A 98,759-nucleotide genomic window follows, 5' to 3' on the forward strand; every position below is an offset into this window, starting at 1 on the left:
GGCGTCTGGTCAAGTTCATCGACAACGGCATGCTGACCATGACCAAGTGCTCCAAGTGCAGCGGCCACTTCGTGACGCATCCGCATGAGGTGGCCCGCCACTTCGTGTGCGGCCTGTGCAACCCGCCGGCACGCGCCGGCAAGGGCAAGGCTGCCGGTGGCATCCAGATGCACTGACCCTGGTGCACTGAACCCCAGTTTTCTCCGCTTGTCTCCTCCTGGCGCGCAATCCGGTTTGCGCTTTCAACGGGCCCTCTTCAGGGCCCGTTTTTTCATGGATGCTGCTCCCTAGTAGACATCACGCCGGTAACGCCCCTGCGCGATCAGGTCCTCAACCACGGTAGCGCCCAGCACTGCCTGGAGCGCGGCGTCAACGCCCGCCGCCATGCCCTGAAGCGATCCACACACGTACAACACGGCGCCATCGGCCACCCATGCGCACAAGGTGTCAGCAGACTCCTTCAAGGCGTCCTGCACATAGCGGCGCGGCGCCTGGTCACGGGAGTACACGAAGTCCGCGCGCTCCAGCTTGCCCATCGCCAACCATGACTGGACTTCTGCTTCCACGAACCCGTCGTGTGCACGCTGGCGTTCACCAAAGAGCAGCCAGTTTCGATGGAATCCCTGCTGCATGCGCTCGATCAGATGGGCGCGCAATCCGGCGTACCCTGATCCATTGCCGATGAAGATGGCGGGAACATCACGACCATCGCTGGCGAAGGCCATGTTGGTCACCACGCGCAGACGGACCCTGGTGCCAGGCACCGCATGTGCTGTCAACCAGCCAGAGGCCACCCCCAGGCCGCCGTCATGGCGTGCCTGCCGCACCAGCAACTGCACGTGCCCATCGTTCGGCAGGGAAGCCATCGAGTAGCTTCGCAACGCCATCGCCCGCATGCCATCCACCAAGTCCTGCGCGGATACGCCATCGGACGCAGCACCTGGTGTCGGCAAAACGCTCCGCACGAACACCGCCCTCAGGCTTGTCTCATGGCCTTGCCACTGCACGGCCTGTTCACCGTCGAGGCCCTCTCGTTGCAGACAGGCCTGGACCACCTCCGGCGCGTGGCACGGCTGAACTTCCACCAGTGCCCCTGCCTGCCAGGACAGGGGCAGATTCTCTGGCGGCACCAGTTGCACGCTGAACAAGGGAGCGCCCTGGCTGCCAGGGTTGCAGAGATGCCGGGTGCTCAGCGTCCAGTCGTGAAACCCGCCCTCATCTGGCGCAGCCACGGCCGCATCGTGCATGCCGGGCATGGGGACACCAAAATGCCCCATCAGCGCGGTTTGCCACAGTCCCCAGGCCAACGGGTCTTCTCCGTCCATCTCCACCATCGGAAACAGTGGCTGGGCGCCCAGGCGATGCAATTGATGATCGAGCGCGAGCCCGAACCCGCAGAAGGCCTGGTACTGCCGGTCACCAAGGGCCAGAAGACCATAGCGGACATGGGGCAGGCTGGCAGCAGTGTCCGAGGCCAGCAACCGGGCAAAGCGGCGTGCCGAATCCGGAGAATCACCCTCACCAAAGGTGCTTGCGATGAACAGCACTTGTTGATGGTGGCGAAGCTGCTCGGTGTCCATGGAGCCGACAGATTGCAATGAGGTATCGACGCCCGCTGCCCTCAACATGGCCACGGTGCGCACGGCCAGACGCTCGGCACGGCCCGCCTGGCTGGCGAAGGCCACAAGCACCTTGGGCCCATCGATGGCAAAAGGGGGTGAAAGAGCCCCCGCCAAGGCACGCCGCTCACTCAGCACGGCACGGGCCTTTCGACGTCGGTCCAGGTACAACAACCACCCCGTGATGGCGAACAGGGGCAATGCCAGAGAGATCAGCATCATGGCGATGCGCCCCGTCATGCCGAAATAGCTGCCCGTGTGAAGCGGGTAGACCGTGGTGAGCGCACGTCGGCCTATAGGTAGGTCCGCGTAGCGCTCGTCACGCAGCACGTGCCCATCAGGGGCTATGCGCATCTGATTGCGGGCCCGGTCGTGTGGTGCATCCACATCCAGCCAGAGGATCTGCACGGGCTGCCCCGCTCGATCCGGCCAACGAACCTGGGCCTGCTGCCAGGTGGGCGATGTGCGGATGAAAGATGCCCACACGGGTGCGGAGTCAGCCGCAGCCAAGGGGAGCACCGTCTGTGCCGATGAAGACTCTCGCCCTGCGCGGCTGCCTCCGGGCGGAGACGCTTCGGCCTGCCGCGCAGGCGTACCGGCCCATCGATCGACTGGACCGCGCACCCAATCGAACGCCCAATACACCCCCGTGAGCGTGAACAGCACGTAGCCTGCCAGCGCCCAGGTGCCCACCACCGAATGCAGCCCCCACAGAAACGAGCGCCCCTTGAGCGCCGTATCGAACGTGAGCCAGCTGCGCCACGACAAGGGGTGCCGTGGCCATCGTAGGTACAGGCCGGACAAGGACAAGCCCAGCAGGCAGATGGCCAGGCCACCCGTGATGGACTTGCCCTGATCGCGCGGAAGAAGCAGCCAGCGGTGCAAGCGCTCCACCCAATCGAAGAAAGCTTCTCCTGCCAGTTCAGGCAGCAACGCCCCCGAATACGGGTCTGCCAGTTGGCTGTGCCCCCGGCGCTGCCCGGCCAGCGGAGCGAAGGTGACCTGCGCAGCCCGGCCCGGCTCGGCATGCACAGTGATTCGCTGCACCACATGCTGATCACCTGCCTTGCGCAAAGCAGCCGCGATCTCGGGGGGCGACAGGTGGTTGCGCCCAGCCACTGGCAACACCGACGCTGTACCGGGATTCAGCGCGGAAAGCAATTCCTGCTGGAATGACAGCACACCACCCGACAAGCCGATCAGGATCAGTACACTGCCTGCTGTGATGCCGACGAACCAGTGCAGCTGGAACCAGAGCTTTTTCAAACCTGGCATGCCTCTATCCTGAGCCCCTGCGGGGCCGCTCCCTCAGTTCAGAAGTCCACCACCACGCGCGCCACGACCTGCCGCGCTTCGCCGAACGACATGTAGACGGTGTTCGTGGACGACGACACATAGGTCTTGTCGAAGAGGTTCTTCACGTTGAGCTGCATGCGCACGGCACGCCCGCTCCACGCAGTGTCCCAGGACACGAAGGCATCGGCCACTTCATACGAATCGTTGAAGAAGCTGTTGTTGCTGTCGCCCGGGCGGCGGCCCACATGGCGGACGCCCGCGCCGGCGCGCCACAGGCCGGAGGCCAGGCGCGGGAATTCGTAGGTGGCAAACACGCCGCCCGACACGCGGGCCACGTTGGGCAGTTGCTTGCCCTTGAATACCGGATCATCCGTCACCTCGGCGTCCGTGTAGGCGAGGTTGCCGATGAGTTTCCAATGGCGCCCGACCTGCCCGGCCACATCCACTTCCAGGCCACGCGAACGAGCCCCGCCAACCGCACGTGCAAAGACCTGCCCACCGATCGTCTCGCGCACGACCACGTTACGCTTGTCGATGTCATACACCGCCGCGGTGGCCGTGACGCCGCGCGGCAGTTCGAGCTTGGCACCAAACTCCAGCGATTTGGCCTCTTCGGGCGGCAAGGTGCCGATGACATTGCCGATACTGCTCTGCGGATTGAGCGATTCGGCGTAGTTGGCATAGAGCGACCAGACCGCGTTGGGCTGCCAGACAACGCCGGCGCGGGGCACGAACGCCGTGCCATCCGAACTGCTGCCGACCACGAACGGCCTGCCACGGCCCGCCACCTGATCGTAGCGCTGCCAGCGCGCGCCCAGGTTCACGAGCCATTGATCGTTCAGGCGGATGGCGTCCTGCACGAACAGTGCCTGCTGCTCGATCTTGTCGCTCTGGTCGCTCGTAGCGGGGTCCACTGTTGTCGAGTTGGGCAGCACGCCGTAGACGGGGTTGTAGATGTTGAAGCCCCCGACATTGCTGCCCCGGATCAAGTCACGGCGGAAGATGTCGCTGTTTTCCGCATCCAGGCCGACCAGGATCTCATGCTGCAAACCAGCCCAGTTCACCTGCCCCTGCAGGTTGACCTGGGCCACGTGCATCTGGCTCTCGGCGCCGCGGGTGCCATCCGGCCGACGTGTCAGGATCCCGGTGACCGGGTTCAGTGACACCGGCCGGGCCTGGTAGTCGCTGTAGCGATTGCGGTTGTAGCTGTAGGTACCGTTGAGTTTCCAGGCCGTGTTCAACGCGTGCTGGGCCTGTACAGTGAAGAAATCCGAATCGCCAATGGTCCGGTTGTAGGCCTCGTCGAAGCGACGCTTCGGGTCCACATCCACCGGCTTTCCGGTACGACTGTCCAACACCGTGCCACGGTCGAAGGGCTGCTCGTATTCCGTGTGCTCGTAGGACACGCGCACATACGTGTCACGTCCATACCAGGCCAGCGACGGTGCGACCACCGTCTGCTTGTTCACGCCGAAGTTGCGCCAGTAGTCCACCCGGCTGGCATCCACGATCATGCGGTAGGCTAGGCCGTTGTCACCGATCGGACCTGTGATGTCCGCTGACGCGCCGCCGCCGCCGAAGCTCGAGGCATACAACGCGGCCTGCCCCGCGAAACTCAGTTGAGGCTTCTTGGTGACCATGTTGACCATCCCACCAGGCTCCATCGCGCCATACAGCACCGACGAAGGGCCCTTGATCACTTCCACCCGGTCGGTGGTGAAGGTGAGGTTGCGCGCCAGCACCGTGCGAACGCCATCACGCAGGATCGATCCATCCCGGTTGGCGCCAAACCCGCGCTTGACCACGGCATCCTGCGTGCCGCCCAACGTATTGGCTTGAGTGATCCCACTCACGTAGTACAGCGCCTCGTCGATGCTGCGCACCAGTTGATCCTGCAGTACCTGCGCAGGAACCACGGCGATGGCCTGGGGTACATCGCGCAAGGCGGCATCTGTGCGGGTGGCGGTGGTGGCGCGTTTGGGCTGATACCCGACCTCATGGGCCCGCTCCCTGACGATGATGTCTGGCAGGGCTGTTGCGCCAGAGACACCGGCCTCGGCGGCGGGCTCAGCGGTGGATGTTTGCGCCCACACGGGCACGACCGACGATGCCATCAAGCCGAAAAGACTCAGGCGGGTACAGGATCTGAAAGACATGGAAACACTTCGCGGAAAAGGTCGCGAATGCTAACTTATTCTCATTTACAAAATCAAGACACCCCCAATCCGGCCCCATCCCCAACGCGGTTCACCTCGATCGACATGTGCACAAGTTCCTCATGTACCTGCAGCAAACGCTTGAAATCCTCCGGCCCGGCACTGGCAGAGGTTGTAGCGAGTGAAACGATGCAGGCATAGCGACCGGGCCCCACGCGCCAGACATGCAGATCCAACAGCCGGGCCGGAATCGGCCCCTGTTCGATGGCTTCGCGGATTTCATCGACCACGGACGCGTCCATGTCGGCATCAAGCAGGCCGCGCGCCGTTTCCTTGAGCAGCCCCACTGCCCACACGGTGACCAGCACGGCCCCCACCAGCCCCATCACCGGATCCAGCCAGGTCAGGCCCCACAACTTGCCACCGAACAGTGCCGCCAGGGCCAACACCGAAGTTGCGGCATCGGCCACCACGTGCAGGTAGGCTGCGCGCAGGTTGAGATCCTCGTGCTGGCTGCCGTGATCATGATGATGGTGTCCGTGCCCCTCATGCCCATGGTGGTGATCGTGCCCCCCGCGCAGCAGCCATGCGCACAGCAGGTTCACCAGCAGCCCGATCGCCCCGATGGCCAAGGCCTCGTCGTAGTGGATGGCGGTAGGCGTGATCAGGCGATCAACCGACTGCCACACCATCAACACGGCCACACCCACCAGCAGGATCGCGCTGGTGTAGCCCCCCAGCACTTCGATCTTCCAGGTGCCGAAGGTGAACCGCCGGTCATGCGCCAGACGCCGCGCCGCCGCGTAGGCCGCCACGGACAGGCCCAGCGCCACCGCATGCGAGCTCATGTGCCAGCCATCGGCCAGCAGCGCCATCGAGCCAAAGACCCAGCCACCCAGGATCTCGGCCACCATCATCACGGCGGTGAGCAACAAGGCCCAGCGCGTGTTGCGTTCGGCCAGCGGGTTGGCGCGATCGAACACGTGAGGATGTTGGCAGGCGGAAATGGCAGTCTGGGTCGTCATGGGAGAGGGCTCGATTTATACCCCCCCCCAGTATATTCAAGCGCACGCTACAATGCACCCATGGCACACACCGTGACAGGGAAAAATCGTCTCATCACCCGCGTCCGCCGCATCAAGGGGCAGGCCGATGCGCTGGAGCGCGCGCTCGCCGAGGAAGGCGATTGCCTGGCCGTATTGCAGCAGATCGCAGCCATCCGCGGAGCTGTCAACGGGCTGATGACCGAGGTACTCGAAGGCCACGTGCGCGAGCACCTGGGCGCAGAAGGCCTCACGCCAGCACAACGGCAGGACGAGGTCGATGCCCTGCTGGGCGTGCTGCGCTCTTACCTGAAGTAAGGCGCTGACGTGAGGCGCCTCAGGCGCGCATGGACACCGCCCGGCCAGGGTAGGTGTCCAGTGCGGCCTGCCCCTGTGGCGTCACATCGGCAGGCTCGAAGCCCTGCCCTCGCCAGAAGGCCACGGTGTCATTGACCGACACCAACGTCAGCCCGGCCAGATGCCACGCCAGCGCCTGCGCACGTGCGTGCGCCACCAAGGCCTGTGCCACGCCGCGCCCGCGCAAGGCCCGGCCAATGGCCAGATCGTGCAGGTAGAGGCCATCAGCCTGCGGGTGGTGCGCAAAAGGCCCACCCAAGGGCGATATCTTGCCCAGCAAGGTTCGATAGCCCACCAGGTAGGCACCAGGTACATCCGTGCCCGGGTCGACCGCCACCCAGGCCGTGTCAGGACAGGCCTGCAGGCGCGCGCCCAGCAGCGAGGCAGGCTCGTTCATGTCGGGGGGATAGCACTGCGCCTGGACCTCGACGATGGCGTCGAGATCCTCAGGCCGCATGGCACGCACCACGACCGAGCCCGCCATCAGCGTGCCGCCGCCTTCAAGGCATCGATCAACTGCGCCACTTGCCCCTCGGTATGGGCCGACGACAGCGAGATGCGCAGCCGCGCGGAGCCCTTCGGCACCGTTGGCGGACGAATGGCCGGCACCCACACGCCGGACCGGTCCAGCGCGTTCATCACCAGCAGCGCAGCTTCGTTGCGGCCGATCACCAGCGGCTGGATGGCCGTGTCGGAGGGCCACAGATCCCAGGGCACGACCTTGTCCAGCCCTTGGCGCAGTTGCTCGCGCAGCGCGGCCAGATGCGTGCGCCGCCAGCCCTCGGTGGCGATCAGGCCTACCGCGGCACGCAGCGCCTCGGCAATCATCGCCGGGGCGGCCGTGGCGAACATGTAGGTACGCGCCTTCTGCATGATCCACTCGACCACATCGGGGTGGCCCGCCACGAAGGCACCCGCCACGCCGGCCGCCTTGCCCAGGGTGGCCATGTAGACCAACCGGTCAAGCCTGCCCTGCCACTCAGGGGCCACGCCGTCCAGGGTGGCGATGCCCCAGTGCGCCAGCGTGCCCTCGCCATGGGCGCCCAGGACACCGAAACCGTGCGCATCGTCGATCACCAGCCAGGCATCGTGCCGCTCGCACATGGCCAGCAACGCGGGCACGTTGGCGATGGTGCCGTCCATGCTGAACACGGCGTCGGTGATCACCAGCTTGCGCTCGGCCGTGCTGTCGGCCAGGGCCTGCGCCATCGCGGCCAGATCGCCGTGCGGCAGGATGTGGATGTCGGCCCGCGACAGGCGCGCGCCATCGATCAAACAGGCGTGGTTCAGCGCATCGGAGAAGATCGCATCGCCCTTGCCCACCAGAGCCGGGACCAGGCCCACGTTGGCGGCGTAGCCCGCGTAGAAATACAGCGCACGCGGCAGGCCCACCAAGCGGGCCAGTTCTTCTTCCAGCGCCTCATGCGCGGGGCTGTGGCCGCACACCAGTGGCGAGGCCGTGGCGCCCACGCCGTAGCGGCTGGCCGCCTCCTGCGCGGCGGCGATCACCATGGGGTGCTGCGACAGGCCCAGGTAGTCATTGCTGCCGAAGGACAGACGCTGCTGCCCATTGATCAGGTAGGTGGTGCCGCGCAGATGCTCCTGATCCGGCGCCAGATCCTGCGGCGGCACGGCGGGCGCCACCACGCGGCGGCGCCGCAGCAGATGGGCCTGGGCCAGGGATTCGAGTTCTCGGTCAAACACGGGTGGTTTCCCGCCGGCATGGGCCGGGATTCGGACAAACCCCAAGGGTACCAGCCCCGGCGCGCTCAGGCCAGACATGGCCCCAGCCGGGCCACCGCCTCCTCGATCTGGGCGGGTGACAGCGTCACGAAGGACAGGCGCAGCGCGTTACGCTTCACGGTGTCGTTCGACGAGAAAAACGGTGCGCCAGGCACATAGGCCACCCCGGCCTCCACCGCGCGCGGCAGACGCGCCAGCGTGTCCACATGCTCAGGCGCCTCCACCCAGAAGAACATGCCACCCGGCGGCACTTGCCAGCGGCAATCGCGCGGCAGATAGGTGGCCAGCGCATGGGCCATCACGTCGCGCTGCAAGCGGTAGCGTTCGCGCACCTCGTGCAGATGTGCCTCCAGATCGAAGCCGCCTTGCAGCAGTTCCAGGATCAGGCGCTGGTTCAGGCCCGGCGTGTGCAGATCGCAAGCCTGCTTGGCCTGCAGCAGTTTGCTGCGCAAGGCGCGGGCGGCATCGTCCTCGCCACCCGGCATCACCATGTAGCCCACGCGCAGGCCCGGCGACAGCACCTTGGAGAACGAGCCCAGGTAGGCCACCTGCTGCGGCGCACGGCTGGCCATGGGGGCCGGCGGCGGCGCGTCGTACCAGAGCGCGCCATAGGGATCGTCTTCGATCAGCAGCGTGTGGCCGCGCGGCAAGGCCTGGGCCAGGGCCTGGCGACGTGCCTCGCCCAGGCACTGTCCACCGGGGTTCTGGAAGTTGGCGATCAGGTAGGCCACGGCGGCGCCGGGATCACCCGCCAGTTCATCGGCCAAGGGACCCTCGGCATCGGCGGCCCACGGTTGCATCACCGGGCCATAGGGCGTGAAGGCCTGTAGCGCGCCCAGGTAGGTAGGCTGCTCCACCAGCACGCACGCGCCCTCGTCCAGCAGCACCTTGCCCAGCAGATCCAGCCCCTGCTGGGAGCCCGTGGTGATCAGCACATGGGCCGGATCGATACGCCAGCCCGGGCAGGACAGGTGCTCGGCCACCCATTCCCGCAGGCCGGACAGCCCTTCGCTGCTGGCGTACTGCAGCGCGGCAGCCCCCTGCGTACCCAGCACATGGTCGCTGGCGCGGCGGATGGCCTCGACCGGAAAGGCCTCAGGCGCGGGCAGCCCCCCCGCCATCGACAGGATGCCCGGCCGCTCAGTCACCTTGAGGATGTCGCGGATGGCCGAGGGGTTCATGCGCTGTGTGCGTGCTGCCAGGGCGAAGCTCATGGGAAAGTCCTCAGGGGTGGTTGTGTGCTGTCTGTCTTTATGGCACTCTAGCCATCACACCAGTACAGAACCAATACAGATGACCAGTTCAGACTCCTGACTGTGCCGGTTTCAGCACCAGTACAGACCACGCCCTTCGACCCGATGAGCGCCACCCCCAACACCCTCTCCCGCGACAGCGACCAGCCCCTGGCCGAGCAACTGGCCGGTCGCTTCGCCGAGATGATCCGCCAGCATCGCCTGCCCGCCGGCTCACGCCTGCCCTCGGTGCGCGCCTGTGCCCAGACGCACGGGGTGAGCCCCTACACCGTGGTGGCCGCCTATGACCAATTGCTTGCACGCGGCCTGGTGGAGTCACGCCCACAGCGCGGCTTTTTCGTGCGGACGCAGCAACCCAGCCCTGTGCGCCCCACGGCGCCGGCACCCCACCCCTTCCAGCCCAGCACCCCGATCGATGCCACCACGTTGATCCGGGGCATGTTCCACGAGCCGGGCACGCGCCCCATGCCGGGCCTGGGCACCTTGCCCCCGGCCTGGCTGGATGCGGGCATGCTAGGCGCAGCCTTGCGCAAGGTCACCCAGGGCGAGCGCATGGAAGCACTCAGCCTGCACTATGGCGAGCCGCAAGGCGATCAGCGCCTGCGCGAAGCGCTGTCGCACCGCATGGCCGAGATGGGCCTGCGCGCTGAGCCCGGCCAATTCATCACCACCGTGGGCGCCACACAGGCGCTGGACTTGGTGTCGCGCACCCTGCTGCGGCCTGGCGATGCCGTGCTGGTGGACGAGCCCGGCTGGGCCGTGGAGTTCGCGCGCCTGGCGCAACTGGGCATGCGCATCCTGCCGGTGCCACGCGGCCAGGACGGGCCAGACCTGGAAGTGCTGGCACGCCTGGCCCAAACCCATGCCCCCAAGCTGTACGTGACGGTGTCCGTGCTGCACAACCCCACCAGTGCGATGCTCTCACCGGGCCATGCGCACCAGGTGCTCAAGCTGGCCGAGGCGCATGACTTTCACATCCTCGAAGACGATGTGTACGGCTTCCTGGGGCCCCAGCACGCCACGCGCATGGCCGTGCTGGATGAGTTGCGCCGCGTGGTCCTGATCGGCAGCTTCTCCAAGGCGCTGTCACCCAGTTGGCGCGTGGGCTACATCGCCGCGCCGCAGCCGCTGGTGGACCGCATCGTCAACACCAAATTGCTGACCACCCTGACCACCGCCCCCTTGCTGGAGCAGGCCCTGGCCTGGTGTCTCGAACAAGGGCAGATGCGCCGCCACTGTGAACGCGTGGCCACGCAACTCGATGCGGCGCGCACACGCTGCATGCAGTTGATCCGCCAGGCAGGCTTCCAGCTGGTGACGGCACCTCAAGGCCTGTTCGGCTGGGTAGACGTGGGCGTGGACACCGAACGGCTGGTGATCCCGCTGTTGGAGGCCGGCTGGCTGATCGCGCCGGGCGCCTTGTTCCATGCACAACGCCAGCCCAGCATGCTGATGCGCATCAACTACGCCAGCTCGCAGGACGCCCGCTTCTGGAAGACGCTGCAGGCCGAGGCCGCACGCCTTACTGCGGCGCGGCCTTCGACAGGGCGTTGAGGTCGCCCGTCCAGCCCTTGAGCCTGTCGACCACCGTACGGCGCTGATCGGCCGAGGTGTGGTTGTGCAGGGAGGCGGCCATCTGGCAGCCCGCGCTGATCCAGCGCTCCATGTCGGCCTTCTGACGCGGATCGGTCGGCATGATGGCATCGTGCAGCAAGGCAAGGATGGGGCCTTGCGCCTGCTCCGCCGTGGCCTTCTGGTCATGCAGCTTGCGCAGCAGCACGATCAGATTGTTCTGCACACGCTGACGTTGCTGGTTGATCGCGGCGGCATCGAACGGCAAGCGCTCCACCTCGCTGGCGATCTGGCGGCGCTGGTCCTTGTCCATGCGTCCGTAGAAGCGCTCCATCCACTTTTCGACATACTTCTCGGCAGCTTCCTGGCGGTCCTTGGCATCGTCGTCCAGGAAGTCATCGGCAAAGTCTTCGTCCTTGTCTTTGAAGTGCTTCTGCAGGTGGTCGATGTGCGCGGGCGTGAGTTGAACCGCCACCCGGGCGAACAAGGGGGCCGCTCTGTCGGCACCGGCACGCAGCCAGCCTTCGATCTCCTGACGACGCTCGCACGCCAGTGTCGGTGTGATGGTGCCCGTGGCCTCACGCTGCGAGCGCTCCATGAACGCGGCAATGGCCGGCAACTGCGCCTTGCGCTGCCAGGCAAACCACTCGCGCACGGCAGCACGGGCGGTATCGCGCTGGGCGCCTTCCAGGTCCAGCGCCTTGTTGACGCGCCAGGACACCAGGGTAGGGGCCTGGTCGTAGGCCAGCTTCAGCACACTGCAGGCGGCCAGGGCCACCACCAGGCCAGCAGCCAGCCATCGGATCCAGCGCGAAAGAGCGTGGGGCATCGTCATCTCCTCAATGATCTTGTAGCGGCTGCGGCCATCAATGTCCGAGACCCGCTACCGCAGCATGCCATGCTCGGGCAAACGGCGTGCCTGCGGTGATGCGTTCCGCTGTGTCGTGTTGTGAACGCACTCCGCCCCGGATCACATGCCCCGCAACTTCAACTGGTAGGGCCCATGGCTCGCCACACCTCGCCCGCCTGCGCCAGCGTGCGCGCGATGATCTCGGTCACCGCCGGGACATCGTGCACCAACCCTTGCGACTGGCCGATCAGTTGCACGCCCTCCACATGGTCGCCCTGGTGCATGGCCTTGCGCATGGCCAGCGTGGCCGCGCCGAAGTAGGCGATCTTCACGGCCTGCAAGGGGCCTTCGCGCAGCGCATCGCGCGCCAGCTGGCCCATCGGCGTGTTCATCTCGCTGGCAGCTCTCAGTGAGCGTGCCACGACGCGCGGCGGGCTCAAGTGCCGTGCCGTGTATTTCTCGCCACCGGGCGTGCGCATCACACGGCACGGGAAGGTGTCGAAGTTGGACGAATAAATGGTGTCCTCGGCCGCCTTGTCGACCACCATCTGCTTGGTGACCTCGTGCAGCGGGCTTTCCTTGGACGCGGCCAGGCGCGTGCCCATGGCCACGGCATCCGCGCCCAGGGCCAGTGCCGCAACCAGCCCGCGCCCATCGGCAAAACCGCCGGCCGCGATGATGGGCAGGTCTGTCATGTCGCGCACGGCGGGGATCAGCACCAGCGAGGTCACCGCGCCACCGTGGGCCGCGGCCTCATGGCCGGTCACGATCAGGCCGTCCACGCCGGAATCAATGGCCGAGTGCGCATGCTTTTCGCTGGATACAGTGGCGACCACATGGCCGCCATAGGCGTGCACCCGCTGCACCAGTTGGTTGGCCTTGCCCATGGACACGTTGAGCACGGGCACCTGTTCCTGCACGGCCACCTCGGCACAGGCCGCCGCGCCCGGCAGCATCAGGCTGCAGCCGACGCCGAAAGGCTTGCTGGTGAACGCACGCACCTGTCGGATGGCCGCGCGGCACTCATCGGCCGACATGCCGCCCGAGGCCAGGATGCCTAGGCCACCGGCTTCGCTGACCGCCGCCACCAGCGAGGGCACGGCGACATACGTCATGCCAGGCAGGACGATGGGGTGGGCAATGCCCAGGAGGCGGGTCAGGCGGGTTTGCATGGCGTAGAGATCGGCGAGCGTGAAATGCAGCGCAATGGCGCCGCAATGTATCACCCGTGCTGCGCGATACTGCATGGATGAACCGACCGCCACGGCTGGAACGCCCCACGCCCGAACAGATTGCGGCCATGCCGCCCTACCCTGCGCTGCCGCTCAGCCACATCCATGTGCTGTGCAGCGCCGAGCAGTTCGAGTTCGCCGAACGTGAATTGCGCCGCGCCATCCATGTCGGCTTCGACACCGAGAGCAAGCCTGTGTTCGTGGCAGGCGTGCCGCACACCGGGCCGGACATCGTGCAGTTCGCCACCGCCGGGCATGCCTTCATCGTCCAGACCGCGCTGCCCGAGGCCCAGGGCTTTCTGCACACCATGATCGAATCGAACGAGGTCGTGAAGGTCGGGTTCGGCCTGGCCTCTGACCGGCCTCAGCTTTACCGCAAGCTAGGCGCGCAGTTGGGCCAGTCGATCGATGTGTCGCACATGGTGAAGCGGCTGGGCTTCAAGGACGCAGTGGGCCTCAAAACCGCGGTGGCGGTGGTGCTCCAGCAGCGTCTGCAGAAATCGAAAAAGGCCACCACCTCCAACTGGGCGACCCCCACGCTCAGCCCGCAGCAGCTTCAGTACGCGGCCAACGACGCGCATGCGTCGCTGCTGGTTTACCTGGCCTTGGCGCGTGGCTCAGACGGGCACGCCCAGCAGGTCCAGGTGCCCCACCACCAAGGTTAGATCGCCTCGTGCAGCCTGGGCAGACCGCTCCGCCTGCCAGGTCGATACGGAGGCCTCGCGTGAAGGATTCACCTCCAAGGCCACCATGGCTGCCTCTCTGGCCATGGTCAGCAGCATCTCGCCGTGCGCTGCGCCAAGGCGCCAATCGCTTGGCTGCACGCTGACACGGTAGGCGTGGGCGCCGAGCTTTTCCACCAGACTGGCTGCGGCGTGACCACCCAGCGATTCGCCAAAGCCCTTGTCGCCAGCCTGGTGCGCCACGAAGGCTTCACCGATGAACCCATCGGCCGCCAAAGCGGGGTGCCACGTGCGCCGGCCATCCACCGACAAGGTCGCCAGCAGGGGGCGCGGCACGGCCGCCAGCAGTGCACACAATCTGTCGAGCCACGCAGAGGACACCAGGTCCAGAAAAGCCGTGGTCACCAGGCCATCGCACCAAGGCAGGTCGATGCGCTCCAGATCACGCGCCAGATCCAGCTGTTGACCGCGCATCTGCCAGCGTGCGTTGCCGGCCTCGATGCGCAGCACACCGCCCTCATCCACACAGCGCCAGCCATGCTGCTGCGCCCAGTTAGAGATTTCTTCACGCTGGGCCTGCAGCAACAGGGGATCATGGTCGACCAGCAGCCATTCCTGATCAGCCTGCAGCAGCGGTGCCAGCGCCCGGAAGTTCGCGCCGGCACCGGCCGCCAGATCCATCAGCCGCAAGGCCTGCCCCTCTCGGGGCTTCAAGGCGGACTTGAAGCCCTGCGCCAGGGCCTCACTGCGAGCGGCCAGGTCTAGGGGCTCGCGCAGCCTCAGCCAATCGGCAGAAAAGCCGTCCACCCGGGACTGTTCAGTGTTCTTTGGTTCAGTCATCGGCTCACCTGATCCAGTGCCGCGGCCCAACGGGCCACGGTCTCGGTCCAATCGGGCAAGGTACCCGCCACCGTCTGCGCCGCCTGTGTCAGCCGGGCCCGCAGCGGTGCATCCGTGATCACCTGGCGCAAGGCCTCGCGCAGGGCGGTCACATCGCCCGGCGGCACCAGCAGCGAAGCCGTGGCCGGCACGGTGTCCACGATCGCACCTGCCATGGTCGACACCACAGGCAGCCCATGCGCCAGTGCCTCGGCGAAGACCATGCCGTAGCCCTCGTGGTACGAGGGCAGCACGAACACCTGCGCCTGTTGGTAGGCCTGCGCCAGGCGCTCTGGCGGCTGTTCGCCGAGCAGCGTGATCCGATCCTGCAAGCCATGGTCGGCGATGCGGTCACGCAATTGCACCGCGGCGGCGGGATCACGCTCCAGGCTGCCGATGCAGATCAACTGCCACGGCAGATCACGCAAGCCGGCCAGCGCATCGACCAACAACACGTGGCCCTTGCGCGGCGTGATGGTGCCCACCGACAGCAACTGCAGCGCCCCGTCATCAGCCGGCCCGCGCTTGCGCAGACTTGGCGGCTTGTGGGTGCCTGGCGCCACCACCGCCACCCGCCCGGCTGGCAGGCCACTGGCCCGCACCGCCCGCGCGGTGTGCTCGCTGGGGCAGATGGCGCCCTTCAGCTGTGGCCACAGATCAGCCTCCAGCGCGGCGTAATGGTTCACCTGCGATAGGCTCAGGCCCGTTTCGAGCGACAAGGGGTGGTGGATGAAGCCCACCAGGCGCAGGCGGGCGGCGTGTGCCGAAAGGCTGTCGACCAAGCCAGGCAAGGCCAACCCATCAATCACCACCGTGCGCCCATCGGGCTGCTTCGCCAGGGCATCGTCGGCTGCGCGCCGAGTAGCGACATCAGCATCTGGATAGGTACCGCGAAGCTCAACCACATCCACGGCCATGCCAGAAGCACGCAACCCATCCACCACATGCCGGTCATAGAGGTAGCCGCCGGTCAGTTGATCCAGCCGGCCCGGCACCACGAAGCCCAGCGGCATCAGTTCAAAGCCCCTTCGAAGGCCGCCCAGGCCACGGGCGACTCCCGCAGCACCACGCGCAACGAAGCCAGTTGGCCCGCGGTGCCCGCGCCCACAGCACCCTCGGCCACGCGCACCTTGATGCGCTGGAAGATCTCTCCGGCCAGGAACTCGGTGGTGGTATTGCGGCCCTTGAACACGGGCAGTTCATCAAGGTTCTGGTAGTTGAACTCGGCCAGCACATCGCGCAGCAGTTCCAGTGCTAAGCCGATGTCGCACACCAGGCCGTTGTCATCGAGCTGAGGCCGGCGGAACTCGATCTCCACGCCATAGGTGGCGCCGTGCACCTTCTGGGCAGGCCCGAAGACCTCTCCGCGGAAGCTGTGGGCGATCATGAAGTGGTCAGAAACGGCAAGGCTGTACATGGGTAGATTCTTCTCAGTTGTAGTCAATGACGTGGCAAAGCTCGGCGCCGGGGGATTCCACCAGGCGCGGCAGGGTATGGGGCAGATGCTCAAAGCGGCTCTCGCCCGTGAGGAAGTGGTCGAACACGGGATCGGTCAGCAGATCCAGGGCCAGGGCCAGGCGGCGTTGGTAGGTCCAGCGCGCGCGCTGGGCCGTGGCCACCGAGCCAACCTGCGATGAGCGCAGGTGCAGGCGCTTGGCGTGGAAGGCTTCGCCCAGGGGCACGCTGACAGGACGATCGCCGTACCAGCTCATCTCCAGCACCGTGGCTTCGAAACCGGCGATGTGCAGAGCGGTGGCCAGGCCCTCGGGGTGGCCGCTCGCATGGATGACCAGGTCGGCCTCTGGCGTGGCCTCAGAAGGCAACGCAAAGCGGCATCCCAGTCGTACGGCCAGATCGGCTCGCATGGGGTTGGTGTCGATCAGTTCGACCGATGCGCCAGGCATGCGGGCCGCCAGCGCGGCCACCAGGCCACCGACCACACCGGCACCAACCACGGCGATGCGATCGCCCAGGCGCGGCGCCGCATCCCACAGGCCATTAACGGCGGTTTCCATGTTGGCGGCCAGCACGGCACGTGCGTCGGGCACGGCATCCGGCACCAAAGTGACGGCATCCACCGGCACGATGTAGCGGTCCTGGTGCGGATGCAGGCAGAACACGCGCTGGCCCAGCAAATGGGCCGGGCCCGCCGCCACACGGCCGACAGAGGCATAGCCGTACTTCACCGGGCCGGGGAAATCGCCTTCCTGGAAAGGGCAGCGCATGGCCTGCCACTGGCTGGCCGGCACCCCACCGCGAAACACCAGGCTTTCCGTGCCGCGGCTGATGCCACTGCGCAAGGCCTTGATCAGCACCTCACCGGGGCCGGGTTCACGCAGTGTTGTACTGCGGATCTCGCCATGGCCGGGGGACACCACCCAGAATGCCTGTCCGTCCAATCGAGCATTGGAACGATGCGGGTCACTCATGGAAGGCACACTCGATCATGGTGTCATCACCCAGCAGGAAGCGGCGCGTGCGCGGGCGCAGGCTGTGGGCCAGGTCATGGATCTCGGGCAGCACCAGGCTGGGCCGGCCCGAGCCGATGATCACCGGGGCCACGGTGATCTGCAGGCGATCGAGCGCGCCGGCCGCCAGGAAACGCGACACGGTGATGCCGCCGCCCTCCACGAACAGCCAGTGCAGGCCACGCAGGGCCAGCACACGGCGGATCTCGAAGGGATCCAAGCCATGCTCACCGCGTGAGATGGGGATCACCTCGGCCTGCCCGCACCGCGGCTTGCGGCCCATGCGGTCTGCCGCGACCAGCAGCAGCGTGGGCGCCTTGCCGTCGGTGAACACCTTCTGGCTGCCATCGAGCCGGCGCTCCGGGTCCAGGATCACCCGGGTGGGGTGCTCGCCCGCACACAGGCGCACAGTGAGCTGCGGGTCGTCATGCTGCACGGTGCTGGCGCCCACCAGCACGGCATCGGCGATGGCGCGCATGCGGTGGGTGTGCAGCAAATCCTCATCACCGCTCAGCCAGCGCGACACGCCGCAGGTGGTGGCGATGCGCCCGTCCAGGCTCTGCGCCAGGTGGCCCACCACGTAGGTGCTGCCGCGTCGGCGCATGGCGCACAAGGGGCCGTACAAGGCATGCAGCAGCGATTCGCCATCCAGGAAGGGCACGCCGCCCTCACCCGGCCCGCCCTGGCGCAGCAAGGCCTGCCAGGCAGGGTCTTCGCCATGCAGCGCGACCGTGGCCGGTGGGCTCAGCAGCTCGGTGGCGGCCGTCATTCTGCGCGGCCTCCGGCCGCTACTGCAGCGCCAGCCGTGACGGCAGGCTGCGTGAATTCGCTCTGGCCGAAGGGGGTGAACAGCACCGCGTACTCCGGCTTGTGCGGCAGCCGAGCCTCTTCAGGGATGCGGCACAGGCGGCTTTCGGCCAACCAACGACCCAAGCGTGGATCAGCCGTGACCACCGCCAGCGGGATCGAAGCGCTCAAGCCCATCACGAAAGGCAGCCACAGCCAGAACGTGGCCGGAAATACCTGCCAGAAGGCCAGGCCCAGAACAACACCCAGCGCGGTGTGCAGCCACAAGCGGCGCGATGCATCCGCCCATGACAGGCCGACAGCATCACGCTGCTGTGCCGCCCAGCCGATCTGCCGCCCAAAAGGCAGGCCCAGCATGAACAAGGTGATGGACACGGCCACGATGGGCGCCATCAGCACGGAGAACACCAGCTCCATCAGGGCGCTGATCAGCACGCGCCCGGTGCCGCCGTACTCGCCGCGCAATTCGGGGCGCAGCAACACATCGCCCAGGGTGGCGATCTTGGGTGCGAAGCACATGGTCATCGTGATCGCGAACAGCGTCTTGAACAGGGTGATGTCCACCGGCAGGTCACGCAGCAGGCCCAGGGCGATCATGCCCAGCCAGGCCGGTGCGCCCACATACATCGCGATGGCCAGCCACAGCTGCGCGCGGCTCACGGGCAGCAGACCGGGCATGCGCAGCAGCTTAAGGTACTGCAGGTTGCCCTGGCACCAACGCAGATCGCGGCGGATGAACTCGGGCATGGTGGGCGGGTTCTCTTCCCAGCTGCCGTCTTCCTCGGGCAATACGCGCACCTCGTAGCCCGCGCGGCGCATCAGCACGGCTTCGAGCTGATCATGGCTGAGCACGTGGCCGCTCAAGGGGCCCTTGCCTGGCAACAGCGGCAGGTGGCAATGCTCGATGAAGGGCGCCAGGCGGATGATGGCGTTGTGTCCCCAGTAAGGGCCGCAATCCCCCTGCCAGCTGGCCGCGCCCAGCGTGTACGAGCGCATGCCCAGACGCATGCCGAACTGGAAGATACGCGCGAAGGGGCTGGTGCTGGGCAGGCCCGTCACCAGGGTCTGCAGGATGCCGATCTGCGGCCGCGCCTGCATGATGCGCACCAGGCGCAGCATGGCGGCCGATGTCATCACGCTGTCGGCATCGAGCACGAGGGCAAAGCGGTGCTGGCTGCCCCAGCGATCGCAGAAATCACGGATGTTGCCGGCCTTGTAGCCTTCGTGCGTTTCGCGCCGGCGGTAGGTGATCTTCAGTTGGCTGCCGAAGCGATCCGTGAGCCGGGCGGCCACCAGCCGCTCGCCATGGATCATCTCGGCGTCATCGCTGTCGCTCAGCATGTACAGGTGGAACCACGGCGCATGGCCGGAGCGCTGCAGGCCTTCGAGCATGAAGCCCAGGTTGCGCTCCAGGCGCTCTGTGTCTTCATGGCGAATACACACCAGCAGCGCGGTGGACTGCGTGATCGGCTCGGTGCCGGTGATGCTGCGCAGGTGCGGCGCCACCTCGGCGGCGGCATCCCGCGAGAAATGCATCAGCCAGAAGCCGATCACCGCGTTCCAGAAGCCGATGGTGGTCCATGGCAGCGTGATGGCGAACAGCAGCATGATGCCGATGCCCAGGGCATCGACGCCACCGTCGAACAAGGCCCCGCCCATCAGCGCCAGCAGCGCCAGCGAGGTGGTGATGACCAAGGTGAGGAACACCTGGCGACGACGGCGCAAGGTGGCTTGGGCAGCCACCGAGGCCGCCATGTGTTGAAACGCGCTCAGCATGCCGGACCGCCCTTACTCGCTGATGGCCATGGATTGGGGCAAGGCGTGGCCCATGCGGGTGCGCTTGGCTTCGAAGTAGCCCACCGAGTGCTGGTTGGGCACGGTGATGACGGGCCGGCGCTTGTCGACCTTCACCCCCAGGGCCGCCAGCTTGGCCACCTTGTCGGGGTTGTTGGTCATCAGGCTGATGCTGGGCACGCCGAAGTGGGCCAGCATCTCGGGCACGACCTCGTAGGAACGGGCGTCATCAGGCAAGCCCAGCATGCGGTTGGCGTCCACGGTGTCGTAGCCGCGTGATTGCAGGTGGTAGGCGCGAATCTTGTTGGTCAGGCCGATGCCGCGGCCTTCCTGGCGCAGGTAGAGGATGATGCCGGCGCCCATGCGCACGATCTCGGCCATGGCCTTGTCGAGCTGGTCGCCGCAATCGCATTTGAGCGAGCGGAACACCTCGCCGGTGATGCACTCGGAGTGCACCCGCACCGGCAGGCCGGTCTGGCCGATCACATCCCCGTGCACCAGCGCCACGTGCTCGCGGAAACCTTCCGTGCCGTCACGGCCGGTGGTGCGAAACACGTGCATGGAGAACAGGCCATGCTCGGTGGGTAAATCAGAAGACGCCAGCCATTGGGAATGACGGGAGGACAACACGGTGGGACTGGACATATTGATTTAATTCCTGCTGGCGCGTGTGCAGCGCGTGGTGGACCTTTCAGAGGCTTGCCGGTCAAGGGACCAGATCGCATATTCAGAATATCCGCCGGATCACGACTCGTCACGCGAATCACGCAATAGCCCCGGACGCCATAGTTTGTTACATTCAAAAACGACTAAATGGAGCGACCTTCATATTTTCAGTCATCTGCCCGATAGCGCATCTCACCACGCCATATCCTTTGTCATAACGATATGCGTATTTCCGGAAAGGTCTTTCACCCCCCTGCTTGAGGGATTCCCAGTTACTGGTTGAGATATTGACCAGCGACACGCCAGGCCGACTCCAATAAATGATGAAGACGACTGAATACCGTTGAACGGCAATACCTGGGCGGTTTGCCCGAATATTCAGTCAACGGCATGTCGCGAGCCGGAAGCTTTTTCCGACACTTTGATGGTGCAGGGCATGGCGGAAAAACAAGGTGCCGCTCGCCTATGCTTCACCCCCATGAGCACGCCCAAAACCCTGCTGATCGTCTACCACTCCCAGACCGGCGGCACCCACCAGATGGCGTGCGCCGCGCGGGACGGCGCACTGGCCGAGGAAGGCGTGTCCGTGCGCCTGCTGCATGCTGCCGAGGCAAAGGCCGACGACGTGCTGGCCGCCGACGGCCTGGTGTTCGCCACCCCGGAGAACCTGGCCGCCATCAGCGGGCAGCTCAAGGATTTCTTCGACCGCAGCTATTACGCGGTGCTGGACCGCATCAACGGCCGCCCCTATGCCGCGCTGATCTGTGCGGGCAGCGACGGGCACAACGCCGCGCGCCAGATCGAGCGCATCGCCACCGGCTGGCGGCTCAAGCCCGTGGCCGAGCCCTTGATCGTCTGCACGCACGCGCAGACACCCGAAGCGATTCTGGCCCCCAAGCAGATCAATGAGGATGATCTGGAACGCTGCCGAGCACTGGGCGAATCGCTGACGGCGGGGCTGGCGCTGGGCGTGTTCTAACGCCCTCAGCCACCTGCCTGGCGGTCGATCCATTGCGTGGCGATGGCAAAACCGTGATCCTGCGCGTCCTGCATCAGGGCAAAGCGCTTACCCTGGGGCGCCAGCGCCACCTCTTCCTCGGTTTCAGAGCCCCGCACGTAGGCCGTGGCCATGAACTGGCGTGCGCCAGCATCCCATGCGGTGACCACGCGGATTCGGAATCCGGCATGGGCACCGATGGCTTCTTCGTGATCGCCGCTGTGGATGATTTGATGATCCATGATGGGCTCCCGGTAGGCCATGCCATCTTAGGCAATGGCGCTAAACCGGGATGGCCCAGCGGCTTTCAGCGCAGGGTCAGAAACTGCCCCGCAATGCCACGGTGATGCTGCGCGGTGCACCGAAGAAGTTCTGGCGGGTAGTGCCGCTGACCTTCTCGTAGTAGTCCTTGTCGAACAGGTTGTCCACGTTCAAGGTGACCTTGTAGGTGGACGACAGCGGGTAGGCCGCGCTCAGGAAAGCGATGCCGTAGCCAGGGCCACGCACCAGCGGCACGTTGTAGAACTTGCTCGACAGGCGCACGCCGCCCCCCACCTCCAGGCCGCTGGCCACGCTGTTGAGCTTGTAGCGCGTCGACAGGTTGACGTTGTGCTTGGGCGTGACGGGGCTGAAGCTTGTTCCGGCTTGCCCACTGCTGCCGCTGAGATAGGTCGTCTGCGTGTAGGCATAGCCGCCGGTGAACGACCACTGCGAGGTCAGCTCGCCACGCAGCTCGCCTTCAAACCCCTTGATTTCCACTTTGCCGAGCGAGGTGAAGGCATTGGGCGTGTTGTCAATCGCTACCGCACGATTCTCGTCGGTCAGGTGGTAGACATCGGCCTGCCATGTCAGGCGCCCACCGTTGAACTCACCCTTGACGCCCACTTCGTATTGCTTGCCAGTGCGTGGCTTGAGCTGCTCCCCCGTGATGGTCTTGTCGGCTTGCGGCTTGAAGATCTCGTTGTAGCTGGCGTAGATGGATGTTGTGGGTGTCACATCGACGATTGCCGCCAAGTAGGGCGTCAGGTGCCCGTTCTCCGAATAGGAGGTACGCGCACCAGTGGTGGAGGTGGACTCCGATTTCCACGAGTTCACGCGTGCGCCCGCGATCAAGGTCAAAGGGGTGGTGGGCTTGATGCGCAACTGCGAATACAGGCCTGAAGAGGTCACACGTGTCTTCTGTGGTGCGCCAAGGACGAAGTTCGGCTGAGGGATGGCGTCCAGGTCCACGTCGAACAGGTTGAGCGAGGTACCCGGCACGGCCGCATAGGCCGCGAAGCGGGTAGTCGCGCGGCTCACGCGGTAGTCAACACCGACCATGAAGTTGTGCTTTTGCCCCCCCAACTCGAAAGGCTGGCTGTAATAGGCATCGGCCGTGCTGTCGCTGTCCTCACGTTCGAACGCGGAGGCTGACAAGCCGGGGGTGGCATTGCCTGCAATGGGGAAGCCGGCCATGGTGCCATTGGCACTGGGGATGGATGGGTCAATGTAGCGCGCATCGTTGCCTCGCTCCACGCGGCGCAGCGCGAACTTCAGGGTGGAGTCGTCCAGGCCGCGGTGTTCGATTTCGGCAAAGTGGCTCGTCGATGTCAATCGTTGGGCGTTCCAGGATTGCACGGGCATTGTCGAGCGTCGCATGTCGATCAGTTTGCCGCCGTCCCATGTGGGCAGCCCACGAGACAGCACGGTGTTAACGTCTTGCCAGGTCGTGCCCACCGACAGCGTGGTGCGCTCGGCAATGTCGGCCTCGACCGTACCGTAGATGAATTTCTTGCGGCTGCCGATGCCATCCATGAAGGTGCCGCGGTCTTCGTAGGCCGCGACCATGCGACCACGCAGCGTGCCGGCCGCATTGAGGGCGCGGTTGACGTCCAGGTCAGCGCGATAGGCGTCCCAAGTACCCGCACTCAGCCCCACTTCGGTCTTGGGGGTAACCAATGCGCGCTTGCGCGCGATGTTCACGGTGATGCCGGGCTCGCCGGCGCCGCTGAACAGGCTGGCCATGCCACGCTGCACCTCCACGCGGTCATAGCCCGCGAGATCGAAGTAGATGCCGTTGGCGTCGGTCTGCAGCGTCAGGCCATCGAGCTGGTAGGCATCGGCCGCAAAACCACGCGCCATGAACTGGCTGTAGTTGCCCGCCGCGTCGAAGCGCTGGATGGTCACGCCGGTGACGTTCTTCAGCGCATCCTCGATCGTGTGGACGTTCCGGTCATCCAACTCCTGCCGGGTGATCACCGTGACCGAGTTGGGCAATTCACGCAGCGAGCGGGCCTCCTTGCCAACCGTGGCGGAACGGGCAACGTAGCCGCTGTCCTCCGTGGACGCATCGCGCACGCGGGCCGCACGCACCGACACCGACGGCAGGGCGCCAGCTTCCTGTTCGTTGGACGCCGCCGCAGGCGTGGCCGCTGCCTGGGCCCAGGCAGCAGCGGGGGCGCCCAGGGCGAGGACAAGGCTCAGCGTCAGCGGACGACGGAGAAACGGAGGGCGGCAGGGATGGTCACGCATGGCAGGACAACAAGGCTGGATGAAAGGCATGAGGCATGGTTTGTCTGCCTCACGAAACACAAATGAGAATCATAATTATTCATCATTGTGTCCGAATCAACCCACCTTGAACGCGGGAGGCCGTGGCCTGTCGCCAACAGCGTGTGCCGCCAGCAGCCCGAACGCGCTCGCGCTGTACCCGGGGCCACCACCGTTGTGCCCGCGCACGATGCCCACAGGCATCGCCGGATCGATCATCAGGCCCAGGGCCGTAGCCAGGCTGTTGCCAACGGCCACCGACCTGCCCTACCGGCATGGCATCGACCATGGCGGCCAAACTGTCAGGCTGAAGCAGGCGGCCCGAGAACAAGGCGTGCAGGAAGGCGCTCACCTCGGACACGGTCGAGGCAATGACGCCATGCGAGACCCAGCCCGGGCGATAACGCCCACGCACACCCACCCATGCATCTCCCTCGGCAATCTGGCGTGACAGACCCGGCGCCAGCGGGCGCAGATCATCGAGCGTGGACGCCACCGTGGTGCGTGACAAACCCAAGGGCCCGCACACACGCTCTGCGAGTTGCTGTTCCCAAGGGCTTTCGCCCACCATTTCCAGCAGTTGGCGCAGCACCATGTAGCCTGGGTTGCTGTAGGCAAAGCGGGCGGGCTCGGGCACCGTCCAGTCACGCGCCAGCGTGGCTTGGGTGAAGTGCTCGGTGGACCAGGGCTGGTCAGGGTGCCGGCGAACCTGGGCCTGGTAGTCAGGCAACGCGCCGTAATCTGGCAGGCCAGCCGTGTGGTTCAACAGGCGGCGCGGCGTGACCGCATCGTTGAAGGATTGGGGCAGTTCCGGGCCTCGCCAGAGGCTGCGAACAGGTGCATCCAGATCCAGCTTGCCCGCATCGACCCATTGCAGCAGCAGGCAGGCGATGAAGGTCTTGGTGATGCTGTAGATCAGGAAGGCCGGCTCCTGCGCTGCGGCCTCGGGCGTGGTCCAGCGCGTAGCGCTGCCTTGCTGCGTCCAGACGCTCAGCGCGGCGGCAATGCCTTCTGCACGCGGCGCATCGAGCAGGCCATCGATCTCCTGGATGAGGATATCGGCCGCGGGCATCGGCAGGCTCAGGGCAAGGTCAGCGACTGCGCCAGTTGCGCCGGATCGGCCGCGGGATCCCAGCCCCAGTGGGCCAGCATGGGCGCCTGCAGGTGATCCCGCAGGGTGCGCAGGTTGGCCTCCTGCTCCGGCATGGCGGCATCCACCACATTGGCCACCCAGCCGGCCAGCGTCAAGCCACGCGAGACGATGGCCTCCTGCGTGAGCAGCGCATGGTTCAGGCAGCCCAGGCGCAGGCCCACCACCATGATCACGGGCAGGCGCAGGCGCTGCGCCAGGTCGGCACTGGAGGCGAACTCGCCCGGCCCCTCGTGCAGCGGCACGATGAAGCCGCCCGCACCCTCCACCACCACCGCATCGGCGTGCTGGCTGAGCGCATGGAAGCTCGCCTCGATGTGGCCGATGTCGATCACCGCGCCGGCATTGCGCGCGGCGATGTGCGGCGAGATGGCATCCGGCAAGGCATACGGGTTGTCGAAGGCCGGCGGCACCTTCAGGCTGGAGGCAGCGCGCAGGGCGGCCACATCCTCGTTGAGCCACTGGCCGGGGTGGCCATCGACGCCCTCGATCCAGTCGCAGCCGGCGGCCACGGGCTTCATGCCCACTACACGCTGATGATCGCGGCGCAGCGCATGGATCAGGGCACAACTGGTGCGGGTCTTGCCGACGCCGGTGTCGGTGCCGGTGACGAAATAGGCGGTCATGGCACGGGTACCTCGGAGGCCTGGGCGTTGGCTGAGCCCTCTTCGGCCAGCACGCGGTCGAGCGCACGCAGCGCGCCTTCGGCCAGGTGGCGCTGTTCGGCCTCGCCCAGCACATAAGGCGGCATGAAGTACAGCGTGGGGCCGATGGGGCGCAGCAGCAGGCCTTCGTCGAGCGCGGCACGGTGGTAGCGCGAGGCGAAGGTAGGGTCGGCCACGTCCACATCCCAGGCCCAGACCATGCCCAGGCGGCGCGAGGCTTTCACGCGCGGGTGGTCGGTGATGGGTTGCACCAGCTCGTCCAGGCGCTCGGCGGCGCGGCGGTTGTCGCCCAGCACATCGCTGTCGGCAAAGGTGTCCAGCACGGCCAGCGCAGCGCGGCAGGCCAGCGGGTTGCCGGTGTACGAGTGCGAGTGCAGGAAGCCGTGCGTGGTGCGGTCATCCCAGAAGGCCTGGTAGACCTCGTCCGTCGTCAGCACGGCCGACAGCGGCAGCACGCCACCGGTCAGGCCCTTGCTCAGACAGATGAAATCGGGCTTGATCGGCGCGCCGTCATCGCCCAGGGCCTGCTGGTGCGCGAACATCGTGCCCGTGCGGCCAAAGCCCACGGCGATCTCGTCGGCGATCCAGTGCACCTGGTACTTGTCGCACAGACGGCGCACGGCACTGAGGTAATCGGGCAGGTACATGCCCATGCCGGCGGCGCCCTGGATCAAGGGCTCCAGGATGATGGCGGCGGTCTGCGCGTGGTGCTCTTCAAGGTAGGCGGCCAGCGCGTCGATGCAGTGCTGCGTGTGCTGGGCCGGGCTCACGCCGAGCGTGGCATGGCGCGGGTCGGGCGATGGCAAGGTGGCGCTCAGGCGCAGCAGCGGTGCGTACGACTCGCGGAACAGCGGGATGTCCGTCACCGACAGGGCGCCAGCGGTTTCACCGTGGTAGCCGCCCTGCAGGCCGATGAAGCGGTGCTTGCCCTCGCGGCCCCGGTTGCGCCAGCTGTGCGCGCTCATCTTCAGCGCAATCTCGGTGGCACTGGCCCCGTCGCTGGCGTAGAAGGCATGGCCCAGGCCGGTGAGCTGGCCCAGGCGCTCTGACAGCTCCACCACCGGCGGGTGCGTGAGGCCCGCCAGCATGATGTGGTCGACCTTCTGGAGCTGATCAGCGATAGCCTCGCGGATCGGGGCAAAGCCATGCCCGAACAGGTTCACCCACCAGGAGCTCACGGCATCCAGGATGCGGTGGCCACGGTCATCGATCAGCCAGGGGCCCTGCGCCGACACGATGGCGCGCGGCGGATGGGTGTCGTGCACCTTCATCTGCGTGCACGGGTGCCAAACGGCCTGGCGGCTGCGATCCGCCCACGTCTTGTCCTGCATGGGGTGCGCCTCCACCAATCAGGCCGTGGGCCGGTAGACGCAACGATCCCCCGCCGCGCGGGACACGCTTACCGCCGCCACCTGGGGCAGTTGCAGGTGCACCTGGGCGTAGATGAACACGCACAGGTTCTCCAGCGTGGGCGCGCCCAGGCCGGACACTTCGTCCAGAAAGTGGTGATCAAGCTGCTCGCGCACGCTGGCGATCACGGCGCGCAGGTGGGCCAGGTCCACCACCATGCCGGACTCAGGCTGGCGCTCGCCGCGCACCATCACCTCGGCCGTGTAGGTGTGGCCATGGATGCGGCGGCTGCCGGCGGCCTCCTCGGCGCCCACCTGGCGTTTGAGCGTGTGGGCGGCATCGAAGGAAAAGGTCTGGCTCAGTTCGAACATGTTGTTTGTATGGCGGGCCTCAGCGGATGCCCAATGTTTTGTGGGTCTGGACGCTCAAGAGCCAGCGCGGGTGGTCCAGGCACCATTGCACGGCCCATTCGGTGGCGGCCAAGCGCGCCTCGGGGGAGGCGCTGTCCATCGGCTGCACACGGCGCTGCACGAAATCCATGGCGTCGAACTCGGCCAGCCTGGCCGCATCGAAGCCGACCTGCGGCACGACCACCTTGAGCTCGTGGCCCGAAGTCTGCACCAGGGTCGAGCCGGCCTTGGGGCTCACGCAGATCCAGTCCAGCCCAGGCGGCGCGGCCACGGTGCCGTTGGTCTCCACCGCGATCTCGAAACCCTGATCATGCAACGCATCGATCAAGGCCGGGTCGACCTGGAGCAAGGGTTCGCCCCCAGTCAGCACCACGAAACGACTGCCCTTGCGGCCCTGCTCGGTGTCCGGCCAGAAGGCCGTGATACGGGCGGCCAGGTCCAGCGCCGTGGGGAACTTGCCACCGCCCAGCCCATCGGTGCCCACGAAATCCGTGTCGCAGAACTGGCAGATGGCCTTGGGGCGGTCCTCCTCGCGGCCCGTCCACAGATTGCACCCTGCGAAACGGCAGAACACGGCGGGGCGGCCCGCGTGGGTGCCCTCGCCTTGCAGGGTATAGAAGATTTCCTTGACGCTGTAGGTCATGCACGCCCTTTGAAGCCAGTCCACCACACCACCAGCGCAGCCGAGATCACCAAGGCGGCGTAGGTGCTCATGGCCCCATCTCGCCCTGAGATCAGCAGGCCGGCCACCAGCACGATGACACCCGCCAATGCCACGCGGCTGGCCAGTACCCACCCCATGCCCTTGAGTGTGCGCCACCAGAACAGGCGCGCCAAGGCGGGCAGCAGCACAGCCAGGCCCAAGGCGGGCAGCAGGAAATTGAACAGGTGGATCAGGGCGTCAAGAAAACCCATGGACTACGGGGCCGGCAAGGCGTGGCTAAACATCACAAACGGCGTGGCATCGCAAGGATTCAGATCAAACACGAGTCATAAGCATCTGCATCTGACGCATAGAGCACCTGAGCCACCTCAAATGTCGGCCAATCTCGTCAGTTCGGCCGACCACAAAGTGGTGGTAATCATCGACAATGCGGGCTCGACAATGAAGGTCTTTGAAAGCCTCAATGGCCTGACCCGCCCACGCCAAAACCCTCGATTTTATAATTTCTCACATGAGTGTCTTGGCCTTGGGTCTCAACCACACGACGGCCGCGGTTGATCTGCGGGGTCGGTTCGCGTTCGCCGTGGACCAGTTGAACCCTGCGCTGCGCACCCTGCACACCCGTCTGGCGGGTGGTCAGGCCAGCCCGCAGACGGCCCCGGAGGCCGCCCTGCTGTCCACCTGCAACCGCACCGAGTTGTACTGCGCGGCCCCCGCCCTGAGCGGTTCGCCCCTGGTGCTGCAGCGCGAAGCAGTGAACTGGCTGGCCCACGTGGGCGGTGTCTCGCCTGATGACTTGATGCGCCACACCTACATGCTGGAGGGCGGCGCCGCCGCGCGCCATGCCTTCCGCGTGGCCAGCGGGCTCGATTCCATGGTGCTGGGCGAGCCCCAGATCCTGGGCCAGATGAAGCAGGCCGTGCGCGAGGCCGATGCCGCCGGCACCCTGGGCACCACCCTGCACCAGTTGTTCCAGCGCTCCTTCGCCGTGGCCAAGGAGGTGCGCACCTCCACCGAGATCGGCGAGCACTCCATCAGCATGGCCGCCGCTGCCGTGCGTCTGGCCGGCCAACTGTTCGAGAACCTGTCCAAGACCAAGGTGCTGTTCGTGGGCGCTGGCGAGATGATCGAGCTCACCGCCACTCATTTCGCCGCCCGCGCGCCGCGCAGCATGGCCGTGGCCAACCGCACGCTGGAGCGTGGTGAAAAGCTCGCCACCCACCTGGGTGCCGAGGCCATGCGCCTGGCCGACCTGCCCCAGCGCCTGCACGAGTTCGACATCGTCGTCTCCTGCACGGCCAGCACCCTGCCCATCATCGGCCTGGGTGCCATGGAACGCGCCATCAAGGCCCGCAAGCACCGCCCCATCTTCATGGTGGACCTGGCCGTGCCGCGCGACATCGAGCCCGAAGTCGGCCAGATGCCCGACGTCTACCTCTACACGGTGGACGACCTGAGCGAGTTGGTGCAGACCGCCGGCGCGCGCCGCCAGGCCGCCGTGGCCCAGGCCGAGGCCATCATCGAATCCGGCGTTCAGGGTTTCGTGCACTGGCTGGACCAGCGCGCCACCGTGCCCCTGATCCAGGCCCTGCAATCCCAGACCGACGCCTGGCGCGCCAATGAGATCGCCCGCGCCCGCAAGCAACTGGCGCGGGGCGAGGACGTCGAGGCCGTGCTGGAAGCCCTGTCCCGCGGGCTGACCCAGAAGATGCTGCACGGCGCCCTGGCCGAACTGCACAGCGCCGCGCCGCAGCACCGGCCGCAGGTGGCGTCCACCGTGGCCCGCATGTTCCTGCGCGGTGATGTGCCCGCCAACCTGCCTGCCTCACTCGCGCCCAGCGCCCCCTCGGAAAGCGATCCCGCATGAGCGGCCTCGCCCCCTCCCTGGCGGCCTCTCTGGAACGCCTGTCCCACCGTCTGCGCGAACTGGATGCGGCCCTGTCCGACGGCGCCGTCGCGGCCGATCCCAAGCGCTACAGGGATCTGTCCCGCGAGCATGCCGAAGTGAGCAGCGTGTGCGACCTGGCCCGCCGCCATGCCCAGCGCACGGATGACCTGGCCACCGCCAGGCAGATGCTGCAGGATCTGGGCGACGACCCCGACATGAAGGCCATGGCGCAGGACGAAGCCATCCAGGCCGAGGCCGACCTGCTCAAGCTGGAAACCGAACTGCAGACCGCACTGCTGCCCAAGGATCCGGACGACGCGCGCAACGCCTTCCTGGAAATCCGCGCCGGCACGGGCGGTGACGAATCCGCCCTGTTCGCGGGCGATCTGGCCCGCCTGTACACCCGCTTCGCCGAACGCCAAGGCTGGCGCTGCGAGATCATGTCGGCCAACGAATCCGATCTGGGCGGCTACAAGGAAATCGTCTTCCGCATCGAGGGCAGTGGCGCGAATTCGAACGTGTATGGCCAGCTCAAGTTCGAGTCTGGCGGCCACCGCGTGCAGCGCGTGCCCGCCACCGAGACACAAGGGCGCATCCACACCAGCGCCTGCACCGTGGCCGTGCTGCCCGAACCCGACGAGGCCGAAGAAGTGCAGATCAACCCGGCCGATCTGCGCATCGACACCTACCGCGCCAGCGGCGCTGGCGGCCAGCACATCAACAAGACGGATTCGGCCGTGCGCGTGACGCACATCCCTACCGGCATCGTCGCCGAGTGCCAGGACGACCGCAGCCAGCACCGCAACAAGGCCAAGGCCCTGGCCGTACTGGCTGCCCGTCTGCGCGACAAGGACCGCATCGAGCGCCAGGCCCGCGAGGCCGCCACGCGCAAGAGCCTGGTCGGCACCGGCGACCGCTCCGACCGCATCCGCACCTACAACTTCCCGCAGGGCCGGCTGACAGACCACCGCATCAACCTCACGCTCTACAAGCTGCTGACCATCATGGAAGGCGATCTGGATGACGTGATCGCGGCCCTGGTGTCGGCCCAGGCCGCCGACCAGTTGGCCGAACTGGAAGCCGCCACCGGTGTCTGAGCCCGATGCCGGCTCGCTCGGGCAGCCTGCCGTCGGCGCCAGCCTGACCGCACCGGCCACCGTGGCCGAGGCCATGAACTCGGCCCGGGCGCAAGGCATCGAACGGCTGGACACCCAGTTGCTGCTATGCGCCGTGCTTGACAAGCCCCGCAGCTGGCTGCTGGCCCACGACACCGACCCGCTGCCGCTGAAGGCCGCCACCCGCTTCGCCGAACTGAGCGCACGGCGGGCTCAAGGCGAGCCCCTGGCCTACCTGCTGGGCGACAAGGAGTTCTACGGCCTGAGCCTGCGCGTGGCGCCCGGCGTGCTGGTCCCCCGCGCCGACACCGAAACCCTGGTCGACTGGGCCCTGGACGTGCTGCCGGCCCAAACGACGCCGGATCGACCCACCCGCGTGCTGGACCTGGGCACCGGCAGCGGCGCCATCGCCCTGGCGATCCGCTCACGCCGGCCTCATGTCAGCGTCACCGCCGTGGACGCCAGCCCCGAGGCCCTGGCCATCGCCGCCGACAACGCCCGGCGCCTGCACCTGCCGCTGGAACTGCTGGCCGGCTCCTGGTTCGAGCCCCTGGGCACCCGACGCTTCGACCTGATCGTGAGCAACCCGCCCTACATCGCCGAGGGCGATCCGCACCTGCCCGCCCTGCGCTTCGAGCCCATCCAGGCTCTAACCGCCGGCCGCGACGGGCTGGATGACCTGCGCCTGATCGTGCGCCAGGCGCGCTCCCACCTGAAACCCGGTGGCTGGCTGCTGCTGGAACATGGCTATGACCAGGCCGATGCCGTGCAGGCCCTGCTGCGCGATGCCGGTTTCAGTGCCGTGTCCACCCGCCACGACCTGGCTGGCCAGCCCCGCTGCACCGGCGGCCAGTGGGCGGTGTGACCCCTTCACACCCCTGACATTCCCTGATGGCGCCGGGGCTTGGAGCCTTCGGATGTGAGCGCCCGCTCGCGCAGCGCCGCCGATGTACATGTCACCCTGCGGGGTGAGTCACCCGGGTTCCCCCTGATCGGCGAATGTAAAGGGTTTGGATTTGTGGAAAAGGGGACACCAACGGTCACAAATCCGCGCCACAAGAAACAGGCGGCGCCCTAGCATGGGATCCATGAACCCTGCCGCCCTTGCGGTCTTGGGTTGGCAGCCGGAGAACCACCATGCAGTGCGCATACCGCCCTTTGATCGCCACCCTGTTCGGCACCGTGCTGAGCGGCATGGGGGCGCTCGGGTCACTTGCACACGCGCAGATGGTGCCCATGCCCACCAACATCGTCACCGGCCACGCCGTGGTGCGCTCCAGCACCAGCACGCTCACCGGCGATCTGGCTACCGCCTCCATCGGCCTGCATGTGCCCCGCCAGGCTGTCACCAGTGGCGATGGCCTGGCCCTGAAAGAACCGCCCAGCACCAACCTCTGGCCCCACTGGGAAGGCCGCATCGGCGTGGTGCTTGATCGCCCGGCCGACCCTATGAGCAACTCCTTCGTGCTGGCCCAGCCCGCCTACAACGGGCTCAAGGTCTACAGCCTGCACGTGTTGTCTGATTACTACTTCGCCGGGGGCTTCCGTGCCACGGCGGGCCTGGTGCGCGGCTCCAGCAACCTGCCCTGGTGGCCTAGCGAACAGCAGGGCGCCACCGGCTTGAACCTGAGCATGCAACGCCTGGACGTGCTCAGCCACCCCGGTTATGACAGCGCCGCCTACAACGGCAACAACCGCACCTCACCCTACCTGGGCGCCGGCTACAGCACGCGCCTGGCCGGCCTGCGCGCCGACAGTGCCTGGCGCTTCAATGCCGACCTGGGCCTGATCACCATCAACTCCAACAACATCGACCGCATCAGCCGCGCACTGCAGGGCGATGCGGGGGTGGAGACCCTCATCCGCGAGCTGCGGCTGCGTCCGGTGGTCAAGGTCAGCGTGAACTACGCTTTCTGATACGCTCGGGCCCCAGCCGGCCCTCTCGCAAATCCGAGTGCCGGACGGCATCGCACAGGCCTGCTATAACAGGCCTGTTTCCATTTCCCCCAACGGTGATCGCACCATGAGCGACGTACAGCAACGCATCGACAGCCTGGTCAAGGGCCACAAGGTTGTCCTTTTCATGAAGGGCACCGCCCAGTTCCCGCAATGCGGGTTCTCCGGCCGCGCCATCCAGATCCTCAAGGCCTGCAACGCCTCCGACATCACCACGGTCAACGTGCTGGAAGACGAAGGCATCCGCCAGGGCATCAAGGAATACGCCAACTGGCCCACCATTCCACAGCTCTACGTGAACGGTGAGTTCATCGGCGGCTCGGACATCATGATGGAGATGTACCAGGCCGGCGAGCTGCAGCAGGTCCTGGCCGGTGGCCAGTGAGCCTTCGCAGGCCCCACGGTCGGCCCGGCCTCGCCGGCTGATCGTCGGGCTGACAGGCGCCAGCGGCGCCGTCTATGGCGTGCGGCTGCTTCAGCGCGCCCGCGCCCTGGGCGTGGAGACCCATCTGGTGGCCACGCCCGCCGGCATCCTCAACGTGCACCACGAGCTCGGCCTGGACCGGCGCGAACTCGAAGCGCTGGCCACCCAGGCCCACGCGCCGGGTGATGTGGGTGCCTGCATCGCCAGCGGCAGCTTCGCCACCGATGCGATGGTGATCGCGCCTTGCTCCATGAAGACGCTGGCCGCCGTGGCCCACGGCCTGGGCGACAACCTGCTCACCCGCGCCGCCGACGTCACGCTGAAAGAGCGCCGCCGCCTGCTGCTGATGGTGCGCGAAACGCCCTTCAACCTGGCCCACCTGCGCAACATGACCTCGGTCACGGAAATGGGCGGCATCGTGTTCCCGCCGCTGCCGGCCTTCTACCACCGGCCCGAAACCCTGGACGACATCATCGACGACACCGTCGAACGCGCCCTGGCCCTGCTGGGCCTGGATGAGGCCCAGCCGCGCGCCTGGAACGGTCTGTAAGCACGCGTCCTCTGAGGTGGGCGCAACAACCGTTTGTCGGTTTGATGCTGCAGTTCCACACACCGATGCCGATATTTCTGTGACGCAATGGGCGGATCAGGCAGGCCAGGCTGTCCACCCACCATGCGCCAGTGCCCTGTTGCTGCATCCGGGGCCCCGCCCTTCTGCGTAGACAGTGCCATGTCCTTTCGCACCTTTGTCCGACGTGCCCGGCCCCTGCCCTGGATCTGCGGGGCGGCAGTGCTTGTCATCACGGGCTGCGGCATGCCGGTCTCACAACCGCCTTCGGCCCCTGCGCCGTCGTCACCGCTTATCGGGCGCGCAGATGTCGGCCAGCGCCTGTACGAAGCCCAGTGCCTCCAGTGCCATGCGCTGGACCACCACCGCATCGGCCCCCTGCACCAGGGCGTAATGGGACGCCTGGCGGGTACCGCGCCGGGGTATGACTATTCGACCGGACTGAAGAAATCAGGGCTGCGTTGGACCCCGGAAACGCTGGATCGCTGGCTGAGCAACCCCGATGCCTTCGTGCAGAACCAACAGATGGATTACCAGGTGGAGGACGCGCAGGAGCGCGCCGACATCATTGCCTACCTGGCGACCCTGCGCTGACACCGGCCACCACCTGGGGACCGGCTTCGGCCACGGCGGCTTCCCAGCGCTTGCGTGCGCCCAGCACCGCATTGGGGTACTCCGCCCGGCCACGGCTGCCGTTGTAGCGGCCCAGGGCCAGAAACAGGTCGCCTTTTTCGATGTCCAGGTAGTGGCGCAGGATCACGCAACCGAAGCGCAGATTGCTCTGCATGTGGAACAGCCGCGCTGCGTCGCCATCGCCGATGGTGCGTGACCAGAACGGCATCACCTGCATGTAGCCGCGCGCGCCGGCCACGCTGATGGCGTACTTGCGGAAGCCGCTTTCCACCTCGATCAGGCCCAGCACCAGGGTCGGGTCCAGCCCGGCACGGGTGGCTTCGTACCAGACGGTGCGCAGAAACTCCTCGCGCACCAGGTCATCCGGCTTGCGCTTCTTCAGGCGCTCGCCGGCCCCCTGCTTCCAGCGTTCGTAGCTTTCCTTGCGACGATCGTCCACGAACACCGGCACCGGCGGCACCGACTTGGCAATGGCGGCCGACAGGGCCGTGCGCACCGAGTTGGCCAGGGGCTCCTCGCGCTGGGCACCGGCGTGTGCAGGCAAGGCTGTGCAGGCCCCTAGGGCCGTGGCCAGCGCCAGCCCGGCGCAGTTCAGGTGGTACCGCACAGCCAGCGTCACAGGTTTCAGCCCTTGAGCTGGGCCAGCACGTGGGCGCCCACCTCGCCCACGGCGATCTTGGCGGCTTCCTTGTCCTGGCGACCCTGGTACTCGGCCAGGCCTTCCTTGAGGCCCTTGTCGCCCAGCACCACGCGGTGCGGCACACCGATCAATTCCCAATCGGCGAACATCGCACCAGGGCGCTCGCCACGGTCGTCCAGGATCACGTCCACGCCCTGCGCCCTCAGCTCGGCGTAGAGCTTGTCGGCGGCGGCCTTCACGTCTTCCGAACGGTCGTAGCCCACGGGGCAGATCACCACCTCGAAGGGGGCGATGGCGGCGGGCCAGATGATGCCGCGCTCGTCGTGCTTCTGCTCGATGGCGGCGCCCAGGATGCGGGTCACGCCGATGCCGTAGCAGCCCATCTCGAAGTGCTTGGGCTTGCCGTCCACATCCAGGAAGGTGGCGTTCATGGCCTTGGAATACTTGGTGCCCAGGTAGAACACATGGCCGACCTCGATGCCGCGCTGGATGGCGAGCACGCCCTGGCCGTCAGGGCTCGGGTCGCCCTCGACCACGTTGCGGATGTCGGCCACCACATCGGGCTCGGGCAGGTCACGGCCCCAGTTCACGCCCTTGATGTGGAAGCCTTCGTCGTTGGCACCGACGATGAAGTCGGCCATGTTGGCCACGGTGCGATCGGCCACCACCTTCACGGGCTTGAGCAGCTTGACCGGGCCCAGGTAGCCGGGCTTGGTGCCGAAGTGCTCGATGATTTCCTTCTCGGTGGCGAAGCGGAAGCCCGCCTTCAGGCCCTCGATCTTGCCGGCCTTGACTTCGTTCAAGTCATGGTCGCCGCGCACCAGCAGCAGCCACACGGCGCTCTTGACGATCTCGCCCTTGTCGTTGGTCTCGTCGGTGGCCAGCACCAGGGATTTGACGGTGCAGTCCAGGGGCAGGCCCAGCAGCTCGGCCACATCGGCACAGGTGCTCTTGCCGGGCGTGGCCACCTTTTCCAGGGCCTCGGTGGCGACACCGCGCTGGGCGATCAGGGACAGCGCCTCGGCCAGTTCGATGTTGGCTGCGTAGTCGCTGGTGGGGCAGTAGACGATGGCGTCCTCGCCGGTGTCGGCGATCACCTGGAACTCGTGCGAGCGGTCGCCGCCGATGGCGCCGGTGTCGGCCGCCACGGCGCGGAACTGCAGGCCCAGGCGCTGGAAGATGCGCGTGTAGGCCTCGTACATCGCGTCGTAGGTCTTGCCGGCAGATTCGACATCACGGTCGAAGGAGTAGGCGTCCTTCATCGTGAACTCGCGGCCACGCATCACACCGAAGCGGGGGCGGCGCTCGTCGCGGAACTTGGTCTGGATCTGATAGAAGTTCTTGGGCAGTTGGCGGTAGCTGCGCAGCTCTTGCCGGGCGATGTCGGTCACCACCTCTTCGGCGGTGGGCTGCATCACGAAGTCGCGCTCATGGCGGTCCTTGAAGCGCAGCAGTTCGTCGCCCATCTTGTCGAAGCGGCCGGTCTCTTGCCAGAGCTCGGCGGGCTGCACCACGGGCATCACCAGCTCGATGGCACCTGCCTTGTTCAGCTCATCGCGGATGATGGCTTCGACCTTGCGGATCGTGCGCAGGCCCATCGGCATGTAGTTGTACAGGCCGGCGCCCAGCTTCTTGATGAAGCCGGCGCGCATCATGAGCTTGTGGCTGACGATCTCGGCGTCGGCGGGCGCTTCTTTCAGGGTCGAGATGAAGAACTGGGAGGCTTTCATGGGATGGCGAATGGCTGGCCGGGCGCGCCCTGCACGCCCTGAGCCGGCCATTATCCCAGAGTGCCCTCGCCCTCAGGCTGGTTTATAGGGGGCAAACCCTGGGCTCGGGCGCCAATTTGCCTGTCCACGCCCCTAGGCGGGACACCAGTCAGGTGCAATAATGAACCCAGTTCAAAGCATTCGGAGTTGATCATGCTCGACCGTGAAGGCTTCCGCCCCAACGTCGGCATCATCCTGCTCAACCAACGCAACCAGGTGTTCTGGGGCAAGCGCATCCGCACCCACTCCTGGCAGTTCCCGCAAGGCGGGATCAAGCATGGCGAGTCGCCCGAGCAGGCGATGTTCCGCGAGTTGCATGAAGAGGTCGGTCTTCGGCCTGACCACGTGCGCATCGTCGCCCGCACCCGTGACTGGCTCCGCTACGAGGTGCCGCAGCACTTCATCCGGCGTGATGCGCGAGGCCACTACCGCGGGCAGAAACAGATCTGGTTCCTGCTGCAGCTCACGGCTCGTGATTGCGACATGAACCTGCGCGCCACCAGCCACCCCGAGTTCGACGCTTGGCGCTGGAACGAGTACTGGGTGCCCCTGGAAGCCGTGATCGAGTTCAAGCGCGATGTCTACCAGACCGCGCTGACCGAACTCGCGCGCTTCCTGCCGCCGCCCAAGGGCCAGAACCGCTACCTGCGCGGCAACATGCGTGGGCGCACCGGCCGCGAGGCGGATGCCGCGCCCGCTGAGACCACCACGCGCGAGGCAACGCAAGCCCGCGTCATCACCAGCACCACCACGGTGGAGTTGCTGGAGGTCGACATCTGGAGCCCTGAGCCGGCGGCCACCCAAGGCGGGCTGAGTTGAGACGCTGCTCAGGCAGCGTCTTGATCGCGCATCACGCCAGTCAGGCCACCGGCCGCGCCTGCCCCGCCCGCCATTCGCGCGGCGAACAGGCGAACTCCCGCTTGAACGCCTGAGCGAAGGCCGCTGACGACTGGTAACCCACCGACAGGGCCACCTCCGCCACCGAGCCCCCCGAGCGCTGCAGCCGGCGTGCCGCCAACTGCATGCGGTGACGCGTGAGGTAGGCCAGTGGCGGCATGCCCAGCAACTGCGTGAAGCGTTCGGCCAACACCGAGCGCGACACACACCCCACCTTGGCCAGTTCTACCAGTTGCCAATCGTGGGCAGGCTCGCGGTGCATGGCTCCCAGCACGCGGGACACCATGCCGTCCTTCAGGCCCATCAGCCACCCCGGCGGCGCCGAGATCGGCCCGTGCAGGTAGGTGCGCAGGCTCTGGATGAACAGGATGTCGCCCAGGCGGTCGATCACGGCCTGCCGGGCGAGCCCCTGGCGGCCCAGCTCCTGCTCCAGGTAGGCCAGGCCGATCACCAGCCAGCCCGGCAGGCCGCGCTCGCCCCACTGCAGGGTCAGCCAGGGCGGCAAGCCGCCGCACAGCCAGGCTTCGGTCACACCCTCGATGTGCATGCAGCCACTGATCGTGCGGCCCGACCACACACCGCCCACCGAACTGCCGGACGACACCGTGGCCGCGCCGGACTCGTCCGCCTCGCGCCAGTGGCGCAGCAGATCGACAGCCTCTCCCTGGGCGCCTGCCAGCGCAGGCTGCGCGCTCAGCACGTGGGGCCCGCCCTGCGGCAGGAAGGCCACATCGCCGGCCTGCAGGGCAATGGGCGACTCACCTGGCGCCGGGTACAGCCAGACCTGCCCCGCCGTCACCAGGTGGAAGCATGGCTGCCCGGCCTGCCCCACCCGCAAGGCGCCCTGCCCCGCCAACTGCGTGCGCACGAACAGCGCATCACGGATGCGTACATCGGCCAGCACTTCGCTCAAGGAATCCATGGCCGTGACTGTGCCCCAAGACAGGGGGGATTTGATCGCGAGCGTCCGGTTGTCGTGCGGCGAATCGCCACGAATGCCGCGCAAGCGGTGACAGCGTGGGCCCTCCGGTGTGAAATCCGCCCCGCCCCGGGTCTGCCTGTACCCGGACACAACCAGGAGTTCGACGTGATGGCCGGTTTTCAGATGAGCGTGGTGATCCACGCGGTGGTGTACGTGCTGGTGGTCGGCGGCCTGTGGGCCCTGAACCAGGACGCGACGCCCGATGTCCAGTGGATCAAGTGGGTCGCCTGGGGCTGGGGCATCGGCCTGGCCGCGCACACCACCGTGTGGGCCCTGCTGCGCGGCAAAGCCCGCCGCTGAATCCTTCCTCCGCATCAAGACGAGAGACATCCATGGCCACCTCCCTCACCCGCCTGGGCCTTCGCACGCTCAGCCAGATGGCTGGTTCGCCCAGCCTGGACCGCCTGAAACTGCGCAAGCCCACGGAAAAGGTGCTCTACCACGGCACCAAGGCCGGCTTTCGCACCGTGACCGCCGTGAACCGCGCCTTCAAGGCGATCAAGAACCTGGGTCAGCCCGAGCGCCTGCCCAAGCGCGGCGGCGGCGAGCTGTTCGACCTCACGCCCACCGACGACCAGGCCATGATCCTGGAAGCGATCCGCGTGTTCGCCAAGGAGCAGTTGCGCCCCGCCGCCATGGCTGCGGACACGGCCTACGGCGCCGCCCCCACCCTGCTGGCCCAATGCGCCGAGCTGGGCATCACCAGCATGGGCATCCCCGAAACCCTGGGCGGCGTGGGCACCGAGCGCTCCGCCGTGACCAACGCCCTGATCGCCGAGGCGCTGGCCCAGGGTGACATGGGGCTGGCCATGGCCTGCCTGGCGCCCTCCGCCGTGAGCACGGCCCTGGTGCTATGGGGCACGGCCGAGCAGCAGGCCACCTACCTGGGCGCCTTCGCGGCTGAAACGCCGCCGCCTGCAGCGCTGGCCGTGCAGGAGCCCACGCCCCTGTTCGACCCGTTCAGCCTGCAGACGCGCGCCCGTCTGGTCAATGGCCGCTACGAGATCACCGGCACCAAGTCCATGGTGCCGCTGGCGGCCTCGGCAGAACTCTTCATCGTGGCCGCCGACATCGAAGGTCATGGCCCCGGCCTGCTGGTGGTGGAATCGTCCACACCCGGCCTGGCCATCGAGGAAGATGTGTCCATGGGCCTGCGCGCCGCCGCCTGCGCCCGTCTGATCCTGGACCGCGCCAGCGTGCCCGCCACCGCCTTGCTGGGCGAAGGCCGCGCCGAGGTCTATGCCGAGTGCATCCAGCTCTCGCGGCTGGCCTGGTGTGCCCTGGCCACGGGTTGCGCCCAGGCCGCGCTGGATTACCTGATCCCCTATGCAAACGACCGCCAGGCTTTCGGCGAGCCGATCAGCCACCGTCAATCGGTTGCGTTTGCCATCTCGAACATTGCCATCGAGCTGGATGGCATGCGCCTGCTGACCTGGCGCGCCGCCAGTCTGGCCGATGCCGACAAGCCCTTTGCCGAAGCCGCGGCCCTGGCCCGCCGCCTGTGCGCCGACAAGGCCGCGCAGATCGGCAGCGATGCCGTGCAGTTGCTGGGAGGGCATGGCTTCGTGAAGGACCACCCGGTGGAGCGTTGGTACCGTGATCTGCGGGCCGTCGGCGTGATGGAAGGTGGGCTCTTGCTCTGACCCCTACGCGGCTTACTGAAACGAGATAAACGCCATGATCAATCTTGAAATTCCCCGCAAGTTCAACGCGCTGGTGCGCCAGGCCCAGGAAGTGGCCGGTGAGGTACTGCGCCCCATCTCGCGCAAGTACGACCGCGCCGAGCATGCGCGCCCGGTCGAGCTGGACATGCTGGCCGCCGTGATCGACGGCATGAACGAAGGCAACAGCGAAGTCGGCGGCACAGGTGCCACCGGTGTGCGCCGCGATGCCAATGCCGGCGCCGACGGCGTCAACCGCAACGGCACCAACCTGTCGACCGCGCTGTCCATCATGGAGCTGTGCTGGGGCGATGTCGGCATGCTGCTGTCCATGCCCCGCCAGGGCCTGGGCAACTCGGCCATCGCCTCGGTGGCCAACGAAGAACAGCTCGCGCGCTTCAAGGGCCGCTGGGCCGCCATGGCCATCACCGAACCCGGCTGCGGCTCGGATTCCGCCGCCATCCGCACCACGGCCCGCCTGGACGGCGATCACTACGTGCTCAATGGCGAGAAGATCTTCGTGACCTCGGGTGACCGTGCCGACCTGGTCGTCGTGTGGGCCACGCTGGACAAGAGCCTGGGCCGCGCCGCGATCAAGTCCTTCGTGGTCGAGAAGGGCACGCCCGGCTTTGATCTGGTGCGGCTGGAGCACAAGCTGGGCATCCGCGCCTCGGACACCGCCGCCTTCGTGCTGACCGACTGCCGCGTGCCCAAGGCCAACCTGCTGGGCGACCCGGACATCAACCCCGAGAAGAGCTTCGCCGGGGTGATGCAGACCTTCGACAACACGCGCCCGCTGGTGGCCGCCATGGCCGTGGGCCTGACGCGCGCCTGCATCGAAGAGATGGGCCGCATCCTGAAGGACGCCGGCCTGGCGCCCGACTACAACCGCCCGCTGCACCGCCAGAGCGCCGCCGCCTCGGAGTTCGTGCGCATGCAGGCCGACTACGAAGCCGCGCGCCTGCTGACCATGCAGGCCGCCTGGATGGCCGACAACGCCCAGCCCAACTCGCTGCAGGCTTCGCTGGCCAAGGCCAAGGCTGGCCGCACCTGCGTGGACGTGGCGCTCAAGTGCGTGGAGCTGGCCGGCAGCATCGGCTACACCGAAAACGCGCTGCTCGAGAAGTGGTCACGCGACGCCAAGATCCTGGACATCTTCGAGGGCACACAGCAGATCCAGCTGCTGATCATCGCGCGACGCCTGCTGGGCAAGAGTTCGGCCGAGCTGAAGTGAGCGCGGGCGGCAGGCGCCCCCCCTCCAGGGGGAGTGCCGCACTGGGAACAATGCACTAGAGTGCATCCCAGTGCCAACCGCCATGGGCGCTCACCACATCAGTACAGGAAGGGCCACGCGCTGCCGCCTCCATGCGAGCATGCGCCGAGTGTCATGGCGACAACGCCATCGACGCCATGCTCCACAAATCGCTCACCACCGCCGCCTGGACCACCTTCGCCAAGAGCAAGCCTTATGAAGACAAGGCCTTGCTCAAGGCCCTCGACGGGCTGAAGAACGCCTCGGACAACATCCCGCGCCAACTCGCGGCCCTGGCCGACATCGATAAGCAGACCCAGTTGCTGCTCAAGGCCCACAAAACCGACAAGGCGCTGCAAACCTTCTTCAAGGAGATGGGACGCGCCGCCGCCGAGTTGCAGCAGGCCCTGCTGGCCCGCCAGCGCGCCGAGGAAGACGACGCCCGCGCCGCATCGTCCGATGACGACGCCGGCCCCACCGCCCTGACCGATCAGCTCAAGTCGCTGCTGGCCGTGGTGCGCCGGGGCGAGACGCTGCACGCCATGCTGGCCTACACCGGCAAGCAGATGGCGGTGATGCTGTCGCGACGGCCGCTCTCCGCCTCCGCGCGCGGCGTGCTCAACAAATACCTCGGCGCGGCGGGCACCAAATACCTCGTCGGCACCTGCGTGTTCGAATCCAACGCCCACACCTTCGTGCTCGAAGCGCGGGTGGCCGGCCTGGTCAAGCGCATCCGGCAGGCCCTGAACGAGCAGACCGGCCTGCGCCTGAAGGTGCGCGTGCGCGGCCAGGATCCTCACGATGTCGAAGAGGACGATGAAACCGACGAGGCCGAGCAAGGCGGCACCGAATCCGAAGAAGCAAGCGGGCAAACGGCGCGCAACGCCGACAAGGCCCTGGGCGACGAGCAGGCCCGGCTGGCCTGCACCGCCCGGCTCAAGGCCCTGCAACCCGCCCTGGCCGCCGCGCTTCAGAAGGGCGACGATCACGCCGCCGTGCTGCGCAAGATCGTGGACAGCATCCGCGCCCTGATCGACAAGGGCCAGTACAAGGCCGCGCTCGAAGCACTGGACAAGCTGCAGCAACGCCTCTCACCCACCGGCGGCACGGCAAACACCGGCACCAGCACCAAGCCGGCCGAACGCACCGCCGAAGAAACCCGGCAACTGATCGTCAAGCGCGTCCAGGACAACGAGGCCCTGCGCAAAAGTCCCAAGTTCCGCAAGGACATGGACAAGGTCCGCATCACGCCCGAGCACATCGAACGCATGAACCGCAAGGAGGCCCCGCTCGGCTTCGAGAACCCCAAGCAGTTCGTCGAGTTCAAGGCCGATCTCGACAAGGCACTCCAAGCGGCCGGCCTGCCAGACGCCGAGATCGGCCTCAAGGGCACCGCGACCACGTTCTACTCCGAAAACCCCGGCAAGCCCCTGGGCCACCACTGGGATGCCGATCCAGAGAACCCGGGCGATTACGATCTCAACGTCACCAGCCCGAGCATGGTCAAGAAACTGCTGAGCCTGGGCATCCATCCCAGCGAAAAATACGGCATCTTCAAGACAGCCGACCTCTATGCTCATTTCCCGGAGTTACAGGCGCTGGCCGAACAATGGGGCGAGAAGCTGGGCCGCGACGTGAACCTGGTGGGCTGCCCTGTGCAGCCTGAACGCGACCCCACCGAATATCTGCTGAGAACACCATTATGAAAGACTATGTGCGCATCGACATCCGGTCCGACCTCGACCAGGCAGGGTGGCGTGAACTTCTGAAAGCGGCGCTGCCCGATTTCGCCTGGCGTGGCGGCGACAGCGATGCCCAGGGCCCCTACCTGACAGGACGCCGCCCTGATGGCGTTCACATCCAATGCTGGATGGGAGAAGCACCAGCCGCGATGGCCGTGTCCTTCCGGGGCGCGAAGCTGAGCCAGGCGGCCATGTCCAGCCTGATCACCACGCTGGAGCAACGCATCCTGCCGCAGGCTGGCGAGGTGCTCCGCGTGGATGCCGGAGAGCGCCCATGACCTGGATCATGGTCGACATCGAAGCCGATGGCCCTATCCCCGGCGATTATTCGATGGTGTCCTTCGGGGCCGTGGTGGTCGAGCCCGGCCTGACACGCCGCTTCCAGGCACGCCTGCGCCCCATCAGCGAGCGCTGGGTGCCCGAGGCGCTGGCCGTCAGCGGCCTGACCCGTGAGCAGACACTGGCCTTCGACGACGCGGCCACCACCATGCAGCGCTTCGCCGATTGGCTGGCCGCCCTGGGCCGGGATCAGCCCCGCTTCGTGTCGGACAACAACGGCTTCGACTGGCAGTTCATCAACTGGTATTTCCACCATTTCCTGGGCCGCAACCCCTTCGGCCACAGCTCGACCAACCTGGGCTCGCTCTACAAGGGGCTGGTCAAGGACACGCGCCAGAACTTCAAGCACCTGCGGCGCACACCGCACACCCACGACCCGCTGGACGACGCCCTGGGCAATGCCGAAGCCCTGCTGCACATGCAGCGCGACATGGGCTTGTACCTGCCCCCACCAACATGAGCAGCCCCACATTCACCGACACCTTCGTGAGCCGTGCGCACATGTTCTCGATCGGCGTCGAGCAGACGTCCGGCCGGTACTACGTGTCCATTCCCGTTTCCAACGGGATGGTGGACTACGAGGAGTACTACGAAATCGATGCAGAGACCTACCAGCGCTTCAGCGACGATGCACAGGCCGCACTGGCTTTCGTCGAGCGGTGCCGCAGGCACGAGCTGGATGACCGGCTCATCGTCAAGCCGGGCAGGTTGAGGGGAGAGCCCATCCTGCCCTGAGCGATGCCGGTCAGTCCATCAACACCAGGTTGTCCCGATGGATCAACGCCGGCTCGATGATGAAGCCCAGGATGCCCTCGATCTCACTGGAGGGCTTGCGCGCGATCAGGCGCGCCTCGCTGCTGGCGTAGCTGGTCAGGCCACGGGCCACGTCATGGCCCGTCAAACTGCGCACCGCGACCACGTCGCCGCGGTGGAACTCGCCCTGCACCTCGACCACGCCGATAGGGAGCAGGCTCTTGCCTTCGTCGCGCAACTTGGCCACGGCGCCGTCGTCGATAACGACCACGCCGCGCAGTTGCAGGTGATCGGCCATCCACTGCTTGCGCGCGGTGAATTTGGCGGTACCGGCCACGAACAGCGAGCCGATGGGCTCGCCCTGCGACAGGCGCACCAGCACGTCGGGCTCGCGGCCCCAGGCGATCACGGTGCTCGCGCCGCTGCGCGCCGCTCGCTTGGCCGCCAGCACCTTGGTGATCATGCCGCCCGTGCCCACGCGTGAGCCCGCACCACCGGCCATCTGCTCCAGGGCCGGGTCACCCGCCTCGCACACGTCGATGAAACGGGCGTCCGGGTCCTTGCGCGGGTCAGCACTGTACAGGCCCTTCTGGTCGGTCAGGATCACCAGGGCATCGGCTTCGACCAGATTGGCCACCAGCGCGCCCAGGGTGTCGTTGTCGCCGAACTTGATCTCGTCGGTGACCACGGTGTCGTTCTCGTTGATCACGGGCACGACCTTGTGCGAGAGCAGCGCCAGCAAGGTGGAGCGGGCATTGAGGTAGCGCTCGCGGTCGGCCAGGTCGGCATGCGTGAGCAGCACCTGGGCACTGCCCATGCCGTGTTCGCTCAGCTTGCTCTCGTACATCTGCGCCAGGCCCATCTGGCCCACGGCCGCGGCAGCCTGCAGATCATGGATCTCCTTGGGGCGGGCGCTCCAGCCCAGGCGCTTCATGCCCTCGGCGATGGCACCACTGGAGACCATGATCACCTCGCGCCCGTCATGCGCCAGCGCGGCCATCTGGCGGCACCAGTTGCCGATGGCCTCGGCATCGACGCCCTTGCCTTCGTTGGTGACCAGGCTGGAGCCCACCTTGACGACGATGCGGCGGGCGTTCTTCAACACTTCGTTCATGGCGTGGCAGGTGGAATCTGGCGGGTGGGATCGGGAATGATCTGATCAGGCAGCGATGAGGTCAGGGGCGAGCGCAGGCTCAGCGGAAGCGCGGATCGTCCACCTGGGGCACATAGACCTCGGCTTCGAACTCGCCCTTCTTGCCCTTGCCTGCGGCTTTGCCCGAGCCAGTCGCCTTGGTCGATGCCGCCTTGGCGCTCGATCCTGCAACAGCCTTGGTGACCTTCTTGGCCGCAGGTGCCTTGGCCGCGGCCTTCTTCGCAGCCGATTTGGCCGTTGCCGACTTGGCGGGCGCCTTGCGGCGCGTGACCGGTGCAGCGCCTTCTTCAGGCTCATCCTGCTTCACGGGCACGAGGGATTCAAAGGCCTTGGCCTCGATCGCCGCCTTGCGCATCACCAAGGAGGGCGAGGCGTCTTCGCCATCAGCCAGTTCACCCTCGGCGTCGAAGCGCACATCGACTTCCTCGTGGTGCTCCTGCATGGAGGCCACGTGCTGGTAGATGGACTGCACCAGGTGCTCGCAGCCTTCGCGCGTGAGCGCCGAGATCTGGAACACGGGGCCCTTCCAGCCATAGCGCTTGACGAAGTTCACCACCTTGGCCACGCGCTGCTCGGCCGGCACCATGTCCAGCTTGTTGAGCACCAGCCAGCGCGGCTTCTCGTACAGCGCCTGGTCGTAGATCTTGAGTTCGTTGACTATGGCCTTGGCCTGCTTGACCGGATCGACGCCCTCATCGAAGGGCGCCAGATCCACCACGTGCAGCAGCACGCGGGTGCGCTGCAGGTGGCGCAGGAACAGGTGGCCCAGGCCGGCGCCTTCAGAGGCACCTTCGATCAAGCCAGGAATATCGGCGACCACGAAGCTCTTTTCCGGGCCCACGCGCACCACGCCCAGGTTGGGGTGCAGCGTCGTGAAGGGGTAGTCGGCGATCTTGGGCCTCGCATTGGAGATGGCCGCGATCAACGTGGACTTGCCCGCGTTGGGCATGCCCAGCAGGCCGACATCGGCCAGCACGCGCAGTTCCAGCTTGAGCTTGTAGATCTCGCCAGGCCAGCCGGGCGTCTTCTTGCGCGGCGCACGGTTGGTGGCCGTCTTGTAGTGCAGGTTGCCGAAGCCACCGTCACCGCCCTTGGCCAGCAGGCGCTGCTCGCCGTGCTCCAGCAACTCCATCATCACCTCGTCGGTCTCGGTGTTGCGGATGATGGTGCCCACGGGCATGCGCAGGATGATGTCTTCACCGGCGGCGCCGAACTGGTCGGAGCCGCGGCCCTGCTCGCCGTTGCGCGCCTCGTGGCGGCGGGCATAGCGGTAGTCGATCAGGGTGTTGATGTTGCGGTCGGCCACGACGTAGACATGGCCGCCACGCCCGCCGTCGCCCCCGTTGGGGCCGCCGAAGGGGATGAACTTCTCGCGACGGAAGCTGATGCAACCGCTGCCGCCATTGCCTGCGGCCACGTCAATGGTGGCTTCATCGACAAATTTCATGGGGCTGGTGTCCTTGTGTGTCCGTCGCGGGATCGGCCCGAAGGCCGTTGAAAAGCATAAATGCAAAAGCCCCGGCAAGCCGGGGCTTTCAAGCCTCACACCGCCCCTGAGGGCGGCACGGCTGGTGGCTGTGAACAGCTCAGACCGGGGTCACGACCACGGTCTTACGGTTCAGCGCGCCCTTCACGGTGAAGGAAACGGTGCCATCGACCAGCGCGAACAGGCTGTGATCGCGGCCGGTGCCGACGTTGGCGCCAGCATGGAAGCGGGTGCCGCGTTGGCGAACGATGATGGAGCCGGCGGGCACGACTTGGCCGCCGAACACCTTCACGCCGAGCATCTTCGGTTGGGAATCGCGGCCGTTCCGTGTGGAACCGCCGCCTTTTTTCTGTGCCATGGATCTGCTCCTTGGGACTGGCTAGAGGTTGTGGGGGCCGATCAGCCGTTCACAGAGCTGATTTGCAGCTCGGTGTAGTTCTGACGATGGCCCTGGCGCTTCTGGTAGTGCTTGCGACGACGCATCTTGAAGATGCGCACCTTGTCGTGCCGACCTTGCGACAGAACAGTTGCTTTCACCGTAGCGCCAGCCACCAAAGGCGTGCCGATCTTCAGTTCCGCGCCGTTGCCGACAGCCAGAACCTGGTCGATCACGATCTCTTGGCCAACGTCCGCAGTAATCTGTTCTACTTTGATCTTTTCGCCTGCAGCAACTTTGTATTGTTTGCCGCCGGTTTTTATGACCGCGTACATGTTGAGACCTTTCAGTCGAAATGGAAAAGGAAACTCCACACCAAGCGCGTTTCAACAGACCCCGCATCAAATTTTCATTTGACGGAAATCTGGCGCCATCAAGGTGCGAAGCTCTCCACTCTACCATGGGTGGCTGAATTTGCCTAGTGGGGTCGCGGTGACCGCCAGGCTTTGCCGCATCAACGCAGGCAGCAGCTCACTCGGTGGCCGCCACCGGGTCGTCCACCGGCTGTGCGGGCAGCGATGGCACCCCGGCCTGATCGACAGGGCCCTGCCCCGCTTGGTCAATCTTGTACGGCAGGCGGATCTGACGCCCATCGTCCTGGCCCGCCCCCGCCTGGGGGCCCCAGCCGAAGAAGGCGCAGACCTCGTCGCGCTTGGCCAGTGCATCGTTGAAGCCCAGGTGGATCAGCTCCCGCGTGAACGAGGATTCGAACAGCAGGTAGCTGGCCAGCGCCGTGCCGCGTGCTGTCTTGCCGCGCCCGTAGACACCCAAAGCGCGCAGCATGGCGCGCACGGCGGGTGGCAAGGCCCACAGGTGGCGGGCGGCGATGTCGTCGATGCGCTGCGAGGGCGCGATCACCAGGATGTCGACTTTGCGCAGCGGCGTGTGGGCACGGGCCTCGGGCGGCAGCAGGTCGATGGTGCGGTTGATGCGCTGCAGGCGTTCGATGTCCACGGCCAGCGCGTCCAGGAAGATGCTGGACATGGCGTGGCCGGCGATCTGCGCCAGGTTGGGGTACTCGACGATGGTGTCACGCGGCTGGACAGGCTCCTGCAGGCGGCCGGCGCCCACCACCAGGATGCGGTCAGCCCCCAGGTGGATGGCCGGCGAGATGGGTGCGGCCTGGCGCATGGTGCCGTCGCCGAAGTAGTGCGGGCGCCCACCGGCCTCGAGCTTCACGGCCGGGAACACGAAGGGGATGGCGCTGGAGGCCATCAGGTGGTCCATCGTCAGGTCGGCGCGCACGGCGCTGCGCTGCGAGCGCGACCACGGATCGATCGGCGGGAAGGCGTCGTAGAAGGTGACGTGCTCTCCGGTGGTGTAGCTGGAGGCGGACACGGCCACGGCATCGAGCACGCCATCTTCCATCAGCTTGCGCATGCGGCTCATCTTGAAGGAGTCGCCCAGCAGCTCGCGCAGCGGTTCGTTGTCCAGCAGCGAGCGCGGGCGCGCACGGCGCCAGCGCGCGAGGGCCCAGCCCAGTGAGAACAGGGTGATCCATTGCGCGCCGCTGCGGATCACGCCCAGCGAATCGGCATGGTAGACCTGCTCGCTGCGCATTTCGCGCCAGAGCTCGGCCATGTGGCGCACGGCCACTTCGAAGTGATCAGCGCGTGAGGCCAGGGCCGCACTGTTGAGCGCACCGGCCGAGGTGCCGCACATGATTCGGAAAGGGTTGCCCCGCTGCGTCTCGCCACTGTCGCGGCGGATCAGCATCAGTGCTTGCAGCACGCCGACCTGGTAGGCGGCCCGGGCACCGCCGCCGGTCAGGATGAGGGCATTCTTTCCTGGCAGGCTCATGGTTGTTTATCGGCGGGTATTACATGAAGTTGAGCACGGGCTTGAGCACGGTTTTGGGGGCATGGCTCACCCCAAGGCCGGCTCAGGCGCCCTGCCGCATCAGGGTGGACTTGCCGAACAGGCTCTCGACCAGGTCCACCACCAGCTCGGCCGTGCGGTTCTGGATGTCACGCGCGGGGTTCAGTTCGACCACGTCCAGCGAGCCGAGCGCGCCGGTGTCGGCGATCATTTCCATGCACAGCTGGGCTTCACGGTAGGTGGGGCCACCCCGCACGGGCGTGCCCACACCGGGGGCGATGTCCGGGTCCAGCCCATCGACATCGAAGCTCAGGTGCAGGTGGTGGGTGTCGGGCTCCACGCCCATCAGGGCCTGCTGCATCACGGCGCGCATGCCGTGCTCATCGACGTAGCGCATGTCGTAGACCTCGATCTGCTGCGAGTGCACGAAGGCGCGCTCGCCCGGGTCCACGCTGCGGATGCCGATCATGCGCAACGCATCAGGCGTGAGCGCGGGCTGGCCATCGACCGAGGCGATGTCGATCAGCGATGCGGGCCCGTAGCCGCACAGCACCGCCACCGGCATGCCATGCAGGTTGCCGCTGGGCGTGATCTCAGGGGTGTTGAAATCGGCATGCGCATCGAACCACAGCACGCGCAGGTGCTTGCCCACGCGCTTGCAATGCTGGGCCACCGCACCGATGGAGCCGATGGCCAGGCAGTGGTCACCGCCCAGCATCATGGGGATCTCACCCTGCACCAAGGCCTGGCTCACGGCACCATGCACCACTTGGTTCCAGGTGACGACCTCGGGCAGGTGACGGTAGCCTTGCACCGGATCCTGTTGCTGGTTGGGCGGACCGGCCAGGTTGCCATCGTCCAGTACCGTGAGGCCCTGCCGCGCCAACGCGGCGGGCAAGCCGGCCACGCGCAAGGCCTCGGGCCCCATCACCGCACCCAGCATGCTGGCCCCCACGTCGGTGGGCACGCCGATGATGCGGATGCGGTTGGTCATAGGGCGTTTACCCGTTTACCAGCCGCAGGCCGAATCCTGCGGCGGTTGGGCCAGGCCGTACTCGTTGCGCAGCGTGTCCCAGGCCTCTTGGGCGGTCTCGACGTAGCGGAACAGATGGATGTCGTCAGGGCTGATCATGCCGGTGTCGACCAGATGGTCAATGTCGATCAGCTTGGTCCAGAAATCGCGGCCGAACAGCAGCACCGGGCGCTTGCGGCACTTGCCGGTCTGCATCAGCGTCAGCGCCTCGAACAGCTCATCAAGCGTGCCGAAGCCACCGGGGAAGCACACCAGCGCCACCGAGCGCATCAGGAAGTGCATCTTGCGCAGCGCGAAGTAGTGAAACTGAAAGCACAGGCGCGGCGTGATGTAGGGATTGGGCTCCTGCTCGTGCGGCAGCACGATGTTCAGGCCGATGCTCTTGCCGCCGACCTCGAAGGCGCCGCGGTTGCCGGCCTCCATGATGCCGGGGCCGCCGCCGGTGACCACGTAGATGGGGGTTTCCAGCTGGGCCGAATGGTTGGTCACCATGCTGGCAAAGGCCCGCGCCTCTTCGTAGTAACGGGACATGTCGATCTGGCGCTGTGCGCGGCGCACGGCCAGGTCTCGGGCCTCGCCTGCGGGCAGCTCCTGGCTGGCATCGAACCGGGCCTGCGCATCTTCGGCCGACAGGATGCGGGCGCTGCCGAACATCACGATGGTGGACTGGATGTTTTCTTCGCGCTGCACCAGCTCGGGCTTGAGCAGCTCCAGCTGCATGCGCACGGGCCGCAGCTCGGGGTGCAGCAGGAAATCCGGATCGGCGAAGGCCAGGTCGTAGCTGCTGTCGGGGCCGTCGTACAGCGAGGGCTTGGCCGCCAGGCGCGCGTCCTGCACGGCGGTGGGAAAGTTGCGGGCCAGCAGTTCCTTGGGGTTGTTCATGCGTCGGACTCGGGTGCGGGAAAACAGACTTCTGGAGGACAGCGTAGCAGCGTCGCGGCGGCTTTGCTTGGCAAGCTGTGCTCAATATGCGACGCAATTGAGTGCTTGCCTTGCTTGTGGTGCCCAACTTGCAGCGGCCAAAAAAAACCCGGCCGAGGCCGGGTTTTGTTCGCAAGGGCCAGGCCCAACGATCAGCTGAGCTGGTCGCTGATGAGCTTGGTCATCTCGAACATCGACACTTGAGGCTTCTTGAAGATCGCCTTCAGCTTGTCGTCTGCATTGATGTTGCGCTTGTTGGCGGCATCTTGCAGGTTGTGCTTCTTGATGTATTCCCACACCTTCTTGGTGACCTCGGTGCGCGGCAGCGGAGCGGCGCCGATGACGGCGGCCAGTGCCGGGCTGGGGGTCAGGGCCTTCATGAAGGCCGCGTTCGGGGTGCGCTTGGCAGCGACCTTCTTCACGGCGGCCTTCTTGGCCGGAGCTGCCTTCTTGGCAGCAACCTTGGTGGTGGCGGGAGCCTTTTTCGCCGCAGCCTTCTTGGCCGGGGCCTTCTTCGCAGTTGCCATGTGAATTCACTCCATCGAAGTCGTCAGATCTGAACAGCCGTCCGCGGGCGCTTGCTGCATGCGCAAACGTTCCTCACAGGGCCAGCGCCCACGATGGTAATGCCACTTCCCTCTGAAAACCAGCCATCGAACAGGTTTGTAGCCCGGGGACATCAAAGATTTTCGCCAAAGGACATGCCAGACACAGCGTTTGCACCGAGCCGGGGCACCCATGAGGGGGATACCCCGTGCTTTTGATGTCCAATGACTGCTCCTTCTCATGACCGCCATGGAGACGCACGACCATGACACCGCAGGCCCTCTTGTCGCAAGGCTTCACGCTGCCCAATGGAGTGCAGATCAAGAACCGGCTCGTCAAGTCGGCCATGAGCGAAGCCCTGGGCACACGCGAACGCGCACCCACGCCCGAGTTGGCCCGGCTGTACGGTGCCTGGGCCGAAGGCGGCATCGGGTTGTGCATCACCGGCAACGTGATGATCGACCGGCGCGCGCTGGGCGAGCCCGGCAATGTCGTGATCGAGGATGACCGCGACCTGCCCGCACTCAAGGCCTGGGCTGAAGCCGGCACGCGCCATGGCACGCAATGCTGGGTTCAGCTCAACCACCCGGGCAAGCAGGCGCCCAAGGGCCTCAACAAGGAAACAGTGTCGCCATCGGCCGTGCCGTTCAGGCCGGAGATGGCGGCCTTCTTCGCCACGCCACGTGAACTGACCGAGGCCGAGATCCAGGGCCTGATCGCACGCTATGGCCGCGCTGCCGGCATCGTCAAACAGGCCGGCTTCAGTGGTGTGCAGATCCATGGCGCGCACGGCTACCTGGTCAGCCAGTTCCTGTCGCCGCACCACAACCGCCGCACCGACCAGTGGGGCGGCAACGCCGAGAACCGCCGACGCTTCGTGATCGAGGTGCTGCGTGCGATGCGGGCCGCCGTGGGGCCACAGTTCCCGATCGGCATCAAGCTCAACTCGGCTGACTTCCAGCGCGGCGGCTTCACCGAAGAAGAATCACTGGACGTGATCCGCGCCTTGGAAGCCGAAGGCATCGACCTGGTCGAGATCTCCGGCGGCACCTACGAGGCACCGGCCATGACCGGCGTGAAGGACAAGAAAGCGGAGCCCACCAAAGACAGTACCCGCCAGCGCGAGGCCTACTTCCTGGCCTTCGCAGAGAAGGCGCGCCAGGCGGTGAAGGTACCGCTGGTGGTAACGGGTGGATTCCGTTCTGCGGCAGGCATGGCCGAGGCCATCACTTCCGGCGCGGTCGATTTCGTGGGCATCGCGCGCTCGCTGGCGCTCGAACCCGATCTGCCCCGCCGTCTGCTGGCTGGCGAGGAGCCCGTGCACACCATCAAGCCCATCCGCACCGGCATCGGCTACATCGACAAGATGGGCTTGATGGAGATCACCTGGTACACGGGCCAGCTCAAGCGCATCGGCCAGGGCGAGGCACCAAAGCCCGGGGAATCACCGCTGTGGGTGTTCCTGAAGTTCATTGGCCAACAGGCCGGTCTGGGCCGCAAGAAGAAGCGCCCGACACGGCTGCGCGCCAGTTGAAGCCTGCCAGAGCAAAGGCACCCCTGAAAACAGACACGGCCCCTTGAGGGCCGTGTTCGATTGGCGTGATCGCCTGACGCTGCGCTGTCTGCATCTGCAAAAGCGCCGCTGGAAATAAAGATGCGTTTGCGTCAAACACCAGCCATGCCTCGCCGTCCCCACAGCTCAGCCCTTGCCCGTTTTCCACTTCCTGGAAGGTGTTCAACGCAAACGCAAACAGATAGTAATGCGAATCGATACCATTTGCAATAACATGAGTTGTAAAAATGGGTATCAGAACCACACAGGTGACTTGGAAGGCGTCGCGCCCTATCATTGCATCAAATGAGAATTATTCTCATATATAAAATCTTCGTACGTCAGGCCGCACCGCTGCTCATGTGCAAACACCTTTTTTGTCGCATGCCTCCCATGGAGCGCTGGGATTTTCTGGCCATGCGGGTGCGCTGCGCCCTCTACGCCGATGACCCCCGCGCCATCGACCATCTGTTCACCATGGGCGGCTACCTGCACGAACAAGGTGATGCCTGTGCCTGGGATGTGGCCCGCAAGACCGCCATGCTGCTGATGGACACGGCCGAGGACACCGCCCTGCCCTGGCAGTGGCGTTGCCAATGCCTTGACCATGTGGCGCGCCCCCTGGGCGTGATGCAGCACATCGGCCGCATGAGCGATGCCCCGCCACACCTCAGCTCCGAATACCGGCGCATCACGCAGGCGCTGCTGCAGCGCCTGTCGCGCCTCGAAATCCACCGCGAATCATGGTGAAGCAGCGACACCTCATGCAGCGCCTGCTGGGCTGGCTCATCGTCGCCGGCGGCATGGCCGTACTGCTCAATGAAGCCTGGCGTGGCTGGGCCGATCAGGCCGATCCCCGCGTCATGAACGCCCTGCTGGGCGGTGGCATGGCGGCCTTGGCCACAGCTTTGGGCACCGTGCCCGTGCTGGTGTCTCGCACGATCCCGGCGCGGGTGCACGACAGCCTGCTGGGCTTCGGCGCAGGCATGATGCTGGCCGCCTGCTCCTTCTCGCTGATCGTGCCGGGGCTGGAATCCGCCCGATCACAAGGGGCCGGTGCCTGGGGCTCGGCCTTCACGATCGGTACCGGCATCGCGCTGGGTGCCGCGGTGATGATGGCGCTGGAGCACTGGCTGCCGCACGAACACTTCATCAAGGGTGTCGAGGGGGGGCCGAACGCCGAGGCCATCAAGCGCACTTGGCTGTTCGTCTTCGCCATCGCCCTGCACAACGTGCCGGAAGGGCTGGCCATCGGCGTGGCCTTCGGCAACCAGAGCACCGTGGGCGCTGGCGCGCTGGCCACGGGCATCTCCATCCAGGATGTGCCTGAGGGGCTGGTGGTGGCGCTGGCCCTGCTGGGCATCGGCTACAGCCGCATCACGGCGGTGGCGCTGGGCGCGGCATCAGGGCTTGTGGAGCCGCTGGGCGCGGTGATCGGTGCTTCGGTGGTGACCGTGTCGACAGCCCTGCTGCCCTGGGGCCTGGCCTTTGCGGCCGGCGCCATGCTGTTCGTCATCAGCCACGAAATCATCCCCGAATCCCATCGCAAGGGGCATGAGCGCTTCGCCACCAGCGGCCTGATCGTCGGCTTCGTGCTGATGATGGTGCTGGACACGGCGCTGGGCTGATCCCTCACCGACCGCGACAGGGTCTTTGCCAACTCACTAAGGTGTTCGCAAGCCCCTTCTTCCACTGGTGACGCCTGGCCGCATCACAGACAAGGACGATTGACATGACCGCCACCCGTATCGAACGCGACAGCATGGGCGAGATGACCGTGCCCGCCGAGGCCCTGTTCGGCGCACAGACGCAACGCGCCGTGCTGAACTTTCCGGTCAGCGGCTGGCGCATGCCCAAGGCCTTCATCCATGCGCTGCTGCTGGTCAAGAGCGCGGCCGCGCGCGCCAATGTGTCGCTGGAGCAGTCGCCTGCCGACAAGGGCGAGGCCATTGCCAATGCCGTGACCGAACTGCTGGCCACCGACTACATGGCGAACTTCCCGCTGGACGTGTTCCAGACCGGCTCGGGCACCAGCACCAACATGAACGCCAACGAGGTGCTGGCCACGCTGGCATCGAGTCGCCTGGGCCGCGCCGTGAGCGCCAACGACGATGTCAACCACGGCCAGAGCAGCAATGACTCGATCCCGACGGCGCTGCACGTGAGCGCGGCGCTGCTGCTGGCGGAGCAGTTGATCCCGGCCCTGGAGCACCTGGCCAACGCCACGCGCGTCAAGGCGCAGGCCGTGGGCCACCATGTCAAGACCGGCCGCACCCATCTGATGGACGCCATGCCCGTGACCCTGGGCCAGGTGCTGGGTGGCTGGGCCGCGCAGGTGGAAGCGCAGACCGCGCAACTCAAGGACCTGCTGCCGCGCGTGCAGCAACTGGCCCAGGGCGGCACCGCCGTGGGCACGGGCATCAACGCGCACCCGGGCTTTGCCACCCGCTTTGCCAACGAACTGAGCGCGCTGACCGGCCAGAGCTTTCAGCCCGCGCCCGACTTCTTCGCGGCCATGGGCTCGCAGGACACCGCCGTGGCGCTCTCCGGCGCACTCAAGGCAGTGGCTGTGAGCCTGCTCAAGATCGCCAACGACCTGCGCTGGATGAACTCCGGCCCGCTGGCCGGCCTGGCCGAGATCGAGCTGGAAGCGCTGCAACCCGGCTCATCGATCATGCCGGGCAAGGTCAACCCCGTGATCCCCGAATCCGTGGCCATGGTGGCCGCGCAGGTGATCGGGCACGATGCGGCCATCACCATCGCCGGGCAATCGGGCAATTTCGAGTTGAACGTGATGCTGCCGGTGGTGGCGCACAACCTGCTGGCCAGCCTGGAGTTGCTGTCCACCAGCAGCCGCCTGCTGGCCGACAAGGCGATTGCCAGCTTCAAGGTCAACGAGGCCGGCCTGGCGCATGCGCTGTCGCGCAACCCCATCCTAGTCACTGCGCTCAACCCGATCATCGGCTACGCCAAGGCGGCCGAGATCGCCAAGAAGGCCTACAAGGAAGGCCGCCCCATCGTGGACGTGGCCGCCGAGAACACCGAGCTCTCGCGCGACGAACTGCTCAAGCTGCTGGACCCGGCCAAGCTGACCGAAGGCGGGCTCTGAGCATGCAGGCGCGCACCGACGACACCGAGGTGCTGCCCTGGCAGCAACTGACCCGCCGTGCGAACCGGTGCATGGCCCTGCGGCAGTACGCCGCCGCCCGGCAGCTTTACCGCGAGGCCCTGTGGGAGGCCGAGCGCCTGATGGACAAGGCCGTGCAGCACGATGCCCCACCCGCGCCGGGCTGGGACGCGCTGCTTGCCGCCTGGGTGGTGTCGCACCACAACATGGCCGATCTGCTCGATGTGCTGGACGACGTGCAGCACGCCCACGAACACCTGCGCCAGGCGCATGAAGGTGTCATGAAGCTGCTGGCGCAGGGTTCTGAGAGCGGCCCCGTGTCGCAGGCCCTGCACCACGCACACCGCACCCGCGCAGCCCTGCTGCAGTTCGGGCTGCGGCATCCGGGCTTCCCCGGCGATGAGGGCCATGAGGCTTGGCCTGCGCTGGCAAGCGATCTACCGACCGAACTGGCCGCGGAAGGGCCGGGTGCGACGCCACACCTGCCACCGTTCCGCAACTGAGGCGCCCGCCCCGCCTTCAAGCCACTGCTCAACCCAACCTTTTGACAGCCCGCCTTCGCCGCGGGCGCTTTGCCATGCACACCTTGCCTGCACTGCCCTATGCCTATGACGCACTGGAGCCTCACATCGATGCCCAGACCATGGAGATCCACTACACCAAGCACCACCAGACCTACATCAACAACCTCAACGGCGCGGTGAAGGACACCGCCTGGGCCGACACCCCTGCCGAAGAACTGATCAAGGATCTGGCAGCCCTGCCCGAGAACATCCGTGGCGTGGTGCGCAACAACGGCGGCGGCCATGCCAACCACAGCCTGTTCTGGACGGTGATGAGCCCCAGCGGCGGTGGCGAGCCCACGGGCGATCTGCGCAAGGCCATCGACCAGGACATCGGCGGGCTGGACGCCTTCAAGGATGCCTTCACCAAGGCCGCGCTCACACGCTTCGGCAGTGGCTGGGCCTGGCTGGCCGTGACGCCCGAGGGCAAGGTGGTGGTGGAAAGCAGCGCCAACCAGGACAGCCCGCTGATGGAAGGCCGCACGCCGATCCTGGGCCTGGACGTCTGGGAGCACGCCTACTACCTGCGCTACCAGAACCGTCGGCCGGAGTACATCTCGGCCTTCTACAACGTGGTGGACTGGAACGAGGTGGCGCGGCGCCACAAGGCCGCGCTGGGCTGATCACCTCGGTTCGTCAATGCGGGGGGCAGATGAGCCTGCCCCACGGCAGCCCCGTCAGGGCACGGCCGTCACCACCGCCGCGCTGGCCAAGGGCTTGGTGGCGGCTGCCGGCTCAGCCCCCGCGGCAGCCGACGCAGGCCCGATGTGCTTGGCCAGGAAGGCTTCGAGCGCCTTGAAGAAGGTCAGGCTGTGCGAGTTGCGGCTGAGGTGGTGGTCGCCCTCTTCAAGCTCGATGAACTGGTAGGTCTTGCCCGCCTTGCGCAGGGCCTTGGCCATGTCCTCGCTCTGCTCGAACGGCACGCGGCGATCGGCCGTGCCGTGCACCAGCAACACCGGCGCTGTGATGCGCGATGCCTGCAGGGCCGGTGACGTGGCGCGCAGGCGCTCGCGGTCATCCCATGCATTGCCGATCATGCCATTCATGATCTCCTTGCCGCCGACGAAATCGGCCTCGTGGTTCCACAGGTCGATCAGGTCAGTCACCCCGGCAAGGCTCACCACGCAGCGGTACAGGTCGGGCGTCTTGACACCGCCCATCAGCGCGGCGTAGCCCCCGTAACTGCCCCCGACGATGCACACGCGCCGCGGATCCGCGATCTGCTGCGAGACGGCCCACTGCACGGCATCGGTCAGGTCGTCCTGCATCTCCAGGCCCCAGCGCTGCATGCCGGCGGCTGCAAACTCGCGCCCGTATCCGGTGGAACCCCGGAAATTGACCTGCAGCACGGTATAGCCGCGTGCGGCCAGGAACTCGGTCCACGTGTCGAAGTCGATGTCGTCGCTGTAAGGGGGCCCACCGTGCGGCAGCAGCACCAAAGGCAAGGGGCTGGCGGGCTTGTTGGCTCCAGCAACGCCTTCGGACTTGGGCAGCGTCAGGTAGGAGCACAGGTCCAGCCCGTCGCGCGATTTGATCACCACCGGACGCTTGCGCGCCATCAGCTCGGCCGGCAACTGGGCATGGGTTTCAGCCAGCAGGAAGAGATCACCCGAGGCGCGGTCCCCCAGATAGTACTCACCCGGGATGCCATTGCCGCTGGAGTAGACCATGTAGCGATTCTCGTCCGCGCTGAAACCCAGCAGGCGATTGATGCGCTCCGGCAAGGCCTTGTCGATGGCCCGCGCGAGCAGACGCACCTTGGGATCCCAGATCTCGGCGCGCTGCGAATCATCGGTCTCCGCACGGATGCCGATCACCTCGCCCCTGAGCTGCGAACGCATCAGGCCGCCATCGATATCGCGGGAGGGATGGGCCAGCTTGAGCGTGCGCTTCAGATCAGGGCTGCTCAAGTCCACCGTGAAGACGGCATCACGGCCTTCATGATCGGCCTCGATGTAGATCTCGTTGGGGTTCTTGCCGAAGCCCATGGGATGGACGCGGTCCTTGGAGAAGAGTTTCCAGCGCCACAGCGTGCGCCAGTTCTTGCCGTCAAGGTCACAGGCGATGACCTCGCGCTCATCCTCTTCCATGCGCACGCCAACGCGCACGCGGTGCGTGGCATCGGTCAGCCAGGCACGCGCACCCTTGCGAGGGCCCAGGATCATCTCGCGCCGTGCAGTGAACACGTTCACCTTGAAAACGGCCGGATGGATGCCGCCATCGGTGGCCATCTGGATCAAGATGTGCTGGCCGTCTTCCTGCAGCCATTCCACGACGTGATCCTGGAACTGAGCCTGCAGGCGGTTGGCATCGAACGGTGAACTGCGCACCAGGTTGAGTGTCTCGCCGCCCTGCCAGTAGTCGATGGACAGCAGGCGTGTCTCGACCATAGGCGTATAACCACGGCGCGACGGGAATCGCACCCCAATCACCAGCCGCTCATTGCCCACCCAGCGCGCCCAGCCGATGGAGAAGAGCTTGTTGTCCGCCTTGAGGATGGGCTTGAGCTTGTCGCCATCCACCGTACGGGTCACCAGGTAGGTGTCGTCGTCCACCGCCAGCAGGCCGGCGATGCGCGTGCCGTTGGGTGACATCACCAGGTTCGTCACATCGGGTACGCGCGCATAGGCCTCGGTGGGCAGGCCACGGTTGGCGATGCAGACACCGTACTCGCCGCCACCACGGCATCCTTCGTGGCCTGGGCCTGGACCGCCCCAGGGCCAGTGACAAGACACCCATGGCCGCCCACGCGCCCAACTGGCCGTGCAGTGTGGGCACCTTCCCCCTGATCATCGCGAAACTCCCGCGCCGTGTGCAGGGCACACGGACTTCATGTTGTTCAAAACAGTGTGAGCCAAGCCCTTGTGCACCAGCACGCATGGTGCTGGCATGCACAGAGTTTAGCGGCACGCTCCCGCGCACCGCCCACCTTCAAGGTGTTCAGTGCAGCACGCCGCGCGGCATCTGCTGCGCCAGCAAGTGCTCACTCATGCGGCGGGCCAGCAGCAAGCCGCCGTGGTGGTGCGCGAAGCGCTCCAGTTCGGCCAGCGTGCGCGCCAGGTGGCGTTCGGCGGCATGGCGGCGCGCGACGGGCTGCGAGAAATCATCGCGCAACCGCTCGAGCCGTTCGTGCGCCACGCACAGGTGGGTGGCGGCTTCATCGGCCTCGTCCATGCGCAGCAAGGTGTCGGCCAGGTTGTGGTGGGACACCACGTAGGCGGCCATGGCCACGTCGGCATCGGGCCACTGCTCCAGGAGCACGTCGGCCATCAGCAAGGCATCCTGGAACAGCGACAGGGCCTGCGTCAGCGAACCCGGCGCCATGAGCCGGTAGTGCTCGTTGCCCTGCTGGATGGTGCTGCGCCAGTGCGTGAGCACCTGCTGCAGGGTGCCATCGGGCAAGTCATGCAGGCTTGCTTGAGCAAAGTGCGTTGGCGAGGTCATGGCTGGGAAGGTTCGCAACGAAGCGGGCCATGAGGCCCGAAACAGGAATGCAGAAATGCGTTTTGCGAACCGGCCCCTGACCAAGCACTGGCTTCATTGCCCCACGTGCCCCGAAGCTGACCTGTGCCGGTGGGTTGGCTCGGCGGACTGGATCCGCCCTGGCCCGCCGGTGGCATGGACCGGCTGCGCAAAACGCACGCCCATATTAATGCGAATAATTCTCATTAATTAAAATACCCCCGCACTTGGCGAGGGTATCGGGCAGGGGCTCAGGCCTTGATCAGCGTTCGCTGAGCACCTTGGGCGCAGTCTTCACGCTCCAGATCATGGTGATGGCCAGGATGCCCACCACCACGCCCAGCGACACCAGCACGGGGATCTTGTAGAAATCCACGATCAGCATCTTGGTGCCGATGAACACCAGGATCACCGCCAGGCCGTAGCTCAGCAGGTGGAACTTGCTGGCCATGGCCGCGAGCAGGAAGTACATCGCGCGCAGGCCCAGGATGGCGAAGATGTTGGACGTCAGCACGATGAACGGATCGCTCGTCACGGCGTAGATGGCCGGGATGGAGTCCACCGCGAAGATCACGTCGGTGAAGCCCACCAGCGCCACCACCAGCAGCAGCGGGGTCGCGATCTTCACGCCGTTCTGGATGGTGAAGAACTTCTCGCCGTCGAAGTTGGCGGACACGTGCATCACGCGGCGCAGCAGCTTGAGCGCGGGGTTGTCCTCCAGGTCGGACTCCTGGTCGGCCGCCCACCACATCTTGATGCCGGTGAACAGCAGGAAGGCGCCGAACACGTACAGGATCCAGTGGAACTCGGCGATCAGCCAGCCACCGATCAGGATCATCACCGTGCGCAGCACCATCGCCAGGATGATGCCGATCATCAGCACGCGCTTCTGGTAGGCCGGCGGCACCGCGAAGTAGCTGAAGATCAGCAGGAAGACGAAGATGTTGTCGACTGCGAGCGATTTCTCGATCAGGTAGCCGGTGAGGAACTCCAGCGCCTTGGTGTTGGCCACCGCGACGCCCTGATCCTGCATGAAGGCCCACCACAGCAGACCGTTGAAGGCCAGACTGAGTGCCACCCAGACGACGGACCAGCGGATGGCCTCGGGCACCGAGACTTCATGCGCCCCCTGCTTTTTGAGGACGACGAAGTCCACGAAGAGCGCGAGCAAGACAAAAATGACGAAGACGAACCAGAGCCATTCCGGCGCCAGTGTGTTCATGAGGGTTCTCCGAAAAAAGACGAACGATCAAACACGGCCTGCTTCAAGGACGAAGCATGCACTACTGTGCGTCGAAAGGTCTTGCGGGAGGTTTCTCTGTGGACCCCGGGCCATGCCTGTGAAGGCCGGACCGTGCTGACGGGATGTCACCGCAGCCGGGGCGGCTGCGCGCTACTCCCCTTTCGGACAGGCGTGATTGTGCCCTGAATTCAGGCCGGGTTCACATTCAGGGCTTTGCGGACGCATAAAAGACCGCCGGAATCCGTGAAGAACTCCGGCGGGGAGAAAGGCGGGGGTCCCCCAGGATTCCCGCCAACACGAAAACGTTCAGGGCCTGTGTTCAGGAAAAGGCCAGCCAGCTCCGGTGCGCATCGGGCACGGTCAGGCGCTGGCAGACCACGCCCCAGATGCGCTGCACGAGTTGGGGCTGCAGCACCTCTTCGCAATCGCCCGAGGTCTCGATGCGGCCATCGTGCATCACCAGCACCTGGTCGGCGTAGGCGCCGGCCAGGTTGATGTCATGCAGCACCACGACCACACCCAGCCCTTCGGCCGCCAGTTGGCGCAACAGGCGCATCACGCTGTGCTGGTGGGCCAGGTCCAATGCGGCGGTCGGCTCGTCGAGCAGCAGCCAGCGCGGGCGCTCGTCGTCCGGATGGGCGCGCACCTGCGCCAGCACGCGGGCCAGTTGCACGCGCGCCTTCTCACCACCGGAGAGCTGCTCGTAGCGACGGCTGGCCAGGTGCAGGGCGCCGGCCTGGTCCAGGCACCAGTCCAGCATGGCCGACTCCTGCGGGTGGGGGTTCGCGGCGTGCGGATAGCGGCCCATGCGCACGATGTCGTGCACATCGAAATCGAAAGGTACGGCGTTGTCCTGCGGCAGCAGCGCGCGCTGGCGGGCCAGCGCCAGGGTGTCCCACTCCGCCAGCGGGCGGCCCAGCAGTTGCACCTGGCTGGCCGTGGCGCGCTCCAGGCCGGCCAGCGAGGCCAGCAGGGTCGATTTGCCGGCGCCATTGGGGCCCAGCAGCGCGTGCACCTGGCCGGCAGGCAGGTGCAGTTGAGGCACATCCAGCAGACAACGGCCAGCCTTGTTGAGCAGCAGGTGATGGGCGGTGAGGCTCATGGTGTCTCCGTGCGGGTGGTCAGGTCAGTTGTCAGGCAGGTGCGAAGCGGCGGCGCAGCATCCACAGGAAGGCAGGCGCGCCGATCAGGCCCGTGAGCACGCCCAGCGGCAGGTCCGCGGGCGCGAAGGCGGTGCGCGCGATGGTGTCGGCCAGCACCACCAGCACGGCGCCCACCGCGGCCGAGGCGGGCAACACGACACGGTGGTCGGGGCCTGCCAGCAGGCGCACCGCGTGCGGTGCCAGCAGACCGATGAAGCCGATGATGCCGGTCAGCGCGGTGACAGCGCCCACGGACAAGGCCACCCACAGCACGCACAGGCGCTGCACCCGTTCGACCGGCACACCCATCAGGCGCGCCTGCGCCTCGCCCAGCGCCAGCGCATTGAGCGCACGGGCCTGCGACGGGGCCAGGCACAGCACCACCACGACCACCAGCGCACAGGCCAAGGTGCTGTGCCACTGGCTGCCGCCCAGGCCGCCCAGCAGCCAGAAGGTGAGCGTGCGCAACTGGATGTCGCTGGCCAGATGGGACAGCAGGCCCAGCCCGGCACTGGCCAGGGCATTGATGGCCACACCCACCAGCAGCAGCAAGGGCATGTGCACCTGCCCTTGTGCACGCGAGAGCTGCCACACCAGCGCCGTGACCAGCAGCCCGCCCAGGAAGGCGCACACCAGCAGGGGCCACACGCCCAGGCCTTCTTGCAGGGCCAGCGGCCACATCGGCCCGAACACGATGGCGATGCCCGCGCCCAGCGCCGCGCCACTGCTCACGCCGAGCAGCGCCGGATCGGCCAGCGGGTTGCGGAACAGCCCCTGCACCAGCGCACCGGACACGCCCAGGGCCGCGCCTGCCAGCACGGCCATCACCAGGCGGGGCGCGCGGATGTGCCAGAACACCTCGGCTGCGGCCGAAGTGTGGCCGGCGTCGGGCCACAGGTCTTTGAGCGCAACGGCGTAGGCCCCCTGCGTGGCGCCGATCACCAGCGCCAGCAACAAGGCCACGGCAGAGCCCACCGTCAGCGCCAGCGCCGACCAGCGGCCCTCGGGCGATCGCCATGGGTTGGATGACGGCACCGCAGCCGGCGTGTCGAGCGTGCGCGTGCTCATGGACGAACGCTCATGCCAGGGCTTGCCGCAGTTCGTCCAGGGTCTCGGGCAGCCTGGGGCCGAAGCCCAGCAAGGCCATCGCATCCATGGCGATCAGGCGCTGCTGGCGGGCCGCAGGGGTGAAGGCCAGGCCCGGGTGCTGCCAGAAGCGCTCCACGCCGCCACTGGCCTGCACCGAATCCTGCGTGGTGAGAATGATGTCCGGCGCGGCCTGGGCCACGGCCTCGGCCGTGAGGGCCTGGTAGCCACGGCCACCGGCCAGCACATTGCGCACGCCGGCAAAGCTCAGCATGGCGTGCGCGGCGGTGTCCGTGCCCGCGCCTTGCGGCCGGCTGCCGTGCACCATCACGAACAGCACTTTGGGCTCGGGCCGGTTCTGGGCACGGCGTTGTTGCCCGGCCTGTGCCACCCGCTGCAGGCTGGCCTGCCAGCGTTGCTGCAGTTCAGCGTCGAGCGCCTTACCTGCGTCGATGCGGCCCGTGGCCTGCGCCACGGCGCGCACCTTGGCGCGCAGCTCCTCAAAGCTGTGATCGGCCTGCACCAGGTGCAGGGCCAGGCCCGCGCTTTTGAGCTGGTCGAGCACGCGGGCCGGTCCGGCTTCGTTGGTGCCCAGCAGCGCGGTGGGGCGCAGGGCCAGCACACCTTCGGCAGACAACTGGCGCATGTAGCCCACTTTGGGCGTGCGCAGGGCCGCCGCCGGGTAGGTGCTGGTGGTGTCGGTGCCCACCAGCAAGTTCTCGACACCCAGGCGGTAGACCACCTCGGTCATGCCGCCGCTCAGGCTCACCAGGCGCGGCGGGGCCTCCTGGGCACGCAGCAGCGGGATCTGCGCCATCGCCACCGATGCGGCGGCCCCTTGCAACCACAGACGACGCGTCATGCGGCCACCTCCAGCGCCTGGGCTTGCGGCTGCATCAGGCCCTGGGCCAGCGCACGCCAGGCGGGCAGTTCCGGCTTGCCGGGCTTGCGCTCACCGAAGAACATGGCGATCAGCTGCCCCTGGGCATCGAAGATCTCCAGCGAAGTCACCACCCCATCGGCCGTGGGCTTGCTGACCAGCCAGCTTTCGGCGACTTGGTCGGCGCGCAGGTGCAGGTTGAAGTTGTCGTCCAGCACATTGAGCCAGGGGCCGACCGTTTCGATGCGGTGCACCGCGCCGGTGTGGATCTGCAGGCAGGCCGCATTGCCCGCGAACACCATGATGGGCAGGCCGGCACTTGCAGCACGCTGCAGCAGCCATTCCACCGCCAGCAGCGGCATGCGGCGCGTGTGGCGCCCCTCCATCAGGCGAAAGCTCTGCATCCGGCCCACCTGGTGGGTCTTGAGCAGGCCGAAAAATTCATGCGTGTCCTTCATGGCCGACCAGGCCTGCCCCAGCGAGGCGACATCCACCTCGGCATCGGGCCGGTCAGCCGGTATCTGGACGCTGCCCGGCGTGAACAGGGGGCTGGCCTCGGGGCGCGCATGGCGCTGCACCAGTTGCTCCAGCGCCTGCAGATCGGACTGTGCCCTCGCATGCACCTTGTGCACGGCCTGGCCATGCACATCGAAGAACTGCAGGCTGTGCTGCTCGCCCTTGGCCGTGCGCTCGACCACGTGCATGCCCACATGCCAGTGCATCAGGAACAGGCGCAGATCGATCTCGGCGCCCAGCGCCAGGCCCACGGCGCCCTGGGCGCTCACGTTGCGGTACACACCGATCTTTTCATGCACCACGCTCTCGTTGCGCGTCAGGGCCATCACCGGCCCCACGGCCTCCAGCCCCTGCAACTGGGCGATCCAGTCGCCATCGAGCACGGTGACGCTGTACAGGCTGCTGGCGTCTTCGGCCGGGCACATGTGGCTGACGGCGTGTGCGACAAGCGCCTCGCCCTCGCTCACGCCCAGCTTGCGCGCTGCGTCCCGGGCCCGCAGGCCCTGCTGCCGCAGCGCGGCGAATTGCTGGCGCAGGTGCGACTGCGCCGTGTGTTGAGGTGCGGACATCGGTCAGGCCTCCCGGGCCGGCAGGGTCAGGCGATGCCCCGTGTCGGCGGCCGACTCCGGAGCGGGGAAATCCACCACGAAGCGGTACTGTTTGCCACAGTCGAGGATGACTTCCTTCTGCCCCCGTTTGAGCAGGCGGACGTCGATGCGGATGGTGCCGAAGCCGTCATGGGCCAGAACGTCATCGAGCAGACTGAGTAGCTGCGATTTCAGGACCGGAACGGATCGGTTTTCCACAATGATTTCCTCTTGGCGGCACGGGCCGCAGTGCATGTCGTGGTGACGAATGCACGGATTTTAATGAGAATAATTCTCATTAAGATCAAAACACCTGAGCTTGAGGGGTCTTAAAGGAAATCAGGACACGTTGATCAGAGTTCGTCGCGGCTGTCGTCGCGCATGGTCTGGCGCCAGCGCGCCACGCGTGCATCGAGCACGGACAGCTCGATCAGTTCGGCAGAGGTGGGCTGGGTGATGCGCCTGCGCACACCATCCACCCGGTCGATGGCGCCCTGCAGATCACCGGTGGCTGCGGCGGCTTCGGCCTCTGCGCGCACGGCACGCAGGGGCTGGTTCAGGCGCTGCCAGGCCCCGCTGAGGTAGGTCCAGCCGGCGGCATCCTCCGGGCGGTTGCTGAGATGAGGCTGCAGCAGGTTGACCACCTCCTGCAAGGCGGCGGTTTCCTCGCGTGAATCGGGCAGGTTCAGCGTGGTGCGCGCCAGCATCATGATTTCAGGGCGGGCCCTGGGCTGCAGGCCGGAGGCGGTGGGCTGGGCCAGGGCCTGCTGCAGCGTGGTCTGGGCCAGCACGGCACGGCCGGTTTCGACGCCGGCATCGACCTCGGCCAGCGTGAGCACGCGCCGCACCTCGGGCTGCACCGAGGCTGGCAGGGCCTCGGCCTCGCGCCGGGCCTGGGCCAGGGCGCGTTCGGCCTCCATGCGGTCGCGCAGCCGGGTGGCCGCCACCAGCGCGGTGTACTGCAGCGCCAGCTTGTCCACCGGGCTGGCATCGACAGGCAGCAAACCAGGCCGTACCAGCGACATCAGCGACACGCTGCGGGTGTCCATCAGCACCTTGGCCCGCGCCGACATCAGCGCATGGCGGACCTGCAGCAGCGTCTGGGCATCATCGGCCTGGGGCGCGATGGCCTTGTTCCAGGCCTGCGAACCCATGCGCGCACGCGCCTCGCCGATGCGCTCGGTGGTCAAGGGGTGGCTGCGCAGGTAGGGATAGCTGCCGTCATCGTTCAGGCGGGAAGCCTGCTGGAGCTGCTCGAACATCTGCGCCATGCCGGCGGGGGGGTAGCCCGCGTCCGTGAGCACGCCGAAACCGACACGGTCGGCCTCGCGCTCCATGTCGCGCGAGAAATTGAGCTGGCCCTGGATGGCCATGCCCTGCCCGCCCATGATCATGGCCTGGGCCGCCTGTGGCGCCCGGCTGGCAGCCAGCACGCCCAGGATCATGCTGGCCAGCCCCACCCAGGATGTCTGCTTGGACTGGTCGATCATGCGCGCGATGTGCCGCTGCGTGACGTGGGACATTTCGTGGGCCAGCACCGAGGCCAGCTCGTCCGGTGTGCGCGTCATGGCCAGCAGGCCCAGGTGCACGCCGATGTAGCCACCGGGCAGTGCGAACGCGTTCACGCTGCGCTCGCGCACCAGGAAGGGCCGCCAGGCGTAGACGCCTTCCAGATCCGGGCCGATCTCGCCGCGCCGACGGGCGGCGCCTTGCAGGGTCGTCCAGATCGACCCGATGTACTCCAGCACCAGGGGGTCGTCGATGATGTCCGGATCGCGCAGGATGGAACGCATGATGCGATCCCCCAGGCGCCGCTCGGCCGCCGGGCTGAGCGATTGCGAGCTGACATCCCCCAGCGCCGGCAGCAGGTTGCCATCCACATTGGACGCGGCTGCGGCACGCCCGGCTGGCGCCGTGTGCGCCATCAGCGGCAAAGGCAGCGCCATGGGCATCGTCAGCAGGCTCATGCCCAGGATGCGCGCCAGGCGACGCGGCGCGCGGCGGACAACAGGAGAAGCAGGACGCAGTCGGTTCGTGATACTCATCGGGCCAGGGTGTCGTAAGCCACCCAAGTATGCGCTGACTGCGACCCGTCGCCCGCGGTTTGGTTCCACAATGGGCACGGGTTCGGCAGGTTTTACATCCCTTCAAGGATGCGCCCCGGCCCTGTTACCTCCAAAGCACGACGACTGCATGAGCTCCCTCACCCATTTCGACGACCAGGGCCAGGCCCACATGGTGGACGTGTCGGCCAAGCCGGCCACCTTGCGCGTGGCCGTGGCCCAGGGCTGCATCCGCATGGCGCCCGACACGCTGCGCACGATCATGCAGGGCAGCATCGGCAAGGGGGACGTGCTGGGCATCGCGCGCATCGCGGCCATCCAGGGCGCCAAACGCACCGCCGACCTGATCCCGCTGTGCCACCCGCTGCCGCTGAGCAAGGTGGCCGTGGAGCTGGAGTGCCAGGAAGACCTGCCTGGCGTGGTCTGCCGCGTCACCGCGCAGACCGTGGGGCCCACCGGGGTCGAGATGGAAGCGCTGACCGCCGTGCAGGTGGGCCTGCTGACGATCTACGACATGTGCAAGGCCATGGACCGGGGCATGACAATCACCGATGTGGCCCTGCTGGAAAAACGCGGCGGCCGAAGCGGCCATTGGCAGCGCGACGGCAACGGTCCGCAAGCCTGAGGCACTCGACGCTCAACGGGGCAGCACCTGGCGCCAGGTGTAGCGCCCCTTGGGCGGATCGCACTGGAAAGGCCGCGGGGCCACGCCCTTGATGACGTCGGGCTTGCCGCACGCCGCCAGGAACTGCTGGCCCATCGGGTTGCGGAACTCCTTGAGGCGCTGCACCACGTAGCGGGCCTGGTCCACCTGGCCATGCTCGGCCAGCGAGCGCGCGTACGCGATCATCAGCCGCGCATCGACCAGGTTGTGCAAGGTGCGCCGAAACGCCTGGGGCGGGCGGGAAGGCTCGTCGGCATCGGGGCCGGTCACGTCGGCGTAATCGGCCTGGTAGCCAAACCACAGGCGCTTCTGTCCGTGCTGGATGCGCTCGTCCAGCGGGCCGGCACCGGCGCGGGGCGCGTAGATGTTCGCAGCCCATTGGTAGTCGATGGCAGCCCAGAGGGCACCCAACACCATGGCGCCGCACAGCACCAGATGCGCCCAGCCCGTGGGCGGGGATTCGTCCCGCCGCGCGGAGGCCGGCACCACGGGCTCGGCCTTCACGCGCGCCCGCGCCGCCAGGCCCAGACCCCACACGAAGGCACAGGGCAGCAGGAAATAGCTGTACCACAGCGGGTACTCCAGCAGGCTGTGCAAGCCCGCCATGCTGACCATGGTGGCCGCTGCCGGCACCACCGCGTCCGTGTCCTCACGCCCGGGCCACCACAGCACCCACACGCCCCAGGTGCACAGGGCCGCCAGCAGCAGCGCCATCGGCACGCCCAGTTCCACCGCCCACTGCAGCAGCACGTTGTGGGTGTGGTCGAAGAAGGCCACAGGCCGGCTCGGGAACTCGGACAGTGTCCAGGCCAGGTTGAACTCACCCCAGCCCACGCCCGTCCACGGGTTCTGGCGGATCAGGGCCAAGGTGTTGGCCCAGATCTTGAAGCGCGAGCTGGAGATGTCGCTGCCATCGTGCAGGCGCGCCTCGCCCGCGAAGGCATGGCCCTCGCCCACATGCGACCACCACGACATGCCCAGCCACCAGGCGCCATAGACCAGCGGCGCGGCGATCAGCATCCAGCGCAGGGTGCGCGGCAAGCCACGGTCACGCCAGCCCCACAGCAGCAGCAGCACCATGGCCAGCATGCCGGTGCGCGAGGCCGTCCAGACGATGGCGCCCACGCACAGCACCAGCAGCAGTTGCGCCGCATGCAAGGGCCAGCGGCCACGCCGCCCCAGCCACACCGCAGCACACGCGGACCAGAACAGCAAGGTGCTGAAGTGATTGGGCTGGCGCAGATTGCCCACCGCCCGGCCAGGCGTGGTGGATTCGGCGATCAGCGTGCCATCGGCCAACTGGGGGATGAACACCTGGACCACGGCCAGCACGATCCCGGCCACGCCGGCCCAGGCCAGCCCGGCGCAGAACAGGTCCATCAGCTCGGCCACCTCGATGCGGTGCGCCGCGCGCCATGCCGTCCACAACACGACCCAGGCCGACAGGGCCAGCCCCGAGGCCATCAGCCCCATGCCCACTGGCAGGCCTGTGGCCCACACCGAGCCCAGCGCCGACCCCGCGCACAGCCACAGCACCAGCGACAGGCCGACCACCGGTCCATCGGTCTTCATGTTCGATTCATCTCCGCACCCGATCCACCAGGCCAGGGCCATCATCCACAGCCCCCAGCCAAAAACACCCAGCGCCTGGTTGTAGAACGTGATGGAAGGTGGATCGCTTTCGGCCAGCAGGGTGGGCAACAGCAAGGCCAGCAGGGCCAGCGGCAGGCCCAGCAGGCGGACGCCGGGCATGGCCAGGGCGGAAGAAGACAACTGGTTGGCGGTCATGGCGCGCATTGTCGCCGCAAGCCAGGGGCTGTCCTCGGGTTGATCCCAGGCGGCCCAAGCGCGCAACCATGCCGAACGCGCCATTTCCCCCGAGTTCAAGGGGCGGGACTGTCCCTGAGACATGAACGAAGCTGTCACAGTTCACGACAGAATGATTTGTATGACGACTGCCACGCCCACACAACCTGCCCTCCGCCCGAAATCCGGCCGCGGTGGCGCCGGTGAACGCGCCACGCGCGACAACATCATCCGCGCGGCACTGACCCTTTTTGCCAAGCACGGCATCGACGGCGTGTCGCTGCGCCAGATCGTGGCGGCCGCCGGCCAGTCCAACCCCTCCGCCGTGCACTACCACTTCCAGAGCAAGGAAGGCCTGCTCAGCGCCGTGGTCGACCATGTCGCCGAGCAGTTGCAGCCCCTGCAGCAACAGGCCATGGCGGCCCTGTTCGAAGCCCAGGCCCAGGGCACCCTGACCCCGCGTGAGCTGGTCCAGACGGCCATCATGCCCTTCGTCACGCTGTATGGCTCGTCCTACGACGGCCGCATGGCGATCCGCTTCCTTTCGCGCCTGACCTGGCAACGCGACGTGGCCGGCCAGAGCCGCCTGTTCGACAAGGCCTGGAGCTACTGGCGCGATGTGGTCGTGGTGCTGCATGCGCTCACGCCCGAGCAATCCATCGACGTGCTGATGCACCGTGGCGTACTGGTCGGCTGCACCGTGCTGCACGGACTGGCCGACATGAGCCTGCTCAGCCGCCAGACATCCTTCGGCCTGGCCGACATGTTCCGCGAGCACCCCCTGGTGCTGCTGGACCACTTCTGCGATTTCGTCACCGGCGGGCTGGTCGCGCCCACCACCGTGCCGCAGCAGCCCAAGGCCCACGCGGCCTGACCTTCGCTTACCGGCGCCTTTGCGTTTGCTCCTACACTGAGGCCCGCCCATCCACAGGGCGATGGTCTGAGTCACGCTGGGGAGACAACACGCATGAAGCCGGGTTCCAACATCGCCTTCACCGGGCGGCATCTGCAAGCCCTCTGTCTGGGCACGACGATGTGGATGGCGCTCGGCGCCCAGGCCGCCACGGTGGTGCAAAGCACGCCGCAGGGCGAGGTCCGGCAGGTGCGTCAGGTCGTCGTGCGCTTCGACCAGGCCGTCGTGCCGCTGGGCGATCTGCGTCAGGAGGCGCCCTACAGCTTGGCCTGCCAGGGCGCCGCGCCCAAGGGCGAAGGCCGCTGGGTCAATGACCGGCAATGGGTCTATGACTTCGAACAGGATCTGGGCCCGGGTGTACGTTGCCAGGTGCAGCCGCGCAACAACTGGCGCCCGGCCGTGGCCGCCGCCGGCGCCTGGACACAAGCCAAGGCTTTCTCTTTTCAGACAGGCGGCCCTGCGGTGCTGCGCGTGTCGCCCTCCGGTGGTGAGATCGAGGAACAGCAGCACTGGCTGCTGACGCTCAACGGCCCTGCCCTGCCTGCCAGCCTGCAAGGCAATGCCTGGTGCGAGATCGAAGGCGTGGGCGAGCGCGTGCCGCTGGTCGCGGTCACCGGCGCCCCGCGCGAGGCCGTGCTGAAAAGCCGCCGACTCAAGCCCGATGACGCCCGCCAGCTGTTGGTGCATTGCCAGCGGCCACTGCCCAACCAGGCCGCCGTGCGCCTGGTGTGGGGCGCCGGCATCGCCGCGCAATCGCTGCCGCAGGCCGTCACGCGGCAGGCCCAGCAGTTCAACTTCACGGTGCGCCCGCCTTTCGAGGTCGAGTTCAGCTGCGAGCGCGAGAAGGCCCAGGCCCCCTGCCTGCCCTTGCGACCGCTCACGGTGCGCTTCTCATCACCCGTGCCACGCGCGCTGGCCGAGCAGGTGCGTGTGGCGCGCGAAGGCAGCGATGCCCTCAAGCCCTGGTTCGACAAGGATGACAAGACCGAGACAGTCGAGGAACTGACCTTCAAGGCCCCCCTGCCCGAAAACGCCAACCTGGCGGTGGTGCTGCCGGCCAAGCTCAAGGACACGGCGGACCGGACCGTGGCCAATGCGCACGCCTTCCCGATGGCCTTGCGCACTGGCGGCATGCCGCCGCTGGCCAAGTTCGCCACCGCCCCCTTCGGCGTCGTCGAACTGGAGAGTGAGCCCGGCCAACCTCCGCTCTTGCCGATCACGGTGCGCCATGTCGAAGCCGACCTGGGCATCAAGTCACTCGACGCTTCCAAAGCCAGCCTGGAAGGCCGCAGCAAGACCTTGACGCAGGACATCGACATCCTGCGCTGGATCGCCAAGGTGCAGAAGCACCATGAGACCTCGTTCACCGCCAAGGAGTTGGGCTCTCCCGCCTCGCAGTGGAAGGAATGGCGCACCGACAACGACGGCGATGGCCGCGAGATCCGCTACCAGGCCGATCGCCGCATCGGCTCGCGCGAGCTGTCGCTGCTCAACGCGGAAAAGCAGACACAGCGCCTGAAGCTGCCACCCACCAACGCCAAGGACACCCGCCCCTTCGAGGTCGTCGGCATCCCCCTGCCCGGCCCCGGCTACCACGTGATCGAAGTGGCCTCGCCCAAGCTGGGCGCCTCGCTGCTGGCCCAGCCCGCGCCGATGTACGTGCGCACCGGTGTGCTGGTGAGCAACCTGGGCGTGCACCTCAAGCTGGGCCGTGAGAACAGCCTGGTGTGGGTCACCACGCTGGACAAGGCCCGCCCCGTGGCCGGCGCCGACGTGACCATCCTCAACTGCCGCGGCGAATCCCTGTGGGCCGGCCGCACTGATGCGCAAGGCCGCGCCGTGGTCAACCAGCCCCTGGCCGTGCCGCGCTACCAGGGCTGCATCGTCGACAACGGCCTGTTCGTGTCGGCGCGCAAGGCCATCGACCAAGGCCCGCACAAGGGCAAGACCGACCTGGCCTTCGCCTTCTCGGACTGGAACAAGGGCGTGGAGCCCTGGCGCTTCAACGTGCCCACGCAATCACCGCAATATGGTGACAACGCGCCCGAGATGCGCGTGCACACCGTGACCGACCGCGCCCTGCTGCGCGCTGGCGAGACGGTGTCGATGAAGCACTTCGCGCGGCTGGAGACGCGTCAGGGCCTGGCCGCCGTGCCGCGTGAGCGCTGGCCGACCACGCTGCGCATCATCCACAGCGGCAGCGGCGACGAGATCACGCAGCCCCTGTCATGGCGCGCCAATGGCACGGCCCTGTCCACCTGGGCCATCCCGCAGGAGGCCAAGCTGGGCGTCTACGAGGTCTACCTCAGCACCCAGGGCCCGGAAGGCGAGCGGCGCCTGCGGGCCGGGCAGTTCCGCGTCGAAGAGTTTCGCCTGCCCTTGATCCAGGCCCGTGTGGCCGGCCCGAAGGAGCTGCAGGTCTCCCCCACCGAGCTGCCCTTGTCCGTGCAGATGAGTTTCCTGTCGGGCGGCGGCTTCGGCGGTGCCCCCGGCCGCGTGAGCGCCCTGCTGCGCGAACGCTCGGTGAACTTCGCTCAGTACGACGAGTTCAATTTCGAGCCGCCCCGCGCGCCGCGCGACAACGCGCAGGCGGGCAACGACGATGAGAACGGTGACGAAGGCGATCCCGGCCTGATCGCCGGTGGCCGCCTGATCGCCGACAAGCTGCCCCTGGTGACCGACCGCGAAGGCAACGCCCGCCTGGTGCTGCCCAAGCTACCCCCCACGAAGCGGCCCATGGCCGTGCAGGCCGAGCTCAGCTTCAACGACCCGAACGGCGAAGTGCAGACCGTGTCCACCGAGGTGCCGCTGTGGCCCAGTCAGGTGGTGCTGGGTCTGAAGACCGGCAGTTGGGCCAGCACGCGTGGCCAGATGAAGTTCCAGGCCCTGGCGCTGGACACCACCGGCAAGCCCATCGCCAAGCAGGACGTGAAGGTGATCGCCCGCGTCAGCCAGCACCTGAGCACGCGCAAGCGCATCGTCGGCGGCTTCTACAGCTACGACAACCGCACCGAGGTGAAGGAGCTGGGCACCGTCTGCAGCGGCCAGACCGACGCGCGCGGCCTGCTGCTGTGCGAGGCCGAGCTGGACAGCGCCGGCGAGGTCGAACTGGTGGCCCAGGCCAAGGATGTGCGCGGCAACGCCACCGAGGCCGCCACCACCGTGTGGGTCACGCGCCATGGCGAACTCTGGTTCTCGCAGGACAACGACGACCGCATGGACGTGCTGCCCGAGAAGAAGCGCTACGAACCCGGCGAGACCGCCCGCCTGCAGGTGCGCATGCCTTACCGCGAAGCCACGGTGCTGGTCACCGTCGAGCGCGAAGGCGTGATCGACAGCCGCGTGCTCACGCTCAAGGGCGATGACCCGACCATCGAACTGCCCATCCCCAAGGCCACGAGTTGGGCGCCCAATGTGTTCGTCAGCGTGATGGCACTGCGTGGCCGCGTGCACGAGGTGCCGTGGTACTCCTTCTTCACCTGGGGCTGGCGCAAGCCGCTGGCCTGGTGGCACGCCTTCTGGAACGAAGGCCGCGAGTACCAGGCCCCCACGGCCATGGTCGATCTGTCGCGCCCTTCCTTCAAGCTGGGCGTGGCGCAGCTGCACATCGGCCGCGCCCCGCATGAGCTCGATGTGGCGGTGACGCCCGACAAGCAGCGCTACAGCATCCGCCAGACGGTGCGTACCAAGGTACGCGTGACGCAAGGCGGCCAGCCCGTGCAGGGCGAGGTGGCCTTCGCCGCGGTCGATGAGGCCCTGCTGGCCCTGGCCGACAACCCTTCGTGGAAGCTGCTCGACGGCCTGCTGCAGGACCGCCCCTGGGGCGTCGAGACCAGCACCGCGCAGAACGAGATCATCGGCCGGCGCCACTACGGCCGCAAGGCCATCGCCCCGGGCGGTGGCGGTGGCCACAGCGCCAGCCGCGAGCTGTTCGACACCCTGCTGCTGTGGCGTGGCGACGTGGCGCTCGATGCCAACGGCGAGGCCGTGATCGAGGTGCCGCTCAACGATTCGCTCACCAGCTTCCGCCTGGTCGCCATCGCGCAAGGCCCCGCACGCCTGAAGACCACGCCGCCGCAGGAAGCCTTCGGCACCGGCAGCGCCAGCGTGCAGGTCAGCCAGGATCTGCAGATGCTCTCGGGCCTGCCGCCACTGGTGCGCGAGGGTGACCGCTTCGACGCGCTCTTCACCCTGCGCAACACCACCGGCCAACCGATGAAGGTGCGCGCCGAGCTCAAGCCCGCCGAAGACAACACCACGCCCGTGCCCGCCGCACAGGATGTGGACGTGCCCGCACAAGGCGCCCGCGAAGTGCGCTGGACACTGACCGTGCCCGTCGGCCTCAACGCGCTGAACTGGCAAGCCTCGGCCACCACGGCGCGCGCGGACATCGCCGACCGCCTCACCGTCAAGCAGCAGGTGCAACCCGTCGTGCCCGAACGCGTGCTGCAGGCCACGCTGCGCCAGCTCGATGCGCCCTTGAGCCTGCCGGTGCAGCCGCCAGCCGATGGCCTCACGCTCACCACGCCCGACGGCAACCGCGCCCGAGGCGGTGTGCGGGTGGAAGTGCAGCCCAAGCTGACCGGCGCCCTGCCCGGCCTGCGCCGCTTCTTCGAGACCTACCCCTACGTCTGCCTGGAGCAGCAGACCTCCAAGGCCGTCGGCCTGAAGGACCAGGCCCTGTGGGACAGCGTGGCCAAACGCCTGCCCACCTACCTGGACAGCGACGGCCTGGCGCTGTACTTCCCGCCCTCGGCCGGTGACGCGCCCCGCGGCAGTGACCGGCTCACGGCCTACATCCTGGCCGCCACGCACGAGGCCGGCTTCAGCCTGCCCGACAAGCCCCGCGAGCAGATGCTCGAAGGCCTGACCGCCTTCGTGCAGGGCCGCGTGATACGGACATCCTGGAGCCCGCCTGGCCGCCCGCAGACCTTGAACCTGGCCGTGCGCAAGCTGGCCGCCATCGAGGCCCTGAGCCGCCACGGTCGCGCCGAGGCCCGCATGCTCGACAGCATCACCCTTGAGCCCCAGATCTGGCCCACCGCCGCCCTGATCGACTGGCTGAACATCCTGCAACGTGTCGACGGCATCCCCTCGCGTGAGCAGCGCCTGGCCGAAGCCGAGAACACCCTGCGCGCCCGCCTGACCTACGCCGGCACCACCTTGAAGTTCTCCACCGAGACCGATGACTTCTGGTGGTGGCTGATGGACAGCGCCGATGCCAACGCCGCCCGCCTGATCTTGGCCGTGATCGACCGCCCCGGCTGGAAGGACGAACTGCCGCGCCTGGTCACCGGCAGCCTGGGCCGCCAGCGCCAGGGCGCGTGGCTCACCACCACGGCCAATCTGTGGGGCTCGCTCGCGCTCGACAAGTTCTCGCAGCGCTTCGAGAACGTGCCCGTCACCGGCAGCACGGTGGCGCAACTGGGCAGCGCCAGCCTGCGCCACGACTGGTCCGCACAACCGCAAGGCGGCGGCCAGCTGCTGCCCTGGCAGGCAGCATCTGCCAACCAACGGGCGCCCATCACACCGCTCACGGCGCAGCAGCAAGGCGCCGGCAAACCCTGGCTCACCGTGCAGACGCTGGCGGCCATCCCGCTCAAGGCCCCGCTGAGCGCCGGCTACCGCGTGCAGCGCGAGGTCAGCATCGTCGATGGTGACGACCTCAAGCCCGTGCCCGCCGGCCCGCTGCCGCGCGGCACCCTGCTGCGCGTGCGCCTGGTGGTGGATGCCCAGAGCGACATGACCTGGGTCGCCCTGAACGATCCGATTCCCGCGGGCGCCGCCGTGATGGGCAGCGGACTGGGTCGTGACTCGGCCCTGGCCACACGCAGTGAAACGCAGGAAGGCATCTGGCCGGCCTACATCGAGCGCCGCTTCGATGCCTACCGCGCCTACTACGAGTGGATGCCCAAGGGCCGCCACCAGATCGACTACACCGTGCGCCTGAACAACCCGGGCCGCTTCCAGCTGCCGCCCACGCGCATCGAAGCGCTGTACGCGCCGGAGAGCTTCGGCGAAAGCCCCAACGGGGCGGTGGAGGTACGCCCGTGACCCTGCGCGTGGCCGGCGCCAGAGCAGGCCGGAGGGCTCCGCTTGCTGCCCCGCTCGTTGGTATCGCCCTGAGTCTGCTCACCTCGGCCGCCTTCGCCCTGCCCACCTACCAGCAGATCCGCCAAGCCTATACGCCCAGCGACCTCACCCTGCTGGACCGGCACGGCCAGCCGATCCAGACCCTCCGCATCGACCACCAGGCCCGCCGCCTGAGCTGGGTCGGGCTGCAGGACATCTCACCCGCCCTGCGCACCGCCATCGTGCTGTCGGAAGACCAGCGCTTCTGGGCCCACAGCGGCGTGGACTGGCGCGCCGTGGCCGCCAGCGCCTGGGCCAATGCCTGGAACCAGCGCACACGCGGCGCCTCCACCGTCACCATGCAGCTCGCCGGTCTGCTCGACGAGGCCCAGGCTCGTCCGGCCGATGGCCGCAGCCTCACCGGCAAGGTCCGCCAGGCCGTGGCCGCCACCGAACTGGAACGCCGCTGGCGCAAGAGCGACATCCTCGAGGCCTACCTCAACCTCGTGCCCTTCCGCGGCGAGCTGGTCGGCCTGCATGCCCTGTCGCTCACCCTGTTCGACAAGCACCCCTCCGGCCTGGACGCGCAGGAATCCGCCATCGCCGCGGCCCTGGTGCGCGGGCCCAATGCCGCACCGGCCGTCGTCAGCCAGCGGGCCTGCCAGGTGCTGCGCCAGATGCAGCCGGGCCATGGCTGCGCTGGCCTTTCGCTGCTCGTGCAGAGCACCCTGCGCCGCAAGGGCGGCATGCCCATGGGTGAGCAGGCCGCACCGCATGCCGCGCGCCAGATCCTGCAGGCCGCGCGCGATGCGGGTATGGGCCAGAGCGCACAACGCCCCTGGCCAGCCACGCTGCGCACCACGCTCGATGCCGGCATGCAGCGCCTGGCCACGCAACTGCTCAAGCAGCAACTGGCCGAACTGGGCCGGCGCGATGTCGAAGATGGTGCCGTCATCGTGCTGGACAACGCCACCGGCGAGGTGCTGGCCTGGGTGGGCTCGGCCGGCAGCCTGGCCTCGGCCCGCGAGGTCGACGGCGTCATCGCCCGGCGCCAGCCCGGCTCCACGCTCAAGCCCTTCGTGTACGAGCTGGCGTTCGAGCGCCGCCTGCTGACCCCCGCCAGCCTGCTGGACGATTCCCCCGTGCAACTGCCCACCACCAACGGCCTGTACACCCCGCAAAACTACGACCGCAGCTTCAAGGGCTGGGTCAGCGTGCGCCAGGCCCTGGGCAGCAGCCTGAACATCCCCGCCGTGCGCACCGGCGCCATGCTCGGCGAGCAGGCCCTGGCCCAGCGCCTCAACGCCCTGGGCCTGGCCCTGAAAGAACCCGGCGGCTTCTACGGCCCCGGCCTGGCGCTGGGCAGCGCCGAGGTCACCTTGCGCGATCTGGCCAATGCCTACCGTGCCCTGGCCCAGCAAGGGCAGTGGTCACCCGTGCGCTGGCTGCCAGCCTCGACGGCTGGAAGCACATCGCCCCCGCAGACCACACGCCGCGTCATGCAGGCCCCGGCGGTCTACCAGGTCACCCACATCCTGGCCGACAACAGCGCGCGCGCCACCACCTTCGGGCTGGACAGCCAACTGGCCACGCGCGGCTTCACCGCCGTCAAGACCGGCACCAGCAAGGACATGCGCGACAACTGGTGCCTGGGCTACAGCGAGCGCTACACCGTGGGCGTCTGGGTGGGCAATGCCAGCGGCGCCCCCATGCAGGCCGTGAGCGGCACCACCGGCGCCGCGCCCGTGTGGTCACGCCTGATGGCCGAGTTGCACCGGGGGCACCCCTCGCGCGCACCGGCTGCACCAGCTGGTTTGATCGAACAGCCCGTGCAGTTCACCGGCTGGGCGCAGGCCGAACCCGCCCGACAAGAGTGGTTCATCCAAGGCACGCAACAGGCCGTGTGGCGCGTACAGTCGCCACCAGCGCGCCGGGCCATCCTCAATCCGCAAGATGGCGCCATCTACGCCCTCGACCCGGACATCCCGCCGCAGGTGCAACGGCTCACCTTCGAAACAGGGGCCGGCAACACGCGGCGCAGTTGGTGGCTGGACGGCAAGCACCTGGGCCCGGCCCACGGCGGCCAAGCGCTCCGCTGGCTGCCCTGGCCAGGGCGCCACACCCTGGAGCTGCGCGAGGGCCGCACCGTGATCGACCGCATCCGCTTCGAGGTCCGCGGCGCGGCACCACGCGCGCCCGCCAAATCCTGATCGAAGGGGCATACTGCGCAGGCCCGCCTGACACCGAAACGATTGCGCCCATGGCCCCGACCTCCTCGCTCACCCCGTCACAAGAACGCCTGCTGCTGTGGAGCCTGGCCGCCATCCAGTTCACCCACATCGTCGACTTCATGGTGATGATGCCGCTGGGCCCGCAGCTGACACGCCTGTTCTCACTGACAGACGCCCAGTTCGGGGTGCTGGTGTCAGCCTACTCTCTGGCTGCCGGGGCCTCCGGCCTGCTGGCCTCCCTCGTCATTGACCGCTTCGACCGCCTGCGTGCTCTGCTGGTGCTCTACGCCGGCTTCACGCTCGCCACGCTGGCCTGCGGGCTGGCCCCCACCTACCTCAGCCTGATGCTGGCCCGTGTGGCCGCCGGCATCTTCGGTGGCGTGCTGGGCGCCCTGGTGCAGACCATCGTCGGCGATGCCATCCCCTTCGAACGCCGGGGCGCGGCCATGGGCATCATCATGTCGGCCTTCTCGCTGTCGACGGTGGCGGGCGTACCCGCCTCGCTGTGGGTGGCCGCCCATTGGGGCTGGCATGCGCCCTTCATCGTGATCGCGCTGGCCTCCGCCGTGGTGTGGCTGATGGTATGGCGCACCGTGCCCGGCCTGCCTGGGCACGTGGTGAACGCCGGCCAGAACGCCTGGCAGCGCCTGCACGCCGTGATCGGTGATCTCAACCACTGGCGCGCCTTCGGGCTGTCGGCCCTGATGGTGATGGGCAGCTTCTCCATCATCCCCTACATCACCATCTACACCACCACCAACCTGGGCCTCACGCAGGAGCAAGTCCCCCTGATCTACCTGGTCGGCGGCGTCGCCACCTTCTTCACCGCGCGCCTGTGGGGCCGCCTGTCGGACCGATGGGGCAAGGTCAACACCTTCCGGGCGCTGTGCGTGGTGGCCGTACTGCCCATGCTGGGCCTCACGCACCTGGACAGCCCCTCGCTGTGGCTGATCCTGCTGGCCAGCACCGGCTTCTTCGTGTTCGTGTCGGGCCGGATGGTGCCCGGCATGGCCTTGCTCACCGCCGCCCCGGCACCGGCCCTGCGCGGCGGCTTCATGAGCGTCAACAGCGCACTGCAGTCAGCCGCCATGGGCCTGGCCGCGTGGATCGGTGGCGAGCTGATCTCGCGCGCGCCGGATGGCCGCGTGCTGGGCTATGAGCGCACTGGCTGGCTGGCCCTGGCCACCACCGTGGTGCTGGTGTGGGGCGTGGGGCGCGTGCGGCTGCACACAGCACCGCCTCGCACACCGTAACCAGACAGGCAAAGAAAAAGGCCGCGTCACACGCGGCCTCTCTGCACGGCATGATCGATGGGCGCGGCGCCCATCGTGCACCAGGCAATCAGAAGGAGCGGCCCACGCTGAACATCATCAACGTGTTGTTCAAAGTGGTTTGCTGCTTGCGGACATACGTACCAAGGTTGCCACCACGCTCAGTCGCCACATTCTTAAGGAACAAGGTGACGGCACCACCGACTTCGGGTGTAGCGTAGTACGCAGGACCGTAAATCGGATCACCGTCAAAATTGTCCCGGGTGAACTTGATAGCAGTCAGAACAGGCTGAGGGTAGTCATCGAGCACAGCCGACCTGCTGGTGAACTGGGTGTTGCGCGTGGTCAGCGTCGCTTCCGTCTTGAGCTTGACCGAACCGATGTTGAAGCTGACATGCCAGTCATCGTTGAACTGGTACTTGAAGCCCAGTGACGGGCCGATGCCGAAAGCGTTCTTCAATGAGACCGAGGTGTCATTAGGTGAGGTGCCCCCCATGTAGTCATTCAAGGTGGCCGTGGGCTTGGTGTCGAAAAAGATCGCATACATGCCCATCACACCGGTGTACGGCCGGAACTTCGCATCCTTATGACCCCAGTACCGGCCCAGGGCCACGGTCGGCGGCAGCAGCTTGGTCGACAGGATGTGCTTGCCATTGATGAAGTTGGGCTTGCCGGTGCCGTTCAGGCCATCCCCGTAGATCTTGGCCCTGAGCGGCAGGGCCAGCACGTAGGCTTCCACCATCCAGGTGAAATCATCGGTGAGGTAGTGGCCGATGCTGATGGCCGCGGTACCCAGATTGCCTGCACGCGCCTTCACGCCCGGTGGCGCGCCTAGCCCACTCAGGCCAGCGATGGCCATCTGAGCATCCAGGGTGTCGCCCGCCAAGTTTTGGTGATCAATGACGTCAACGTAGAGGGGATCATTCTGATCGGACGCGGCGCGAATGTCACCTGGCCTGATCACCGGCCCGGTCACGTCATAAGCTTCGCCAGAATCCGTCTTCACATCAACATAGATGACACCTGCCCGCATGAAGGTTCGCTCACGCAGCGCAGTTGCCAGCTTCAGGGAGAAAGAAGCATCATCGTCGAGCTTCTCGGCCTGAGCCGGGGCCGCAGCCAGCAGCATGGTCAAGGGCAATGCCATCGTGGCGCCCGCACGAAGCCACACAGAACGATTCATGCTTGTCTCTTCCTAATCTAATTGGTTTACACAAAAAAATGAAAAAGCCGCCCAGCATGTAGCAAGGGCGGCTTGCAGCCAAGAGCGGGAAACCCTCCCTTGGCAACGCAACGCCGATTACTTGGCGCGACGACGGGCGGCCACAGCGATGCCGGCCAGGCCCAGGCCCATCAGAGCGTAGGTCGAGGGTTCCGGCACGGCGGGGGTGCCACCAGTGACGTTGATGGTCGAAGCGATCGTGCCGTAGTCCGTCACGTTACGCAGGGTCGACACACCCAGGTCCACCAGACGCAGGGCGCTCACGAAGTGGTTGAAACCGTCTTGCGTGATGGTCAGGCCGCTGATGCTGTTGGCATAGGAGCCGGCACCCGTCAGCGTGGTGGGGCCAGTGATGCTGGCGAAGTTCCACAGGTAGAAGTTGTCCTTCGTGGTGATGACGCTGCTGCCGTAGGGAGCAGCTTCACCAGCGGCGGCACCGCGGAAGTCACCAGTGATCGAAGCGTAGATGCGCTGGTTGGTCAGGTCCACCGACAGGTTGGTCACCGACAGCGAGCCACCCAGCGACACGCCTTCCAGCACGTTAGCCGTCATGGTGGCACCGCCAGCCGTGGCCACGGTCGTCACGGCACCAGTGGCGGTGGTCGTCACGGACGTGATCGGAGCAGCGGCGGACACACCGGTGCGGGTGCTGCCGAAGGGAGGACGCGGCGTCAGGACTTCGGTCACCGTGGCGGGCTCAACGCCCGTCACGGCCACCTTGCCCACGTTCAGGGCGGTGATCAGGCTGGACGAGAACGACAGGGTGCCCGTGCCGCCGGCCAGGGTGTAGCTGTTGCCGTTCAGCACCACCGAACCGCCCACCGGGGTGGTGGCAGCGCTGGCCACGCCGATGGACGCGATCGCGGCAGCAGCAACAAGGCTCTTCAATGCAAAGTTCATGTTTATCTCCACTACAAGCGGCCCTTTGGGTCATTTGCCTGCTCGATCCGGGGGCATCCGCGTCTTCCTCCGGCGAGCTCAGACTCTTCATCTGATATGGCTAAAGGATAAGCTGCCATGGTCTTTCGCACAACGGTCCACGGAAGGAATCAGCGCGCAATACGCCTCAGGAAAACACCAAGCAGCGCCTTAAACCCCTCATTCACGGGCCAGGGTAACCACTAAATCCCCAGGGAAACCCGAGCGAACTTTCTTTTGCCGACCTGCACCACGTAAGTACCGGCGGGCAATTTCAGGCCCTTGTCGCTGACCACGGTGCCATCCACGCGCACACCGCCCTGCTCCACCATGCGCAGGCCCTCACTGGAGGAAGGCACCAGGTTGCTCTGCTTGAGCAGGGCGCCGATGGCCAACGCCTGAGCGCCGTCCGGCAACCCCAAGCTCACCTCAGGGATCTCGTCAGGCACACCGCCCTTGGAGCGATTGACAAAATCCGCCAAGGCACTCTCCGCCGCCTGCGCCCCATGGAAGCGCGCTACGATCTCCTGGGCCAGCTGCACTTTGGCATCGCGCGGGTTGCGCCCCGCAGCGCACTCAGCCTTGAGTTGCTCGATGGCGCTGAGCGGCTGGAAGCTCAGCAGCGTGAAATATTTCCACATCAACTCGTCGCTGATGCTCATCAGCTTGCCGAACATGCTGTTGGGCGCCTCCGAAATCCCGACATAGTTGTTCTTGGATTTGGACATTTTCTCGACGCCGTCCAAACCCTCGAGCAATGGCATGGTCAGGATGCACTGCGGCTCCTGTTCATATTCGGTTTGAAGATGGCGCCCCATCAGCAAATTGAATTTCTGATCGGTACCGCCCAATTCCAGATCGGATTTCAAAGCCACCGAGTCATACCCCTGCATGAGGGGGTACAAGAACTCATGGACGCTGATGGGCGTATTGGCCTTGTAGCGTTTCGTGAAATCGTCACGCTCCATCATTCTGGCAACCGTATAACGCGAGGCCAACTGAATCATGCCGCGCGCGCCCAGGGCGTCGCACCACTCGCTGTTGTAGCGGATCTCGGTGCGCGCCGGGTCCAGCACCAGGCTGGCCTGCTTGTAATAGGTCTCGGCATTGAGCTTGACCTGCTCGGCCGTGAGGGGCGGGCGGGTGGCATTGCGGCCGGACGGATCACCGATCAGCGAGGTGAAGTCACCGATCAGGAAGATGACGCTATGGCCCAGATCCTGCAACTGCCGCATCTTGTTGAGCACCACGGTGTGGCCGAGGTGAATGTCCGGCGCGGTGGGGTCCAGCCCCAGCTTGATGCGCAGCGGCTGGCCGGTGGCCTCCGAGCGCGCGAGCTTCTTGATCCAGTCCCCTTCCGGCAGCAGTTCGTCACAGCCACGCTGGGTGACGGCCAGGGCCTCGCGCACACGGTCGGTGATGGGATGAGCCAGTTTTTCGGAAGGAGCTTGATGAGCGTTGGACATGAAGGCAGCCCCAGACGGGGCACATGGGGAAAACTACACGTGTAAAGACGGTGCTTTTGGCGAATTACGCCATGTGACACCACTATACTTTGGCACTTTTGACGAGCACCTCGCCGCTCAGGCCAGCTTCTGGCTGGGGTTGGCGACGGGCGATTCTAGGGGACAGACTTTGGGATCTGTGGATTTGGGCCGCTGGCTGGCCCCACTGCGAACGTTTCAATCGATCACGCACCGCCACCCTCGCAGGGTCACCGCCGTTGTCGCCGCCCTGCTCACCGGCTCCGCCGTCACCGCCTTTGGCGTGGCGCCGCTGACCGCCCTGGAAATCAACCAGGCCCAGCCCGCGATCATCTCCATCCATGAGGCGCTGCCGCTGCCTCAACTGGCCGCACAGCTCGACGCTCTGGACCACCAGACCCTGCCGCTGTACCGCAGCGACGTCACCCGCAGTTCCGACACGGTCGACACCCTGCTGCAGCGCATGGGCGTGGACGACGCCGAAGCCGCCCGCTTCCTGCGCTCCGACGCCGTCGCCTCGCGCCTGATGGCTGGCCGCTCCGGCAAGATGATCAAGGTGATGACCGAGAACGGCCGCCTGGTCGAACTGGTCGCCCGCGGCCCCGCCGAATCCTCAGAGCAACTCGATTCGCACTTCACGCGCCTGAGCGTACAGCGCAATGCCGAAGGCCTGAGCGCCCGCACGGAACAGGTGCCTCTGCAGGTGCGTGAACAGGTCTCCTCCGGCACGATCAGTTCCTCGCTGTACGCCGCCGCCGACGACGCCCGCATCCCCGACGCCATCACCAACCAGATGGCCGAAATCTTCGGCACCGACATTGATTTCCGCCGTGAACTGCGCAAGGGCGATGCCTTCAGCGTGGTCTACGAAGCCCACACCGCCGATGGCGAGCCCATCACCTGGGGCAGTTCGGCTGGCCGTGTGCTGGCCGCCCGCTTCATCAATAAGGGCACCGTGCACGACGCCGTCTGGTACGAAGAGCCGGGCCGCAAGGGCACCTACTACGACCTGACGGGCCGCAGCAAGACCAAGTCCTTCCTGGCCTCGCCACTGGCGTTCTCGCGCGTCACATCCGGCTTCGCGATGCGCTTCCACCCGATCCAGAAGCGCTGGAAGGCGCACCTGGGCGTGGACTACGGCGCCCCGACCGGCACGCAGATCCGCGTGGTGGGTGACGGCGTCGTCAGCTTCGCCGGCTGGCAGAACGGCTACGGCAAAGTGGTCCAGGTGCTGCACTCCGGTGACCGCACCACCGTGTACGCCCACATGAGCCGCATCGACGTCCGCAAGGGCCAGCGCATGTCGCAAGGCGACAAGCTCGGCGCCGTGGGCGCCACCGGCTGGGCCACCGGCCCCCACCTGCACTTCGAATTCAAGGTGCGCGGTGAGCACAAGGATCCGATGATCATCGCCCGCGCCTCCGAAAGCGTGCAACTCTCGCCGAACGCCCTGGCCCAGTACCGCCACAAGGCCACCACCGTGGCCCAGCGCCTGGACATGGCCGGCCAGATGCAGACCGCTGGTGCCAGCACCGGCCCGCGCTTCGAATAAGCCCGCCGTGGACAAGGCCGGGGACACGCAAGCCTTCGTGGGCTTGATGTCCGGCACCTCGCTCGACGGGGTGGACGGCGTGGTAGCCGACATCGCCACCGACGGTACCTGGCAGGGCGTGCGGGCCCATGCGCACGAGCCCTTTGACGCAGCCCTGCGCGAGGAGCTGCTCGCGCTCAACCGCAGCGGCCCTGATGAGATTCATCGCGCTGCCCTGGCCGCCCAAGGCGTCTCGCGCGCCTATGCCCGGGTGGTGGCCCGCCTGCGGCAAGCCGCCCCCGATCGACCCATCCGCGCCCTCGGCGCCCATGGCCAGACGGTGCGACACCGCCCAGAACTGGGCTACACCGCGCAACTGCTGGCCCCGGCCCTGCTGGCCGAGCTGACCGCGGTGGACGTGGTGGCCGACCTGCGCAGCCGCGATCTGGCCGCCGGTGGCCAGGGTGCCCCGCTCGTGCCCGTGTTCCACCAGGCTGTCTTCGGCCGCCCGGACCGCGCCGTGGCAGCGCTCAACATCGGCGGCATCGCCAATGTGAGCGTGCTCAACCCTGGCCAGCCGCCCCGTGGCTTCGATTGCGGCCCCGGCAATGTGCTGATGGACCTGTGGTGCCAGCGGCATACCGGCCAGCCTTACGACAAGGATGGCCAGTGGGCCGCGAATGGCCGCATCCGCGAAGACTGGCTAACCCTGGCGCTGGCCGATCCCTATTTCGCGCTGCCGCCGCCCAAGAGCACCGGCCGCGACCTGTTCCACGCCCAGTGGCTGGAGGGCTGGCTCCAGCGCTGCCAGGCACTGCAAGGCGGCGATACCACCTCGCCCACGGCCCTGGCCGATGTGCAGGCCACGCTGTGCGAACTGACCGCGCGCAGCAGCGCCGATGCCGTTCGCGGCCAGTCACCTCAGGCCACTGAGCTGATCGTGTGCGGCGGGGGCGCCTTCAATAGCCAGTTGCTGCGCCGCCTGCAAGCCTTGCTGCCCGGCGTGGCCGTGGCCAGTTCCACCACCCGAGGCCTGCCTCCCGAGCAGGTCGAGGCCGCGGCCTTCGCCTGGCTGGCATGGGCCTCCGTGAACCGGCGCCCCGGCAACGATCCGGCGGTTACCGGGGCGGCAGGCCCCCGCATCCTGGGCGCCATCTACCCCGCCTGAGGGCATCAACGCACGCCGCGTCGCCCCACATATCGGATCACCCGGATCGCCTAAAAAGAAAATCCCGGCGCAAGGCCGGGATCTGCTGGCGAAGCCGGAAAGCCTCAGACCGAGAAGCTGGAGCCGCAGCCGCAGGTGGTCGTGGCGTTCGGGTTGCGGATCACGAACTGGGCGCCTTCGAGGTCGTCCTTGTAGTCGATCTCGGCACCCATCAGGTACTGCAGGCTCATCGCGTCGATCAGCAGGGTCACGCCGTTCTTGGTCATGGGCGTGTCGTCCTCATTCACGATCTCGTCGAAGGTGAAGCCGTACTGGAAGCCGGAGCAGCCACCGCCCTGCACGAACACGCGCAGCTTCAGATCAGGATTGCCCTCTTCGGCCACCAGCTCGGCCACCTTGGCGGCAGCGCTGTCGGTGAACAGGATGGGGGCGCCAGGGATGTCCGTCACGTCGGCGGTGGAGGCCAGTTCGGCGGCTGCGGTGCTCATGTCAAATACTCCGGGGAAATCGTGCAAGGGAAGCGAAAAAGGGGTCAGCTATTGTTGGCAGCCAGCTTGAGCGAGGGCTTGTCCTCGGCCTTCAATGGGTGCAATTCTCCATCGATGGTGGCACCTTGGTGCATTTCAAGGGCTTCATAGCGCACATCACCCACGATACGGGCTTTGGGCTGCAGTTCCAACAGGTCTTCGGATTCAACCGGGCCGGTGACAAGGCCATTGATGATGACATGGCCGGCGCGCACGCGGCCGCTCACCTTGGCCTTCTCGCTGATCACCAGCATGGTGCGGCGGTCGCCCGTGGCGGTGATGTTGCCTACCACCTCGCCATCGATGCGCAGGCCGTCGGCAAACTTGATCTCGCCGTTGATCACGGTGCCCTCGCCGATCAAGGTGCGGATGGCTGGGGTTTTCTTACCAAACATGGTTGTGCGCTCCTGGAGATTGGACCACGTTATCCGAAAGTGCGAACGTCGCAAAGGGCGCAAGATTTACACCAAACGCCGATCACGTCAATGCCCGGCTTGCCGGCCCATGGGGAATACGCGGCACATGACAGATACCGGGGCAAAACCGCGCAGAAAGTCACAATTTGAGGCTCTGCGTGGCCCGCAACTGGCCGGCCTCGTCCAGCACCCGCACCTGCACCTGCTTGACCACAGCCCCAGCCGGGTACTCTGCTAGGCCATCAATGCGCTGGTACTGCTTGAACTGCAGGGGCCGTGTCACGGCGGGCGCCGGCATGCTCCAGGCGCGGCCATCCTGCGTGCCGCTGAGCAGCACCTCGTAGCGCCCCTTGAAATCAGGCAAGGCGCGGCCACCCTGCTGCATCACCAGCAGTTGGAAGCGTAACTGGCCAGCGGCCGGCTGGTCGGCCTGTAGGCCGCGCACCGACAAACCATCGCCCGAGGCCGGCAGCAAGCGCTCGAAGAAGCCCAGGTCGTCCTTGAGGGCCTGGTTCTGCATCTCCAGGGCCTTGACCTCTTCGGCCAGGCGAGCCTGGGTGGCGCGCTCGGCCTTGAGCAGGCTGTCGGCCGTGTTGGCGATGGACTGGGCGCGTTCACGGTCCAGCCGCACCGCCTCGAGTTGCTGGCGCACCTCGGTCAGGGCCTGCGCCGACACCCGGCTCTCGCGGTCCAGGCCGGCAATGCCCTTGCCGAACTCGAAGGCCCACAGCGCCAGCGCGCCGGAAAACCCCAGAGATACGGCCCACACCGCCCAGCGCACAGGCCACGCCATGTGGCTGCGCACCGTCATGCGCGGCGCGCTGATCGACAGACGGCGACGAAGCAGCCGCCAGCGCATCAGGGCAGCACCGGCACCTGGGTCAGGCCCACGTGCTCTTCGATACCGCACATCAGGTTCATGCACTGCACCGCCTGGCCAGACGCGCCCTTGGTGAGGTTGTCCTCTACCACCAGCACCATCACGGTGTCGGGCAGCGGCTTGTGCACGGCGATGCGCACGGTGTTGCTGGCGCGGACGCTGCGCGTCTCGGGCGCGCTGCCGGCCGGCAGCACATCGACGAAGCGCTCGCCCTGGTAGAAGGCTTCGAAGGTGGCCTGCAGATCGGCCGCTTGGCCCGCGCTGTTCAGGCGCGCGTACAGGGTGGAATGAATGCCGCGGATCAGCGGCAGCAGGTGCGGCACAAACAGGGCGTTCACCTGCGCATTGCCCGCAATCACGCGCAGTTGCTGGTTGATTTCGGGGCCGTGGCGGTGGCCCTTGACGCCGTAGGCCTTGAAATTGTCGCTGGCCTCGGCCATCAGCGCGTGCACCTCGGCCTTGCGCCCGGCACCGGACACGCCCGAGGCGCAGTTGGCGATCAGGCCCGTGGACTCGATCAGGCCGGCCTTGAGCAGCGGCGCATAGCCCAGCTGCACCGAGGTGGGATAGCAGCCCGGGTTGCCGATGATGCGGGCCTTCTTGATGGCCTCACGGTTCAGTTCGGGCAGGCCGTAGACGGCCTCGGCCTGCAAGTCGGGGCAGCTGTGCGGCATGCCGTACCAGCGCTCGAACTCGGCCACGTCCTGCAGGCGGAAATCCGCCGCCAAGTCGATCACCTTGACGCCGGCGGCCAGCAGCTCACGCGCCTGGGCCATGGCCACGCCGTGCGGGGTGGCGAAGAACACCACGTCGCACTCGGCCAGGCCGGCATCGTCAGGAGTGACAAAGGCCAGGTCCACATGGCCACGCAGGCTGGGATACATGTCGGCCACGGGCATGCCGGCCTCCTTGCGGGAGGTGATGGCCTTCAGGCGCACCTGGGGGTGCTGCGACAACAGGCGCAACAGTTCCACGCCGGTGTAGCCGGTGCCACCCACGATGCCTACATTGATCATGTCCAGTCCTTGCTGAAGAAGTTGACCACGGCTTTGACGACAACACCGGAAGGACGCCGCCCCTTGCCGGAACCCGCGATTGTAGGGACTTGCCGTGACGTTGCACTCCGTTACGCGATGCCCCTGCTGGTCGAGACATAGATCACGGCCCCGGGTTTCTGGACGCCGGCGCCCCACCGACAACCAGTCATCCTTGATTTCTTGCCTGTGCGATCGATTCCACCATGTCTGCCGCATCCCGTTTCGCCCTGCCCGGCGGCAGCACACCATGCGCACAGCCCCAGTACCTCGCGCCTGGCGATGCCATGAGTGCCGCGCACGGGACCAGCATCACCAAGCCGACCTCCGCCGCTCAAGCTGCGCCGCACCACCTCCCAGAGCCGTCCCACCCCGCTGGGCCGCACCGACATCGCCGCAGGCAGGCTGCTGCCCGTGGGCGGCATGCTGGCCCGGATCAGCGCCCCCAGCACCTGGCCACCACGGATACCGGCCGCGCAGACCGCACGCTCGAAACCACACTGCCGGGCAGCATGCAGTTCATCCGCATCCGCATCCGCGTCCGGCAGGCCGACAGCGCCGTGCCCCGTCCCCTGGGCACGCTGTATCCCCGCGTGCCCACGGCCATCTCGCAACAGGCATCGGCCACCATGCTGCAACTGCGCATGAGTTCCGGCACCACCTGGAGCGTGGGCCGCGGCGGCCTGGCCGCCCGCAACCTGGGGCTGGCCGATACGCGCCTGTCCGCCCGGCTGTCAGGGCTGGAATCCGTCGTGGCCAACCCTTTGGTGGCCCTGGTGCCAGACCACCGCTTCGCCAGCACCGCCACCCACCTGGGCAGCGCCTGGACGGGCCGCGTAGCCTGGGTCCAGGGCCAGGGCTGCGCCCCCATCTGCGCGGGCGCCGGCGTGGTGGAGCTAAGCCACCAGGGGCGGCACCACACCGTGAACCTGTCAGTGGCCAGCCCGCATGAAGATGGCAGACTGACCGAACAGGCCGATGCAGCCGGAAGCCATGCCCTCAGCCCGCAGACCCGCACCACCGGCCCGCCTGCCAGGCAGCGTGAGCAGCCACCTGATGGCCAATGCCTACGGCCTGGGCCTGCTCAAGACCGACAGTTGGCATCCTGGTGACCGCCTGAGCCTGATGCTGCAGCCCCCCTGAGCACGCGCGCCGGCAGCCTGTCCCTTGACGGGCAACCGGGCACCCAGGACATCACTGGCACCGGCCTGCAACCCGGCGCCCGGGAATGGACGCTCGAAACCCGCTACACCGCGCGCCTGTCGGCTGACAGTGCCGTGAGCGCCGCAGCCGCCTACAAGCAGAACCCCGACCACGACGCCACCCACGCCAGCCAGATGGCGGTGGGCGTGCGCTACCAGCGCGCGTTATGACAAGCTCCGCTGCACCACACGCCCGACACAGGCAACAAAAAACCCGCCAAGGTTGCCCTGGGCGGGTTTTTGTTGCGCGAGGCAGTCGATCAGCGCTTGCTGAACTGCTTCCGGCGACGAGCACCGTGCAGACCGACCTTCTTACGTTCGACTTCGCGGGCGTCGCGGGTCACGAAGCCGGCGCGGCTCAGCTCAGGCTTGAGCGCAGCGTCGAAATCGATCAGGGCGCGGGTCACGCCGTGGCGCACAGCGCCAGCTTGGCCGGACTCGCCACCACCGTGGACGTTCACCTTGATGTCGAAGGCCTCGGCATTGTTCGTCAGCACCAGAGGCTGCTTGACGACCATGATCGAGGTCTGACGACCGAAGTATTGCTCGACCGGGCGACCGTTGACCAGGATCTGGCCGGTGCCCTTCTTGATGAAGACGCGAGCGACGGACGACTTGCGACGACCCGTGCCGTAGTTCCAGTTACCGATAGGCATCGTGGCTCCTTAGATTTCCAGCGGCTTGGGTTGCTGAGCGGTGTGGGGGTGTTCGCCACCACCGTAGACCTTCAGCTTCTTGATCATCGCGTAACCCAGGGGGCCCTTGGGCAGCATGCCCTTGACAGCCTTCTCGATGGCGCGACCAGGGTGCTTGGCTTGCATGTCCTTGAACTTCGTGGCGTAGATGCCGCCAGGGAAGCCCGAGTGACGGTAGTACACCTTGTCCGTGGCCTTGGTACCGGTCACACGGATCTTGTCGGCGTTCACGATGATGATGAAATCACCGGTGTCGACGTGGGGGGTGTAAATGGGCTTGTGCTTGCCACGCAGGCGGAGAGCGACTTCGCTGGCCACTCGTCCGAGCACCTTGTCGGTGGCATCGATCACAAACCACTCGTGCGTAACTTCGGCCGGCTTGGCGCTGAAGGTCTTCATGAGAGTTCCTTGTGAGATAAAAATCGGCTGACTGCCTGCCTTGGTACCACTTCTTGGGGAACTGGATGGTGGCCTCGCGACAGGCGATGGCGACATGGCGCTCAAAAAGCGTAGCCATGCCAAAGGTAATTTCCCGGCAGCCAAAACGGGAATCCAACAATGTAGCACAAATCAACGCGTTGTCACAAGGCGTCGATGCATGGTTGATTCCCTGCAGGTCCGTGCCTTTTGCGCTTGCGTGCCTGGGGGCGAGCCGTTAAAGTACGCACACCCTAGTGTTTACCCTAGGATCCCAAGGACCAAACATGTTTACTGTCAAACCGATGTCCGAGATGGAACGGTTCGGCATGCAAGCCCTGAAAAGTGGGACCGAGGCGGCTGACCAGAAGCAGCGCCGCCCCATCCCCCGCTGGGTGCCCATTCGCACACTCAAGGCGCGTCACCGCCGCCGCATTCTGGACCATCTGGCCCAGCTGGACGAGCACGACCGTTACCTTCGCTTCGGCAGCCCCGCGCCGCTGGAGCAGATGAGCCGCTACACCGCCTCGATCGATTTCAAGCGCGACGAGGTCTTCGGTGTGTTCGACCGCCGCCTGCGCCTGGTCGCCGTGGCCCACCTGGCCGCCCTGCCCGGCGGCACCGGCCCCAACAGCAAGCGCCCGCCGGCCATGGAGTTCGGCGTGTCCGTGCTGCCCAGCGGCCGTGGCCGTGGCCTGGGCCAGCGCCTGTTCGAGCACGCCATCATGCATGCGCGCAACCACGGCGCCCGCGCCCTGGTGATCCACGCGCTGACGGAAAACCGCCCGATGCTGCGCATCGCCCTGCGGGCCGGCGCTCAGCTGGAAACCGACGGCGCCGACGCCGAAGCCTGGCTGAACCTGCCCCCGGACACCCTGGGCTCGCACCTGGAAGGCTCGCTGCTGGCCGTGTCGGCCGACCTGGCCTTCGGCTTCAAGCGCAACTACCTGCGCATCAAGGACTGGCTGACGTCCTTGCGCGGCTCGCTGTAAGCGCTGCCCCCCCCAATGCCCAGGGTTAACCCCTAGACCGGGATACCATTAACATCGCCCCCGCTCTACCATCGGAGCACTGCCGGACGGAATCGCTGCCCGCCGGCGACAATCAACCGGGGCGCAATGATGTTCAGCGACTTTTGGCAACCTATCCTCCTCCTGCTGCTGGCTCTGGCCCTGGGGTTCGCGGGCGGAATGGGCTGGCGCGGCAGCCGTCAGCGTCAATTCAAAGACTGGCCGCGCGATTTCAAGCTCAACGCCCGCCCCGTGTTCACCACCGAGGAGCGCCTGCTGTTCCGTGAGCTGAAGGCCGCCCTGCCCCAGCACGTGGTGCTGGCCAAGCTCAACCTGCTGCGCTTTTGCCAGAGTTCCAACGAGTACCAGGCCCGCTGGTGGTTCGACCGGCTGCACGCCCTCACCGTCACCTTCGCCATCTGCACGCCCAACGGGGCCGTGATCTCCGTGATCGATCTGGACAGCACGCAGCGCCGCGGTACCGAGCGCGGCCAGCGCCTCAAGGAAGCCGTACTGGAGTCCTGCCGCATCCGCTACATCCGCTGCCAGGCAGGCCACTGGCCTCGCCCTGCCCTGCTGGCCCAATGGGCCCTGGGTGGCCCGCTCGCGGCATCCTCATCCATGGCCGCTGGCAGAACGGGTACGGCCCCTGCGGGGGCACCCGCCGCCGATGTCTCGCCCCTGGTGGCCGCGCGGGCTGAACTGGCGCAAAAGCTCCACCAGCGCCGTGCCGAACGGGCATCGCGCTTCCAGGATTCGGGCTTTGCATCCGACTCATTCTTTGCGCTGGACAGCCGGTTCGACGACGCCGCAGCCAACTCCAGCCCTGCGCCGTTCGTGGACACCCGGCCGCATGAGGATGCCGCCACGCACGGCACGGACCATACCGGCACCCTCGGCCGCCCTCGCTAAAAGGGCCTTTTACCCCGCCATGAAAAATGTCCGCTGTCAAGTCTTTCTTGCAGACATGCAGCGGTGCGAAAGGGCTTATGGGGCAATAGGTTAGCCTAGATTCAGGCTGCGGCGCGCTCTTGCTGCATTTCTAGCTAGGTGCCACATGGGTGCTTCGCGGTGGCAAACGCAGGGGCGCCGCAGCGGGCAAGATCGCATAGCCATCTATGCCCCGGCTGGTCGCAATCCATTCCCAAAAACGGAAGCGCAGCCCGAGGCTGCGCTTTCATCGTGAGCGGATGGTGGATGCGCCCGCATCGTCAACCCGGCTTCGGCGGTGCGGCCTTGTTCCCACTTCCCTTCCTGAATCCCCGATCCCCCGCCATGAACGCCTCCAGCATGTGCGGGATCAGCGTCACCGCATCGACCGCCTCGCCATACGCCTGTGCGTGCAGCGCGGCGTAACGGTCGAGGTCGGCTTTCAGGCTGGCCGGGCAGGTGAACGTCAGCTTCGTGCTACCGCTGGACGGCAACGGGCCGAGGCGGAGTTTTCGGGCGGTACTCATCGCGCACCTTCAAGCTGATAGAACATGGGTTGGTAAGGACGCAACACGAGGTCGCGCGCCACGATCACCCGAACCGGCAAGCCCGGCCGTGCCGTCAGCGTCGGCTGGATGTTCATGTTGCGCCGGGTGATCTCCTGCCCGACCTGATTGATGCTGTCCTGCGCGCTGTCGCGCCCGGCGATCACGATGCGGTTGCCGTCCTGCCGGTTCTCCGGCGCGGCCAGCTCGGCGCCGACGCCCAGCAGCGTCGTCAGCACCGCACCGGCAAAGATGCGCTTCCAGTGCCAGTCCACGTCGTCTTCCAGGCCCGCGTAGCCGGCCGGGTCGGTGCCCACGAGATTGTCGAGTGTCAGCGAGGACGTGTCCGGCAGGATGACGCGGTTCCACACCACCTGCACGCGGCTCTGCCCGTAGCTGACCTGGCTGTTGTATCTGCCGAGGATGCGCGATCCCTGCGGGATCAGCAGGAACTTGCCCGTGGCCGTGTCATAGACCGGCTCCGTGACGGTGGCGATCACATCGCCCGGAAGATCGGACTTGATGCCCGTCACCAGCGCGCCTGCGATCACCGTACCGGCCATCACCTGATACGGCGACGCCGGCAGCGCCAAATTGCCGGAATTGCGGGTTTCCGTAGAACCGGCTTTCAGGAACGCCTCTTTCTGCTCTTGCCGGTTCTGCACGGCGGTCGGGTCGGCAGGCTGGGCCGCCGTCGAGGCAGGCCCGGCAGCGAGCGGGTCGAAAGCCGCGAGTGTGCTGGCACCGCTCGCACCCGGCGCCGCCTGCGCCACCGTGGCGGCCGCCTGGCCTTGGCCGCCCGAGCGGAAGAACACCGACGAAGCCGCAGCGGCCTCCGCTTCCTTGCGCAAGGCGTCATTCGGATCATGGCCGGGGGCCGTGTAAGCGGCCATGGCCGGCTGCTGCGAGTTCACGATGGCCGGGCCGAGATCGCCCGGCAGCGGCGGCCCCAACTCGGGCACCTTCCGCAGCTTCGAGTAGTCGGAAGGCAGGCCATCCAGCCCCTCGGACTTCGATACGCGATCGACGTTGTAAAGCTCGGTCTGTTCGCCCGCGTCGCGCCGGTGCGGCTGCAATGACCAGATCGTGGCCCCGAGCACGGCGACCGACAGGCCGCCGACGAGGATGGCCAGCGTGCGCCGGTTCAGGCGCGTGACCGGGCGCGGCTGTGCGCGCAGCGCCACTGCCTCGGGCGCTACCTTGCCCGCCTGTGGCGTGGCGAGGTCGGGAGTGTCGTCCTGGCTCATGGTCAGTTCCTCCGCGTGCCGTCCGTGCGTTCGATGCGCACCACGTCGCCCTTGTCGCCTCCCAGGCGCAGTTCGGCCGCGCCGAACAGGCGATCCACGATGTAGTACGGCGGCCGAAAGCGGTAGTTCACCAGTTGCCCATCGCCCTGTGCGCCAATGACGAACAGCGGCGGCAACTCGCCCTGGGCGATGCCGGGCGGGAACTGGATATAGACCTTCTCCCCGTCGTCGAAGGCGCGCAGCGGCTTCCACGGCGGATTGCTGCCGCTGACCGTGTAGCGGAAACGGATCTTCTCCAGCGAGAGCCCGGTATCGACCGGCGCGACGGCGCTGGCCGCCTGTGCCTGACGCTGCAAGGCCAGCATCTTGTCCTTCGGATACTCCCAGGACACCGACGCCATCCATGTCTTTTCGGTCGAAGTCAGCTCCATCAGGTACGTCCTGCGGCTGGTGGTGATGACCAGATTGGTCTTGAGGCCCGAGCGGATCGGTTTGACCATCACGTTGACGCGCAGCGCTTCGCCGCTGCCGCTCGATGTGTCCCCGACGATCCAGCGCACCGTGTCGCCAGCGGCCACCGTCACCAGCTCCTCGCCCGGCTGGAGCGCGATCACGGTCACGCGGCCCACGGCCGCATAGACCTGATACAGCGCGCCATCCGTGAAGGGCCAGACCTGAATCGCATTGACGTAGCCCTCGCGCGTGGGCGCGACTCGCGCCTCGGTATTGGCCCGTGAGACGCGCACCTTCTCGTCGGCCGGCTCCGGCACCGGCTTGGCTTCTTCGCCCTCGGGCGCCGGCTTCAATTGCGCCGGCATTGGCAGCACCTCGGGCACGGCGACCGCCTCCACAGGTGCGGGCGGCTCCGGCAGCTTCTGCGCCTGCACCGGCTCATCGAGCGAGATGGTCGGCGGCGGCTTGCCCTGCGTGGCGCAGCCCGCCAGGGCAAGCAGGATCACCGGCAAAACTGATTTACGGAAAAGATCATTCATGGTTTTGCTCCTTCGGAAGAATCCAGTTCGCGGCTCCACGACAGGCCGTTGACGTAGATGCCTAGGGGGTTCTTGCGCAGGCGCTGTTCGGTGCGCGGGGTCTGCTGCACGATGGAAATCACCGCGTTCCAGCGTTCGGTGCCGGCAGGAGCGCCATTGACGAAGCGTTGTTCCGTCCAGCGCACGTTGAACGAGGCATCGCTCGCGCGGGTCACGCTGGTGATCTGCACCGTCACCGACTCCTTGCCGATGCGCGCGAACGGATCGTTCACGCGGGCGTACTCGTTGAGCACCACGGCGCCTTTGTCGGTGGTGTAGTCGTAGGCGTCCAGCCAGTTCTGCCGCACCACGATGGGGTCGATGGACAGCGAGCGCACCAGGCCAATGAAGCGGCCCAGGTGGTAGGCCACCTGGGCATCGCTGGGCTTGTACGGCGTGGCGGCCTCGCCCACGGCGCGCACCTGGCCCGCGTTGTCCACCTCCACCACGTAGGGCGTCACGATGGACTGCGCGGAACGCCACACGAGGCCGCCGGCCATCAGCACCGCCAGCGTCAGGCAGCCAAAAGCCATCAGGCGCCAGCTCCTGGCCTGCACGCGGGACGAACCGATACGTTCGTCCCACACCTGCGCGGCGGACTGGTAAGGGGTCGCAGGCTGCGGCGTATCGGCGTAGCGCACCTGCGGTCGTTTGAATCGCATGGTTGTTCTCCTTGAAGATCAGGAATCGGAATCGCGCAGACTCGGCCCCTGGCTGGAGCTGCCGCCGTCGCCCCCGCGCAGCGCGTGGGCGGCGGTGGTTGCGGCATGGGTGAGTTGCTGGCGGCGATGCAGGCGTTTGGCCCAGGCGGGTTGCTCTTGCGGCGCGGTGGAGGGCGTATCACCACCAGACGCTGGGCCGCCCGATGCGGCGGCTGTACCGCCTCCCGCCGAAGTCGTGCCTTCCTGGCGGAAAGCTGCGGCGGTACGTTCCTTCATCGAACGCGCGCCATCGGCCACCTTCTGCCCGGCTGCCTGAGCGCCTGTCTTGGCGACATTGCCGAAGCCCGCAGCGGCACCCTTGAGGCCACCGCCTGCCGAAGCAGAACCGGCCTGGAACGCCGACCGCGCGCTGCTGGCGGCTCCAGCAGCAGCCCGCGCGCCGCTGCCGGCCAGCCTTGCGGCTGCGG

92 protein-coding genes and 2 pseudogenes are annotated in these 98,759 nt (G+C 66.8%); 36 read left to right on the forward strand and 58 right to left on the reverse strand.

Annotated elements, in window-relative coordinates:
- Window positions 1–176, forward strand: a 176-nt coding sequence (locus WAQ08_RS17105; protein WP_422191354.1) for a FlhC family transcriptional regulator, incomplete at its 5' end; no start/stop codon positions are given.
- Window positions 177–287: 111 nt separating this feature from the next.
- Here WAQ08_RS17105 and WAQ08_RS17110 read toward each other — a convergent pair.
- From WAQ08_RS17110 to dmeF, 3 genes are read right to left on the reverse strand one after another with little or no spacing between them, the layout of a single operon-like run.
- Window positions 288–2,894, reverse strand: a complete 2,607-nt coding sequence (locus tag WAQ08_RS17110) for a PepSY domain-containing protein (protein WP_422193210.1) — start codon at window positions 2,892–2,894, stop codon at window positions 288–290.
- A gap of 38 nt (window positions 2,895–2,932) precedes the next feature.
- Window positions 2,933–5,071, reverse strand: a complete 2,139-nt coding sequence (locus WAQ08_RS17115) for a TonB-dependent siderophore receptor (protein ID WP_422193212.1) — start codon at window positions 5,069–5,071, stop codon at window positions 2,933–2,935.
- Window positions 5,072–5,124: 53 nt separating this feature from the next.
- The gene (gene dmeF / locus WAQ08_RS17120; protein ID WP_422193213.1) at window positions 5,125–6,096 is read right to left on the reverse strand and encodes a CDF family Co(II)/Ni(II) efflux transporter DmeF; all 972 of its coding nucleotides are present in this window, start codon (window positions 6,094–6,096) and stop codon (window positions 5,125–5,127) included.
- 60 nt (window positions 6,097–6,156) lie between these two features.
- Here dmeF and WAQ08_RS17125 point away from each other — a divergent pair, with 60 nt between their 5' ends.
- On the forward strand, window positions 6,157–6,432 hold the full coding sequence (locus tag WAQ08_RS17125) for a metal/formaldehyde-sensitive transcriptional repressor (protein ID WP_422193215.1): 276 nt from the start codon (window positions 6,157–6,159) through the stop codon (window positions 6,430–6,432).
- A 19-nt stretch (window positions 6,433–6,451) separates the two neighbouring features.
- Here the strand turns inward: WAQ08_RS17125 and WAQ08_RS17130 are convergent, their stop codons facing one another.
- From WAQ08_RS17130 to WAQ08_RS17140, 3 genes are all read right to left on the reverse strand, one after another.
- The gene (locus WAQ08_RS17130; RefSeq protein ID WP_422193216.1) at window positions 6,452–6,955 is read right to left on the reverse strand and encodes a GNAT family N-acetyltransferase; all 504 of its coding nucleotides are present in this window, start codon (window positions 6,953–6,955) and stop codon (window positions 6,452–6,454) included.
- Window positions 6,955–8,175 carry an aminotransferase class I/II-fold pyridoxal phosphate-dependent enzyme gene (locus tag WAQ08_RS17135; RefSeq protein ID WP_422193218.1) on the reverse strand — a complete coding sequence of 407 codons (1,221 nt, stop codon included), beginning with the start codon at window positions 8,173–8,175 and terminating at the stop codon, window positions 6,955–6,957. Before WAQ08_RS17135 ends, WAQ08_RS17130 begins: the two co-directional genes overlap by 1 nt.
- Window positions 8,176–8,240: 65 nt before the next feature.
- Complete coding sequence (locus WAQ08_RS17140) at window positions 8,241–9,428, reverse strand: PLP-dependent aminotransferase family protein (RefSeq protein WP_422193219.1); 1,188 nt, start codon at window positions 9,426–9,428, stop codon at window positions 8,241–8,243.
- Between the two features lie 144 nt (window positions 9,429–9,572).
- Between WAQ08_RS17140 and WAQ08_RS17145 the strand changes: the two genes are divergently transcribed.
- Window positions 9,573–11,021, forward strand: coding sequence for a PLP-dependent aminotransferase family protein (locus WAQ08_RS17145; protein WP_422193221.1), 1,449 nt, complete (start codon window positions 9,573–9,575; stop codon window positions 11,019–11,021).
- On the opposite strand, the gene WAQ08_RS17150 is transcribed toward WAQ08_RS17145, so the two are convergent.
- A complete protein-coding gene (locus tag WAQ08_RS17150; protein ID WP_422193223.1) occupies window positions 10,990–11,868 on the reverse strand; it encodes a DUF6279 family lipoprotein in 879 nt (292 codons plus the stop codon). The two genes, WAQ08_RS17145 and WAQ08_RS17150, sit on opposite strands and share 32 nt — an antisense overlap.
- A gap of 158 nt (window positions 11,869–12,026) precedes the next feature.
- Window positions 12,027–13,061 (reverse strand): NAD(P)H-dependent flavin oxidoreductase, encoded by a 1,035-nt coding sequence (locus WAQ08_RS17155; protein ID WP_422193225.1) that lies wholly within the window; start codon window positions 13,059–13,061, stop codon window positions 12,027–12,029.
- 77 nt (window positions 13,062–13,138) lie between these two features.
- Between WAQ08_RS17155 and WAQ08_RS17160 the strand changes: the two genes are divergently transcribed.
- Entirely contained in the window at window positions 13,139–13,786 is a 648-nt protein-coding gene (locus WAQ08_RS17160) for a 3'-5' exonuclease (RefSeq protein WP_422193227.1), read from the forward strand.
- Here the strand turns inward: WAQ08_RS17160 and WAQ08_RS17165 are convergent.
- From WAQ08_RS17165 to ribA, 7 genes are read right to left on the reverse strand one after another with little or no spacing between them, the layout of a single operon-like run.
- Window positions 13,739–14,644, reverse strand: a complete 906-nt coding sequence (locus WAQ08_RS17165; RefSeq protein WP_422193229.1) for a hypothetical protein — start codon at window positions 14,642–14,644, stop codon at window positions 13,739–13,741. The two genes, WAQ08_RS17160 and WAQ08_RS17165, sit on opposite strands and share 48 nt — an antisense overlap.
- Entirely contained in the window at window positions 14,641–15,696 is a 1,056-nt protein-coding gene (locus tag WAQ08_RS17170) for a glycosyltransferase family 4 protein (protein ID WP_422193231.1), read from the reverse strand. Before WAQ08_RS17170 ends, WAQ08_RS17165 begins: the two co-directional genes overlap by 4 nt.
- On the reverse strand, window positions 15,696–16,100 hold the full coding sequence (locus WAQ08_RS17175; protein WP_422193233.1) for a 6-pyruvoyl trahydropterin synthase family protein: 405 nt from the start codon (window positions 16,098–16,100) through the stop codon (window positions 15,696–15,698). Before WAQ08_RS17175 ends, WAQ08_RS17170 begins: the two co-directional genes overlap by 1 nt.
- 13 nt (window positions 16,101–16,113) lie before the next feature.
- Complete coding sequence (locus WAQ08_RS17180; RefSeq protein WP_422193235.1) at window positions 16,114–17,112, reverse strand: zinc-dependent alcohol dehydrogenase; 999 nt, start codon at window positions 17,110–17,112, stop codon at window positions 16,114–16,116.
- Window positions 17,105–17,920: a RibD family protein gene (locus WAQ08_RS17185; protein WP_422193237.1), complete on the reverse strand. Its 816-nt coding sequence runs from the start codon at window positions 17,918–17,920 to the stop codon at window positions 17,105–17,107. Before WAQ08_RS17185 ends, WAQ08_RS17180 begins: the two co-directional genes overlap by 8 nt.
- On the reverse strand, window positions 17,917–19,734 hold the full coding sequence (gene mdoH / locus WAQ08_RS17190) for a glucans biosynthesis glucosyltransferase MdoH (RefSeq protein ID WP_422193239.1): 1,818 nt from the start codon (window positions 19,732–19,734) through the stop codon (window positions 17,917–17,919). Before mdoH ends, WAQ08_RS17185 begins: the two co-directional genes overlap by 4 nt.
- Before the next feature lie 12 nt (window positions 19,735–19,746).
- Window positions 19,747–20,397, reverse strand: coding sequence for a GTP cyclohydrolase II (ribA, locus tag WAQ08_RS17195; protein WP_422193241.1), 651 nt, complete (start codon window positions 20,395–20,397; stop codon window positions 19,747–19,749).
- A gap of 499 nt (window positions 20,398–20,896) precedes the next feature.
- Between ribA and WAQ08_RS17200 the strand changes: the two genes are divergently transcribed.
- Window positions 20,897–21,397: a flavodoxin family protein gene (locus WAQ08_RS17200; protein WP_422193243.1), complete on the forward strand. Its 501-nt coding sequence runs from the start codon at window positions 20,897–20,899 to the stop codon at window positions 21,395–21,397.
- A gap of 5 nt (window positions 21,398–21,402) precedes the next feature.
- On the opposite strand, the gene WAQ08_RS17205 is transcribed toward WAQ08_RS17200, so the two are convergent.
- The 8 genes from WAQ08_RS17205 to WAQ08_RS17240 form a co-directional block, all read right to left on the reverse strand.
- Window positions 21,403–21,657, reverse strand: coding sequence for a hypothetical protein (locus tag WAQ08_RS17205; protein ID WP_422193245.1), 255 nt, complete (start codon window positions 21,655–21,657; stop codon window positions 21,403–21,405).
- Between the two features lie 76 nt (window positions 21,658–21,733).
- Window positions 21,734–23,926 (reverse strand): TonB-dependent siderophore receptor, encoded by a 2,193-nt coding sequence (locus WAQ08_RS17210; protein ID WP_422193247.1) that lies wholly within the window; start codon window positions 23,924–23,926, stop codon window positions 21,734–21,736.
- 82 nt (window positions 23,927–24,008) lie between these two features.
- Window positions 24,009–25,016: a serine hydrolase domain-containing protein gene (locus WAQ08_RS17215; protein WP_422193249.1), complete on the reverse strand. Its 1,008-nt coding sequence runs from the start codon at window positions 25,014–25,016 to the stop codon at window positions 24,009–24,011.
- Between the two features lie 8 nt (window positions 25,017–25,024).
- Complete coding sequence (bioD, locus tag WAQ08_RS17220; RefSeq protein WP_422193251.1) at window positions 25,025–25,720, reverse strand: dethiobiotin synthase; 696 nt, start codon at window positions 25,718–25,720, stop codon at window positions 25,025–25,027.
- A complete protein-coding gene (gene bioA / locus WAQ08_RS17225) occupies window positions 25,717–27,090 on the reverse strand; it encodes an adenosylmethionine--8-amino-7-oxononanoate transaminase (RefSeq protein WP_422193253.1) in 1,374 nt (457 codons plus the stop codon). The genes bioD and bioA overlap by 4 nt, the downstream gene beginning before the upstream one ends.
- Before the next feature lie 18 nt (window positions 27,091–27,108).
- Window positions 27,109–27,480, reverse strand: coding sequence for a 6-carboxytetrahydropterin synthase (locus WAQ08_RS17230; protein WP_422193255.1), 372 nt, complete (start codon window positions 27,478–27,480; stop codon window positions 27,109–27,111).
- Window positions 27,481–27,499: 19 nt separating this feature from the next.
- A complete protein-coding gene (queE, locus tag WAQ08_RS17235) occupies window positions 27,500–28,162 on the reverse strand; it encodes a 7-carboxy-7-deazaguanine synthase (protein ID WP_422193257.1) in 663 nt (220 codons plus the stop codon).
- Complete coding sequence (locus WAQ08_RS17240; protein ID WP_422193259.1) at window positions 28,159–28,434, reverse strand: hypothetical protein; 276 nt, start codon at window positions 28,432–28,434, stop codon at window positions 28,159–28,161. Before WAQ08_RS17240 ends, queE begins: the two co-directional genes overlap by 4 nt.
- A gap of 260 nt (window positions 28,435–28,694) precedes the next feature.
- Between WAQ08_RS17240 and hemA the strand changes: the two genes are divergently transcribed.
- The 7 genes from hemA to WAQ08_RS17275 all read left to right on the forward strand — a co-directional run bounded on the left by hemA (window position 28,695) and on the right by WAQ08_RS17275 (window position 34,728).
- Window positions 28,695–30,050 (forward strand): glutamyl-tRNA reductase, encoded by a 1,356-nt coding sequence (gene hemA, locus WAQ08_RS17245; RefSeq protein ID WP_422193261.1) that lies wholly within the window; start codon window positions 28,695–28,697, stop codon window positions 30,048–30,050.
- On the forward strand, window positions 30,047–31,168 hold the full coding sequence (gene prfA / locus WAQ08_RS17250) for a peptide chain release factor 1 (protein WP_422193264.1): 1,122 nt from the start codon (window positions 30,047–30,049) through the stop codon (window positions 31,166–31,168). Before hemA ends, prfA begins: the two co-directional genes overlap by 4 nt.
- A gap of 73 nt (window positions 31,169–31,241) precedes the next feature.
- Window positions 31,242–32,051, forward strand: coding sequence for a peptide chain release factor N(5)-glutamine methyltransferase (prmC, locus tag WAQ08_RS17255; RefSeq protein WP_422193361.1), 810 nt, complete (start codon window positions 31,242–31,244; stop codon window positions 32,049–32,051).
- Window positions 32,052–32,323: 272 nt separating this feature from the next.
- Window positions 32,324–33,103 (forward strand): hypothetical protein, encoded by a 780-nt coding sequence (locus WAQ08_RS17260; RefSeq protein ID WP_422193266.1) that lies wholly within the window; start codon window positions 32,324–32,326, stop codon window positions 33,101–33,103.
- A 106-nt stretch (window positions 33,104–33,209) separates the two neighbouring features.
- Complete coding sequence (gene grxD / locus WAQ08_RS17265) at window positions 33,210–33,527, forward strand: Grx4 family monothiol glutaredoxin (protein WP_422193267.1); 318 nt, start codon at window positions 33,210–33,212, stop codon at window positions 33,525–33,527.
- Window positions 33,517–34,116, forward strand: coding sequence for a UbiX family flavin prenyltransferase (locus WAQ08_RS17270; RefSeq protein WP_422193269.1), 600 nt, complete (start codon window positions 33,517–33,519; stop codon window positions 34,114–34,116). The genes grxD and WAQ08_RS17270 overlap by 11 nt, the downstream gene beginning before the upstream one ends.
- A 180-nt stretch (window positions 34,117–34,296) precedes the next feature.
- On the forward strand, window positions 34,297–34,728 hold the full coding sequence (locus WAQ08_RS17275) for a c-type cytochrome (RefSeq protein WP_422193271.1): 432 nt from the start codon (window positions 34,297–34,299) through the stop codon (window positions 34,726–34,728).
- Here the strand turns inward: WAQ08_RS17275 and WAQ08_RS17280 are convergent.
- Together WAQ08_RS17280 and WAQ08_RS17285 are read right to left on the reverse strand one after the other, a co-directional pair.
- The gene (locus WAQ08_RS17280) at window positions 34,700–35,386 is read right to left on the reverse strand and encodes a lytic transglycosylase domain-containing protein (RefSeq protein ID WP_422193272.1); all 687 of its coding nucleotides are present in this window, start codon (window positions 35,384–35,386) and stop codon (window positions 34,700–34,702) included. The genes WAQ08_RS17275 and WAQ08_RS17280 overlap by 29 nt on opposite strands.
- Before the next feature lie 5 nt (window positions 35,387–35,391).
- The gene (locus WAQ08_RS17285) at window positions 35,392–37,137 is read right to left on the reverse strand and encodes a proline--tRNA ligase (RefSeq protein WP_422193274.1); all 1,746 of its coding nucleotides are present in this window, start codon (window positions 37,135–37,137) and stop codon (window positions 35,392–35,394) included.
- Between the two features lie 192 nt (window positions 37,138–37,329).
- On the opposite strand from WAQ08_RS17285, the gene WAQ08_RS17290 reads away from it, so the two are divergent.
- The gene (locus tag WAQ08_RS17290; RefSeq protein WP_422193275.1) at window positions 37,330–37,995 is read left to right on the forward strand and encodes an RNA pyrophosphohydrolase; all 666 of its coding nucleotides are present in this window, start codon (window positions 37,330–37,332) and stop codon (window positions 37,993–37,995) included.
- 40 nt (window positions 37,996–38,035) lie between these two features.
- Here WAQ08_RS17290 and WAQ08_RS17295 read toward each other — a convergent pair whose 3' ends face one another.
- A complete protein-coding gene (locus tag WAQ08_RS17295) occupies window positions 38,036–38,995 on the reverse strand; it encodes an AraC family transcriptional regulator (RefSeq protein ID WP_422193277.1) in 960 nt (319 codons plus the stop codon).
- A 165-nt stretch (window positions 38,996–39,160) separates the two neighbouring features.
- Here WAQ08_RS17295 and WAQ08_RS17300 point away from each other — a divergent pair, with 165 nt between their 5' ends.
- From WAQ08_RS17300 to WAQ08_RS17330, 7 genes are all read left to right on the forward strand, one after another.
- Window positions 39,161–39,355 (forward strand): 2TM domain-containing protein, encoded by a 195-nt coding sequence (locus WAQ08_RS17300; protein ID WP_422193279.1) that lies wholly within the window; start codon window positions 39,161–39,163, stop codon window positions 39,353–39,355.
- A 32-nt stretch (window positions 39,356–39,387) separates the two neighbouring features.
- Complete coding sequence (locus WAQ08_RS17305) at window positions 39,388–40,698, forward strand: acyl-CoA dehydrogenase family protein (RefSeq protein WP_422193281.1); 1,311 nt, start codon at window positions 39,388–39,390, stop codon at window positions 40,696–40,698.
- 34 nt (window positions 40,699–40,732) lie between these two features.
- Window positions 40,733–41,950: an acyl-CoA dehydrogenase family protein gene (locus tag WAQ08_RS17310; RefSeq protein WP_422193283.1), complete on the forward strand. Its 1,218-nt coding sequence runs from the start codon at window positions 40,733–40,735 to the stop codon at window positions 41,948–41,950.
- A 131-nt stretch (window positions 41,951–42,081) separates the two neighbouring features.
- Window positions 42,082–43,674, forward strand: coding sequence for a hypothetical protein (locus WAQ08_RS17315; protein ID WP_422193284.1), 1,593 nt, complete (start codon window positions 42,082–42,084; stop codon window positions 43,672–43,674).
- Window positions 43,671–43,988, forward strand: a complete 318-nt coding sequence (locus tag WAQ08_RS17320) for a hypothetical protein (protein ID WP_422193286.1) — start codon at window positions 43,671–43,673, stop codon at window positions 43,986–43,988. The genes WAQ08_RS17315 and WAQ08_RS17320 overlap by 4 nt, the downstream gene beginning before the upstream one ends.
- Window positions 43,985–44,509 (forward strand): exonuclease domain-containing protein, encoded by a 525-nt coding sequence (locus WAQ08_RS17325; RefSeq protein ID WP_422193288.1) that lies wholly within the window; start codon window positions 43,985–43,987, stop codon window positions 44,507–44,509. Before WAQ08_RS17320 ends, WAQ08_RS17325 begins: the two co-directional genes overlap by 4 nt.
- A complete protein-coding gene (locus WAQ08_RS17330) occupies window positions 44,506–44,784 on the forward strand; it encodes a hypothetical protein (RefSeq protein ID WP_422193290.1) in 279 nt (92 codons plus the stop codon). Before WAQ08_RS17325 ends, WAQ08_RS17330 begins: the two co-directional genes overlap by 4 nt.
- Before the next feature lie 10 nt (window positions 44,785–44,794).
- Here WAQ08_RS17330 and proB read toward each other — a convergent pair whose 3' ends face one another.
- The 8 genes and pseudogenes from proB to WAQ08_RS17370 form a co-directional block, all read right to left on the reverse strand.
- Window positions 44,795–45,916: a glutamate 5-kinase gene (proB, locus tag WAQ08_RS17335; RefSeq protein ID WP_422193291.1), complete on the reverse strand. Its 1,122-nt coding sequence runs from the start codon at window positions 45,914–45,916 to the stop codon at window positions 44,795–44,797.
- A 442-nt stretch (window positions 45,917–46,358) separates the two neighbouring features.
- Window positions 46,359–47,402, reverse strand: a pseudogene (gene cgtA / locus WAQ08_RS17340) (Obg family GTPase CgtA); the annotation flags it as partial.
- Between the two features lie 139 nt (window positions 47,403–47,541).
- Window positions 47,542–47,799 (reverse strand): 50S ribosomal protein L27, encoded by a 258-nt coding sequence (rpmA, locus tag WAQ08_RS17345; RefSeq protein WP_422193293.1) that lies wholly within the window; start codon window positions 47,797–47,799, stop codon window positions 47,542–47,544.
- A gap of 41 nt (window positions 47,800–47,840) precedes the next feature.
- Window positions 47,841–48,152: a 50S ribosomal protein L21 gene (gene rplU / locus WAQ08_RS17350; protein WP_125242919.1), complete on the reverse strand. Its 312-nt coding sequence runs from the start codon at window positions 48,150–48,152 to the stop codon at window positions 47,841–47,843.
- A gap of 196 nt (window positions 48,153–48,348) precedes the next feature.
- Window positions 48,349–49,677, reverse strand: coding sequence for a patatin-like phospholipase family protein (locus WAQ08_RS17355; RefSeq protein WP_422193296.1), 1,329 nt, complete (start codon window positions 49,675–49,677; stop codon window positions 48,349–48,351).
- A gap of 82 nt (window positions 49,678–49,759) precedes the next feature.
- Complete coding sequence (gene rocF / locus WAQ08_RS17360; protein WP_422193297.1) at window positions 49,760–50,689, reverse strand: arginase; 930 nt, start codon at window positions 50,687–50,689, stop codon at window positions 49,760–49,762.
- A gap of 15 nt (window positions 50,690–50,704) precedes the next feature.
- The gene (locus tag WAQ08_RS17365) at window positions 50,705–51,610 is read right to left on the reverse strand and encodes a TIGR00730 family Rossman fold protein (RefSeq protein WP_422193299.1); all 906 of its coding nucleotides are present in this window, start codon (window positions 51,608–51,610) and stop codon (window positions 50,705–50,707) included.
- Between the two features lie 191 nt (window positions 51,611–51,801).
- Window positions 51,802–52,176, reverse strand: a complete 375-nt coding sequence (locus WAQ08_RS17370) for an SWIB/MDM2 domain-containing protein (protein ID WP_422193301.1) — start codon at window positions 52,174–52,176, stop codon at window positions 51,802–51,804.
- A gap of 284 nt (window positions 52,177–52,460) precedes the next feature.
- Here WAQ08_RS17370 and WAQ08_RS17375 point away from each other — a divergent pair, with 284 nt between their 5' ends.
- The 6 genes from WAQ08_RS17375 (at window position 52,461) to WAQ08_RS17400 (ending at window position 58,060) form a co-directional block, all read left to right on the forward strand.
- Window positions 52,461–53,729: an NADH:flavin oxidoreductase/NADH oxidase family protein gene (locus tag WAQ08_RS17375; protein WP_422193303.1), complete on the forward strand. Its 1,269-nt coding sequence runs from the start codon at window positions 52,461–52,463 to the stop codon at window positions 53,727–53,729.
- A gap of 402 nt (window positions 53,730–54,131) precedes the next feature.
- A complete protein-coding gene (locus WAQ08_RS17380; protein ID WP_422193305.1) occupies window positions 54,132–54,497 on the forward strand; it encodes a hypothetical protein in 366 nt (121 codons plus the stop codon).
- Between the two features lie 14 nt (window positions 54,498–54,511).
- A complete protein-coding gene (locus WAQ08_RS17385; RefSeq protein WP_422193306.1) occupies window positions 54,512–55,375 on the forward strand; it encodes a ZIP family metal transporter in 864 nt (287 codons plus the stop codon).
- A 104-nt stretch (window positions 55,376–55,479) separates the two neighbouring features.
- Window positions 55,480–56,856, forward strand: a complete 1,377-nt coding sequence (locus WAQ08_RS17390) for a class II fumarate hydratase (protein WP_422193308.1) — start codon at window positions 55,480–55,482, stop codon at window positions 56,854–56,856.
- A 2-nt stretch (window positions 56,857–56,858) separates the two neighbouring features.
- Window positions 56,859–57,377 (forward strand): DUF2753 family protein, encoded by a 519-nt coding sequence (locus tag WAQ08_RS17395; RefSeq protein WP_422193310.1) that lies wholly within the window; start codon window positions 56,859–56,861, stop codon window positions 57,375–57,377.
- Between the two features lie 74 nt (window positions 57,378–57,451).
- Entirely contained in the window at window positions 57,452–58,060 is a 609-nt protein-coding gene (locus WAQ08_RS17400) for a superoxide dismutase (RefSeq protein ID WP_422193312.1), read from the forward strand.
- Window positions 58,061–58,114: 54 nt separating this feature from the next.
- Here the strand turns inward: WAQ08_RS17400 and WAQ08_RS17405 are convergent, their stop codons facing one another.
- From WAQ08_RS17405 to WAQ08_RS17445, 9 genes are all read right to left on the reverse strand, one after another.
- Window positions 58,115–60,172, reverse strand: a complete 2,058-nt coding sequence (locus tag WAQ08_RS17405; protein WP_422193314.1) for an alpha/beta hydrolase family protein — start codon at window positions 60,170–60,172, stop codon at window positions 58,115–58,117.
- Between the two features lie 205 nt (window positions 60,173–60,377).
- On the reverse strand, window positions 60,378–60,839 hold the full coding sequence (locus WAQ08_RS17410) for a hypothetical protein (protein WP_422193316.1): 462 nt from the start codon (window positions 60,837–60,839) through the stop codon (window positions 60,378–60,380).
- Window positions 60,840–61,161: 322 nt separating this feature from the next.
- Window positions 61,162–62,121 carry a TerC family protein gene (locus WAQ08_RS17415; RefSeq protein ID WP_422193318.1) on the reverse strand — a complete coding sequence of 320 codons (960 nt, stop codon included), beginning with the start codon at window positions 62,119–62,121 and terminating at the stop codon, window positions 61,162–61,164.
- 340 nt (window positions 62,122–62,461) lie between these two features.
- Window positions 62,462–63,244, reverse strand: a complete 783-nt coding sequence (locus WAQ08_RS17420) for a heme ABC transporter ATP-binding protein (protein WP_422193319.1) — start codon at window positions 63,242–63,244, stop codon at window positions 62,462–62,464.
- Between the two features lie 31 nt (window positions 63,245–63,275).
- Entirely contained in the window at window positions 63,276–64,352 is a 1,077-nt protein-coding gene (locus WAQ08_RS17425) for a FecCD family ABC transporter permease (protein WP_422193320.1), read from the reverse strand.
- 10 nt (window positions 64,353–64,362) lie between these two features.
- Window positions 64,363–65,232 carry a heme/hemin ABC transporter substrate-binding protein gene (locus WAQ08_RS17430; RefSeq protein WP_422193322.1) on the reverse strand — a complete coding sequence of 290 codons (870 nt, stop codon included), beginning with the start codon at window positions 65,230–65,232 and terminating at the stop codon, window positions 64,363–64,365.
- Window positions 65,229–66,335 carry a hemin-degrading factor gene (locus WAQ08_RS17435; RefSeq protein WP_422193324.1) on the reverse strand — a complete coding sequence of 369 codons (1,107 nt, stop codon included), beginning with the start codon at window positions 66,333–66,335 and terminating at the stop codon, window positions 65,229–65,231. Before WAQ08_RS17435 ends, WAQ08_RS17430 begins: the two co-directional genes overlap by 4 nt.
- Window positions 66,336–66,338: 3 nt before the next feature.
- Window positions 66,339–66,572: a hypothetical protein gene (locus WAQ08_RS17440; RefSeq protein ID WP_422193326.1), complete on the reverse strand. Its 234-nt coding sequence runs from the start codon at window positions 66,570–66,572 to the stop codon at window positions 66,339–66,341.
- A gap of 134 nt (window positions 66,573–66,706) precedes the next feature.
- Window positions 66,707–68,398, reverse strand: coding sequence for a M48 family metalloprotease (locus tag WAQ08_RS17445; RefSeq protein WP_422193327.1), 1,692 nt, complete (start codon window positions 68,396–68,398; stop codon window positions 66,707–66,709).
- Window positions 68,399–68,546: 148 nt separating this feature from the next.
- On the opposite strand from WAQ08_RS17445, the gene moaC reads away from it, so the two are divergent.
- A complete protein-coding gene (gene moaC, locus WAQ08_RS17450) occupies window positions 68,547–69,041 on the forward strand; it encodes a cyclic pyranopterin monophosphate synthase MoaC (protein WP_422193329.1) in 495 nt (164 codons plus the stop codon).
- A gap of 12 nt (window positions 69,042–69,053) precedes the next feature.
- Here moaC and WAQ08_RS17455 read toward each other — a convergent pair whose 3' ends face one another.
- Complete coding sequence (locus WAQ08_RS17455) at window positions 69,054–70,868, reverse strand: Wzy polymerase domain-containing protein (protein ID WP_422193331.1); 1,815 nt, start codon at window positions 70,866–70,868, stop codon at window positions 69,054–69,056.
- 160 nt (window positions 70,869–71,028) lie between these two features.
- Here WAQ08_RS17455 and WAQ08_RS17460 point away from each other — a divergent pair, with 160 nt between their 5' ends.
- From WAQ08_RS17460 to WAQ08_RS17475, 4 genes are all read left to right on the forward strand, one after another.
- On the forward strand, window positions 71,029–71,760 hold the full coding sequence (locus WAQ08_RS17460; RefSeq protein WP_422193333.1) for a TetR/AcrR family transcriptional regulator: 732 nt from the start codon (window positions 71,029–71,031) through the stop codon (window positions 71,758–71,760).
- A gap of 93 nt (window positions 71,761–71,853) precedes the next feature.
- Window positions 71,854–77,853: an alpha-2-macroglobulin family protein gene (locus WAQ08_RS17465; protein WP_422193334.1), complete on the forward strand. Its 6,000-nt coding sequence runs from the start codon at window positions 71,854–71,856 to the stop codon at window positions 77,851–77,853.
- Window positions 77,850–80,081: a penicillin-binding protein 1C gene (pbpC, locus tag WAQ08_RS17470; RefSeq protein WP_422193335.1), complete on the forward strand. Its 2,232-nt coding sequence runs from the start codon at window positions 77,850–77,852 to the stop codon at window positions 80,079–80,081. Before WAQ08_RS17465 ends, pbpC begins: the two co-directional genes overlap by 4 nt.
- A gap of 50 nt (window positions 80,082–80,131) precedes the next feature.
- Window positions 80,132–81,355 carry an MFS transporter gene (locus tag WAQ08_RS17475; RefSeq protein ID WP_422193337.1) on the forward strand — a complete coding sequence of 408 codons (1,224 nt, stop codon included), beginning with the start codon at window positions 80,132–80,134 and terminating at the stop codon, window positions 81,353–81,355.
- 88 nt (window positions 81,356–81,443) lie between these two features.
- Here the strand turns inward: WAQ08_RS17475 and WAQ08_RS17480 are convergent, their stop codons facing one another.
- The 3 genes from WAQ08_RS17480 to tyrS all read right to left on the reverse strand — a co-directional run bounded on the left by WAQ08_RS17480 (window position 81,444) and on the right by tyrS (window position 84,979).
- Window positions 81,444–82,556 carry an OmpW/AlkL family protein gene (locus tag WAQ08_RS17480; protein ID WP_422193339.1) on the reverse strand — a complete coding sequence of 371 codons (1,113 nt, stop codon included), beginning with the start codon at window positions 82,554–82,556 and terminating at the stop codon, window positions 81,444–81,446.
- A 117-nt stretch (window positions 82,557–82,673) separates the two neighbouring features.
- Window positions 82,674–83,495, reverse strand: coding sequence for a PEP-CTERM sorting domain-containing protein (locus WAQ08_RS17485; protein ID WP_422193341.1), 822 nt, complete (start codon window positions 83,493–83,495; stop codon window positions 82,674–82,676).
- A 221-nt stretch (window positions 83,496–83,716) separates the two neighbouring features.
- Complete coding sequence (gene tyrS, locus WAQ08_RS17490) at window positions 83,717–84,979, reverse strand: tyrosine--tRNA ligase (protein WP_422193342.1); 1,263 nt, start codon at window positions 84,977–84,979, stop codon at window positions 83,717–83,719.
- A 178-nt stretch (window positions 84,980–85,157) separates the two neighbouring features.
- Here tyrS and WAQ08_RS17495 point away from each other — a divergent pair, with 178 nt between their 5' ends.
- Together WAQ08_RS17495 and WAQ08_RS17500 are read left to right on the forward strand one after the other, a co-directional pair.
- Window positions 85,158–86,549 carry a peptidoglycan DD-metalloendopeptidase family protein gene (locus WAQ08_RS17495; RefSeq protein ID WP_422193363.1) on the forward strand — a complete coding sequence of 464 codons (1,392 nt, stop codon included), beginning with the start codon at window positions 85,158–85,160 and terminating at the stop codon, window positions 86,547–86,549.
- Window positions 86,550–86,556: 7 nt separating this feature from the next.
- Window positions 86,557–87,696: an anhydro-N-acetylmuramic acid kinase gene (locus WAQ08_RS17500; RefSeq protein WP_422193344.1), complete on the forward strand. Its 1,140-nt coding sequence runs from the start codon at window positions 86,557–86,559 to the stop codon at window positions 87,694–87,696.
- Window positions 87,697–87,800: 104 nt separating this feature from the next.
- Here the strand turns inward: WAQ08_RS17500 and erpA are convergent, their stop codons facing one another.
- The 4 genes from erpA to argC all read right to left on the reverse strand — a co-directional run bounded on the left by erpA (window position 87,801) and on the right by argC (window position 90,535).
- Window positions 87,801–88,184, reverse strand: a complete 384-nt coding sequence (gene erpA, locus WAQ08_RS17505) for an iron-sulfur cluster insertion protein ErpA (protein WP_422193346.1) — start codon at window positions 88,182–88,184, stop codon at window positions 87,801–87,803.
- Window positions 88,185–88,228: 44 nt separating this feature from the next.
- Window positions 88,229–88,618 carry a bactofilin family protein gene (locus tag WAQ08_RS17510; protein ID WP_422193348.1) on the reverse strand — a complete coding sequence of 130 codons (390 nt, stop codon included), beginning with the start codon at window positions 88,616–88,618 and terminating at the stop codon, window positions 88,229–88,231.
- Between the two features lie 160 nt (window positions 88,619–88,778).
- Window positions 88,779–89,498 carry a DUF6776 family protein gene (locus tag WAQ08_RS17515; RefSeq protein WP_422193350.1) on the reverse strand — a complete coding sequence of 240 codons (720 nt, stop codon included), beginning with the start codon at window positions 89,496–89,498 and terminating at the stop codon, window positions 88,779–88,781.
- Window positions 89,498–90,535 (reverse strand): N-acetyl-gamma-glutamyl-phosphate reductase, encoded by a 1,038-nt coding sequence (gene argC / locus WAQ08_RS17520; protein WP_422193352.1) that lies wholly within the window; start codon window positions 90,533–90,535, stop codon window positions 89,498–89,500. Before argC ends, WAQ08_RS17515 begins: the two co-directional genes overlap by 1 nt.
- Window positions 90,536–90,759: 224 nt before the next feature.
- Between argC and WAQ08_RS17525 the strand changes: the two genes are divergently transcribed.
- The gene (locus WAQ08_RS17525) at window positions 90,760–91,665 is read left to right on the forward strand and encodes a hypothetical protein (RefSeq protein ID WP_422193354.1); all 906 of its coding nucleotides are present in this window, start codon (window positions 90,760–90,762) and stop codon (window positions 91,663–91,665) included.
- A 350-nt stretch (window positions 91,666–92,015) separates the two neighbouring features.
- Here WAQ08_RS17525 and rpsI read toward each other — a convergent pair whose 3' ends face one another.
- Window positions 92,016–92,411 (reverse strand): 30S ribosomal protein S9, encoded by a 396-nt coding sequence (gene rpsI, locus WAQ08_RS17530; RefSeq protein WP_125242952.1) that lies wholly within the window; start codon window positions 92,409–92,411, stop codon window positions 92,016–92,018.
- 9 nt (window positions 92,412–92,420) lie between these two features.
- Window positions 92,421–92,849, reverse strand: a complete 429-nt coding sequence (rplM, locus tag WAQ08_RS17535) for a 50S ribosomal protein L13 (RefSeq protein WP_422193355.1) — start codon at window positions 92,847–92,849, stop codon at window positions 92,421–92,423.
- 305 nt (window positions 92,850–93,154) lie between these two features.
- Between rplM and WAQ08_RS17540 the strand changes: the two genes are divergently transcribed.
- Both WAQ08_RS17540 and WAQ08_RS17545 read left to right on the forward strand, forming a co-directional pair.
- Entirely contained in the window at window positions 93,155–93,859 is a 705-nt protein-coding gene (locus tag WAQ08_RS17540; RefSeq protein WP_422193357.1) for a GNAT family N-acetyltransferase, read from the forward strand.
- Window positions 93,860–93,988: 129 nt separating this feature from the next.
- On the forward strand, window positions 93,989–94,789 hold the full coding sequence (locus tag WAQ08_RS17545) for a DUF2726 domain-containing protein (RefSeq protein WP_422193358.1): 801 nt from the start codon (window positions 93,989–93,991) through the stop codon (window positions 94,787–94,789).
- A gap of 299 nt (window positions 94,790–95,088) precedes the next feature.
- Here the strand turns inward: WAQ08_RS17545 and WAQ08_RS17550 are convergent, their stop codons facing one another.
- From WAQ08_RS17550 to WAQ08_RS17570, 5 genes and pseudogenes are all read right to left on the reverse strand, one after another.
- A complete protein-coding gene (locus WAQ08_RS17550) occupies window positions 95,089–95,334 on the reverse strand; it encodes a DUF2274 domain-containing protein (RefSeq protein WP_009517047.1) in 246 nt (81 codons plus the stop codon).
- Window positions 95,331–96,599, reverse strand: a complete 1,269-nt coding sequence (locus tag WAQ08_RS17555; protein WP_009517046.1) for a TrbI/VirB10 family protein — start codon at window positions 96,597–96,599, stop codon at window positions 95,331–95,333. Before WAQ08_RS17555 ends, WAQ08_RS17550 begins: the two co-directional genes overlap by 4 nt.
- 2 nt (window positions 96,600–96,601) lie before the next feature.
- Window positions 96,602–97,591, reverse strand: coding sequence for a P-type conjugative transfer protein TrbG (gene trbG, locus WAQ08_RS17560; RefSeq protein ID WP_009517045.1), 990 nt, complete (start codon window positions 97,589–97,591; stop codon window positions 96,602–96,604).
- Window positions 97,588–98,292, reverse strand: coding sequence for a conjugal transfer protein TrbF (gene trbF, locus WAQ08_RS17565; protein WP_009517044.1), 705 nt, complete (start codon window positions 98,290–98,292; stop codon window positions 97,588–97,590). The genes trbG and trbF overlap by 4 nt, the downstream gene beginning before the upstream one ends.
- A gap of 18 nt (window positions 98,293–98,310) precedes the next feature.
- A pseudogene (locus WAQ08_RS17570) lies at window positions 98,311–98,759 on the reverse strand (P-type conjugative transfer protein TrbL); the annotation flags it as partial.

It is taken from the genome of Aquabacterium sp., assembly GCF_049274795.1.
Taxonomy (GTDB): domain Bacteria; phylum Pseudomonadota; class Gammaproteobacteria; order Burkholderiales; family Burkholderiaceae_C; genus Aquabacterium.

Bases quoted from the DNA above. Each gene is read 5' to 3' on its own strand.
- WAQ08_RS17240 (WP_422193259.1), bottom strand. From the start codon at position 28,434: ATGGGTTTTCTTGACGCCCTGATCCACCTGTTCAATTTCCTGCTGCCC.
- bioA (WP_422193253.1), bottom strand. From the start codon at position 27,090: ATGCAGGACAAGACGTGGGCGGATCGCAGCCGCCAGGCCGTTTGGCAC.
- WAQ08_RS17400 (WP_422193312.1), top strand. From the start codon at position 57,452: ATGCACACCTTGCCTGCACTGCCCTATGCCTATGACGCACTGGAGCCT.
- WAQ08_RS17525 (WP_422193354.1), top strand. From the start codon at position 90,760: ATGTCTGCCGCATCCCGTTTCGCCCTGCCCGGCGGCAGCACACCATGC.
- dmeF (WP_422193213.1), bottom strand. From the start codon at position 6,096: ATGACGACCCAGACTGCCATTTCCGCCTGCCAACATCCTCACGTGTTC.
- WAQ08_RS17290 (WP_422193275.1), top strand. From the start codon at position 37,330: ATGCTCGACCGTGAAGGCTTCCGCCCCAACGTCGGCATCATCCTGCTC.
- prmC (WP_422193361.1), top strand. From the start codon at position 31,242: ATGAACTCGGCCCGGGCGCAAGGCATCGAACGGCTGGACACCCAGTTG.
- WAQ08_RS17475 (WP_422193337.1), top strand. From the start codon at position 80,132: ATGGCCCCGACCTCCTCGCTCACCCCGTCACAAGAACGCCTGCTGCTG.
- WAQ08_RS17460 (WP_422193333.1), top strand. From the start codon at position 71,029: ATGACGACTGCCACGCCCACACAACCTGCCCTCCGCCCGAAATCCGGC.
- WAQ08_RS17540 (WP_422193357.1), top strand. From the start codon at position 93,155: ATGTTTACTGTCAAACCGATGTCCGAGATGGAACGGTTCGGCATGCAA.
- WAQ08_RS17205 (WP_422193245.1), bottom strand. From the start codon at position 21,657: ATGGATCATCAAATCATCCACAGCGGCGATCACGAAGAAGCCATCGGT.
- WAQ08_RS17260 (WP_422193266.1), top strand. From the start codon at position 32,324: ATGCAGTGCGCATACCGCCCTTTGATCGCCACCCTGTTCGGCACCGTG.
- WAQ08_RS17315 (WP_422193284.1), top strand. From the start codon at position 42,082: ATGCGAGCATGCGCCGAGTGTCATGGCGACAACGCCATCGACGCCATG.
- argC (WP_422193352.1), bottom strand. From the start codon at position 90,535: ATGATCAATGTAGGCATCGTGGGTGGCACCGGCTACACCGGCGTGGAA.
- erpA (WP_422193346.1), bottom strand. From the start codon at position 88,184: ATGAGCACCGCAGCCGCCGAACTGGCCTCCACCGCCGACGTGACGGAC.
- WAQ08_RS17550 (WP_009517047.1), bottom strand. From the start codon at position 95,334: ATGAGTACCGCCCGAAAACTCCGCCTCGGCCCGTTGCCGTCCAGCGGT.
- WAQ08_RS17365 (WP_422193299.1), bottom strand. From the start codon at position 51,610: ATGAACAACCCCAAGGAACTGCTGGCCCGCAACTTTCCCACCGCCGTG.
- WAQ08_RS17165 (WP_422193229.1), bottom strand. From the start codon at position 14,644: ATGACTGAACCAAAGAACACTGAACAGTCCCGGGTGGACGGCTTTTCT.
- WAQ08_RS17155 (WP_422193225.1), bottom strand. From the start codon at position 13,061: ATGCAAACCCGCCTGACCCGCCTCCTGGGCATTGCCCACCCCATCGTC.
- WAQ08_RS17150 (WP_422193223.1), bottom strand. From the start codon at position 11,868: ATGCCCCACGCTCTTTCGCGCTGGATCCGATGGCTGGCTGCTGGCCTG.
- WAQ08_RS17160 (WP_422193227.1), top strand. From the start codon at position 13,139: ATGAACCGACCGCCACGGCTGGAACGCCCCACGCCCGAACAGATTGCG.
- WAQ08_RS17480 (WP_422193339.1), bottom strand. From the start codon at position 82,556: ATGAATCGTTCTGTGTGGCTTCGTGCGGGCGCCACGATGGCATTGCCC.
- WAQ08_RS17355 (WP_422193296.1), bottom strand. From the start codon at position 49,677: ATGAGCCTGCCAGGAAAGAATGCCCTCATCCTGACCGGCGGCGGTGCC.
- WAQ08_RS17115 (WP_422193212.1), bottom strand. From the start codon at position 5,071: ATGTCTTTCAGATCCTGTACCCGCCTGAGTCTTTTCGGCTTGATGGCA.
- hemA (WP_422193261.1), top strand. From the start codon at position 28,695: ATGAGTGTCTTGGCCTTGGGTCTCAACCACACGACGGCCGCGGTTGAT.
- rpsI (WP_125242952.1), bottom strand. From the start codon at position 92,411: ATGCCTATCGGTAACTGGAACTACGGCACGGGTCGTCGCAAGTCGTCC.
- WAQ08_RS17140 (WP_422193219.1), bottom strand. From the start codon at position 9,428: ATGAGCTTCGCCCTGGCAGCACGCACACAGCGCATGAACCCCTCGGCC.
- WAQ08_RS17445 (WP_422193327.1), bottom strand. From the start codon at position 68,398: ATGAGTATCACGAACCGACTGCGTCCTGCTTCTCCTGTTGTCCGCCGC.
- WAQ08_RS17285 (WP_422193274.1), bottom strand. From the start codon at position 37,137: ATGAAAGCCTCCCAGTTCTTCATCTCGACCCTGAAAGAAGCGCCCGCC.
- WAQ08_RS17375 (WP_422193303.1), top strand. From the start codon at position 52,461: ATGACACCGCAGGCCCTCTTGTCGCAAGGCTTCACGCTGCCCAATGGA.
- WAQ08_RS17380 (WP_422193305.1), top strand. From the start codon at position 54,132: ATGCCTCCCATGGAGCGCTGGGATTTTCTGGCCATGCGGGTGCGCTGC.
- WAQ08_RS17325 (WP_422193288.1), top strand. From the start codon at position 43,985: ATGACCTGGATCATGGTCGACATCGAAGCCGATGGCCCTATCCCCGGC.
- WAQ08_RS17215 (WP_422193249.1), bottom strand. From the start codon at position 25,016: ATGCCCGCGGCCGATATCCTCATCCAGGAGATCGATGGCCTGCTCGAT.
- WAQ08_RS17230 (WP_422193255.1), bottom strand. From the start codon at position 27,480: ATGTTCGAACTGAGCCAGACCTTTTCCTTCGATGCCGCCCACACGCTC.
- WAQ08_RS17415 (WP_422193318.1), bottom strand. From the start codon at position 62,121: ATGAACACACTGGCGCCGGAATGGCTCTGGTTCGTCTTCGTCATTTTT.
- WAQ08_RS17330 (WP_422193290.1), top strand. From the start codon at position 44,506: ATGAGCAGCCCCACATTCACCGACACCTTCGTGAGCCGTGCGCACATG.
- WAQ08_RS17430 (WP_422193322.1), bottom strand. From the start codon at position 65,232: ATGACGCGTCGTCTGTGGTTGCAAGGGGCCGCCGCATCGGTGGCGATG.
- WAQ08_RS17485 (WP_422193341.1), bottom strand. From the start codon at position 83,495: ATGAACTTTGCATTGAAGAGCCTTGTTGCTGCTGCCGCGATCGCGTCC.
- grxD (WP_422193267.1), top strand. From the start codon at position 33,210: ATGAGCGACGTACAGCAACGCATCGACAGCCTGGTCAAGGGCCACAAG.
- WAQ08_RS17200 (WP_422193243.1), top strand. From the start codon at position 20,897: ATGAGCACGCCCAAAACCCTGCTGATCGTCTACCACTCCCAGACCGGC.
- WAQ08_RS17435 (WP_422193324.1), bottom strand. From the start codon at position 66,335: ATGTCCGCACCTCAACACACGGCGCAGTCGCACCTGCGCCAGCAATTC.
- rocF (WP_422193297.1), bottom strand. From the start codon at position 50,689: ATGACCAACCGCATCCGCATCATCGGCGTGCCCACCGACGTGGGGGCC.
- ribA (WP_422193241.1), bottom strand. From the start codon at position 20,397: ATGTCCAGTCCCACCGTGTTGTCCTCCCGTCATTCCCAATGGCTGGCG.
- prfA (WP_422193264.1), top strand. From the start codon at position 30,047: ATGAGCGGCCTCGCCCCCTCCCTGGCGGCCTCTCTGGAACGCCTGTCC.
- WAQ08_RS17180 (WP_422193235.1), bottom strand. From the start codon at position 17,112: ATGAGTGACCCGCATCGTTCCAATGCTCGATTGGACGGACAGGCATTC.
- WAQ08_RS17545 (WP_422193358.1), top strand. From the start codon at position 93,989: ATGTTCAGCGACTTTTGGCAACCTATCCTCCTCCTGCTGCTGGCTCTG.
- WAQ08_RS17310 (WP_422193283.1), top strand. From the start codon at position 40,733: ATGATCAATCTTGAAATTCCCCGCAAGTTCAACGCGCTGGTGCGCCAG.
- WAQ08_RS17170 (WP_422193231.1), bottom strand. From the start codon at position 15,696: ATGCCGCTGGGCTTCGTGGTGCCGGGCCGGCTGGATCAACTGACCGGC.
- moaC (WP_422193329.1), top strand. From the start codon at position 68,547: ATGAGCTCCCTCACCCATTTCGACGACCAGGGCCAGGCCCACATGGTG.
- WAQ08_RS17210 (WP_422193247.1), bottom strand. From the start codon at position 23,926: ATGCGTGACCATCCCTGCCGCCCTCCGTTTCTCCGTCGTCCGCTGACG.
- WAQ08_RS17390 (WP_422193308.1), top strand. From the start codon at position 55,480: ATGACCGCCACCCGTATCGAACGCGACAGCATGGGCGAGATGACCGTG.
- bioD (WP_422193251.1), bottom strand. From the start codon at position 25,720: ATGACCGCCTATTTCGTCACCGGCACCGACACCGGCGTCGGCAAGACC.
- WAQ08_RS17420 (WP_422193319.1), bottom strand. From the start codon at position 63,244: ATGAGCCTCACCGCCCATCACCTGCTGCTCAACAAGGCTGGCCGTTGT.
- rplM (WP_422193355.1), bottom strand. From the start codon at position 92,849: ATGAAGACCTTCAGCGCCAAGCCGGCCGAAGTTACGCACGAGTGGTTT.
- WAQ08_RS17425 (WP_422193320.1), bottom strand. From the start codon at position 64,352: ATGAGCACGCGCACGCTCGACACGCCGGCTGCGGTGCCGTCATCCAAC.
- proB (WP_422193291.1), bottom strand. From the start codon at position 45,916: ATGAACGAAGTGTTGAAGAACGCCCGCCGCATCGTCGTCAAGGTGGGC.
- rpmA (WP_422193293.1), bottom strand. From the start codon at position 47,799: ATGGCACAGAAAAAAGGCGGCGGTTCCACACGGAACGGCCGCGATTCC.
- WAQ08_RS17555 (WP_009517046.1), bottom strand. From the start codon at position 96,599: ATGAGCCAGGACGACACTCCCGACCTCGCCACGCCACAGGCGGGCAAG.
- WAQ08_RS17275 (WP_422193271.1), top strand. From the start codon at position 34,297: ATGTCCTTTCGCACCTTTGTCCGACGTGCCCGGCCCCTGCCCTGGATC.
- WAQ08_RS17455 (WP_422193331.1), bottom strand. From the start codon at position 70,868: ATGACCGCCAACCAGTTGTCTTCTTCCGCCCTGGCCATGCCCGGCGTC.
- WAQ08_RS17510 (WP_422193348.1), bottom strand. From the start codon at position 88,618: ATGTTTGGTAAGAAAACCCCAGCCATCCGCACCTTGATCGGCGAGGGC.
- WAQ08_RS17320 (WP_422193286.1), top strand. From the start codon at position 43,671: ATGAAAGACTATGTGCGCATCGACATCCGGTCCGACCTCGACCAGGCA.
- WAQ08_RS17125 (WP_422193215.1), top strand. From the start codon at position 6,157: ATGGCACACACCGTGACAGGGAAAAATCGTCTCATCACCCGCGTCCGC.
- tyrS (WP_422193342.1), bottom strand. From the start codon at position 84,979: ATGTCCAACGCTCATCAAGCTCCTTCCGAAAAACTGGCTCATCCCATC.
- trbG (WP_009517045.1), bottom strand. From the start codon at position 97,591: ATGAATGATCTTTTCCGTAAATCAGTTTTGCCGGTGATCCTGCTTGCC.
- WAQ08_RS17385 (WP_422193306.1), top strand. From the start codon at position 54,512: ATGCAGCGCCTGCTGGGCTGGCTCATCGTCGCCGGCGGCATGGCCGTA.
- queE (WP_422193257.1), bottom strand. From the start codon at position 28,162: ATGACCTACAGCGTCAAGGAAATCTTCTATACCCTGCAAGGCGAGGGC.
- WAQ08_RS17395 (WP_422193310.1), top strand. From the start codon at position 56,859: ATGCAGGCGCGCACCGACGACACCGAGGTGCTGCCCTGGCAGCAACTG.
- WAQ08_RS17515 (WP_422193350.1), bottom strand. From the start codon at position 89,498: ATGCGCTGGCGGCTGCTTCGTCGCCGTCTGTCGATCAGCGCGCCGCGC.
- WAQ08_RS17130 (WP_422193216.1), bottom strand. From the start codon at position 6,955: ATGGCGGGCTCGGTCGTGGTGCGTGCCATGCGGCCTGAGGATCTCGAC.
- WAQ08_RS17370 (WP_422193301.1), bottom strand. From the start codon at position 52,176: ATGGCAACTGCGAAGAAGGCCCCGGCCAAGAAGGCTGCGGCGAAAAAG.
- WAQ08_RS17185 (WP_422193237.1), bottom strand. From the start codon at position 17,920: ATGACGGCCGCCACCGAGCTGCTGAGCCCACCGGCCACGGTCGCGCTG.
- WAQ08_RS17175 (WP_422193233.1), bottom strand. From the start codon at position 16,100: ATGTACAGCCTTGCCGTTTCTGACCACTTCATGATCGCCCACAGCTTC.
- WAQ08_RS17110 (WP_422193210.1), bottom strand. From the start codon at position 2,894: ATGCCAGGTTTGAAAAAGCTCTGGTTCCAGCTGCACTGGTTCGTCGGC.
- trbF (WP_009517044.1), bottom strand. From the start codon at position 98,292: ATGCGATTCAAACGACCGCAGGTGCGCTACGCCGATACGCCGCAGCCT.
- mdoH (WP_422193239.1), bottom strand. From the start codon at position 19,734: ATGCTGAGCGCGTTTCAACACATGGCGGCCTCGGTGGCTGCCCAAGCC.
- WAQ08_RS17145 (WP_422193221.1), top strand. From the start codon at position 9,573: ATGAGCGCCACCCCCAACACCCTCTCCCGCGACAGCGACCAGCCCCTG.
- WAQ08_RS17295 (WP_422193277.1), bottom strand. From the start codon at position 38,995: ATGGATTCCTTGAGCGAAGTGCTGGCCGATGTACGCATCCGTGATGCG.
- WAQ08_RS17305 (WP_422193281.1), top strand. From the start codon at position 39,388: ATGGCCACCTCCCTCACCCGCCTGGGCCTTCGCACGCTCAGCCAGATG.
- WAQ08_RS17465 (WP_422193334.1), top strand. From the start codon at position 71,854: ATGAAGCCGGGTTCCAACATCGCCTTCACCGGGCGGCATCTGCAAGCC.
- rplU (WP_125242919.1), bottom strand. From the start codon at position 48,152: ATGTACGCGGTCATAAAAACCGGCGGCAAACAATACAAAGTTGCTGCA.